A 115,343-nucleotide genomic window follows, 5' to 3' on the forward strand; every position below is an offset into this window, starting at 1 on the left:
ATCCGCAGCAAGCCAGTGCCGCTCTGGCCGGCGCCGAGATGGTCGTCGTCATGTCGGCCTTCAAGCATGGCTTGGACTACGCCGACGTGCTGCTGCCAATCGCGCCGTTCTCGGAAACTTCGGGCACGTTCGTCAATTGCGAAGGCCGCGCACAGAGCTTCAACGGCACCGTGCGTCCGCTGGGTGACACGCGTCCAGCCTGGAAAGTGCTGCGCGTGCTGGGTAACCTGCTGGGCCTGCAGGGCTTCGACTACGACACGTCGGAATCGATCCGCGACGAGCTGTTCGGCAAGGGTGTTACCGATCTGTCGGGCAAGCTGAACAACAAAGCCACGCTGGCACCGACCGTTGGCGCCTATGCGCCAGCGGGCCAGCTCGAGCGCGTGACCGACGTGCCGGTGTACTTCACCGATGCGCTGGCACGCCGCGCCGAACCGCTGCAGCGCACCGCGGATGCGAACGCGCCGCTGGTCACGCTTTCGAAAGCGGTGGCTGAATCGATCGGCGTCAAGGCCGGCGACAGCGTCACCGTCACGCAAGGCAGCGGTTCGGCCGTGCTGGTGGCCGATGTCGACGCCACGCTGCCATCGAACGCAGTGCGGGTCGCCGCGGGCCATCCGGCCGTGGCAGGCCTGGGCGCCATGTTCGGTTCCATCCAAGTTGCAAAAGCAGGGGAGAGCAAGTAATGGCCGCGCCCGGTTACATTGATTCATTCAACGCCGGCGGTGCAGACCTGCTCGGCCCGGTCTGGCCGATTGTCTGGACCCTGATCAAGATCATCGCGGTGCTGGCGCCGCTGATGATCGCGATCGCCTACGCCACGCTGTGGGAACGCAAGTTCATCGGCTGGATCCAGATCCGCGTGGGTCCAAACCGCGTCGGTCCTGGCGGCCTGCTGCAGCCAATGGCCGACGGCCTGAAGCTCCTGATCAAAGAGATCGTGATCCCGGCCAAGGCGAGCAAGAGCCTGTTCGTGATCGGTCCGGTCATGACGATCATGCCCGCACTGGCTGCCTGGTCGGTCATTCCATTCGGTCCGCAATTTGCGCTGGCCAACGTGAACGCCGGCGTGCTGCTGCTGATGGCGATCACCTCGGTCGAGGTCTACGGCATCATCATCGCCGGCTGGGCGTCGAACTCGAAGTACTCGTTCATGGGCGCCATGCGCGCATCGGCCCAGATGATCTCGTACGAAATCCCGATGGGCTTCGTGCTGGTGGTCGTGCTGATGGTCACGGGCAGCCTGAACCTGTCGGACATCGTCGCCGGTCAGCAGATGGGCACGTTCGCCGGCTGGGGTGTCAACTTCCTGTCGTGGAACTGGCTGCCGCTGTTCCCGCTGTTCATCATCTATCTGGTGTCGGGCCTGGCCGAGTGCGGCCGTCACCCGTTCGACGTGATCGAAGGTGAATCCGAGATCGTTGCCGGTCACATGGTCGAGTACTCGGGCATGTCGTACGCGATGTTCATGCTGGCCGAATACGGCAACATGATCCTGATCGCCTGCCTGGCGTCACTGTTCTTCCTCGGCGGCTGGTCGGCACCATTCAGCTTCCTCGAAGTGGGCGGCACCCTGGGCGGCTTCATCGGCTTCTTCTGGCTGTTCCTGAAAACGTTCTGCCTGGTTACGTTCTTCATCTGGGTGCGCGGTACGTTCCCACGTTACCGTTACGACCAGATCATGCGTCTGGGCTGGAAAGTGTTCATTCCGATCACGCTGATCTGGCTGGTGTTCATCGCCGCCTGGATGCAGACGTCGTGGAATATTTGGAAGTAAGGGGACGCACATGTCACGTATGAAAGAAATCCTCGGCAGCCTGATGCTGACCGAGTTGATCAAGGGCCTGGCCCTGACCGGCCGCTACGCTCTGTCGCGCTCGATCACGGTCCAGTACCCGGAAGAAAAGACCCCGATGTCGAACCGCTTCCGCGGTCTGCATGCGCTGCGTCGCTACCCCAACGGGGAAGAGCGCTGCATCGCCTGCAAACTGTGCGAAGCAGTCTGCCCGGCCATGGCGATCACGATCGAGTCGACCCAGCGCGAAGACGGCACCCGCCGCACCTCGCGCTACGACATCGACCTGACCAAGTGCATCTTCTGCGGCTTCTGCGAAGAATCGTGCCCGGTCGATTCGATCGTCGAAACGCACGTGCTGGAATATCACGGCGAAAAACGCGGCGACCTCTATTACACCAAAGAGATGCTGCTGGCCGTGGGTGACCGCTACGAAACCGAGATTGCCGCTGCCCGCGAGGCGGACGCCAAGTTCCGCTAAGTGTTAATTACAAGAGGCTCCTGGGTTAGTCATGACATTTACTGATATTTTGTTCTACGTGTTCGCGGCCGTGATGGTGCTGGCAGGCCTGCGCGTCATTACCGCCAAGAACCCGGTTCACGCCGCGCTGTTCCTGGTGCTGGCTTTCTTTAACGCCGCCGGTATCTGGCTGCTGCTGAAGGCCGAATTCCTCGCCATCGTGCTGGTGCTGGTCTATGTCGGCGCCGTCATGGTGCTGTTCCTGTTCGTCGTCATGATGCTCGATATTAATATCGACCGCATGCGCGAAGGTTTCTGGGGCTTCCTGCCACTGGCCGCCGGCGTCGGCGCCCTGATCGTGCTCGAAATGGGCGCGGTGCTGTGGCACGGCTACAGCAACTTCCAGCAAACCCCGGAAGCGGCTGCCCTGAACATTGGCGGCACCAAGGAACTGGGCCTGCAGATCTACACCCGCTATATCTACGGCTTTGAAATTGCCGCCGTGGTGCTGCTGGTGGCGATCATCGCTGCTGTCGCCCTGACGCTGCGCCGCCGCAAGGACAGCAAGGCCATCGATCCAGCCGACGCCGTGCGTGTGAAACGCAACGACCGCCTGAAGATCATCAAGGTCGCGACCGTGAACCAGCCGGCGATCGATGCCGCGAACGTGGCCAAGGCCGCTGCAGCCGCTGCTGCTGCCGCGCCAGCTGCTGCCGAACCGAAGGAAAGCAAATGACCGTCTCCCTCGCACACTATCTGATCCTGGGCGCGATCCTGTTCGCGATCTCGGTGGTCGGTATCTTCCTGAACCGGAAGAACATCATCATCTTGCTGATGGCCATCGAATTGATGCTGCTGGCGGTGAACCTGAACTTCATCGCGTTTTCCCACTACCTGGGCGACGCGGCGGGGCAGATCTTCGTGTTCTTCATTTTGACCGTCGCGGCCGCCGAAAGTGCAATCGGCCTGGCGATCCTGGTGGTCCTGTTCCGCAATCTGGACACGATCAACGTGGAAGACCTCGACAGCCTCAAGGGCTGATCGGTCTCGCTCGATAACTTATAACGAATAAGGTTCAACATGGCGGGGCAAATTTCAACCTCACTCTTACTGGCAGTGCCACTGGCACCGCTCGCAGGCTCGGCAATTGCCGGTCTGCTGGGTACCAAGTTCCTGGGCAATGTCGTCGGCCGCAAGGTGTCGCATACCGCGACCATCCTCGGCGTGGCGATCGCGCTGGTCATCTCGGTCATGACCCTGATGGCCGCGCTCGACGGCTTCACGCTCAACCAGGACCTGTACACCTGGATGACCGTCGGCACGCTCAAGCTGGCCGTCGGCTTCCAGATCGACACCCTGACCGCGATGATGATGTGCGTCGTCACGTCGGTGTCGCTGATGGTGCACATCTACACGATCGGCTACATGGCCGAGGATGACGGCTACAACCGCTTCTTCTCGTACATCTCGTTGTTCACGTTCGCCATGCTGATGCTGGTCATGTCCAACAACTTCCTGCAGCTGTTCTTTGGCTGGGAAGCAGTGGGCCTGGTCTCGTACCTGCTGATCGGCTTCTGGTACACGCGTCCAACGGCGATCTTCGCCAACATGAAGGCGTTCCTGGTCAACCGCGTCGGCGACTTCGGCTTCATCCTCGGTATCGGCCTGATCCTGGCCGCTGCCGGCACGATGAACTACGCCGAAGTGTTCGCCCAGGCCGACCAACTGGCCCTGATGACGGTGCCGGGCACCGACTGGCCGCTGCTGACCGCCGCCTGTATCTGCCTGTTCATCGGCGCGATGGGCAAGTCGGCGCAGTTCCCGCTGCACGTCTGGCTGCCTGACTCGATGGAAGGCCCGACCCCGATCTCGGCACTGATCCACGCTGCGACGATGGTTACCGCCGGCATCTTCATGGTGTCGCGCATGTCGCCGCTGTTCGAGCTGTCCGATGGCGCGCTGTCGTTCATCATCGTCATCGGTTCGATCACCGCGCTGTTCATGGGCTTCCTGGGCATCATTCAAAATGACATCAAGCGCGTTGTCGCTTATTCCACCCTTTCTCAGCTGGGTTACATGACCGTTGCTTTGGGCGTGTCGGCCTACTCGGTCGCCGCATTCCACCTGATGACGCACGCGTTCTTCAAGGCGCTGCTGTTCCTTGGCGCCGGCTCGGTCATCATGGGCATGCACCACGACCAGGACATGCGCAATATGGGCGGCCTGCGCAAGTACATGCCGATCACCTGGATCACTTCGCTGATCGGTTCGCTGGCCCTGATCGGTACGCCGTTCTTCTCGGGCTTCTACTCGAAGGATTCGATCATCGAAGCAGTGCACGCGAGTAATCTGCCAGGTACCGGCTTCGCGAACTTTGCGGTGCTGGCCGGTGTGTTCGTCACGGCGTTCTACTCGTTCCGCATGTACTTCCTCGTGTTCCATGGCGACGAGCGTTTCGGCAAAGCCCATGCGCATGATCATCATGACGATCACGCGCATCACAAGGCCGCTGCCAACGATCATTCGGATCCGCATGCACTGCACGATTCCGGTTCGCACCACGAAGAAGACGCGCACGACGACCATGGCCACCACGGCCTGGCCCCGGGCCAGAAGCCACACGAGTCCCCATGGGTCGTGACGGTGCCGCTGGTCCTGCTGGCAATCCCGTCGATGCTGATCGGTTTCTTCACGATCCAGCCGATGCTGCATGGCACGTTCTTCGATGGCGTCATCACCGTGAACCCGAACCACCCGGCCATGGCCGAGCTTGGCGAGATGTTCCACGGCGCAGCCGCGATGGCCCTGCACGGTCTGCAGACCGCACCGTTCTGGCTGGCACTGGCTGGCGTCGTTGCCGCCTACTACTGCTACATGATCAACCCACGCGTGCCGGCCTGGTTCTATGCCAAGTTCAAGCCGCTGCACACCCTGCTGGACAACAAGTACTACATGGATGCGTTCAACCAGAAAGTCTTCGCCGGCGGTTCGCTGCTGCTGGGCGGCGGCCTGTGGAAAGTGGGCGACCGCGGCCTGATCGACGGCCTGGTCGTCAACGGCAGCGCCAAGGCAGTCGGCTGGTTCTCGACCATCACCCGTAAAGCACAGACCGGTTACATCTACCACTATGCGTTCGTGATGATCGTTGGCGTGCTGGCGGCCATGCTGTACTTCTTCCCGTTCTGGCGCGGTTAATCACAGGCAGAGATAACGAAAAATGATGCAGTCTACAATTTCAACATTTCCACCGTACCTGAGCCTGGCCATCTGGCTCCCGATCCTGTTCGGCGTGCTGGTCCTGGCCGTCGGCCGCGACAAGAATGCCGGCATGGTACGCATGCTCTCGCTCGTGGGCGCCATCGTCAGCCTGTTGCCGACGATTCCCCTGATCACGAACTTCGACAACGCTGCGCACGGCATGCAGTTCTTCGAACAAGCGGCCTGGATCGATCGCTTCAACATCTTCTACCGCCTGGGTGTCGATGGTCTGTCGCTGTGGTTCGTGCCGCTGACCGCCTTCATCACGATCATCGTCGTGCTGGCGGCCTGGGAAGTGATCCAGGAACGTGTCGCCCAGTACATGGGTTCGTTCCTGATCCTGTCGGGTCTGATGATCGGCGTGTTCTGCGCGCTGGACGGCCTGCTGTTCTACTTCTTCTTCGAAGCGACGCTGATCCCGATGTTCATCATCATCGGCGTGTTCGGCGGCCCGAATCGCGTGTACGCGGCGTTCAAGTTCTTCCTGTACACCTTCTTCGGCTCGCTGCTGACGTTGGTCGCGATCATCTACCTGTACAACGCGTCGGGCACGTTCAACATCCTCGACTGGCACCTGCTGCCATTGACGATGAAAGAGCAGATCCTGATCTTCTGCGCGTTCTTCATGGCATTTGCCGTCAAGGTGCCGATGTGGCCAGTGCACACCTGGCTGCCGGATGCCCACGTCGAAGCGCCAACCGGCGGCTCGGTCGTGCTGGCTGCGATCATGCTGAAGCTCGGCGCATATGGTTTTCTCCGCTTCTCGCTGCCGATCACCCCGGACGCGAGCCAGTACCTGGCGCCGGTCGTCATCGTGCTGTCGCTGATCGCCGTGATCTACATCGGTCTGGTTGCGCTGGTCCAGAAGGACATGAAGAAACTGGTGGCGTACTCGTCGATTGCCCACATGGGCTTCGTCACGCTGGGCTTCTTCATGTTCAACGACCTGGGCGTGCAGGGCGGCCTGATGCAGGCGATCTCGCACGGCTTCGTGTCGGGCGCGATGTTCCTGTGTATCGGCGTGCTGTACGACCGTGTCCACTCGCGTGAAATCGCTGCCTACGGCGGTGTCGTCAACACGATGCCGAAGTTCGCTGCCTTCGCCGTGCTGTTCTCGATGGCCAATGCCGGCCTGCCGGCGACGTCGGGCTTCATCGGCGAGTTCATGGTCATCCTGGGCGCGGTCGAGTTCAACTTCTGGACCGGTCTTGCTTCGGGCACCGCGCTGATCCTGGGCGCCGCCTACTCGCTGTGGATGGTCAAGCGCGTCATCTTTGGCCCGGTCGCCAACAAGCATGTTGCCGAGCTGGTCGACCTGAACGGCCGCGAGTTCGCCATCCTGTCGGTGCTGGCCATCGCCACCCTGGCCATGGGCCTGTACCCTGCGCCGATCGCCGAGACCCTGCAGGTGTCGGTCACCGATCTCCTGCAACATGTCGCAGTCAGCAAAGTGCCTCAATAAAACGCCATGAACGAGATGAACACAACCCTGTTATCGGCGGTCGACACCAATCTGGTGCCGGTCTACGCCGAGATCTTCCTCCTGATCGCCACCTCGGCGATCCTGCTGATCGACATGTACCTGAAGGCCGGCAAGCGCAACCTGACGTATGCGCTGTCGCTGCTGGCAATCGCCGGTTGCGCCGTGTTCTCCTTCGTCGATTTCAATGCCGGCACGACCGTCTTCACCTTCAACGGGATGTACGTGTCCGACCCGATGTCGAATCTGCTCAAGCTGTTCACCTATGCAGCCACGGCCATGACCCTGGTCTACTCGCGCCAGTACATCGGCGAGCGCGACATGATGTCGGGCAACCTGGGCGGCGAGTTCTACGTGCTCGCGCTGTTCGCGATGCTGGGCCAGATGATCATGATCTCCGGTAACAGCATGCTGTCGATCTACCTGGGCCTCGAACTGATGTCGCTGTCGACCTACGCTCTCGTGGCCCTGCGCCGCGATCACGCGATCTCGACCGAAGCGGCGATGAAGTACTTCGTCCTCGGCGCACTGGCATCGGGCTTCCTGCTGTACGGCATGTCGATGATCTACGGTGCCACCGGTTCGCTGGACATCACCACGATCGGGCAGGTCACGAGCGCCAACGAGGCGGATCCGATGATCCTGGTCTTCGGCCTGGTGTTCCTGGTGGCTGGCCTGGCGTTCAAGCTCGGTGTCGTGCCATTCCACATGTGGGTACCGGACGTGGTGCAGGGCGCCCCGACGGCTGTCACGATCCTGCTGGGCGGCGCGCCGAAGCTGGCGACGTTCGCCATCATCATCCGCCTGCTGGTCGAAGCGCTGCCATCGATGGCCTTTGACTGGCAGCAGATGCTGATGGTCGTGGCCGTGCTGTCGCTGGCCTTCGGTAACATCACCGCGATCGCGCAGACCAATCTCAAGCGCATGCTGGCCTACTCGACCATTGCCCAGATGGGCTTTGTCGTGCTGGCCCTGGTGGTGGGCAATATCGGTGGCGATACGACCGATGCCGCCGCTGCCTACAGCGCTGGTATGTACTACACGATCATCTATGTGCTCACGACGGTCGGTACCTTTGGCCTGATCATGATGCTGGCGCGCGCCGGCCATGAAGCCGAGCTGATCAGCGACTTCAAGGGTCTCGGCAAGCGCAGCCCATGGTTCGCGATTGTCATGACCATCCTGATGTTCTCACTGGCTGGCGTGCCGCCGATGGTGGGCTTCATCGCCAAGTACGCGGTGCTGCAGGCCGTGGCCAATGCCGGCATGGTGTGGCTGGCGGTTGTGGCCGTGATGTTCTCGCTGATCGGTGCGTTCTACTACCTGCGCATCGTCAAGACCATCTGGTTCGACGAAGCAATCGACACCTCGGCCATCTCGACCCCGCTGGACATGCGCATCATCATGTCGCTCAACGGTGTGGCGATCGTGGTGATGGGCGTGATTCCAGGCAGCCTGCTGGCCGTCTGCTACAGCGCCATGCAAGCCACGCTGGCCAAGTAAGGCGTGGATCTGAACCTGGCCGCCTGGCTGGTGGTGCTGCTTGCACTGGCCGCCGCCAATCTGCCGTTCATCAACGAGCGCCTGTTCGGGCTCGTGACGCTCCCCAGCCGCAAGCCGGCCGGGGAGCGCCGCACCAAGCCGTTCCCGGTGCGGTTGCTCGAGCTGATCGTCCTGTACTTCGTGGTGGGCTTCATTGCCCGCCTGCTCGAATCGCGCATCGGGTCGGTGGCCGTGCAGACCTGGGAGTTTCATGCCGTGACCGGGTGCCTGTTCCTGGTACTGGCGTTTCCCGGCTTCGTGATGCGGTATCTGCACAAGCCACGCAGGTAGAGATCGGGCGGTTCGCTTATGATGCTTCGTATCGCAGCCTCAACGATAAGGAGCACATAGTGTCGGAACTGAAAGAAACCCGCCTTGATGGCGGCGTCGTCTACGATGGTCACTTCCTGAAGGTCGAACGCGACCGCATTCGTCTGCCGGATGGCAAGGAAAGCCACCGCGAATTCATCCGCCACCCCGGCGCCGTTGTCATCCTCCCGCTACTGCCCGATGGGCGCATCCTGCTGGAACGCCAGTTCCGCTACCCGAACGGCAAGGTCTTCATCGAATTCCCGGCCGGTAAAATCGATCCGGGCGAAGACCACCTCGATTGCGCCAAACGTGAACTGGTCGAAGAGACCGGCTACACGGCTGCCAAGTGGCGCTTCGTCTGCACCATCCACAATGCCATCGCCTACTCGGACGAGCACCTCGAGATCTTCCTGGCCGAAGACCTGACGCACGGCGAGCAACGGCTCGACGCCGGCGAATTCCTCGAACTGTTCAGTGTCACGTTGCCCGAACTGCTCGAACTCGTGCGCCGTGGCGAGATCACCGACGTCAAGACGATCATCGGCACGTTCTGGCTCGAGAAGATCCCGGCCGGCGACTGGACCCCCGCCTGAACACGATGCAGCCCTGGTTGTTTGCAGCAGTACTAATCCTGTTGGCCTCGTCGGTGTCGGCGCAAACCCGCACGCCGCTGCAGGCGCGCTGCGAAGACACGATCGGCGAGAGCATCTCGGTGTTGTCGACGCGCGAGCAGGGCTATCGCATCGACAACACGCGCTCGTATCATGACCTCACGCGCCTGATGCCCAGCGTGCGGCGCGGCTCGTGGGTGCTTGGCCTGACCCACACCGAAGCACGCGTGCGCATCAAGGTCGACGGGCGCATGCTGATCGACGCGGCGACGGGCTATGAATGCGTGGCGCCGCGCATTGACGTCAGTCTCGATTACGCGCCCATCGTTGTGTATGTGAGCCGTGAATTCCCGCCCGCATCGTGCGCCTACCGCGAAGTGCTGGCCCACGAAATGCGCCACCTGACGACCTACCAGACCTTCATGCCGAAAGCCGAAGCCACCGTGCGCGCCCGACTGGCGGCGCGCTTTGCCGGCAAGCCGCTGTACGCGCCCATCGGCCAGGCGCGGGGTCTGCTGCAGCGCGAGATCGACCGTAGCTGGATGCCCTACATTAAGGGTGAGATGGCGAAAGTGGAAGTGCTGCAGGCCGCGATCGATACGCCGCAGGAGTACGCCCGCCTGGGCAAGGTTTGTGCAGGTGAGGTACAGTCGTTGTTGAGACCTGCACGGCGTAATGGATGACAACCAGCTGTTGATGACAATGAACGAACAACCCGACGTAACCCGCCACGTGGCCCTGATTCCGGCCGCCGGTGTCGGCGCCCGCATGGCTGCCGGCAGTCCCAAGCAATACCTGCCGATCGGCGCCAAGCCCATGCTGCGCCACACGGTCGACGCCTTTCTATCCAGCCCGCTGATTGCGCACACCTATGTGGTTGTCAGCGCGGACGACCCGTTCATCGACACCGTGCTGCCGGACGCCAGCGATGACTCGAGCCGCGTGACGGTCCTTCGCTGCGGCGGCGCGACGCGCATGGAATCGATCCGCAACGGCTTGCACGCCGTGCGCGCCGCGCTGGCCGATACCGACCACGTTCTCGTGCACGACGCCGCGCGCCCCGGCCTGAACGCGGCGCTGATCGAACGCCTGATCACCGAGACAGGCGACCATCCGGCCGGCGGCCTGCTGGCCCTGCCGGTGGTGGATACCGTCAAGCGCAGGGGCGACGGCGGCCTTGCCACCGTCGATCGTGCCAACCTGTGGCTGGCCCAGACCCCGCAAATGTTTACCTACGCGCTGCTGTGCCGCGCGCTCGACGCGGCGACCGACCCTGCCGCGATCACCGACGACGCCAGCGCCGTGGAAGCTCTCGGCCTGGCCCCCAGGCTGGTCGAAGGGCACCCGCGCAATCTCAAAGTCACGCTGCCATCGGACATCCGCATCGCCGAGATGTACCTGGCCGCTGACGCCTCCATTTGACCAAGACAAGAAACGACCATCATGGCACTCGCATCCTACAATCCCACTCCACCGTTTCGTATCGGTACCGGCTATGACAACCACGCGCTCGTCGAAGGGCGCAAGCTCATCGTCGGCGGCGTGACGATCCCGCACCGCCTGGGCCTGCAAGGCCATTCGGATGCCGACGTGCTGCTGCACGCGATCATCGATTCGCTGCTGGGCGCGGCCGCGCTGGGCGACATCGGCAAGCACTTCCCGGACACCGACCCGATGTTCGCCGGCGCCGATTCGCGCACGCTGCTGCGCGAAGTGGGGCACCGCGTGCTGCAGTCCGGCTACACGATCGGCAATATCGACGCGACCATCATCGCGCAGCAACCGAAGATGGCACCGCACATCCCGCTGATGGTCTCGCGCATCGCCGAAGACCTGGGCGTCTCGCCGCAGCAGGTCAACATCAAGGCTAAGACCAACGAGAAGCTGGGCTATCTCGGGCGCGAAGAAGGCATGGCCGCGCAATCGACCGCATTGCTGATCCGCGCGCCAGCCGACTGATCCGTCGACTGATCGGTCAACCGATCGTTGCCCATGGCAGGGGTGGTGGCTCTATAATTGCCAAATGACAAACGCCTCCGCCCACCTGTCGCCGCGCGCGGCCTGGACCCTGATCCTGGTGGCCAGTGCCGTCATGATGATCACGACGGGGACGCGTCTCACGAGCGGCCTGTTTCTGTCGCCATTGAACACGGCCACCGGCCTGGGCGTGGCCACGATCAGCTTCGTGATGGCGGTGGCGCAGCTGATGTGGGGCGTGGCGCAGCCGGTCTTTGGCGCCGTGGCCGACAAGTATGGCCCGGGTCGCGTGATTGCGCTGGGCGGCGTGATGCTGGCGGTCGGCACGGCCGCCACGCCGTTCGTCGGGTCCGAATGGGCGCTGCTGCTGACAATGGGTTTCCTGTCGGCGGCCGGAGCAGGGGCGGGCAGCTTCTCGATCCTGATCGGCGCCACGGCCCAGCGCCTGCCGCCCGAGCGCCGCGCGTTCGCGTCCGGCTTCATCAATGCCGGTGGCTCGTTCGGCCAGTTCGCGCTGGCCCCGCTGATGGGCGCGATCATCGCCGGCGCTGGCTGGATCGTGGCGATGCTCACGCTGGCGGCCACCGCGTTGCTGACCATTCCGCTGGCCTGGCCGCTGCGCCGCAAGCGCGCCGCCGTTGCGCCAGCATTGCCGACGGCAGCACCGGCAGCACCGGCAGCACCGGCGGTACCACCCGTCGCCCTCGGCCAGCAACTGCGCCAGGCACTGCGCGACCGCAGCTACCTGTGCCTGCATGCAGGCTTCTTCACCTGCGGCTTTCACATCGCCTTTCTCGTCACCCACCTGCCGGGCGAAGTCGCCATGTGCGGCTTGCCGACGACCGTGTCGGCCACGGCGCTTGCGCTGATCGGCCTGTTCAACATCGCCGGCAGCCTGTCGGCTGGCATGCTGGCCTCGCGTTACCGGATGAAGTCGCTGCTGTTCTGGATCTACGCGAGCCGCGTCGTCATCGTCGGCCTGTATCTGCTGGCGCCCAAGACGGCCTGGACCTTTTATATTTTCGCCGGCGCGCTGGGCTTTACCTGGCTGGCCACGGTGCCGCCAACCGCAGGGCTGGTGGGCAAGCTGTTTGGTGTGCGCTACCTGGCCACGCTGTTCGGCATGACCTTGCTGTCGCACCAGATCGGCGGCTTCTTCGGCGCCTGGCTGGGCGGACTGGCCGTCGTGCACACGGGTGACTACAGCTGGATGTGGTACGCCGACATGGCCCTGGCGGCGGCTGCCGCACTGATCAATCTGCCGATCCGCGAGGCGCATGTGGTGCGCGCACCCGCGCTGGCGAAGGCGTAACGATGGCGCGCGATGCATGGGCATACCGCGAGGTGGCGGTGGAGTCAAGGCTGGACTGGCGCGGCCGGCCGTGCATTTCGCCTGTCTCGGGGCAGGCGTTTTCAACGGGCATGCGGGTGCAATGTTCGCGCCGCCTGCTCGACCTGGCGCAGTACCCGCTTGGCACGGCGTTCCTGCTGTCGGTGCGCATCAGCGACCGCCAGGGCGGCGCGCCGTTCCTGTATGCCTGGCATGGCGACCCGGTGGTGGTCCTGACCAAGGCAGGGCGCAAGCGCTTCCTGCAGATGTACCGGCGCCTGCGCCTGTAACGGCCCAGCGTCGCAGTGAAAATGGGTATCATGAGAGATCGATAACACATCATGCATAATCAAAGGATCCCCATGACCACCAAGAAAATCGCCGTCCTCGTCGGCAGCCTGCGCAAGGAATCGTTCACCCGCCGCGTTGCCAACAGCCTCATCGCGGTGGCCCCGGACGGCTTTGAACTGACGATCGTCGAATTGCGCGACCTGCCGCTGTACAACGAGGACGACGAAACCGACACGCCGCCGCCGGCATTCACGGTGTTCCGCGAGGCGATTCAAGGCGCCGACGCCATCCTGTTCTGCACGCCCGAATACAACCGCTCGGTGCCAGGTTCGCTCAAGAACGCGATCGACGTCGGCTCGCGCCCGTATGGCAAGGCGGCGTTTGCCGACAAGCCGTGCGCCGTGGTCAGCGTCTCGCCCGGCGCCCTGGGCGGCTTCGGCGCCAACCACCACCTGCGTCAGATGCTGCCGTTCCTGAACATGCCGACGATGCCGGCGCCAGAGGCCTATATTGGCGGCGTCGCCAGCAAGTACGAGGGCGACCGGCTGGTCGACGACAGCGCCCGCGCCTTCTTTGAAAAATTCATGGCCGCATTTGGCGCCTGGGTCACGCAGCACGCCCGATGAGCCGGGCGACTGACAGCCACGCCGTACCGATCGCGCCGCGCGATATGCCAACCCTGCTGGGCCGCCCGCCCGGCGGCTGGCGCGCGCGCATGTTCGACGTCATCTTCGGCACCGACACGCCGGCCGGGCGCCGCTTCGACCTCGCGCTGGTGGCGATCATCCTGCTCAGCATCCTCACCGTGGTGCTCGACAGCGTGCCTGCCATCGGCCGGCGCTACGCGGCGCAGATGTCGGTGCTCGAATGGACGTTTACGATCTTCTTCACGCTCGAGTACCTCGCGCGTCTGGTCTGCGTCCAGCGCCCGATGCGCTATGCGCGCAGCTTCTATGGCGTGATCGATCTGGTCTCGGTGCTGCCGACCTGGATTTCACTGCTGGTCCCGGGCAGCCAGGTCTTTCTCGACGTGCGCATCCTGCGGCTGCTGCGCATCTTCCGCATCCTCAAGCTCACGCGTTATGTCGACGAGTACACGCGCCTGGGTGAGGCGCTCGTGGCCAGCAAGCGCAAGATCATGGTGTTCCTGTCGGTCGTGCTGATGCTGATCCTGATTCTCGGCACCGTGATGTATGTGGTCGAGGGGCCCGAAAGCGGCTTCACCAGCATCCCGATGGCGATGTACTGGGCCACCGTGACGATCACGACGGTCGGCTATGGCGACATCACGCCGCACACGCATCTGGGCAAGGCGATTGCCTCGTTCATGATGCTGCTCGGCTGGGGCATCCTGGCGGTGCCGACCGGGATCGTCAGCGCCGAGATGACTTCGCAGAAACTGGCGCGTCACGCGCCGCGCGGCGAACCCCGCAGCTGCAGCGCCTGCGGCAGCACGGGCCACGATCCGCGCGCGCAGTTCTGCAAGGATTGCGGCGCCGGCCTGGCGGCAGACCAGGCCTGACGGCAGGGGCGTCAATCGAGCGTGATGTTCGCCTTCTTGATGACCTTGTTCCAGTAATCGAGCTCGCCCGTCACGAGAGTGGCGACGGCAGGCGGATTCAGATAGCGGATTTCGACACCCTGCGCATCGGCCTGTTTTTTCGCTTCCGGCGTCTCCAGCGCGCCCTTCACGCCATTGGTCAATTGCGTGACGAGAGCGGGCGGTGTGCCCGCCGGCGCGAACAGGCCTACCCAGGCTTCGAGCGTGAACTCGGGATAGCCGGCTTCGGCCGTCGTCGGTATCTGCGGCAGCATCGGATGACGCGCCTTGCCGGCGATGGCCAGCGCCTTCAGTTTGCCGGACTGGACATGCTGCATCACCGACGGTGGCGTCGTGATGAACACGTGCACGCGCCCTGACAGCACGTCCGCGATCGCCTGGCCGGAACCCTTGTACGGGACGTGCAGCATATTCGTGCCGGTCTGCTGCTTGAACAGCTCGGTGCCGATATGCGACAGCGAACCGTTGCCCTGCGACGCGTAGCTGAATTTGCCGGGATTCTTTTTCAGGTACGCCACCAGTTCACCCAGCGTGTTGACTGGCAGGGACGGGTGCACGGCCACGACATTGGTTGCGGTGACCAGCAGCGCGACGGGCGTGAAATCCTTCGGCGCCCATGGCAGCTTCGTCATCAGGGACGGATTGGCGGTGTGATACGCCGAATACGACACCAGCAGCGTGGCGCCGTCCGGCGCCGAGCGGGCCACCGTCTGGTAGGCGATATTGCCGCTGCCGCCAGGCCGGTTGTCGACGACGACCGTGTGCTTGAGCAGCTGCCCGAGCGGTTGCGCGACCACGCGCGCGGCCGTGTCGACCACGCCACCGGGCGGGTTGGGAACGATCAGCGTGATCGGCTTGGATGGCAGCGATTGGGCAAGGGCTGTGGCTGAAGCGAGCAGCAGCAGGCTGCCGGCAAAGGTGCGAAGCATCGTACGTCTCCTGTGAATGTGTCTGTCATGACCCGCTCTCGGGGGCGGGCTTTGGGTGCAGCAAGGTACAAGCCAATGTACTGACTTATCGCCGGGCTGGCATTCGTATTATCGGTCGTGCAGTCTTCGCATTCCGCGAAGCCTTCGTCATCCGCGAAACGGGAATTGCCGATTCAGGGATTCCCCGGCCATCGCAATCCGGGCCACACTCGGTCCACCGGCAACGCCGCCGCAGAGCGGGCAGTGCCGGCAATCGAACGATCGCGATGGAGACGACAGATCATGGCAGACAAGCCAGGCGACACGCTATACGACAAACTGTGGGCACGGCACGCCGTGCATGTCGAGGATGACGGCACGACGCTGCTGTACGTCGACCGCCATCTGCTCAATGAAGTCATGAGCCCGCAGGCCTTCGAAGGCCTGCGCACGCACGGGCGCAAGGTCTGGCGCATCGCGTCGAACCTGGCCGTGGCCGACCACAATATTCCCACCACCGACCGCGCGGCCGGCATCGACGATCCCGTCTCGCGCCTGCAGGTTGAAACGCTGACGAAAAATTGCGGCGAATTCGGGATCGACGAAATCGGCATGACGGACCGGCGCCAGGGCATCGTCCATGTGATCGGGCCGGAGCAGGGCGTCACGCTGCCGGGCCTCTCCGTCGTCTGTGGCGACAGCCACACGAGCACCCACGGCGCGTTTGCCTGCCTGGCATTCGGCATCGGCACGTCCGAGGTCGAGCATGTGCTGGCGACCCAATGCCTGCTCGGCAAGAAGTCGAAGAACCTGCTGGTGCGCTACGACGGCCTGCTGCCACCGGGCGTAACGGCCAAGGACATGGCGCTGGCGATGATCGGCAAGATCGGCACCGCAGGCGCAACGGGCTATGCGATCGAATATGCCGGCGCGGCAGTCACCGCCTTGTCGATGGAAGGCCGCATGACCTTGTGCAATATGACGGTGGAGGCAGGCGCGCGCTGCGGCATGATCGCAGTGGACGACAAGACGCTCGCCTACCTGGAGGGCCGGCCGGAAGCGCCCCGCGGTGCGCAATGGGAGCGCGCCGTGACGTACTGGCGCACCCTCGCGAGCGACCCTGATGCCGTGTTCGATGCGGTGGTGACGATCGACGTGGCCACGATCAAGCCCCAGGTGACGTGGGGCACGTCGCCCGAGATGGTCACGACCGTCGACGGCGTGGTGCCGGATCCGGCGCACGAGCCGGACCCGACCCGGCGCGCCGGGATCGTGCACGCGCTGTCATACATGGGCCTGGCGCCCGGTACGCGCATCACCGACATCCATGTCGATGTCGTCTTCATCGGCTCATGCACCAACTCGCGCATCGAGGATTTGCGCGCTGCGGCCGCGATCGTGCGCGGCCGGCAGGTCGCGCACAACGTGCAACTGGCGATGGTGGTGCCGGGCTCGGGGCTGGTCAAGCAGCAAGCCGAGAAAGAAGGGCTGGACGCCGTGTTCCGTCAGGCCGGCTTCGAATGGCGCGAGCCGGGTTGTTCGATGTGCCTGGGCATGAACGCCGACCAGCTGCAGCCCGGCCAGCGCGCAGCCTCGACCTCGAACCGCAATTTCGAAGGGCGGCAGGGTGCGGGCGGTCGCACGCACCTGGTCAGTCCGGAAATGGCGGCGGCCGCTGCCGTCATGGGGCATTTCGTTGATATCCGGGAGTGGTGCTGATGGAACAATTTACCGTACACGAAGGACTGGTCGTGCCGCTCGATCGCGGCAATGTCGATACCGATGCCATCGTCCCCAAACAGTTTCTCAAGTCGATCCGCCGCGCCGGTTTCGGTGTGAACCTGTTCGATGCCTGGCGCTATCTCGATACCGGCGAACCCGACCAGGACTGCAGCGGCCGGCCGCTCAACCCGGATTTCGTGCTGAACCAGCCGCGCTACCAGGGCGCCAGCATCCTGCTGGCGCGCGACAACTTTGGCTGCGGCAGTTCGCGCGAGCATGCGCCGTGGGCGCTGGCCGACTTTGGCATCCGCGTGCTCATCGCACCGTCGTTTGCCGAGATTTTTTATAACAACTGCTTCAAGAACGGCTTGCTGCCGATCGTGCTCGCGGACCACGAGGTCGATGCGCTGTTCACGGCATGTGATGCCACGCCCGGATTTTCGCTGAAGGTCGACCTGCCGGCGCAGACCGTCACCTGGCCGGGCGAAGCACGCGTCAGCCGGTTCGAGGTGGACCCGGCGCGCAAGGATCGCCTGCTGCATGGCCTCGACGATATCGCGCTGACGATCGGCCACGCCGACAAGATCAAGGCCTACGAGGCATGGCGCAGGAAGGAAGAAGACTGGGTGTTCTGAAGCGGCGCGCAACGACGCCGCCTGCTTGTGGCAAGATGCACGCTGTCCACCATGTCGGCCATCCAAGGAGAGTGCTGTTGAACTACGCGCGTTTTGATCTGGTCACGCTCAACTTGTTCATCGAGATTGCGCGCACCGGCAGCATCACGCGCGGCGCCCAGCAATCCAATCTCGCTGTCGCTGCGGCCAGCAAGCGTGTATCCGACCTGGAGGCGCACCTGGGCACGCGGCTGCTGTACCGCCACGCCAATGGCGTCACGCTGACCGAGGCGGGCCGCTCGTGTTTCCAGCATGCGCTCGGTATCCTGCAGGATGTCGACCGGATGTCGGGCGACCTGTCCGACTTTGCCGCGGGCGGCCGGGGCCAGGTGCGCATCTGGGCCAACACCTCCGCGGTCACGCAGTTCCTGCCGGACGACCTGACGCGTTTTCGGCGCGAGCATCCGGGCATCCGCGTCAGCCTGGAAGAGCGCAACAGCGGCGACGTGGTGGCGGCAGTGCGCGAGAACCGCGCCGACATCGGCCTGTTCGCTGACCGCACCGCCGTCGGCGATATCGACGTCTTCGATTACCGGCAGGACCGGCTGGTCCTGATCGTGTCGCACGATCATCCGCTGGCCACGTACGACAGCGTACGGCTGGCCGATGCGCTGGACTATGAATTCGTCAGCCTGTCCGAAGCCACGTCGCTGGCCGAGCGGCTGCGCACTGAATGCAGCCGCCTTGAAAAGCCATTGAAGCTCAGTATCCAGGTGCGCAGCTTCGACGCCGTCTGCCGCATGGTGATGGTCGGCCTGGGCATCGGCGTGCTGCCGCGCCTGGCTGCCGAACCCCATGTACGCTCGATGGGCCTGAAACTCATCACGCTGACCGACGACTGGGCCGAGCGCACGCTGCTGCTTGCGCTGCGCAGCACGCTGGCGCTGCCAGCCCCGGTCAGGTTGCTGGCCAGCTGTCTGAGCGCCGATGCGGCCCGCGCCATCAACGCGCCCTGAACGCACACCATTTCAATCCATTCACGAAAAAACCAACCCATGTCGATCCATTTCTATGAACCCCGTCAGGGCCACGGGCTGCCCCACGATCCCTTCAATGCCATCGTCGGCCCACGGCCCATTGGCTGGATCTCGTCGCTGAGCGCATCCGGCGTGCGCAACCTGGCACCGTACAGCTTCTTCAACGCGTTCAACTACGTGCCGCCGATCGTCGGGTTTGCCAGCATCGGCGCCAAGGACACGCTGCGCAATGTGCAGGAGACGGGCGAATTCGTGTGGAATCTCGCGACCCGGTCATTGGCCGAGGCGATGAACGCGTCGTGCGCCGCCGTCGGCCCCGAGGTCGATGAATTCACGCTGGCCGGGCTGACGCCCACGCCGTCGCGCCTGGTCGCAGCGCCGCGCGTGGCCGAAAGCCCGGTCGCGTTCGAATGCAAGGTCACGCAGATCATCCAGTTGCAGCAGGTCAGCGGCGAGACGGTGCCGACCTGGCTCGTATTGGGCGAAGTGGTGGGCGTGCACATCGCTGCAGCGTCGCTGAAGGACGGCATCTACGACACGGCCACTGCCGGCCACATCCTGCGCGCGGGCGGGCCCGCCGATTACTTTTCGGTCGGGCCGGAACAGCTGTTCCAGATGCGCCGGCCACGTTAGACGAGTGTCCGGTGCGCACCACGGTGGCGTGCGGCGCACCGGATTGGTGGTTTACGGCATGGACGCGTGGTGGGCAAAGCGTGGTGCAGCGCGGCCCGGCAATGGTGCACTCGGGCGCGTCAGCGTGACCGCTGGCGGGGCAGCGGCGTCGCGTTCGAGCCAGTAATTGAATTGGCCGAAGCTCGGCAGGCCGCCTGCATCCTGGCCCTGGAAGAAGTCGCCCAGCATCTGGCGGTACGCTGCGCGGCGCGAAAAATCGTCGTGGCTCGCCGCGTAGCGCGCCGCAGCGGCGCGGAAGATTGCGCGCATCCGTTCGTCCGCATTGGTGCCGGTGGCCTCGCCCTTGCGTGGCCGGCCGCGCTTGATGCCGGCGGTGACGGCGCGGGTGCGGCCCGGTGCGCCCGAGTTGCCGTAGTCGGGCAGCAGCGCATCCGGCGTCTGGCCTCGTTCCCAGTAGCGGCGCAGGTAGCGCAGGATGCTGGACTTCGAGATGCCGTGCGCCGCAGCATACCCGGCCATCAGGATGGCGCGATCACGCGGCTGGTACAAGGCTTGGCGGTCGGCGTGCAGGGCGCGCACGGCCGACCAGGCCTTGGCCTGCAGGGCCAGATAGCCTTGCGGTACCGGCTCTTGCGGCGGCGCGGCCGCGAACGGATCGACCAGCAACCGGCGCACCCCGCCAGCGCGCAGTGCTTCCTCGAGTTCGTGCAACAGCACCGGCTCGGGCAGGGCCGCGTGGCTGCCCAGGCGGTACGTCCAGGCCAGCGCCTGTGAACGGTCGATCCACAGCACGCGGATCAGATGGCCATGCATGCCCGTGTATTCGAGCACATCGTTTTGGGTAAACATCGACTTCTCCCGCAGTTCAGTGTGCTTTTATACATGCAAGGATCGGGCCAGCCCGGTTGACCGGCTGACCCGCCTTGATGCGACCACTTTTGGTGCGCGCCGAATGCCCGGGATGCGGCTTACTGCGGCACTGCGGTTCCCGTCACGGATCCGCTCGGCCGAACGGGGCGCGCTTGCCGCGCCAGTCCAAACAGCGGCCGCATGGGCGGCACGCGCCGCACCACCTCGTACAGCGCGAAGCTGCCGCAGGCGGTCAGGATCATCAACAGCACCGCTTCAAAGCCAGGCGCCAGATGCAGCGGCTTGAAGGCGTGCGCCATCGTGATGATCAGTGTCTGGTGCACGATATAGACGGGGAACACGGCGTCAGTCAGGTAGCGCCGGGCAGGCCCGTCACGGTTCAGGTGGCAGCGGGCGAAGCCGCAGGCAGCGATGATGGCGCTCCAGGCGCACAGCGCGTAGACGAACCGCATGCCAGTGCGCCAGCGTTCGATGTCGTGCGGCGTCATGGTTTCGTGTGGCCCCAGCAGCCACAGCACGATCCCGACCCAGGCCGCCAGGGCGAGGCATAGCGCAGGCCAGCGCTGCGCCATCATCGTGGCCCAGATCCGTGGCGTGCGCGCCAGCAGCGCGCCGAGAACGAAGACGGGCAGGTAGGTGGCATGGTTGTACCAGTCGTTCGTCAGCGAATGGTCTTGCGGAAAACGGTCGAGCAACAGGATGCGCACCAGGCCCAGGAACACGACCGGCAGCAATATCAGGCGCCAGCCATCCAGCACGGCGCCGACCCGGCGCGCGAGCGCGGCGCTGCGTAGTTCTCCCAGCAGCGCCGCGCCGGCGGCGAGCACCACCGTGTAACACCACAGGTACAGCACGAACCACAGATGGTTCCAGGTGGGCAGCGACAGGCAATCTTCGCGGCAGAAGCCGTCGTAGCCGACGATATACAGCCGCATGAATGCCAGGAAATCGCCCGTGTAGCCGAGTTTTTCGACGACTTCGAGATAGGGCTGCGGCGGCACGATCACGAGCATCCCGAACAACAGCGGCACCAAGAGGCGCAGGCTGCGCCGGCGCAGGAACATCCGCGGGCCCAGGCGCCCCAGCATGAAATGCGAGGCCACCCCGGCCACGAAGAACAGCAGCGTCAGGCGCCAGGGCGACGACAGCAGCATGAAGGGTTCGGCCGCTTCGCTGGCGTGCACACTCTTCACGTGCCAGTCCCAGCTCACGTAATACATCCCCACGTGATACGCGATCAGCACGAAGAACGCCAGGATGCGTACCCAGTCGAGAAAGTACAGGCGCTCGCTGGTGGCAGGAACAGATGGCTGCATGGGGTGTCCTCATCGTTTGAAGGCCCCAGCATCGCGCAGTCCTGCGTGGCCGCGCCAGCGCGATGGGGTGAACCGGACTTCAGGCGGGGCGAAGCGGATCGAGCAGGGACGCCCGGTATTGCCGGCTGCACGGAACGACCGCGCCGCTATGCAGCACGAGTGTGCAATCGCCCTTGCTGTGCGGGACGATGCGGTTGACAGCGGTCAGGCGCACCGCCGCGCACCGGTGGCAGCGCACGAACGCGGGGCCGAGTTGCCCGAGCAGCGTGCCCAGGGACTGGCGCAGCAAGGGCGCGCCGTCGCGCGTATGCAGCGCGACGTAGTTGTCGGCTGTCTCGAGCCACTCGATATCGGCGACCTGCACAATGCGGGTGGCGCCGCGCTCGGTCACCAGCAGCTGGCGCGGTGGCGTACAGGTGAGTGCCGGCGCGCGTGTTGCTGCTGTCAGCCGGCTCTGCAGCCGAATCTGCAGCCGGTCGAGTGTGCGCCGCAGCCGCGCGCCATCGAACGGCTTGAGCAGATAGTCGACCGCCTCGGCATCGAAGGCGCGCAGCGCGTAGTCGTCATACGCGGTCACGAACACCACCAGTGGCGCCGGCGCCACCAGCGAGGCAGCCACATCGATGCCCGACAGTTCCGGCATCTCGATATCGAGCAGCAGCGCGTCGGGCGCGTCGCGCGCGACCAGCGCCAGCGCTTCCACGCCGTCCGCGGCTTCCGTCACTGACGTGACGCCCGGTTCGTGCGCGAGCATGCGGCGCAGGCGCTCGCGCGCCGGCCGTTCGTCGTCGACGATCAGGAGGCGCATGGCACCCTCAGTTCGGCGCGTACGCCAGCCGGTTGCAGTGCGCTCAGCGCCAGGCCTGCGCCGTCGCCATGCAGCGCGGCGAGGCGGGTGCGCAGGTTGATCACCGTGATGCCGGGCGTGCCGGGTGTGCCGGATGGCGCCAGCACGCCGCCATCGTCCTCGATGGACAAGTGCAGCGCGCCGTCCACGATCCGGGCCTCGACCCGGATCGCCGTCGATGCGCGCCGGTGCGCCACCGTGTGCTTGAACACGTTCTCGAGCAGCGGCTGCAGGCTGATGGCCGGCAGCCGCACCGTGAGAGCCGCCGGCTCGATGGCCCAGGTCAGCGTCACGCGCCCGTCGAAGCGTTCCTGCATCACGGCGGCGTAGCCTTGGGCCAGGCGCAATTCGTCATCCAGGCTCGCCTGCGGCTTGTCGCCCAGCGCCAGCGTCACGCGCAGCACGTCGGCCAGCCGCACGAGGGTCGCATCGGCGCGCGCCACGTCGGTATGCATCAGCGATGAAATCGTGTTGAGCGCATTGAACAGGAAGTGGGGCTGCATCTGGCGCGTCAGGCGTTCGAGCTGGGCTTCGCGCAGCAGCGCGCCAGCCTGCTCGGCGCGCACGCGTTTCTTCATCATCTCGCGGTACGACAGCAGGCCGAAGCCGATCGTCGTGAAGATGCCGAAGAACAGTGAGATCTTGAGCGCCTCGTAGACGAACACCTCGGCCCAGGCCTCGTGCTCGTAGCGCTCGCCCGCCAATGCATAGACAGCGTGGCGCAGCGCAAACACGATCGGCGTGAACCCGAACCAGTACAGTGGCAGCCAGCGCGCCTGCTGGCCGAACCAGCGCCAGGGCGTGGCGACCAGCACGTCATGCTGCGCGCTGAAGCGGCGCTGGATCACGAACAGACAGGTTGCCACCAGTGCCGACGAGGTCTCCCACAAGACCGGCTGCCAGGGCGCGCTTCCCCCGTCGCGCCGGTAGTCTTCCACGGCGACGAGCACCATCAGCGTCCAGAACAGGAGCCAGGCAATGCCGGCGACGAGCATGGTGCGGCGTGATGGCATGGGGCGGACCGGATAGGTGAAGGCCGATCTTCCAGCATTCGTGATCGCGTGTCAAAGCGCCATGCATGCTGCGTACGGTTGCTGCATACGGTTGCTGCATACGGCTGCTGCGAAACTGCATCATCCAAGGATCAATTGCCTACTGTCAATTGGAGTTCATGCGACAATCAAGCCATGAACGATCCGGGCCGACCTTCTTCCATGTCCTCCGACCATCGAGGCATGCGCGCGCTGGTGCGCAACCACGATTGGGCAGCAACTGCACTGGGCGACGCGGCCGGCTGGCCGCCCGAACTGCGGGTGGCCGTCGACCTGATGCTCGACGCGCGGCATCCGGCGCTGGTTGGCTGGCGTACGCCTGCATCGGACGCCATGCCGGTGCTGTTCAACGATGCCTACGCCAGCCTGCTGGGCGAACAACCCGCGCAGGCGCTGGGTCAGCCGTTGGCCGACATTCTGCCCGCTGCCTGGCCGCATCTCGCGCCGCTGGTGGGCAGCGCGCTTGCCGGTGTACCGGCCTGGCTCGACGACGTGCTGCTCGGACCCGGCACGCGCCACTTCAACACTGCTTTCTCGCCGCTGCGCGATGCCGCCGGCACGGTGCACGGGTTCTTTCATACTGCTTGCGCGCTCGACGCCGGCGAGCACGGGCGCGTCGAGGCTGCGCTGCAGCGCCAGGCGCACGAATCGGCCGAGGCCAGCCGCCACCGCAGCGAATTCCTGGCGGTGCTGGCCCACGAACTGCGCAACCCGATGGCCCCGATCCGCACCGGCCTGGAAATCATGCGCCTGCGCGCCGACAGTCCCGAGACGATCGAGCGCGTACGCGAAATGCTCGAGCGCCAGACGCGCCAGATGACGCACCTGATCGACGACCTGCTCGACGTCGCCCGTGTCACCAGCGGCAAGATCGAGATCCGCAAGCAGCTGGTCGACCTCAACCGCGTGGTGGCGAGCGCGGTCGAGACCAGCACGCCGATGATCCAGGGCGCGCGCCATGTGCTCGACGTGGAGATGTGGGGCGAGCCGCTGCTGCTCGACATCGATCCGACCCGCGTCGCGCAGGTGATCAACAATCTGCTGACCAATGCGGCCAAGTACACGCCGCCCGGCGGCAGTATCCGCCTCACGGTGCACAAGGAACGCAGCGACGGCAACCGCGGCGGGCAGGCCGTGGTGGCAGTGACCGACAGCGGCGTGGGCATCCCTCCCGAACACCAGGACACGATCTTCGAGATGTTCAACCAGGTCGGTCGCAATAGGGGCCTGGCGCAGGGCGGGCTGGGCATCGGCCTGTCGCTGGTGCGCCAGCTGGTGGCGCTGCACGGCGGCAGTGTCAGCGCCGAAAGTCCCGGCGCCGGCCTTGGCAGCACGTTCACCGTGCGCCTGCCGCTGGGCGCGCGCATGGCGGTGGCAGGCGACGACACGGCGCGCCAGGACCGCCGCACGGCGCAGCGCCGCACCTATCGCATCCTGGTGGTCGACGACAACACCGACGCCGCCGAAAGCCTGTCGCTGCTGCTGCAACTGAACTCGCACGAGATCCGTACCGCGAACAATGGCCGCGATGCGCTGGTCCTGGCCCGGGAGTTCGTGCCGGACGTCGCGTTCCTCGACATCGGCATGCCCGGCATGACGGGCTTCGAGCTGGCCACGCGCCTGCGCGCGATGCCCGAACTGGCGCGGATGACCATCGTCGCCGTGACCGGCTGGGGTTCGGAAGAAGACCAGGCGCGCTCGCGCGAAGCCGGGTTCGACCAGCACTTCACCAAGCCGATCGCGGCCGAAACGGTGAGCCGCCTGCTGGCGGCGCTGGACTAGGCGTCTACCTTACTCGGCGTTGCCACGACGCTCGGCGTCGATCTCGCGCTTCATCGCGCCCACGCTGCCCATGTACTCGGCCACCGGCACAGCGGGACTGGCGCGCAGTTCGGGCGGCAGCAGCACCGGCATGTACAGCTCGTCGGCAGTGCGGCCATTGCGCTGCATGTTCCCGGCCAGGATCAACAGCGAAACCAGCACCGCAATCCCGGCGCAGGACAGGCGCAGGCGGCGCCGGAACTGCGGCGTCACGGTGGCCAGATGGAAGTAGACCATCATCGACACCGTCACCACGACCGCATGCGAGCCGTAGCCGGTCAGCCATTCAAGCGACCACGCATAGGCCACCACACTGGCCAGCAGGCGCACGCCGACCAGCGCGGCCAGGCCCAAGCCGACAATGAACAGATGCCGCCCGAGGCGTGCGCGGCGCCCGAACAGACGGTTGGAAAACGCCCACATGCCGCTCCAGGCCAGGCCGGCGCCCACGGCCACCGCCGGATACACCCCATAGCGTTCGGGGTCGGCGCCGGCGTCGAGCAGCCAGGCCACGAGCAGCGCGGTCAGCAGGCACAGCACGATGCCGGCACCGCCCGGCAGCATGCCTTCCCAGCCGTGCATCGTGCGGTCGACCAGTTCGGGCGGTACCGGGTGCGTGGCAGGCCGGATGCGCAGCGACGTGTGCCCCATGCGCACGACGGTGTCGCCGCCCAGCGTCAGTTCCTTGACGCGCCTGCCCTTGTGGTTGATGCCGTTCTTGGTATCCAGGTCGCGCAGCAGCAGGGCGCCATCGGCGCCAAGGTCGACCAGCGCATGGTGCGCGGCGGCGTACTCGTCGTCGACGATGAAGTCGTTGTCGTAGGCGCGGCCAAGGCGGATCGGCAGGGTGGTCACGCGATGCCGGTGCAGCACCTCGCCATTGCGCGCCAGCGTCTCGATGGTCCAGGGGCCGCTCATTTGCGCACCGGGCGCCCGAAGGCGCCAAGATAGGCGCGCGTGACGCGCATGCCGTTTTCGTACGACACGCCCGACACATCGAGCCGGCTTTGCAGGCTGGCCTGCGAGGCGTCCGTGCTGGCCGTGAGCAGCGTGAAGTTGTATAGTCCTTCAAACTTGCGGTAGGCGCGCACGCAGGTCACGGCGCGCAGCGGCAGCGTGCGCGTGTGCACGAAGCGCTCGGTGCAGAACGGCTTGGTCAGGCGCGGATCGCCCGTGCTGCCCAGGTTATCGACCTGGAAGATGTCGGTGGCCAGCGCGGCAAAGCGCATCGGGTCCATCGTCCCCGAGCGGATGTAGCGGTGGGTCATCGAGACATTACCGGTCTGCTGGACGTCCGAGACAAACACTGCCGACTGCATCACGCAACTCATGGCGTCGACCGCGTAGGCGGCACCCCGCGCATTGGAGCGCCCCCAGCAGCGCACCTGGCCGGACTCGCGCACCGGCACCAGGTACGGCCCCATGCCCTTGAGCGTCAGCGGCTCTTCGAGCAGCCGGTCGACCATGCCGGCCTGATGCGCCAGCAGCTGCTTGCCGATCAGCGGATTGAAATCAGGCGGTGGCGCGGCCTGCTCGGCCACCTTGCGCAGCAGCTCCTGTGCGTACATCACCGGCACCAGGAAGCTGACCGATTCGCCGTCGCGCCGGCGCGAGACATTGATGCCGGCCACTGTGCCGCTGGCGGTCACGCTCGGGCCGCCGCTCATGCCCGAGTTGATGGGGCCGCTGAAGATCAGGCGATCGTAGAAGCTGCGCGTAAGCACGCCGTTGTAGGCGCCTTCGGAAATCGCAAACCCCAGGTCGAGCGGATTGCCCAGCGAGTACAGGGGCTGGCCCTGGCGCAGTTTTACTTTCTGCTCGGGCACCTTGAAGAAGCCGCTGCCATTGCGGTTGATGCGCACCACGGCCAGGTCGTGCAGCACGTCGACCGCCAGCAGTTCGACCGGGCCGGTATTGCCGTCGGTGTCGATGTATTCGGCTGTATAGATGGCCGGGTCGAGGGCCATTTGCGAGACCACGTGGTAATTGGTCAGCGCCAGATTGCTGGTACCGACCAAAAAGCCCGAGCCAACCGTGGACTGGGTGCGCCCGTTCTTGAGCAGCATGCGGATCTGCAGCAGGTCGCTGCGCGCCGATTCATACAGGTCCTGCGCAGCCGACGAAGGCTGGGGCAGGGCGTCCTGCGTGTCGGCCTCGCCCGCAATCAGCTCGGTCGGCGTGGCGGCCGGCGGCGTGTCGACGGCGATCTGCGGCACGGGTGCGGCGACGGGGGCACCTGCCGGTGCAGCCAGTCCGGCGCGCGCGACGGTGCCCGCGCCCGTCTGCGCGCTCGCTGGCCGCGTGACGAGATCGAGCCCCGCGCCAAGCGCCAGGCAGGTGGTCAGGAGTGCGGCCAGGCGTGCCACGACGGTCCGGTTCATGCGGTTACCAGGAAGCAGAGGGAAGCCGCTATCTTGCCATCGGGGCGGCCAGCGCTGCGCGCGTTAGCGCGCCCACGGTCAGGCAACCGGAGCAGACGTGGCCGGGGCAACCGGCTCGCCCTGCTCGAGCGACGTGAGGGGCGCCATCATGTGGCCCAGCTTGGCCTGCTTGGTATTGAGGTAGCTGTTGTTGTGGGCGTTGCGGTTCACCAGCAGCGGCACGCGTTCGGTGACCGTGATTCCCAGGCGGGTCAGGGCGTCGATCTTGCGCGGGTTGTTGGTCATCAGGCGCACCGCCTTGATGCCGAACTGGGCCAGCATCGGCCGGCACAGTTCATAGTTGCGGGCGTCGGCATGAAAACCGAGTTGCAGATTGGCTTCCACCGTGTCGGCGCCGGCTTCCTGCAGGCGGTAGGCGCGGATCTTGTTGAGCAGGCCAATGCCGCGGCCTTCCTGGCGCAGGTACAGCACGATGCCGCGACCTTCCTCGGCGATGCGGCGCAGCGCGCCTTCCAGTTGTGCGCCGCAATCGCAGCGCTGTGAGAACATCACGTCGCCGGTGAGGCATTCGGAATGTACGCGCGCCAGCACCGGCTCGCCGTTGCCCAGGTCGCCCAGCGCCATCGCCAGGTGTTCCTTGCCGGTGGCGGCCTCGACCCAGGCGTGCAGCGTGAACTCGGCCCACGGCGTCGGCAGCGCGCACGAGGTGGCGTAGTCGAGCAGGGCGGGCGGGACGTTGGCGGGAATGGCGGCGGCTTGCATGACGGTGTTTCCAATCGATGACGATAGACTTGTAAGGCGCAAGTTTATCGGAAATCGGGCGTGGCCGTGCGGAATCACCCCGACCGCCGCTGCAACACCACGGCTGCAGGTATGTTCGTACAAGGCGGTCTCGCAACACATTTAGGCAGAATGGGTAATTACACCGGGTTTTCCTGTAACTCTCGGTCGATTACCAAGTATAGTATTGCCCTGGGCCATCATCTGCGTGCTACGCTCGGAGAATCGACACAGTCATGTCTTCCATGCAGAATCCCCAATCCTTCTGGCATCGCCTGACCCCGCGCGGGCTGGGTGCACGGCTTGCTCTCGCGTTCACGCTGATGAGCGGCATTCTCACGCTGCTGCTGGTCGAAGTGGTCGAACGCTCCGCGACGGCGCAGGTCAAGACCAGTATCGGCGGGGGGCTGGGCGAGATGGCGATGCAGACCGCCGACAAGCTCGATCGCGGCATGTATGAACGGTTCCGCGAAGTGCGCCTGATGGCGCGCCGCAATGACTTGATTTCCCCCGAGACGAGCCAGGCTGAACGGCGCCGCATCCTGGCCGACATGCAGTCTACCTACGGTTATTACGAATGGATCGGCCTGGCCGCCATGGACGGCACGGTGCTGGTCGAGGCGCGCGGGCTGCTCGAAGGCAAGAACGTCGCCAAGCGGCCCTGGTTCAGCAATGCACTGGCAGGTAAACATGTCGGCGACGTGCACGAGGCAGTGCTGCTGGCCAAGCTGTTGCCGGTGCAGCAGGGCGAGCCGCGCAGGTTTGTCGACGTGGCCTTTCCTTATCTGGATGCCAATGGCCAGCCGGCCGGCGTGATGGGCACGCACCTGTCGTGGGAATGGGCACGCGAGGTCGAACGTTCGATCATCGCGCCGGTTCAGACCCGCAACAAGGTGCAGGCACTGATCGTCAGTGCCGAAGGCGTGGTGCTGCTCGGGCCGCAAGACCTGCTCGACACGACCGTCAGACTGGGCAGCCTGAATGCGGCGCGCAAAGGGCGCACCGGGTATGCAGTCGAGCGCTGGCCGGATGGGCATGACTATCTGGTCGGCTACGCGTCAACCAAGGCCGTAGGCGACTACCCTGGCCTGGGCTGGCATGTGCTGGTACGCCAGGATCTCCAGGATGCCTACGCGCCGGTACGGCAATTACGCTCGCGCGCCCTGTGGAGCGGCGGCGCACTTGCGCTGCTGTTCTCGCTGGGCGGCTGGCTGCTGGCGCGCCGCATCACGCGCCCGCTGGCGGCGCTGGCCCATTCGGCCGATGGCCTGCGCCGCGGCGACACGCATGAACTGGTGCCGGCCGGGAGCAGCTATACCGAAGTGCATCAGCTGTCGGGCGCGCTCAATGCGCTGGTGACGGCGCTGGTGCAACGCCGCGCCGATCTGCAGACCCTGAACGACACGCTGGAACAGCGGGTCGATCGCCGCACCCGCGAACTGGAACGCGCGCTGGTCGCGGTGCGCGCCAGCGAGGGCCGCATCATCGCCATCGTCGAGGCAGCGCAGGATGCATTCATTGCGGTCGACCTGCGCGGCATGATCGTCGACTGGAACCCGGCCGCCGAACGCATGTTCGGCTGGACCCGGCACGAGGCCGTGGGCTGGCCGCTGGCAGAAATGATCCTGCCCGAACGCTACCGCGACAGCATCGGCAAGGCGCTGCAGGCATTCCGCCAGAACGGCCAGTTCATGCTCGCCCGCCGCATGGAACGCACCGTGATCAACCGCCAGGGCTTCGAGTTCACGGTCGAGAGTACGGTGACGCTGGCTGGCGAGGGCGAGGATGCGTTCTTCTCGATCTTCCTGCACGATATTTCCGATCGCAAGAAGGTGGAGCGCATGAAGAACGAATTCGTCTCGACCGTCTCGCACGAGCTGCGCACGCCGCTCACGTCGATCCACGCATCGTTGTCGATGCTCGACGGCGGCATGGCCGGCAACCTGCCGCCCGACGCGGCGCGGCTGGTCGCGATTGCCAGCCAGAGCTGCGATCGCCTGATGCGGATGGTGAACGACCTGCTCGATATCCAGAAGATCGAAGCAGGGCATATGGAATACCAGCGCACCGCCCAGTTGCTGGCGCCGCTGATGCATCACGTGGCCGATGCGATGGAAGGCCAGGCGCGCCAGGCGGGCGTGACGGTGCGTCTCGACATGCCACCGGGCGCCGAATTTGTCCAGGCCGAGATCGACCACGACCGCATGGTGCAGGTACTGACCAATCTGGTATCGAATGCGATCAAGTTCACACCGGGCGGCAAGGACGTCATCCTGGGCCTGGCGCAGCGCCCGGGCTGGGCGCGCCTGAGCGTGACCGACGAAGGGCCCGGCATTCCACCGGCGTTCCAGAGCCGCGTGTTCGAACGCTTCGCGCAAGCCGACGCCGCCGACTCGCGCCAGCGCAGCGGCTCGGGCCTGGGCCTCTCCATCAGCAAGGCGATCGTCGAAGAACACGGCGGCTCGATCGGGTTCGAAACCCGCGCCGGCGCAGGGACGCGGTTTACGGTGGAGTTACCGCTGGCCTGACCGTGACTTAGCGCAGGTCGTGCAGCGCCATGCCACCAAAACTTTCCCAGGCCCCAAAGGTGCGTTCGAGCTGTGGCAGCAGCCGCAACAGCGCGCCCTTGTCCGAATGGAAGCTGGCGTCAGCTGCATCGATCTCCTGGCTGGCGGCCAGCGCATAGGCCTGCGCCTTGTCGTGCGCTGCCGGCACCTGCTGCAGCAGCAGGATCTTCTGGCCACCCAGTGTGAACACGAGCAGGTCGCCGCGCGCGCCGGGTGGACGACGTTCATAGCGGCGCTGAACACCGGCGCCAATCGGCCCTGCATCGAGCGCCACGCGCACGGTCTTGCCATGCTCGACGCCCCAGTCGAGGAACGGGACGGCCAGGCGGTAGATCTGCGCCGGATCGGTGCGGGGACTCTTGACGGTCAGGATGTCAGCGTGCTTTGCCAGCCCGGTCAGCAGCGCGCCCTTGTCGGCCCACCAGTGGGGCACGACGAAGTCCAGCGTCAGCGGGCCGGCCGCCTGGCGCAGTTTCGCCGCCAGTTCGAGGTAACGCCGATCGCGCTGCGCCTGTGGCAGCACGTGGGCCGGGACCAGGTACGGTTCAATATGGTATTGGACACCTTTCAGGCGCGCCCCTTCGGCAGCAGACGCGTTGTAGGCGGCGTAGGCACGCATGCGGGCGACGGCCGCATCCTGGGACGCCGGCAGCACCATCTCGGGGGCGCCTTCCATCGCGCTAACCGCGATGCCGCGGCTGCCGGCCTGACGCACGAAGGCGCCCAGCTGCGCCGCGTCGTCGACACTGCCGTCCCGCAGCGGGACCGTGATGAAGACCGCGCCGATCTTTTGCTGGACCGCCCAGTCGAGCAGCGCTGCGCCGCGTTCGCGCCATTCGTTCGGACTCCAGGTCCAGGTCGCGCGCGCTGCCGCAGCCGCATCGGCGTCATTGGCAGGCTGGAGCGTCAGCGCGGCGACCGTGAGTTTCGCGGCGCCTTGCGGACAGGCCAGCGACAGCGCGCGCCAATTGGCACGGTCCAGTTTTTCGGGCAGGTCGAAGCGCGCTGTCTGCACAGGTTGGCCGGCATCCAGGCTGCCCAGATCGAACGTCTGGTCCGGCTTGCCCGGCGCGCCGCTTGAAACCTGCAGCGCAAAGCGGCCTTCGCCGGAATACGCGGCCTGCAGTACGGCGCGTGCGCGTGGCATGAACCACGGGCCGAGCAGTGTGACACTGGCCGGTTTGGCGCCGGCGCGGCAGGTCAGGTACAGTCGGCCGTCCTTGACGTCGGCGCTGATGCGCGCCGTATCGCCATGGGTGCGGGTCTGCATCGCGCCCAGCAGGCTGGCGCCGAACGGCATCGGGGTCTGGGGCCGCGGCGCCGGCTGGTCGCTCACCAGCGTGTGTTCGCTGACGCTGAACGACTTGCCCTTGTCGGCCTCGATCCCGCGCAGCAGGATGGTCTTGCCAGGGCTGGCGTCGGGCGGCAGGAAGTGCAGCGCCTGCACACCCATGACGGCCGTCGGCAGTGGCAGCACGCGGCAATTCGCCTGCTGCTTGCCAGGTTCTTCGGTCACGATGGCGTGCAGGATGGTGCCGTCGGGCGCGGTGGTCTGCGCGGTGATGGCGCCAGGGGAGACGACCAGCGGACCCGGGCACAGCTGCAGGCTGGCAGCAAACGCGGGTGTGATCGACAGCGAGACAATAAACAGGAGTGGGAGCGAACGGGACATGACTTGATTTTAAGTCAAGAGCCCGAATTGGCGCGTACGGTTCGGCCCCGTCAGGCGCCCTGGACCTGGATCAGGCGCCGCACGCGCGCCAGCAGGGCATTGGGCTCGAACGGCTTGCTGACGAAATCGTTGGCGCCGGCGTCGAGCGCGCGCACCGTATCGCGTTCGGTATTTTTTGCCGTCAGCATCAGGATCGGCACGGCGTTCCAGTCGGGCCGTGCACGCACCAGCGCAACCAGCTCGAAGCCGTCCAGGTAGGGCAGCATCACGTCGAGCAGGATCAGGGCCGGTGCCTCGGCGGCGGCGGCGATGTGCGCGCTCGCGACACGGCCGTCGGCCAGGTGCGTGACACGGTAGCCCTGGCGTTCGAGCATGAAGCGCAGTACCTGGGCGATATGGTCATCGTCTTCGACAACCAGAACCAGCGGTGATGATGCTTGTTCGTTCGGCATGATGAACCCGTCAGTGAATGTTCGATTATACCGATGTGGATGCGCGGTATGTCACGAAAATTGCCACAAAGTATCAATTACCGGCGACGGCCGGGCGGGCCGCGCAGCGGATCGAGCAAGCCGCGCAAATCGTTGTGATCGAGTTCATACATCAGGGCCAGCAGTTGGCCCAGCTCGCCGCGTGGAAAGCCCTCGCGGGCGAGCCAGCCCAGGTAATGGCCAGGCATATCGGCAATCTTGCGGCCTTTGTATTTACCGTAAGGCATTTCCCGAACTAACAGGAGGGCTAAATGGTCAGCATTCATTGTGCGGCACTTTAGCAAACAACGGCGACGTTGTAGCATTTCGATGACAAGGGAGGCCACCATGAACAATCAATTTGATCTCGACCGTTTTGTGCAGGCACAGGATCCGGTATACGCCGCGGTGTTGACCGAACTGCGTGCCGGCCACAAACGCACGCACTGGATGTGGTTCGTGTTTCCGCAGATCGCTGGCCTGGGCACGAGCGCGATGGCGCAGCGCTATGCGATTGCATCCGCCGACGAAGCGGCCGCGTATCTGGCGCACCCGGTGCTGGGAAAGCGCCTGCGCGAGTGCGCCGGCATCGTCGCCGCGCTCGACGCCGATTCGGCCGGCGCCATCTTCAGCCATCCGGACGAGCTGAAATTTCACTCGTCGATGACGCTGTTCGCCGACGTGGCGCCCGATGAAGCCGTGTTTCAGGCATGCATCGACAACTACTTCGATGGCCAGGCCGACCCGGCCACGCTGGCCCGGCTGTAAGGGGTGACTGCAGGGACTCAGGCCTCGGCCAGCTGCGCCAGCAGGTCGTCCGGGCGCCCGCGCATCGCCACGTGCAGGATCACTGCCGTGTTCAGGCGCAGCGCCGGATGGCTCGCGCGGTGGCGAGCAAACCAGAACACCTCGTCGAGGTCTTCGTCGGCGTGCTGCGACACCGTCACGATCTGCTCGGGTGGGATGTCGTCGTAATCGAATGCTTCGAGCGCGGCGTCCTCAACGGCGTCGTGCCAGCTTTCGCATTCCTTGCCCCAGGCCAGCATGCTGCGGCAGCCGGATGCGACCAGCCAGCGCGCCACGTCCCAGCGCCACATTTCATCGCTGTCGTCATCAATGACGACGATCGCCATGAACGGCGCCAGGGCGGTCAGGTCGGGCAGGGCGTCGTGTGGGCGTAGTTGCAGGTAATGGGCTTTGGCTTGCATGGTGTCGGTGCCGGGTCGGTGGTTCAAAGACGTCATTATCGCAGGCTCCAGGCCGCAACATGCGGCAGCCTGCAGCTGATGCGGACGAACAATAAACTCGGGCAGAGAATAATTAAGTTCGACACAAAATGATCATGTTTGACACCAGAGGCCGAGACAGACATGCTCCCGGAACTTGTGCTTTCGGCCAAGAGCAGCCGTTTTCCGGTGTTGTAACGGACAAGATCGACCCGTATCTATTGGTGAGAGCACCGGTATCGGCAGTAATCTATTTATTCAATTTGGCTCATAAAACATGCGACTTCAAGGAAGAATCATCGAGTGGAATGATGAGCGCGGATTTGGTTTCGTCGTTCAAAACGGGGCAAGCGCGCGGATGTTTCTGCACGTATCTGCATTTCGCAAGCGGGCAGATCGCCCACTTTTGGGGAGCTTGATCACCTATGAAATTCGGCGAGATGAGAAAGGTCGACTCCGGGCCGCAAGTGCTGAGTTCGTCAGCACTAAAACATCCAGGAACAGTTCTGCAGGAGCATTCTTATCTGCAATAGTTGGCTTGGCGCTTCTGCTTGTGCTTGGTTATGTGGGCCATGTTCGCCTCTCTAACCCGAATAGCACGATTTCTGCAAGCGCATACAAGATCGTTTCTGCCAGGGATGCGCTTAATTCACAACCAGAGTTTCAGTGCAAGCCAGAGAAGAATTCGTGTTCAAAGATGGCATCTTGTGCCGAAGCGCTATTTCACCAAGAACAATGCAGTGTTCCTGATATGGACGGTGATCGCGATGGAATTCCGTGCGAGCAGCAGTGGTGCAACTGAGCTTCAAACGGCAACGTTCATATCGATCACTTATCTGCCCGTAAGCCAGCTCTGGGGCGACATCTTCACATCAAGACAGTCGGTGACTTTTCAGTCCGGTAAGTTGCCAGGCTGAAGCGAACCGCCGAGTTCGGCCAAAAGGGGGCCTTTCCTATGGCACTTCGTGGGTTGCTTTTGCTGATGGTCGACGTTGCCATAGCGAATGTAGCGACATCGACATGATAAGCCAGAGCACAACATCAATGCTCATTCGGCCGATGAACAGGTCATCGTCACCGGTAATCCCCATCAAAAGATGGACGGACCCGGCCGGAGACCTCCCGTACCCATCGACCAGATAAGTGATGGGCCAACCCGCAGCTACCGCCAAGCAGCCTTTCGAGCAGTAATCGCTCGCTTCTTTTACCTGTAAAACCTTGTAAGGAAATGCTGAGGAGAGCAGCGTAATGGCTAAAGCAATGCAGAGATGTTGAGTCACGCGCTTGGTCATAGACATGGCCTAAACTGGTGGCGGAGGCGTGTCCTTATCGTCGATGGACTTGGACCCGCATGGAATCGCCACATTAGCAGGATACTCCGCTCCATAGTTCGCTAAGGGGCGGTAGCGGCCTGTCGTGACAGTCAGTGCTTTTTCAAGCCAGGCAACCTGCTAAGCAGACGTAAGCTGCCGGGTTCGGCCAGAAGCGGACCTTGCCTGTCTGCTTGGTTGATGCCATGATCGCAACATGTTTACTCCCAACCTTGGAGGCCACGCGACATGATTCAAAAATTTCTATCATTGGTTTTTGGTTTATCTGCGGCCTCGGTTGCTTGCGCGCAGCCAGCTCAATCGTTTGACACGAGTGCAACCAATCTGATGGTTGTATTGCGAGAGTCGGAAGGCGCAAACAAGCGGGAAGAATCGTTGGTCCCGATGGGGAAGATTAAGGGCAGGCTTCCCGATGGAAGGGAAATCGAAGTAGAAACATCTTGGTACTCGTACGTTGGGGACATGCACGTGCGGTTTGTGTTTGATACGCCTACGTCAATGCCCAGTGCGTCTGCAGATGATTTAAGGCGGCTTGGACTTACGCCAGAGGCAGCACTGAAGCTTTCTGTTGCAAATATCAAGCGAGTGTATGGTGCCCCAAAGGCGATCCCTTGGGACGACTTGATGCAGGTTTCCGGAAAATCACCAGATCTCAACAGCAGCTACTTTCTCGATCATGAATTCTGGTCACACCTGCTGAAGCAACACCCCGGGGGCATCGTCGCTGCCGTTGTAAAGCGCGGTGGCTTGCTCTATTCACCGCTCTCAAATGAAAAAGCAGTCAATGGAATGCGCAAGGCCGTCGGACAACTGCACTCGAGCAGTGGACAGATGCGGATCTCGTCTGCACTCTACCTCTTTAAAGATGGCAAGTGGTCCGTATTCCAAGACCCGTTGCCACGATAGCGCTGCAAGCGGATGTAGATCGATAAGCCTCTAGCTGAGTGATGGGTCTGCTTCGGGTCGGTACCGGCCTGTCGCAACTCAGACAAACAACCTTGATCCTGCATGTTGCAAAAATGAAATACTTGTGTCAGTCTTATTGGCTATTACGCCATTTTCACTCTTTAGGAAAGCCTAGTTGTGAACAAGATTATTCAAGAAGCAACGCGGCATTACAAAATACTCCCGTTGTCCGGCCGCGTGCTTGTCCACTCCACAATCATCGTTGTAGTGCTAAATTTGGCAGTCAAAGTTGGCGAAACAATTTGACGCGCGTTTTATTATTCCACGCACTAAAACCTGAAGCAGTAACACGTGCTCACATGACTTAGCTTCAAGACCGAATGTGGGCTTTGAATGGGCACCGGCCTGTCGCGGCCACGACTGGATTTTCACCCGACCAACCTGCCACGCTGACTTGATCGGTCGGATTCGGCCAGAACCGCACCTTCGATGATTGGCATTGTAAGGTCAGGGCCGAACCTCTGACCCAACCGGAATTTGTATGTGCAAACACAGTCATCGTCACGCGAACGCCTGGAAAAACATGACAAACCAGCATGGCGAAGTGGATTTGGTTAGCAAGCGAATGCGGCCTCAACCTTATACGCCTGGCCATCGGAACTACCTTCTTCCGTTAGATCAGGCAGTCCATGAACTACGTCCTCTCATGAAGAGTTGGGCACGACGCTTAGTTGTCTTAGCAGCGTTATCCTTGGTCATATATGGATTTCACGGACTGCTTGTGGATGACATCTACATACCTGGCAAAAGGACTCCGGGTCATCACTATCGCGGGGCATCGGCTTTTGTAGCCTTACCGATGATTATCAGCTTTGCCAGTGTGTTAATTACTGTTGTATTTGCTCGCTATGATCCGAAGCAAAACACTTTGGTCGCGGGACGATTTGCGAAGCTCCTTCTGACTGGGTCAGTCATTTCAATACTGGGTGGAATCGCGATGTTTCTTAGCTACTGAACATTCACCGCTGAAGGTTCGGAATCGGTCGGATTCGGCGCGTGCCTAAAATGCGGGCAGAAAATCACTATCGGTGTTAGCAGAAAAGCGTTTGCTTTCATCGCCCCGTTCATCGTTTTCTAACTTGGCTAACTTAGAACTGGTTCCCGCCTGTAATCTTGGGGCTCGGTGCAGGTGTCTCATTTGGCTGATGGTTGTCAAGCTGGACAAAGCAACCTGAATGAATCCTCTCATACGCCGCGTCTGGTCGGAACCAGACGGTCGCCCAGCAGGGATTGGCCAGAAGCGGTGGTCGCTGAACATTTAAAAAACCTCTACCAAGGGAGTGCTTCCGCGGGAATTGGTGGGGGATATGTAGCTGAAAGCGCCTTGTTTGTAGTGTGTCTCACTTCACTGTTGCAAGCTATGCACCTTGAAACTCCGGTATGCGATTGCGGCTAACTTTATTGCTAGTAGACAGCCGATCGCGACAACGCGCTAGCCGACGCCGTCCAGCAACGTGTAAAGCTGCGCGATATCGATCGGCTTGACCAGGTGATGGTCGAATCCGGCCTGCAGGATCTGCTGGCGGTCGCTCTCCTGGCCATAGCCGGTGATGGCGATCAGCAGCGCGTGGGCGGTGCCGGGGCGGGCGCGCAGGCGGCGCGCCAGTTCGAGGCCGTCGATGCCGGGCAGGCCGATATCGAGCAGGCATACCTGCGGCGGGTTGGCCAGCGTGGCGGCCAGTGCCTCGAGCGGATCGTGTTCGACCTGCACCTGGTGCCCGTTTGCTTCCAGCAGCATCGCCAGCATGACGGCAGCGTCGATATTGTCGTCGACAACCAGCACGCGCAGCAGCGCCGTGTCCGCGCCCGGCTGCGCATCGGGCATTGGCGCAGTCGCCGCCGGCGCATGGATAAGCGGCAGGCAGACCGAGAACCGGCTGCCCTGGCCCGCGCCTGCGCTGTCGCAGGCGACTTCGCCCCCATGCAGCCCGATCAGGCTTTTCACGAGCGCCAGGCCCAGCCCCAGTCCGCCCGATGAGCGGTCCGAACTGCGCTCGGCCTGCGTGAACAGGTCAAAAGCGCGCGCTGCCAGCTCGGGCGCCATGCCGATGCCGTTGTCGAGGACGTCGATATGCAGCCGGTCGCCGCGCGCGAAGGCGCTGACGGCGAGGCGACCGCCTTCGGGCGTGTACTTGGCGGCGTTGCCCAGCAGGTTGGCGACCACCTGCACCAAGCGCTTGCGGTCTCCCAGCACCTGCGTGCCGGGCGGGGGCAGGTTCAGCGTCAGCGAATGGCCACGTGAATCGATCAGCGGCGTGACCTGTTCCACCGCTTCGTGCAGCACGGCGCCCACGTCCAGCACGGTCTGGTCGAGCTCCACCAGCCCGCGGGTGACGCGCGAGACGTCGAGCAGGTCGTCGATCAGCGCCGTCATGTGTTTCACCTGGCGCCCGATAATCTGGCTGGTGCGCTTGAGCATGCCGTCGTCGAGCTTCGTGCGCTGCAGCAGTTCGGCCGCTGCGCCGATCGGCGCCAGCGGGTTGCGCAACTCATGCGACAGCATCGCGAGAAACTCGTCCTTGCGACGGTCGGCTTCGCGCAGCTTGTCTTCCCATGCCTTGCGCTCGCTGATGTCGCTGGCCGCGCCAATCCATTCATAGAGTTCGCCAGCCGCGTCGAACATCGGCACGGCGCGCGACAGCGTCCAGCCGCAACTGCCGTCGCTGCGCCAGACCCGGTGCTCGAGTTCCAGAACCGCGCCGCCCTCCATTGCCCGTGCGATCCCGGCCTGGACGAGCGCATGGTCGCCGGGCGGAATGTAGTCGTCAAGCCAGTTGCCCGTGGGGGACTCCGTGTCCTTCATGAAGCCGCGTCCTTCGAGGCGGCGCATCTCGGACCAGTCGGCGCTCATGCGGTAGATGACGTCGGCCGTCGCATTGGTCAGCGCGCGGAAGCGTTTCTCGCTTTCGCGCACGGCCGCTTCGGAATTGACCTGGTCGGTGACGTCGATATTGCTGTGTGAAATGCAGACCAGTTCACCATTGGCGCCGAAGATCGGCGTGCTGGTGGCGGTCCAGAAGCGTTCTTCGAACCCCGTTTCGCCATTGGGCAGCACGACCGGAATCGGATAGCGGATGGCGGGCAGGGTGTCGGGATGCCTGCTGGTGCGGACCCGGGCCAGGGAGTCGCGCAGCAGCACTTCGCCGGAATCGCCAGGGTCGGCCGGATTGCTGGGGAATGCCGTGAACAGGCTGAGGCCCACGAGTTCAGTGCGCGTGCGCGCCGAGGCCTTCAGGAACGCGTCGTTCACGGCCAGGATCGTCGCTTCGGGCGTAGGAGACAGCAGGTAATGCCCGAAGGGCGATCGGTTGAAGACAGACTCGAACAGGTTGGTGGGCAGCATCGATGTTCGACAAATGGTTGCAAAAGGTTAAATAATTATAGGCCACATTTGACGGATGCTGCACCAATTCCAAATGTCAGCTGTGGCCTTTGATCATTCGGCGACGCGTACCACCAGCTTGCCGAAATTCTTGCCGTCAAGCAGGCCAATGAACGCCTCGGGCGCCTTGTCCAGCCCTTCGACGATGTCTTCACGGTAGCTCAGCGAACCATCCTTGATCCAGCCTGCGGCTTCTTTCAGGAAGGTTGGCTCGAGCCGCTCGACAAATTCGTTCTGCAGGAAGCCGCGCACGGTCAGGCTCTTGAACAGCGTGAGGCTCAGGTCGATCGAGGCGCCCGCGCCGGCATCGTTGTAATGCGACACCAGGCCGCACACGGGAATGCGCGCGAAGTTGTTCAGCAGTGGCTTGACGGCCTCGAGCACCTGGCCGCCGACGTTCTCGAAATACACGTCGATGCCGTCCGGGCAGGCCTTGGCCAGCTGCTCGGCGAAGTCCGGTGCGCGGTGGTCAACGACAGCGTCGAATTTCAGCTCGTCCTTGATGAACGCGCATTTCTCGGGCCCGCCGGCGATGCCCACGGCGCGTGCGCCCTTGATGCGGGCGATCTGGCCGACGACCGAGCCGACGGCGCCGCTGGCGGCGGCCACGACGACGGTTTCACCTTGCTTCGGCTGGCCGATTTCGAGCAGGCCGGCATACGCCGTAAAGCCTGGCATGCCGAGCACGCCGACGGCGGTGGACACAGGCGCGCTGTCCGGATCGACGCGGCGCAGATTGCTGCCGTCCGAGATGGCAAACGATTGCCAGCCGGAGTAGGCCACGACGATGTCGCCTTCTTTCCAGTCCGGGTGGTTCGACTGCTTGACGCGGGCGACGGTGCCGCCGACCATCACGTCGCCCAGCTCCAGGGCGGCGGCGTAGGTGGCGGTGCCGTTCATGCGCGTGCGCATGTACGGGTCGAGCGACAGGAACAGTGTTTCAAGCAGCAGTTCGCCAGCGCCCGGTGTCGGGATCGGCGCATCCTCGATACGGAAGTTCTCTGCGGTCGGCTTGCCCTTCGGGTGCGACACGAGGACGATGCGGCGGTTGGTTGTTGCGGTCATGTGGAGAGCTCCTTGAAGTGGATCGGATGGCATAGCATAAAGAACCTTGGCCGATGCTGCCCACGCGCCACACCCGATCGTTGAAACTGGCCGCCAGGCAATGTCATACGGCGCGAAACGGAAGGGCGTGCGTATAATCGCCATACGTTTGCCCTATCACTACAGAAAAAACAACTCATGGCCTCTTCTTCCGACAACATCAGCATGGCGGTGTTCTGCGACTTTGAAAACGTCGCACTGGGCGTTCGCGACGCCAATTACGAAAAATTCGACATCAAGCCAGTGCTGGAACGCCTGCTGCTCAAGGGCAGCATCGTGGTCAAGAAGTCGTACTGCGACTGGGACCGCTACAAGGGCTTCAAGGCGGCGATGCACGAGGCGAACTTCGAGCTGATCGAGATCCCGCACGTGCGCCAGTCGGGCAAGAATTCGGCCGACATCCGCCTCGTCGTCGATGCACTCGATCTGTGCTACACGAAGTCGCACGTGAACACCTTCGTCATCATCAGCGGCGACTCCGACTTCTCGCCGCTGGTCTCGAAGCTGCGTGAAAATAACAAGCAGGTGATCGGCGTGGGCGTCAAGCAGTCGACCTCCGACCTGCTGGTGGCAAACTGCGACGAATTCATTTTCTATGATGACCTCGTGCGCGAACAGCGCCGTACCGCCGCCAAGCGCGACGAGCGCAAGGCCGCGCCACAACCGCGCCGCTCGAATGCCAGCAACAACACCAACACGAATGTCGGCGACGACAAGCGCAAGGAAGAACTCGAAGCGCGCAAGGTGCAGGCGCTCGACATGGTGGTCGAGACGTTCGACGCGCTCACGTCCGAGCGCGGCGACACCGGCAAAATCTGGGCCTCGCTGCTGAAAGACACGCTCAAGCGCCGCCGTCCCGATTTCTCGGAAACCTATTACGGCTTCCGCACCTTCGGCAACCTGCTCGAAGAAGCGCAGACCCGTGGCCTGTTCGAATTCGGCCGCGACGAAAAATCCGGCACCTATGTGTTCCGCAGCGCGCATGCGGGCAATGTGGCGTCCAGCCAGGAAGCGCAGCAGGACGGCACGCAGGCGCCGGACGCCGTGGTGCAGGACATGCTCGATGCGGCAGCGCCGGTCGAGGGCAACGACGAGCCGGTCAAGAACGATGGCCGTCGTGGCCGTGGCCGCGGTGGCCGCAAGGGCGGTAACCGCAATGAAGCGTCGAACGTGCCGGCGCTGATGGAACCGGTGGCGGTTGAGCCGGAACCACAGGAAGAACTGTTCGAGGAACCGGCAGCGCAGCCAGAATCGCAACCGCAATCGCAACTGGAATCGCAACCGGCCAGGACCGACGGCCGTCGTGGCCGTGGTCAAGGCGGGCGCAAGGGCGGCAACCGCAACGATGCGTCGAACGTGCCGGCGCTGCTGGCGCCGGTTGCTGTCGAGCCGGAAGCACAGGACGACACCTTCGACGAACCGGCATCGCAACCGACGCTGGTCGTGAGCGACGCCGAGCTGGTGGAAGCTGAAGCAGCGCCGGCGCCGGTCGAGAAGGAACGTCGCCGCGCGCCACGCAAGCCGTCGGCCAAGAAGCTGGCGGAGCAGGCTGCGGCTGAAGCTGCTGCGGCGGCAGCCGAAGCGGAAGCACAGGCTGCTGCGGCTGCTGAAACGCAGGAAGAGGTCGCGCCTGAGCCAGAGGTGGAGGCAGAAGCAGAAGACGCCAAGCCGGCACGCACCAAGGGCGCACGTCCGGCGCGCAAGGCCGCACCGCGCAGCCGTCGTCCAGCCAAGCCAAAGGCCGGTTCCGACAACGGCTGATCACAGACTGCCGCGCGCCGCGCGCCCCTGCGCGATGCCATAATCACGACGCCTGCCCGGTTTTCGGGCAGGCGTTGTCGTTTGATGGAGCCTCGCATGCGCACACGTGCCGTCCTGTTCCTGCTATCCTGCCTGGGCGTGCCTGCGCTGGCCGCTGCGCCGGCGGACGTCGCCGCCGGTCATCCGATCCTGGGCATCTGGCGACTGACGGTGCCCGGCACCGAATGCGCCGAGACCTACCGCTTTCGCGCCGACGGCACCACATTCGTCACCAGCGCCGCTGAAGTCTCCGAAAGCGTCTATACCATTTCCGCGCAGCCCGACAAGCAGGGCTTTTATCGCCTGCAGGACCGCATCGTCAAGGACAACGGCAAGCCCGATTGTTCGGGCAACGTGATGAAGCCGGGCGCGCAGGTCATCAACTTCATCCAGTTCCACCCGTCGCGCACCATTTTCCTGATGTGCGCCGACCAGACCATGCAAACCTGTATCGGGCCATTCCGGCGGGTGCGCAGCGAAGAGGTTTGAGTGCCGGTTGCCCGGCAGTGTATATTGCTGGGCAAAACGATCATCCCCGGCTTTTCATGTCCCCGTTACTCCTGTTTTGCATCCTCATCGGCTACTTCGCCTTGCTGCTGGCCGTGGCTTGGGCCACATCGCGCGGCGCTAACAACGACAGCTTCTTCATCGGTAACAAGAGCAGCAACTGGGTGCTGGTCGCCTTCGGCATGGTCGGCACCACGCTCTCGGGCGTGACGTTCGTCAGCGTGCCGGGCGCCGTTGGCGCCGATGGTTTTGGCTATGCGCAGATCCTGATCGGCTACGTGATCGGCTACCTGGCCGTCACCTGGCTGCTGCTGCCGCTGTACTACCGCCTGCAGCTGACGTCCATCTACCACTACCTCGACGTGCGCCTTGGCCGGCGCGCCTACCAGAGCGGGGCCGGGTTCTTCATCATCTCGCGCCTGCTGGGCGCCACCGCGCGCCTGTACCTGGTGGTGAACATCCTGCAGGCGATCATCCTCGACAGCCTGGGCGTGCCGTTCTGGCTCAGCACCCTCGTCGTGCTGGGGATGATCCTGCTCTACACCTACCAGGGCGGCGTCAAGACCATTGTCTGGACCGACACGCTGCAGACGACCGGCATGCTGTTCGGTCTGTTCGCATGCGCCTGGTTCCTGCTGGGCGAACTGAATCTGTCGGTGCCCGATAGCCTGGAGCAGATGCGCTCGAGCGGCCTGGCAAGCGTGTTCACGACGGACCTGAACAGCCCGAATTTCTGGCTCAAGCAGATTGTCGCCGGCGCGCTGATCACCATCACCATGACGGGGATGGACCAGGAAATGATGCAAAAGACTATCTCGGTCAAGACGCTGGCCGACTCGCAAAAGAACCTGCTGGCGCTGACGGCCGTGCTGGTCGTCGTGCTGCTGTCGTTCCTGTTCCTGGGCGGCCTGCTGTACCTGTACGCGCCGACCGTGGGGGTGACCGCCACCGGCGACAAGATCTTCCCGGCCGTCGTGATGGGCCACCTGCCACCGGCGCTGCAGATCATCTTCTTGATCGCGCTGATCTCGGCGCTGTTTCCGAGCGCCGACGGCGCGATCACGGCGCTGACCTCGTCGACCTGCATCGACCTGCTGGGCATCAAGCGCAGGACGGATTTGACGCAGGCGCAGGCCGAGGGCCTGCGCCGCCGCGTGCACCTGGGCTACGCGTTCCTGTTCCTGCTGCTCGTGATGGGCTTCAAGGCGGCCGACAATCCCAGCATGATCGGCGTGATCCTCAAGCTCGCGGCGTACACCTATGGCCCGCTGCTTGGCCTGTTCGCGTTCGGCATGTTCACGGCGCGCGTGCCGCGCAATCGCCTTGTACCGCTGGTCACGATCGGTGCGCCGGTCCTGTGCGCGATCCTTGAGTACAATCAGGCGTATCTGCTCGGCTCTTACCGACTCGGGCTGGAACTCTTGATGATCAACGGCATGCTGGTGTTTGCGGGGCTGTACGCGATTTCGCTGCGCCACCAGGGCCGTCATGCCATGCAGTCTGCTTAATCATGCATCAACCTTGCTTGCAACAACCTTTTATGGAGTATCGATGGCCTTCAAGCCCCTGAGCGCCCTGCGGCGCGGGTTCGTCATGCTGTGGACCGCGCTCGACGTGACCCGCCGCACCTTCGTCAACCTGCTGTTCCTGCTGATCGTGATCATCGTCGTCTCGCTGTTCTTCAGCGGTGGCGTCAAGCCGCTCTCGAACAAGACGGCGCTGGTGCTCGAGATCCGGGGCGACCTGGTCGAGCAGTATGAAACCACGCTGCGCGACGCGGTGCTCGACAACGTCGGCGGCGATTCCAAACGCACCGTGCGCCTGCGCGACGTGATCGTCGTGCTCGACGCGGCAGCGCGCGATCCGAACATCTCGAGCGTCGTACTGTTGCTCGACGAGATGCAGGGCGGCGGCATGGCCATGCTGCGCGAGATCGGCGCGGCGGTCGACCGCGTCAAGAAGAGCGGCAAGACGGTCGTTGCCTGGAGCGGCAGCTACGACCAGAAGCGCTACCTGGTCGCGTCGCACGCCAGCGAAGTCTATGTCCATCCGATGGGCATGGTCATGATCGAAGGCTTCGGTGGGCGCCGCAACTACTACCGCGACGCGCTCGACAAGGTCGGCGTCACCGTCAACCTGATCAAGGTCGGCACCTACAAGAGCGCCGCCGAGCCGTACATCGCCAACGGCCCGTCCGACGCCGCGCGCGAAGCCGACGCCTATCTGTACAACGCGCTGTGGTCCGGCTACACGGGCCTGGTCGAGAAAAACCGCAAGCTGCCCGATGGCGCGATTGCCGGCATGATCGAATCGCTCCCCGAGCGCATGGACAATGCCGGCGGCAGCGCCGCCAAGGTGGCATTGCAGGCAAAACTGGTCGATGGCCTGAAAACCCGCGACGAACTGCGCGACCTGATGATCAAGCGCGGCGCGCCGGACGACGACAACAAGTCGTTCCGCCAGATCGGCTTCTACGACTACCTGTCGCGTCATCCGCAGAAGCAGTTCGGCGATGCGGTCGGCGTCGTGGTTGCCGCCGGTTCCATCACCGATGGCGACGGCGGCCCTGGCGTGATCGGCGGGCGCAGCATGGCCAACCTGATTCGTCAGGCGCGCGAAGACGACAACATCAAGGCGCTCGTGCTGCGCGTCGATTCGCCGGGCGGCAGCGCCTACGGGTCTGAACTGATCCGGCGTGAGCTGGAACTGACGCGCGCCGCCGGCAAGCCTGTGGTCGTGTCGATGGGCAGCGTGGCAGCGTCCGGCGGCTACTGGATCTCGATGGCGTCCGATGAAGTGATCGCCGACCCGGCCACCATCACCGGCTCGATCGGTGTATTCGCGCTGCTGCCGACGGCCGACAAGGTCGCCGCCAAGCTGGGCATCCACACCGATGGCGTGACCACCACCTGGCTGGCCGACGCCTACAACCCGCTGCGTCCACTCGATCCGCGTTTCCAGCAGCTGGTCCAGTCGAGCATCAACAACGTCTACAGCGACTTCACCACCAAGGCGGCGGCGGCGCGCAAGACCACGCCGGCCAAGATCGATGAAGTGGGGCAGGGTCGCGTCTGGACCGGTGTCCAGGCCAAGGAACGCGGCCTGGTCGATCGCCTGGGCGGCTACAACGATGCGCTGGCATCGGCTGCCGGTCGCGCCAAGCTGGGCAAGGATTACCGCGTCGTGTATGTCGAGCGTCCGGTGACGCGTGTCGAGCGTTTCCTGCAGATGGCGGGCGCCTCGGCGGCCCAGGCCATGACGATCCAGGTCAAGCTGGGCCTGATCGAGAACGCGATTCCGGCGGGCCCCGTGAACCAGGTTGCCGCCGATATGGCGTTCCTGTCAGAACTGACCACCGAGCGCAAGCCGTTTACGGCCGTCACGCACTGCTTCTGCGGTAACTGGTGATGTACGCTGGCGCGGGCATGCTCCACATGTAGCGACTTTGTAACTGATTGAGACAAGGGCGGGACGGGCGCGACACGCTGGTGTTGCGCCCGTTTGCTGTTTACGGCTGCCATTCAGGGGCTAACCGTGTAAATCGGTGTTAAGTGAGGTGGGAAGGTGCCGTTTCAAGGCCGGTTCTTCCCCTTTTCTATGTACGTTACGAAACATTCCATGTGAAATTCGCATGCTACAGTCGTCGTGAGTAGTAGTGCGTAGCACGCATTGACAAAAAAAATCGACAAGGACAAGCATGGACCAGCATTCTCCGATCCCTCCCGCCACCAGCCGCCCGCCGCGCAAGAAGCGCACCCGTGTCATTGGCGGCACCATTGCCGTGCTGTCGATGGCCGCCCTGGGCTATCTGGCCTGGACGCTGATCAACCCGGCACCTGCCAGCGGCCCGGGCGGACCGGGGATGTCGGCAGGCGGCCCTGGTGGCGGTGGCGGTGGCGGTCGTGGCCCTGGTGGCCCCGGCGGTGGCAGGGGCGGCCCGGCGACGACGGTCGGTGTCGCTACTGCGACGGTGGCCAACATCCCGGTCACCCTCGAAGCGCTGGGCACCGTGGTGCCGGCCGCGATCGTGACCGTGCGCCCGCAGGTCTCGGGTGTGGTCCAGAAGATCCACTTTACCGAGGGTGAACTGGTCAAGCCGGGCCAGGTGCTCGCGACGATCGATCCGCGCCCGTTCCAGATGGCGCTGCTGCAGGCGCGCGGCCAGCGCCAGCGCGACGAAGCGCAGCTCGACAGCGCGCGCGTCACGCTCAAGCGCTTCCAGACGCTGCTCGAACAGGATTCGATCGCGCGTCAGGAAGTCGACACGCAGGCCGCGCTGGTCAAGCAGCTCGAAGGTACGGCGACGATCGACCGCGCCGCCGAAGGCACGGCCCAGCTCAATCTCGATTACGCCACGGTGCGCGCACCGATCGGCGGGCGCGTTGGCCTGCGCACGGTCGACGTGGGCAATCTGGTCGGCAGCGGCGACACCGCCGGCATCGCCGTGATCACGCAACTGGCCCCGATCGACGTTGAATTCGCAGTGCCGCAGGATGGCTTGCCGGTGCTGCAGCAGCGCATCACGCAAGGCGCGAAGCTGCCGGCCACCGCGCTGGACCGCACCCGCACCGATGCACTGGCCACGGGCAGCTTCATCGCGCTGGACAACCAGGTCGATACGTCGACCGGCACCGTGCGCGCCAAGGCCCGCTTTACGAATACCGATGGCAAGCTGTTCCCGAGCCAGTTCGTCAACCTGCGCCTGACCGTCAACACGATCCAGAACGCGGTGCAGGTGCCGGTCACGGCGCTGCGCCATGGCACCGATGGCGACTTCGTTTATGTCCTCGACGCCGCCAAGCGCACCGTGTCGCTGCGCACCGTCAAGCGCGGCCAGGCGACCGTGGACAAGGTGCAGATCGCCAGCGGCCTGAAAGCGGGCGAGCAGGTGATTACCGAAGGCGCCGACCGCCTGCGCGATGGCGCCAGCGTCGTGCTGCCGGGCGACAAGCCGGGCGGCGCGCGTGGCGCGGGGCAGGGCGGGCGCGAGGGCGCAGGCCGGCCGGCGCGGGGAGCACCGCAATGATGGTGCCGTATCCGGCGCAGGGGAGCAACGCGTGAGTCCCTCGACCCCCTTCATCCAGCGGCCGGTCGCCACGGCCCTCCTGATGCTGGCAATCGTGCTGTCCGGCCTGGTGGGCTACCGCTTCCTGCCGCTCGCCGCGCTGCCGCAGGTCGACTTCCCGACCATCCAGGTGCAGACGCTGTATCCGGGCGCGAGCCCCGAAGTCATGGCGCGCACCGTCACCGCGCCGCTCGAACGCCAGTTCGGCCAGATGTCCGGCCTGACCCGCATGAGTTCCACCAGCGCCGCCGGCGTGTCGATGGTCACGCTGCAGTTCGCGCTGGGCGAGACGCTCGACGTGGCCGAGCAGGAAGTCCAGGCCGCGATCAATGCCGGCGGTTCGCTGCTGCCGACCGACCTGCCGGCGCCGCCGGTCTACGCGAAGGTCAATCCAGCAGATGCGCCGGTGCTGACGCTCGCAATCACGTCCGACACGCTGCCGCTGACTGAAGTCCAGAACCTCGTCAACACGCGCCTGGCCCTGAAGATCAGCCAGGTCTCCGGTGTGGGCCAGGTGTCGCTGTCGGGCGGCCAGCGGCCGGCCGTGCGCATCCAGGCCGATACCGATGCCCTCGCATCGTATGGCCTGGGCCTCGACACGCTGCGCACCGCGATCACCGCCGCCAATGCCAACAGCGCCAAGGGCAGCTTCGACGGCCCGACGCGCTCGTACGCGATCAATGCCAACGATCAGCTGGTCACGGTGCCCGACTACCAGAACCTGATCGTCGCCTACCGCAACGGCGCACCGGTCAAGCTGCTCGAGGTGGCGAAGGTCGTCGACAGCGCCGAGAACGTGCGCCTGGGCGCCTGGGCCAACATGAAGCCGGCGATCATTCTGAACGTGCAGCGCCAGCCGGGCGCGAACGTGATCGCCACCGTTGACGCGATCAAGGCGCGCCTGCCCGAACTGCAGGCCGGCTTGCCGAGCGCGCTGCGCATGGATGTGCTGAGCGACCGTACCACGGGTATCCGCGCCTCGGTCAAGCACGTGCAGATCGAGCTGGTGCTGGCCGTGATCATGGTGGTGCTGGTGATCTTCGCGTTCCTGCACGACCTGCGCGCGACCGTGATTGCCAGCCTGGCCGTGCCGATCTCGCTGATCGGCAGCTTCGGCGTGATGTACCTGCTCGGTTACAGCCTGAACAACCTGTCGCTGATGGCGCTGACGATTGCCACCGGCTTTGTCGTCGACGATGCGATCGTCATGATCGAGAACATCGCGCGCTACATCGAAAAGGGCGAGGCCCCGATGGCCGCCGCGATCAAGGGCGCCACGCAGATCGGCTTCACGATCATCTCCCTGACCGTCTCGCTGATCGCCGTGCTGATCCCGCTGCTGTTCATGGGCGACGTGGTCGGGCGTCTGTTCCGCGAATTTGCCGTCACGCTGGCCATCACGATCCTGATCTCGGGCGTGGTGTCGCTCACGCTCGTGCCGATGATGGCCGGGCGCTGGCTGCGCAGCCACGAGAATGAAAAACCAAGTCGCTTTGCCGTCAAGTTCCAGGCCTTCTTTGACCGCGTGATCGCGCGCTACGACGTGATGCTGGGCTGGGTGCTGAAGCGCCAGGGCTTGACCCTGCTGGTGGCCCTGGCCACCGTCGTGCTGACCGCCGTGATGTGGACGATCATCCCGAAAGGCCTGTTCCCGACCCAGGACACCGGCCAGCTGCAGGCGCGCGTGCAGGCACGCCAGTCGATCTCGTACACCGACATGGCCAAGCTGCAGCAGGAAGCGGCGCGCCGCATCATGCAGGACGAGGCGGTCGAGTCGGTCGCCTCGTATGTGGGCGTCGACGCAGCCAACAACACGATGCTCCATACCGGCACCATGCTGATCAACCTGAAGGCCGATCGTGGCGACCAGGCCGAGACGATGTTGCGGCTGCGCGAGCGTGTCGCCAATGTCGCGGGCCTGCAGCTGTTCCTGCAGCCGACGCAAGACCTGACGATCGATGCCGAAAGCGGCCCGACCCAGTACCGCTTCTCGGTCGAAGGCGCCGATACGGAGCTGGTCAACGCATGGGCGCGCAAGCTCACGACCAAGATCGGCACCTTGCCCGAGCTGCGCACGGCCGTGACCGATGCCGGCGCGACCGGCGCTGCCGCGTTCATCGACATCGACCGCGACACGGCGTCGCGTCTGTCGATCACGGCCGCGTCCATTGACGATGCGCTCTACAGCGCCTTCGGCCAGCGCATCGTCTCGACCATCTTCACCGAGACCAATCAATACCGCGTGATTCTGGAAGCGCAGCGGGACGAAGCGATGTCGATCGCCGCGCTGGGCCGGCTGCAACTGCGTACCGGCTCGGGCCAGTCGACGCCCCTGTCGGCGGTGGCCACGATCACTGAACGCCAGGCGCCGCTGCAGGTGATCCACGTGGCGCAGTACCCGGCTGCCACGGTCGGTTTCGATACTGCAGCCGGCGCCTCGCTGGGCGATGCGGTGGCTGCGATCCGCGCCGCAGCCGTGGACATCGGCATGCCGGCCTCGGTCAGCATGACCTTCCTGGGCGCATCCGGTGCCTACGAGTCGTCGCTGTCGAACCAGCTGTGGCTGATCATGGCGGCCGTCGTGTGCGTCTACATCGTGCTGGGCGTGCTGTATGAAAGCTATATTCACCCGCTCACCATCCTGTCGACGCTGCCGTCGGCTGGCGTGGGTGCGCTGCTGGCGCTGTGGGTCAGCGGCCAGGGGCTGGGCGTGATCGGCATCATCGGCATGATCCTGTTGATCGGCATCGTCAAGAAGAACGCGATCATGATGATCGACTTCGCGATCGAGGCCGAGCGCGAAGAAGGCAAATCGCCACTGGACGCAATCCGCCAGGCGGCCTTGCTGCGCTTCCGCCCGATCCTGATGACGACGCTGGCGGCGCTGTTCGCGGCGGTGCCGCTGATGCTGGGTACGGGCGAGGGCGCCGAACTGCGGCGCCCACTGGGCCTGGCGATGTTCGGTGGCCTGGTCCTGAGCCAGCTCCTGACGCTGTTCACCACGCCGGTGATCTACCTGGCGTTCGACCGCACCGCGCGGCGCCTGACGGGCAAGGCGCCGCACAAAACCGAGGGAGCGGGCGCATGAACCTGTCGCGCCCCTTCGTCGAACGGCCGATCGCCACGGTCCTGCTGACCATCGGCATCGCGCTGGCCGGCATTGCCGCCTTCTTCGTGCTGCCGGTGGCGCCGCTGCCGCAGGTCGACTATCCGACCATTTCGGTGTCGGCCTCGCTGCCGGGCGCGAGTCCCGACACGATGGCCTCGAGCGTGGCCACGCCGCTCGAGCGGCGCCTTGGGGCGATCGCGGGCGTCAACGAAATGACGTCCAGCAGTGGTACCGGCTCGACCCGGATCAACCTGCAGTTCGAACTGAATCGCCAGATCGATTCCGCCGCGCGCGAAGTGCAGGCGGCGATCAGCGCCTCGCGCGCCGACCTGCCGGCCACGCTGCGCAGCAATCCGACCTACCGTAAAGCCAACCCGTCGGATGCACCGGTACTGATCCTGGCGCTGACGTCCAAAACCAAGGCGCCGGCGGAGATTTTCGAGTCGGTCTCGAATCTCGTGCAGCAGCGCCTGGCCCAGGTCAAGGGCGTGGGCGAAGTCGAAATCGGTGGCGGTTCGCTGCCGGCCGTGCGGGTCGAGCTGGTGCCGTATTCGCTGAACCGCTATGGCGTCTCGGCCGAGGACGTGCGCGCCGCGATTCAGGCCACCAACCCGAACCGCCCCAAGGGTGAGATCGACAGCAATGGCAACCGCCTGCAGATCTATTCGCAGCCAGCCGGTGGCGATGGTCGCAGCGCTGCCGATTACAAGGACCTCGTGGTCGCCTGGCGCAATGGCGCCGCCGTGCGCCTGTCCGACGTGGCGACCGTGTTCGACGGCCCCGAGAACATCTATACGCTGGGCCTGTTCAACGGCCAGCCGGCCGTGATCGTGCTGGTCACGCGCCAGCCCGACGCCAACGTCATCGAAACCGTCGATGGTATCCGCGACCTGCTGCCGTCGCTGCAGGCGCAGCTGCCCGGGGACATTCAGCTGGCGATCGCGTCGGACCGCACCAACTCGATCCGCGCCTCGCTGCACGAGATCGAATTCACGCTGGTGCTGTCGATCGTGCTGGTGGTGGCCGTGGTCAGCGTGTTCCTGCGCAGCCTGCGCGCCACCGTGATCCCGGCAGTGGCGACGGTCGTCTCGCTGCTGGGCACTTTCGGCGTCATGTATGCGCTGGGCTTTTCGCTGAACAACCTGTCGCTGATGGCGCTGACCGTGGCGGCCGGCTTTGTCGTCGACGATGCGATCGTGGTGCTGGAAAATACGGCGCGTCATATCGAAAATGGCATGGACCGCATGGCGGCGGCCTTGCTCGGCGCGCGCGAAGTGGGCTTCACGGTGCTGTCGATTTCGCTGTCGCTGGTGGCCGTGTTCATCCCGCTGTTGTTCATGGGCGGACAGGTGGGTCGCCTGTTCCGCGAATTTGCCGTCACGCTGTCGGCCGCGGTGCTGATCTCGCTCGTGATCTCGCTGACGACGACGCCGATGATGTGCGCCTGGCTGCTGCGCCCCGAAGACAAGGACAAGAAGCCGGGGCGTCTCGCGCGCTGGTCCGAAGGCGGCTTTGCGCGCGTACTGCGCGTCTACGAACATGCCCTTGACTGGGCGCTGGCCAGCAAGGTGCTGGTCATGATCATCCTGCTGTTTACGGTCGGCCTGAACATCTACCTGTTCACCAATGCACCGAAGGGCTTCTTCCCGCAGCAGGATTCCGGCCAGATGAATGGCGGCATCCGCGCCGACCAGAGCATCTCGTCGCAGGCCATGCAGAAGAAGATTTACCAGCTGGTCGAGATCATCCGCAAGGATCCGGCCGTCGAAACGGTCGTCGCGTTCACGGGCGGCGGGCGCGCTGGCGGCGGCTTCATGTTCGTCAACCTGAAGCCGGTGAGCGAGCGCGATGTCGCGGCGCAGGCCGTGATCGCGCGCCTGCGCCCGCAACTGGCCAAGGTCACCGGCATCACGATCTTCCTGAATCCGGTGCAGGACTTGCGCATGGGCGGGCGCTCGAGCAACTCGACCTACCAGTACACGCTCAAGAGTGACAACGCGGAAGACCTCAAGCAGTGGGCCGCCAAACTGGCCGAGGCCATGAAAGGGCAGCCGGCGCTGGTCGACGTCGACACCGATCAGGCCGAAAACGGCGTGGAAACCTATGTCACGATCGACAAGGAGAGTGCAGCGCGCATGGGCATCACCACGCGCGACGTGACCAATGCGCTGTACAACGCGTTCGGCCAGCGCCAGGTAGCGAACATCTACGATGAGCTGAACCAGTACCACGTCGTGATGGGCGTGGCGCAAAAGTATGCGCAGTCGCCCGAAGCGCTGAAGGACGTGTACGTGCCGGCGCGGGCCGCTGGCGGGAGCGAGAACGTCGTGTCGTCCAGTACCGGCACGGCCGCCGCTGCCGGTGCTGCGGGCGCGGCGACCTCGGCGACAGCAAGCCTGACGGCGGCGCGCGATCCGTCCGGTGGCCAGGCGCTGGCCGACAACGCCGCGACGATGGTGCCGCTGTCGGCGATTGCCAGCTTCGCCGAGAGCGCCACGGCAACGTCAGTCAGCCACCAGGATGGCGAACTGGCCACCACGGTGTCGTACAACCTGAACGAAGGCTTCACGCTGACCGACGGCGAAGCCGCCGTGCGCCAGGCCGAAGCCGACATCGGCATGCCGATCAATGTGCGCGGCAGCTTCCAGGGCACCGCTGCGGCAGCGCAGGCGTCGAGCCAGGAGCAGCCGCTGCTGATCCTGGCCGCGATCGTCGTCATCTACATCGTGCTTGGCATTCTGTACGAAAGCCTGATCCATCCGATTACCGTGCTCTCGACGCTGCCGTCGGCGGGCGTGGGCGCGGTTCTGGCGCTCTTGATGTTCAAGATGGAGTTCTCGATCATTGCGCTGATCGGCGTGTTCCTCCTGATCGGCATCGTGAAGAAGAATGCGATCCTGATCATCGACTTTGCGCTGGAGGCCGAGCGTGCACGCGGCCTTACCGCAATGGAAGCGGTGCGCGAAGCCTGCATGCTGCGCTTCCGCCCGATCCTGATGACGACGCTGGCTGCCGCGCTGGGCGCTTTGCCGCTGGCGATTGGCTTCGGCGAAGGCTCCGAATTGCGCCGGCCGCTGGGCATCGCCATCATCGGCGGCCTGGTCGCCAGCCAGCTCCTGACACTGCTTACCACGCCGGTCGTGTATGTCTTGCTCGACAAGCTGCGCACCCGCAAACCCGATGAACACGCGTTGAGCCGCCATCCGCACGACGTCGATCCGACGCCGGGTGCCGGCCCATCGCTCGCCAAACCATGATGCCCATGCAAATCTCGACCTCCCTGCGCCTGACCCTCCTCGCCATGGCCCTCGGCCTCGGTGGCTGCGCCGTCGGGCCCGTTTACGAACGGCCTGCCGCGCTGCCGGCCGGCCCGGTACCGACAAGCTACGAGGGCGTCAACGCGCCCTTGCCGGGCTGGGAGCCTGCCGCGCCCGCCGACGCACTCGAGCGCGGTCCCTGGTGGCAGCTGTTCAACGACCCGGAACTCGATCGCCTGAGCCGTCAGGTGGAAGCGGCCAACCAGAACATTGCCGTCGCCGTGGCCAACTATGCCCAGGCGCGCTCGATCGTCGCGCAGCAGCGCGCGTCGCTGTTCCCGGTGGTGTCGCTTGGCGCCGGCGGCGACCGTGCCGGCGGTGGCAGCGGCGACAATAACCGCGGTGCCGCCAGCGCCTACCGCCTGCAGATCGGCGCAAGCTGGGAGCCGGACGTGTTCGGCCGCCTGCGCACGGCGGTCGATGCGGCCGAAGCCAGCGCCCAGGCCAGCGCCGCCGATCTGGCCAGCGTGCGCCTTGCGGCGCTTGGCGAGCTGGCGATCAACTACTTCTCGCTGCGCCAGACCGACGCCCAGATCGGCATGCTCACGGCCACCATCGAGGGCTACGAACGCGTGCTGCAGATCACGTCGAACCGCTTCGCGGCCGGCGTCTCGGCGCGCTCGGACGTGCTGCAGGCGCAGACGCAATTGGCCACGGCGCGCAGCGATGCACTTGGCCTGCAGCGCTCGCGCGCCGAACTCGAACACGCGATCGCGGTGCTGGTTGGCCAGAGTCCGTCGAGCTTTGCGCTGGCAAGCACGCCATGGCAGGTCGTGGTGCCGGCCGTGCCGGTCGGCGTGCCATCCACACTGCTGCAGCGCCGGCCCGACATCGCCGCCGCCGAACGCGATGTCGCCGTGGCGAATGCCGACATCGGCATCGCCCGCTCGGCCTACTTCCCGACCTTCGGGCTGTCGGCTTCGTACGGCAACAACACGAGCCGCGTGGGCGACCTGTTTTCGCTGTCGAACGCGGCCTGGTCGTTTGGCCTGTCGGCGGCGCAGACGCTGTTCAATGCCGGCGCCACCCGCGCCAGTGTCGAAGGCGCCGAGGCACGCCAGCAGGCCACCGTGGCCAACTACCGCCAGGTGGTCCTGACGGCGTTCGCCGATGTCGAGAATGGCCTGGCCGCCACGCGCGTGCTCGAACAGCAGCAGCAGTTGCGCGTCGAGGCGGCCGAAGCGGCCGGCTTGGTCGAGCAGCAGATCCTGAACCGCTACCAGGCGGGGCAGGTGAGCTATACCGAGGTGGTGCAGGCGCAGGTCACGGCGCTCAATGCGCGTCGCCAGCTGGTGCAGGTGCAGGCCGACCGTCAGACGGCGGCGGTGTCGCTGATCCAGGCGCTGGGCGGCGGCTGGACCGACGCAGAGGTGAACAACGCACCGCCAATTGTCAATTAAGCCGGGCCAGGGCTTACAATGACGCATCCGAGGCCCGAGCGACTTTATGAAAAAATGGATTGACCGTATGCTGGGCGCCGACAAGGCGCCGGCCCCTGATGCCAGCGAAGCGCCGGCCGGCGAAGCGGCGCACGACCTTGCGGTGCAGGTCGACGCCGCGTATTACCGCTGGCTGACCGCTTCGGCCGGCTACGATGCCACGCCCGAGGTCGAAGAGCACCTGCTGGACCTGGTGCGCACGCTGGCGCTCGACCCGGGCGCGGCCAGCGGCCTGGTGCCGCGCATCCCCGAACTGATCCCCGAACTGCTGCGCGACCTGGCCGACGACGCCGTGTCGCAGGGCGCGCTCGCACGCTCGGTCGAGCGCGACACGGTGCTGGTGGCCGAGGTGATCCGCGAAGCCAACAGTGCCTATTACCGCCCGCTGCAGCCCATCAAGTCGCTCGATGCCGCGCTGTTGATGCTCGGTCAGAACGGCCTGCGCATGCTGCTGGCGCGGATCGCGTTCCGGCCGCTCTTGCGCATGGCCGACACCGGCTTTGCACGCCACGCTGCGCCGCTCGTGTGGCACCAGGCGGAGAAGTGTGCGCTGGCGTCAAGCCTGATGGCGCCGGGCATGGCTGCCGGTGTGTTCGAAGCGTACCTGGCTGGCCTGATGCAGAACCTGGGCTTGCTGGTGGCCTTCCGCCTGGCCGAGCGCGCGGCCGAAGCGGGCAAGATTCCCGGCTCGAGCGAATTCGGCGCCCGGCTGTTTGCCGTCAGCCGGGGGCTGTCTGCGTCGATCGCGGCGCACTGGGAGTTTCCGCCGGATGTCGTGCAGGCCATCGCCACTTCCAGCACGCCGGCCGCCTCGGCGCTGGCCCGGGCGCTGGAGCGGGGCGACCAGATCGCCAAGCTGCGCCTCTTGATCGACGCGCACGTCGTCGCGGAGGACGACAGCCTCGTCAGCGCTGGCCTGGACAGCTTTGAACGGCGCTGCCTGGGCAAGCTGGCCGACATCCGCGTTTAGCGCGCCGGGCAGATCCGGTTGCGCCCACCTTGCTTGGCCGTGTAGAGCATCGCATCGGCTTGCACGAACAGTTCGTTTTCGCTGCGCTGCGCCGGAAACGCGGCCAGGCCGCCGCTGAACGAAAAGCGCCGCTCGTCGCCCGGCGCCACCTGGAACGCGATGGCGCCGAAGGCGGCGCGCAGCGCGTCCAGCCGCGGCCAGGCCTGCGCCAGCGTGCAGTCCCAGAACACCACCACGAACTCCTCGCCGCCAAAGCGGCTGAGCAGATCGCGCTCGCCCATCTGCGGCGCCAGGCACAGGCATAGCCGCTTGATGACGATGTCGCCGAAATGGTGGCCCCAGGTGTCGTTGATGGTCTTGAACTTGTCGATGTCAATGACGCCGAATGCCAGCGGTTTGTCTTCCAGCGTGGCCTGGCGGATCAGGTCCTGCGTTTTACGCCGCAGCCCGACCTTGTTGAGCAGGCCGGTGGCGCGGTCCTTGCCGATCAAATCCTTGTTGACGCGGATCTTGGCCGCGCGGTTGGCCAGTTGCGCTTCGAGCATGCCCGAGCCGGTGTCGGGCAGGACGGCGTCAAAGCCATCGCCCAGCGCGCGCCGGGCCAGGGCGTCGTCCGGGCGGCGCTGCAGCAGCACGATTTCGCGCACCGGGTCAGCCTCGATATTCTTTTGCATCACGCGCGCCAGGGCGTCCACCCGCAGGTAGTCGCTGTCGGGGATCAAGACCAGATCGGGCTGCAATTCCTTGACGCGCAGGTGCAACGTGGATGGGTCGGCGTGGTAACTGACGTCGATGCGCTGGTCGCGCAGCGCCGCGTCATCCAGGCTGCCGGGCAGGCCGAGCGTGACCAGTGTGACGGCGTCGCCCCGCTTGCTTTGCACGAACAGGTTGAACAGCTTGTCGACCAGCACATCGTTGGCGATCGGCTTTTCGGCATACGCCAGGCAATGGCTGTCGACCAGCCGTTGCTGCAGCAGGAAGCGGCTGCCCTGGCGGCTCGATTGCAGGTACACATAGCTGTGACCGGGCGGCAGGCGCGCCAGCAATTCACCCAGCATCAGCGTCTTGCGCCCATCCTGCAGGTCGGCCTGCATATTGTGCAGGGTGTCGAGGTCGATCACGAACAGGCTGGTGCCGCGATCGGCGTCGACGGCTGCGATAAATTGCGCCAGTTCGCTGAAGAAGCGGATGTCGAAATCGTATTTGTGCGCGTGCAGCAGCAACTCTGCCCGGTTGTCCTTGATGAAGAAACTCTGGCAGAGATACAGAACAGTATGTCGGTACAGTGATGCCTCGCTTGTCATGTTTGCATGCCTTTCCTGGATGCCCGTCTTGCAAAACGACAATATTACATCGTGCCAGACCAATATGACGCAGTGTTGACGCGACCGGTGCGGCGGTCGCATCGCCATAAATCGACACGGTTGGGATACAACGGCGATATACTCCCGCATTGCTTTTTTCATCCAGGGTGTTGTCTTGTTCAAATCGATTTTCCTGCCTGTCGCCCTCCTGGGCGCCGCGACCGCCGCCTTTGCCGACGAAGGCCAGTGGCAACCGCACCAGCTGCCGCAGCTCTCGTCCGAACTCAAGCGCATTGGCATCACGATGCCGGCTTCGAAGCTGGCCGACCTGAGCAAGCATCCGATGAGCGCCATGGTGTCGCTCGGTGGCTGCTCGGCCTCGTTCGTCTCGCCCGATGGCCTGGTGGTCACGAACCACCACTGCGCCTACGGCGCGATCCAGCGCAATTCGACCCCGGAACAGAACTACATCGTCAATGGCTTTTTGGCCAGGACCCGCGCCGAAGAACTGCCGGGCGGCCCGAACACGCTGATCTACGTGACCGAAAAGGTCGAGAACGTCACTAAGCGCGTGCTGGATGGCCTGAGCCCCACGCTGTCGGGCAGCGAGCGCCATGCACTGGTGGCCGCGCGCGTGAAGGCCTTGATCGCCGAATGCGAGACCGACAAATCGACGCGCTGCTCGGTGCCGGCGTTTCACCGCGGCCTGGAGTACTACCGCATCAAGCAGCTGATGATCCGCGACGTGCGCCTGGTGCACGCGCCGTCGGACCGCATCGGCAACTTCGGCGGCGACATCGACAACTACGAGTGGCCGCGCCAGACGGGCGATTACTCGTTCCTGCGCGCCTACGTTGGCAAGGACGGCCGTCCGGCCGACCCGTCGCCGGACAACGTGCCATACCGTTCGAAGGACTTCCTGCTGGTGTCGGCCGAAGGCCTGAAGAACGGCGATCCGATCCTGCTGGCCGGCTATCCGGGCCGCACCAGCCGCTACAAGCTGCCAAGCGAGATCCGCTTCGCGCGCGACGTCGATTTCCCGGCCAAGGCAGCCACGATCACGGCCGACCTGGCCATCATCGCCGCCGCAACCAAGGACAATCCCGCCTGGGACGTGCGCTATGCGAGCGTGGCCAAGAGCCTGAACAACGTGCTGAAAAAGACGCAGGGCCTGATGGACGGCTTCGCGCGCAAGGACATTGCCGCCATCAAGGACGTGCAGGACGCCGAGTTCCGCACCTGGCAGCAAAGCCATGCTGGCGCGAACAAGAACCTGCTGACCGAACTGGACGCCGTGATCGCCCGCGACATGGCCCTGCAACGCCAGGAATCTGCGTGGAATGAAGCGACCCACAGCGACCTGCTCAAGAGCGCACGCACGCTGTACCGCCTGGCCCTCGAACGCCAGAAGCCGGATGCGCAGCGCGAAGGCGGCTACCAGGAACGCGACCTGTCGTTCATCAAGGCGCGCCTGACGCGGCTCGAGCAATCGTTCGTCCCGAGCGTGGACGAAGCGCGCTACAAGGCCGCGCTGGCCCGCTACGCGCGTATCGATGGCGCCGTGCGCCCGCAGGGTCTCGACGCGCTGCTGCCGACGGAAGCGGCGCTGCCGGCAATGTACCGCAGCAGCGAGCTGGCCGACACCGCCAAGCGCCTGGCCTGGATCGGCAAGGACCCGCAGGCCTTCCGCGCCTCGAACGATCCGTTCATCGCGCTGGCCGTGCGCCTGCACGACGCCGGCATGGTGCTGGAAAACGGGCGCAACGAGATCGACGGCAACCTTGAACGCGTGATCCCGCAATACATGGCGGCCGTGATCGCGTTCAAGACGTCGCAGGGCAAGCCGGTCTACCCGGACGCCAACTCGACGCTGCGCGTGACCTACGGCACGGTGTCGCCGTACTCACCGCGCGACGGCCTGCTGAAAGGCCCGTTCACGACCGTCGAAGGCATTCTTGAGAAGGAAACCGATAAGGATCCGTTCATCGTTCCGGCCGCGCTCAAGGAAGCGATTCAGGGCAAGCGCTACGGCGTGTTCAAGGACAAGGCGCTGGGCACCGTGCCGGTCAACTTCCTGTCGAGCGCCGACACCACGGGCGGCAATTCAGGTTCGGCCGTGATGAACGGGCGGGGCGAGCTGGTGGGCCTGAACTTCGATTCGACCTATGAATCGATCACCAAGGACTGGTACTTCGACACCGCCATCACGCGCGCGATCCACGTGGATATCCGCTACATGCTGTGGGTGATGAAGGAGGTCGACCATGCCGACAACCTGCTCAAGGAAATGACGATCAAGTATCCGAAGAAGTAAGCCGGGTACGTCCGCATGAACGAACCCCTTGTCCTTGCCGGCCTGACGACGTCGCCACTCGAACTGATCTCGTTCCTGCTGGCCGTCATCACCGTCGTGCTCAACATCCGCCAGAAACACTGGGCCTGGCTGTTCTCGATCGCGTCGTCCGCCACCTACGCGGTGGTGTTTTTCGACGCGCGGCTGTATGGCGACATGGGGCTGCAGTTCGTGTTCATCATCGCGTCGATCTGGGGCTGGACTATGTGGCTGCGCGGCGCCGGCAATGGTCCGCTGGTTGTCAAGCGCCTCAATCCCGGTACCAGCGCCTGGGTACTCGTCGCCTGGTTCGCCGGCTTCGTGGTGCTCTCGACCTTCCTCGATCATTTCACCGACACCGACGTGCCACACGCCGATGGCTTCCTCACCGCCGGCAGCCTGATGGGGCAACTGCTCCTGGCGCGCAAGAAGCTCGAGAACTGGCACATCTGGATCGCGGTCGACATCCTGTATGTCGGCCTGTATGTCTACAAGGGCCTGATGCTCACGGCGGTGCTGTATGGCGTGTTCGTGCTGCTGGCTATTGCCGGGCTGCGTGCCTGGGCGGCGCATGTGGAGCAGCGGACATGAACATGCCGGTGGCCGGTGTGGCCAGGATTGCAATCCTGGGCGCGGAATCGTCAGGCAAGTCCACGTTGTCCGAAGCGCTGGCGCGCCGCTACGACACCGTCTGGGTGCCGGAATACCTGCGCGAATTCGTCGACGTCCATGCGCGCGTTCCGCGTGAGGAAGACCAGTTCGGCATCGCGCACACGCAACTGGCGCGCGAAGATGCAGCAGCCGGCGTCGCGCGGCGCTACCTGTTCTGCGACACGACGGCGCTGATGACGGCGCTGTACAGCCGCGTGTACTGGGACCGTGTGGACGCGCAACTGGCGCAGCTCGCCGCGCGTCACGCCTACGCCATCACGCTGGTGACGGCGCCCGACGGCCCGTGGGAACCGGACGGCCTGCAGCGCGAATCCGAGGAGGTGCGCCAGATGGTGCACCGGCTGCTGCTCGAGACGCTCGCCACGCGCGGCATTGCCTACACCTTGCTGGCAGGGGACCTGCCGCAACGCTTGCGGCAGGTGGAACAGCTGCTCGGCGTACCGTAAGTCATATCGTCGGCAAGCTTGCCACGACGTTTGATCGCCATCATGTGCTGGTCGCGCGCTGCGCCGATAAGACAGAGACGTGCAGGGTGACGGCAAATAGTTTCATGGCCACGTCGCTTTGTTTCTTTGTGGCATTACAATATGCCACTTTCTGAACACGGGACGGGACGCGATGAAAAATTGGATTGGTCGCTTGCTGGGCAGCGCCGAGAAGGAAACCATCGCGCCGGCGCCGGTCAGCGCAACGCTGACGTTCGACGACGATCAAGCCGTCGCGACCGAGGTCCAGGCTACCTATTACCGTTGGTTGACGGCCAGCAGCCGCTGCAAGGCATCCCCTGAACAGGAGGCGCAAATCCTGCGCGAAGTGCGCTCGCTCGCCGCCGATCCGGTCTGCGCGGCCGGTCTGGTGCCACGTATCCCCGAACTCATCGCGCAGCTCTTGACCTCGCTGTCGGACGAGAACATCTCGACCGGCGCGCTGTCGGCTCAGGTGGGGCGCGACCTGGTGCTGGTGGCTGAAGTCATCCGCGAAGCGAACAGCGCCTATTACCGCCCGGTGACGCCCATCGAAACGCTGGAAGGGGCGGTGACGATGCTGGGCCTGAACGGCCTGCGCATGCTGCTCGCACGCATCGCATTCAGGCCGCTGCTGCGCGTGACGGTGCAGGGCGTGGCGCGCCAGGTCGCACCGATCGTCTGGAAGCATGCCGAACGCTGCGCATTCGCCGCCAGCGTCATGGCGCCGGGGCTGTCAGCCGGCGTGTTCGAAGCCTACCTGTCCGGCTTGATGCAGAACCTCGGCTTGCAGGTGGCGTTTCAGGTGGCCGACCGCGTCTGCCAAGGCAAGGTGCCGGGCTCCGGCGAATTCGGCATCGCGTTCTTTGCCGCCAGCCGCGAGCTGTCATCGGTGATTGCCAGCCACTGGGATTTTCCGCCGGATGTCGTCAAGGCGATCGCGCAGGCGCATGAGGCGGAGGGCTCGCATCCGGCGCAGGCGCTGGCGCTGGGTGACCGGATCGCGACGCTGCGCTTGCTGCTGGACGCTGGGGTGATCGGTGATGATGATCCGCTGGTGATGCAGGGGTTGAACGGATTTGAGCGGCGGTGTCTGGGCAAGTTGCTGGAGTTGTCGGAATAAGTCCTGTATGACCAGGCGTGCGGAGGGGATCTGTGCAGCTCATCGCAGCGGCGCGACGTGTCGGTGATGACGTCAATCAAAGATGGAGGTTACCCAACCATGGCCGGTCTGCATCCATCCCTGTCTCTTGCCACGCATTGATTGGCCAGCAAAATCGCCTCCTTGAACTCACCAGGATCCCGGCGTCGCGGAATGATTTGAAGTTGAGCATCGGCCTTCTTACCCGCTTGATGGCGCAGTGATCCTGTTCGACGATGTTATTGAGGTATGTGAGTGGCGCACCAGGGGCGGTACCGCGCGCCCGGCGTTGATTGCATCGATTGCTGCATTGTTGGCGCCGTTCTTGTCCATCGCGACCTTGTCCGGATCGCCGTTAGCTCCATTGCCTTGCTTGCCGACAGCGCGGTAGCGATACTTGCAGACGCCCTCGACCTTGATGTACGTCTGATTCATATGCGAGATGCCTCCGATCTCGTTGGGGTGCCGGTAGTTCGGCGGGTAGGCTGCACACCAGCGATGTGGACCAGGATCACATCGATCGGAAATCGTGTCCCTTTGAAGTTGAGCATGTCGAGCTATCCTGGGTTGGGCACCGCAGTTCACCCGACCGGCTCGCCAGGGTTCGCCAACTCGACAGGCCCATTTATTCGCCGTGAGTATAAAAAGCCCCGTTCAATCGATGACTGCTTCATCAAACAGACATATCAGCATCGGTTCTATTCACGATGCATATTCCATGATTACTCATTCAGGGAAAGCCACTTGTGGGATGGTCTGTAATGATCGCGAAATAGACGATTATTATATTCTCTCAAAGCGTGGCATTGTATTGCGTAGCTCTGTTTATTTCCGTAATGGCCGTATATGAGAGTGCCTGTTGTGGATCTGTTGCCGGATGGAGATCGAATAATGTCATATTCAATCCGGGGGGGCTCGTTCACAAATTAATTAATACACGGAAACAAAAGATTCTTATTTTTAAAATACATTTTCCTATCAACATTGATAGGAATCAAAGCGAAAAATCCCTTGTTCATATTAATAAATCCTTATACGATCTTCGAGTCGTCAAGGCATGCATATTCCTTATGAACCGGAGAAGCCCATGAAACAATATAGCCTTAGCCTGCACCGCCAACGCGATGAGGGAATGATTTAATACATGATTATTGAGGCCCTTATCGCGGTTGCGGCGATCGGTGTGAACTCTGTATTTGGTCAAACGATGCGTATCCAGACCGCCGGCCTGGCCAATGAAATGGCCGGCGTCGATTCCGCAACCCAGATCCAGGCGGCAGGAACAACAGCAGCAACCGACGATGCAGGCGACGAGAAGGCGTTCATGCCGATTCGGAGCGACGCGGCAGGCGGGGCAGGTAATGGCGTTCACGCTGGTCTTTGGCGCCGTTGCCGCGCTCATTGCGCTCCTTCTTTTCAATAGCGGCATGCTGGCCAATGCCAAGACCCGCTTGCAGAACGCGGCCGATGCCGGCGCCTGTAGTGCAGCGTTGCTGCAGGCGCGGGACCATAACTTCGCCGCCTATACCAACCGGTCGATGGTCGCCAACCAAGTCGCCGTCGTCCAGCTTGTAAGCCTGAAATCCTATCCCGAAGACGCGGCTGATACCCAGCAAAGAATGAGCGAGTTGCTCCTCGACTTTAAAGCATCCACTTTGCCGACCAGGGAACCAGCATGGGACCTCGGCAAGCGGTTGGCCATCCAGTCCCTGAACTCGACGTTCGCGGCAATTGCGCCGGTGACGGTCACCGGCCTCAATCGCCTCATCATGGCGCACGAGACGGCGCAGCAGGCTCATCACGCAGCCACCATCCTCGACATGGCACTGGTCGCGGATGAAGTGGTCACGCGGAATGACCCGCAGGCCGAACTGACCAACGGCGAATTCAGGCTTAACGGCACCAACGTCCAGACCGTTACCTGGGGCAACGCAACCTTCCGCTATCGCGCCAACGATTCCTCTCCCCATGCTGAGGGGCTGCTGCCGAACCATGTCAGGTCGCGCACAACGCCCAGCTTCGTGCACGCCGGCGCCAGCCAGCTCAGCGAGGACAAGAGCGCTGGCTGGCGCTCGATGTCACCACTGGCAGCGGCGCCTGGAGCTGCACGGTGGGGCGCCAACGGCAGCAGCGGCACCGGTGACATGGTGGCGCGCAGCGTACCGACCGCGCAGAGATTGGGCGCGGTCGTCAGGGCAGCAAAGGCCGGTATCGAGCCTTGGGACGCAGTTGCCGCATCCGGCATCGATGCGGGCCGGATCAATGTCGATGTGGTACCCGATGACCGCCGGCGCTAGCGATGTGCAGGGAAGTCGATTGTTGAATACAAAGAAGGGCGTGAAGCAATGCATGTGATGTCCCACCGGGCTGTGCCCTTGATCCTTGCCGCCCTGTCATTTGCGACTGCGAGCGCAACTGTCGGCGCGCAGGCCAACCGGTATTCCACCGATCTGCCCGGCGCAGGCGACCATCCGCTCATCTTCCGCTATGCCGGCTCGATTCTCTACCTGCACGGGGGCGAGAACTACGGCACGGCCAAGGTCTTCGTCGCCGGCAAGCACGGCGGGGAGATCGAAGAGATCGAAGGCAAGCTGACCAATCGTCTGTACTGGGCGCCGGCGCAGCGCTCACCGCTCGAGGTGTTCCGCAACTACCAGCAGGCGCTCAGGCAGGCCGGTTTCGAGGTGCTGTACGAGTGCGAGGAAGCCAGATGCAAGCAGGATCGCACGCAAAACCAGATGGTGCGCTGGGTAGAAAAAATGCGCTGGATTCCCAGCGCCGGTTCGCAGGGCTACTTGCGCCGGATGTTCGAGTACAAGCCAGGCTTCCACTACGTGCACGCGCGCAAGCGCGACGGGGACGCGTCGGTCGATGTGCAGGTCGCGCTGCGCGCTGGCGACAACGACCGCCATAACGCCGGCAGGGTCCAGCAACTGGTGCAGGTGATCGAGTCGGCCCGCCTCGAGGGAGGCAAGGTGATGGTCGATGCGGCGGCAATTCGTTCTTCGCTCCGGCGCGAAGGCCGCGTTGCCCTGTATGGCGTGCTGTTCGATACCAATCAGGCTGTCATCAAGCCCGAATCGGGCGCTACCCTGGGCGAGATGGCCGGCGCCCTGAAGGCCGACGCTGCGCTCGATGTCTTCATCGTCGGGCATACCGACAACCAGGGCGCGGTGGCCGGCAATGTCGATTTGTCGCGCCGGCGGGCACAGGCCGTGGTCGACGCCCTGGTCTCGCGCCATGGCATCGCCCCGAACCGTCTGCAGGCGCAAGGTGTGGCCAACTTCGCACCGGCTGCGGTCAACACCCGCGAGGACGGGCGCGCCAGGAACCGGCGCGTGGAAATGGTGGTGCGCTGATGACGGGCCGGATCATCGCAACCGGGCTTCTGATGACGCTGGCCGCGCAGGCCCAGGCCGCCGCCGCTGCCGTGCCCCAGGAGCTACCGCCGCCGGGGCTGTACCGGGTCGACAACACCACCCGCAAGGACGAAAAGGTCGGCCCGCATGAGGCCAGTACGACCTTTCGCTCCGACGGCGCCAGCGGCGACCAGGCGTCCCGCTCGGTAATCGCCGGCCAGGACGGTGGCACAAGAATCGACAAGGGCGACGCGCCGCTAACGCAATGCATCAAGGCCGGCGCACAGGTGCTGCCGCCGGCATTCGCCGCGGCGGCCTGCAAGACGCAGCCGCCCAGCCGCAGTGCCCAAGGCCTGGTACAGGTTGCCGCGTGCCCTACCGGAAAATTCACGCTCAGAATTCGCCGCCTGGACGCCACAACCTGGGAATACGTGACCGAGACCGACATGTCGGGCGGGGCCACGCCCAACCTGGATAGCACCCGGGCAATGCTGCAGATGGCCGCGAGCAGCGCCGCGTCGGCCGCCGATCGCGCTCGCGCCGCCCGGGCGCTGGCCGACATGCCGCGCCTTGAAGCCAGCCTGGCGCGCGACCGCGGGGCGGCAGAGGCGATGATGGCGCAAGCCCTGGCCGGCGCGAAAACCCCACAGGAGCAGGCGCTTGCGCGACAAGCCATCGCGCGCATGCATGGCCAAGTGCCGGTCCGGATTCACGAGCGCACCACGCTCACCCGCATTGCCGAACGTTGCACAGCGCCCTGAACCACGATGAATATCATCCATGCGTCCCGCCTCGCCGCGCTGTGCCTGCCAAGGGAAAGTGGACTCCTTCGAAATGAAAAAATCATGCGCGATCCAGTCGGAAATATTGATCGTTATAATCAGTTTGTGATGGAAGCATTGCATACAGAGAGAATAATTACTACTTATACCCCTGAGTCTTTGGAGCAAGAGGTATGGTTTAAGTTGCAAACGATAGGCACGTCCCGGGATCTCATCCTGCATCAATATGGAATTGGTGACGCGATAGAGGTGATCCAGCAAGAGATCGTGGCTCGTCTGCCTGTTATGGTAACCAACAGCGAATTCGTCCGTATTAACGGTACGGATAACAATAGAAATTTCTACGCGGTCGAAGACGAGAGGCGTGGCGATACCGCTTTTACTGCGCTGGCGCTGCTGCTGCTGCCGCAGCCAGATCATGTCGATCTGTTCCGAAAACTTCTTGCTCCCGATGGAAGGCGGCAGTCTTATCTCATGGATGTCTTGATTAAGGCCTTGGTCCCCGATCACGCTATCCAACAGAAATACAAGGCAGATAAAAATGCGGCAATATGGATGGAACCGGTATTGCGGATAGTTGCTTCTGCACCCGAAGAGCGCGCCGAAGGATTGGAGCGCCATATGAAAAATTGGTGCCGAATGCTGCGCCCGTGGGGATGCAAACCCGATCTTGTGCCGCGTTCTGCCAAGGACCGGATTTTCTGCGATTTTTCGTTTGAAGTGGCCTTGGTCGTGTGCGCCTACGATATTGATGATCGTACTTTCTGCGACCATCCTTATTATCCACGCGATCTTGTGGAATATTATCGCGCTCATCTGCGTTACACGCGTGATGCTTGGCGTGCCGAAGGTGTTGGCGCCGGTGTTGCGGTCAGTGCGCCGCCGCCGCCGAAGAAGGCCGACCTCACCAAGACCAAGCGCAAGGGCATCGCACGTTGGATTGAGCTAGTCTGCGACGGTAATATCGACGTCACAGAGTCTGTTCTTGAGGTAATCGGAAAACCACGCAAGCTGGAACGTATAGATGCACTGATGGAAGCCCTCGGCGAGGAGAATCAGGCTATCCACGCTGATATGAAGGACGACGAAACGGCGCTGTATCAGGCAGGTGAGCTTGCTGAACAGCGTGACGTCGGTGAATTCGACGGGCCGTCCGGCCCACCATTCGGTCCAGCCCGATGCAGTGCCGGCCTGTTGGCGTTCGCACACTGGCTACAGCCGCGCGGCTACTGCCTGGTCGACCTCGATAACGACGACGATGCCTGGCACGCCGTCGTGGTCAAAACCGAATACCACGCCGAACTGATTGAGCTGAGCAACAGGCTGAAAATACGCGCGCGCGCGCCCGACACCGTCTACCACGGCTGACCACAAGGAGAACGCAAATTAAGGGGGCACAAACTAACGGGTCCGGTCTGCTTTCTAAACTAAGGCGTCAGGTCTGATTTTCGGACACGACTTCATCCTCAGCCAAAAGATTAAAAAGTAGAGCGCGACGTCAACGGGAACTCGCCTTTGTTAGGTTGTTTGAGAGCTAGTAACGCAATGCAGTAAAGCGTCGAAGTCGTGTCCAAATGTCAGAGCTGAGCCCGTCACCTGACCCCGTCACCATTGCCCGACCCCGATGGAAAAAATGAGCGTGAACTAATTCTTAATCAGCTTAGCAACAAGAAAGTCACAAAGATATATGCTCAGCAGGACCCTAATGGACGCTCTTGTCATATTATTAAAGATGATAAGAATAGTAAGCCGGTCGTGACTAAAAAAAATGGGAGCCATGAATGAAAACTGGACAGATGCGGGATCCTGCGGGTAGCGTCAGTAAGTACACTGAAATCATCGAAAGCCATGTCAAGAGCGAAAGGTCAATGCAAGGGGGGCGGTTCAAGGCGCCTCTCGAAACACGGCTTCTCTACCATTTTCGGGATTTTGAATTTTCCGGGAAAGCAGTTGTATACCAGTACGGTGCGGGTAGGGAGCTGGCTGATATTCGATTGGAAGTTTTGTCCCGGATTGCCTTAATGCACGAGAGTTCGGAGTTTTTAAGAGGATATGCCGATCATTCCCAGACATACGATCCTTATCCGTTGGGCGGAACAAATCGAGGTGCCCTGGGATTTTTTGCAATTGCACTGCTTGTCACGGAGTCAAGCGAATTTCTAGTCCAGCTTCGACAGCTTATTCCGCCAGATTCGAAAAGGCGATCCTATCTTCTAGATATCTTGACAAAGGCGTTCATTCCCGACTTCGAATTAGCCAAAAATTACAAAATGGATCAATTCGCTGCGGTGTGGATGATTCCCATTCTTCGTTCTCTAGCCATGTCTGGCGAAGAGCGGACGCAGGCGTTGGCCAACCACTTGAATCGCTGGTGCCAAATAATGCGGCCATGGGGATGGAAGCCGGATCTTGATCCCGTGGCTCGCGGTGACAACCTGTTTTGCGATTTTGCCTTCGAGCTTGCCTTGGCTGTATGTGCCTATGATCTCGACGACCGTTCGTTTAGCGACAATCCGTATTATCCACGCGATCTGGTTGAGTACTACCGAGCTAACGTGCGGCACACACGTGACGCATGGCGGGCCGAAGGGGTGGGTTCTGGTGTTCCAGTCGAAGCACCTCCGCCTTCTAAGAAGGCTGACTTGGCAAACTCGAAACGCAAGGCCTTTGCACGATGGGTCGAACTGGTTTGCGACGGCGATATGGATGCCACCGAAGCTGTGCTGGAGACGATCGGCAAACCGCGCAAGGTAGAGGACATCAACGAACTGATGGAATCGCTGGCCGACTCGAGCCAGGCAATCGAAGCGGATATCAAAGATGATGAAACAACGCTTCTACAGGCCGCCCAACTTGCCGAGCAACGTGCATTGGGCGATTTCGACGGCCCACCCGGCCCGCCATTTGGCCCGGCCCGCTGCAGTGCAGGCCTGCTGGCGTTCGCACACTGGCTGCAGCCGCGAGGTTACCGCCTGGTCGATCTCGACAACGACGATGACGCCTGGCACGCCGTCGTGGTCAAGACCGAGTACCACGCCGAATTGCTTGAACTGAGCCACAGCCTGAGCATACGCACGCGCGCGCCCGAAGCCATCTACAAAGACTGACTACAAGGAGAACGCAAATTAAGGGGTCATAAACTAGGGGACGCAAACCAAGGGGCCAGGTCTAAATTTCTACACAAACTAAGGCGGCAGGGGATCCTTGGGATCCCAAACAGGGAATATGAAGGAAACTTGAATGCGTGATCCTGCAGGTAATATGACGAGTTACGCGGAATTTTTCGAACATTACGATCGCCATATGGGTTGGCGCAAAGAAAAGTTCGCCACGCTCACATTGGAGCGGCAGATCTGGTATAGCTACGAGCAGATGGGCTTGTCCCAAAAGATGGTGTTGCACCGATATGGCAGAGGTGATCGCCTTGACGAGATTCAGTCGACAGTTCGGTCGCATACGAGTTTATTGATAGGCGACGCAGAATTTTTGCGAACGAACGCGGAAGAAGGAATGAATCAGGTGTATCCCATTGATGGCACCTGGCGGGGCAATATCTCGTTTGCTGGTTTGGCATTGCTGCTTGTAGAGGCGCCGGAATATCCTGAGCTATTGCGTAAAATAATTGACATCGACTTGCAGCGACGTGCTTATCTGACTGATATCCTTTTTAAAGCATTCATCCCGAACTATTCGCTGGCCAGCAAATACAGAATTGATAAATATTCTGCGGTATGGATGGACCCGATCCAGCGCTCGCTCGCATTGCCTGCCGGTGAGCGTGCCCAGGCACTCGCCACGCACATGAAGAACTGGTGCCGGATTATGCGCCCTTGGGGATGGAAGCCCAACCTCAAGCCGGTGTACGGCGGTGACAATCTGTTCTGTGATTTTGCTTTTGAAGTCGCTTTGGCGGTATGTGCCTACGACATCGACGACAGTGCCTTCAACGATCATCCATATTATCCGCGCGACCTGGTCGAACATTACCGCACGAAGATTCGCCACAACCGCGATGCCTGGCGCCCGCATGGGGCTGGCGCTGGCGTGCCGATTGTCACGCCGCCCCTTCCGAAGAGGGTGGACCTGTCCAGGTCGAAACGCAAGACCTTTGCACGATGGGTGGAACTGGTTTGCGACGGCGATATGGATGCCACTGAATCTGTGCTGGAAACGATCGGCAAACCGCGCAAGGTTGAGGATATCGACGAATTGATGGCGGCATTGGCCGCATCGAGCCAGGCGATTCAGTCTGACGTGAAGGATGACGCCACGACGCTGCTCCAGGCCGGGCGAATTGCCGAGCAACGCGCACTGGGTGATTTTGACGGACCGCCAGGTCCACCATTCGGCCCGGCTCGTTGCAGGGCGGGCTTGCTGGCGTTTGCAGATTGGCTGCAGCCGAGAGGTTACCGCCTGGTCGATCTCGACAACGACGATGACGCCTGGCATGCCGTCGTGGTCAAGGCCGAGTACCACACCGAATTCATTGAACTGAGCAATAGCTTGAAAATACGCGCGCGTGAACCTGACGCCGTCTACAACAACTAACCACGAAAAGAACGTACATGTTGGATAGTTCAAGAATCCACGTCGCGACCGCATCCTGATGTGCGACAGTGCAGACCCGTCGGCAACTGGTAGGAACTACAGTCACACCAACAACTGTAGTTCACTACCGGCTCAAATCAAAAATCAATCTGCGCCGACACCCTGAACGTCCTCGGCGCCCCTGGCAGCAAATACCCACCCAGCGACTGCGTCACGTCGCGCCAGTAGAATTTGTCGAACGCATTGTCCATCCGCGCCCGGATGATCGTGTTCAGACCACCCGCGCGTAGCAGGTACGATGCGCCAAACCCGGCCACGTGGTACCCCGGCACCTTGACGCGATTGGCCGGATCGAACACTTTGTTGCCCGAATACTGCCACTGCGCGTCCAGCTTGAGCCCCGCCACTTGCGGCACTTCGTACTCGATCCACGCAGACGTGCGCAGTTCCGGCACATTGGTCACGCGCTTGCCTTCGGTGCTGGCGTCGCCCGTGTCCTTCTGGTCCGTATCGAGCGCCATCAGCGACAGGTTATAGTTCAGGCCGGGCAGGGCGCGGCCCTGGGCCGACAGCTCGACGCCGCGGTGCGTCTGCTCGCCCGCGCGCACGAAGACGTTGGCGGAATTCGTGTACTCGAGGCCCTGGGTGATTTCAAACACGGCGCCCGACAGCGCCAGCTGCTCGTTCACATTGCGCTTGACGCCAAATTCGAATTGCTTCGAGCGGCTTGGCGAGAGCACCGTGTTCTGGTTGACCGTCTCCATCGGTGCGATGCCGCCGTATTGCAGGCCGTGGCTGATCGAGCCGTAGACGCGCCAGTCAGGCGCCGGTGCATACACGAGCGCCACGTTCGGCAGCGCGAACGAGTCTTTTGATTTCACGCGCGCCTGGTCGATTTCTTCCAGCGCGTCGAGCTTGAGCTGGACGTAACGCACGCCGGCGTGCAGCGTCCAGTCCGGTGACAGGGTCAGGATGTCCTGCACGAACAGCGAACGCTCTTCGGTTGCGCGGCGTTCCATCACGGGGCCGGTCACGCGGCTGCTGTCCACCGGCGGCACGATCTGGTTCTGCCAGATATTGCTCGAGCCGACGTAGTCGTAGACGTATTCGCCGAAGCTGTCGTGGCGTTCGGCGTAAGCGCTGCCGATCGTCAACGCGTGGCGCACGGCGCCCGTGTCGAAGCGGCCCTGCAGCATCGCTTGCGCGCCCCACGGCGTCTTGCGCTCGCCGGTGCTCTGGAAGTCATACACATCATAGTCGCCGTTCGAGCAGTAGCCCGGATAGTAGCCGTCGCCCTCGTTGCTGCAGCCGTACGGGAAGGCGGTGAAGTCGTCGCGCTTGAACCAGTGCTTGTTGGCGTTGACGGTCGCGGTCCAGGTGTCGCTGATGCGGTACTCGAAGCGCAGGCCAAGGTTGCTGCTGTCGGTGTCGACGGGGCGCGTCCACGGCTGGTCGTTGAGCAGCGTTTTCGCCGAGATCCCGGTGGGCAGGACTTCGTTGCGCAGCAGTTGGTAGCCGGGGGCGGTAACCTGCTCCTTGTGCTGGTGGTCGACGTCGATCTGGAACAGCGCGTCGGGCGAGATCTGCCAGTCGAAGGCGGCCGAGATGAACTGGCGCTTGCCGTCAGCGCCGCGCACATACGATTTCAGGTCTTCGGCAGCGGCATTGATGCGGTAGCCGAAACGGCGGTCGGCGAAGCGTCCGCCCAGGTCGACCGCGCCGTACACGGTGCCGCGTTCGCGCACTTCGACGGTGGCCGAGCGCAGCGGCGCATTGGTCGGGCGCTTGGTGACGAAGTTGAGCATGCCGCCGGGCGCCGCGACGCCGGCCTGCAGGCCGGCCAGGCCGCGCAGGAGTTCGATGCGCTCCTTGTTCTCGAGCGGGATCTGCGTGTCGCCCGAGATCGCGATCATGTCCTTGCGATAGCTGGTCGCGTTGTCGAGCGTGAAGCCGCGCACCGAGAACTGCTCCGCGTAGCCGATGGCGTTGTAGGCGTCGCCGATCGACGCGTCGTAGCGGCTCGCATCGCTGACGCTGCGGATCGACAGATCCTGCATCTGGCCCTGGCCGATCGAGGTAATCGACGCCGGCGCGTCGAGCAGCTGCGTTTCGGCGAAACCGCCGACGCTGGCGCGGTCAAGCGCGATCCATTTGCTGCTGGTGACGACGACCGAGGGGATGGTGTCCTGCGCAAATGCAGCAGGCGTGACAACGAAGGCCTGCACGATGGCGCAGGCAAGGACTGGGTGCTTCAGAGTGAAGGTCATGGTGTGCTCGTGTTTGCGCGCCACGAGGGCGCGCCGCTTAAATTCAAGCCGGAGCCAACGTGGGGGAAGGGCAAACGAACGGGAGGGCTGCTTTGCGCTTTCCTTCGCTGGCATTATCCAGATCAGGTACGAAGGGTATGTCTCACCCGGAACAACGTTCCAGGACCCCTAGCGAAGGCGCGAGTGTAGCACGGCGCTTGACGGCCGTGGTGAATCTGGCAAGCGTCGTGAAGCTTCAGGCTTGTGCGGTAGTGGGCGCTCTGGTCGCGGCGGCAGTCGTGGGAACCGACGCCATGCAGCGCAGCAGCGCGCTGTGGGCGGCTTCGGCAATCGCGCGCCATTGTTCGCGGCGCTGGGCGGCGCGCTTGCGGTGCTTCGATGGCATGTCGGCCAGTGGCTTGAGGTAGAACGGCAGCGTGATCTGGTAGTGGCGCGCATCGTGTTCGGCGCCGCCGAGAATCCGCCAGAAGCCATCGTAGCCGCTCTCGAAGGTCGCGTGCTGGTCTGCCCGGTACGCCGGGTGCGCGGTGGCGCGCAGCGCGAGCACGCGGTCGATGCCCAGCGCCTGCGCCGCGCCCTGCAGGGCGGCGAACGCGAAGAAGCTGGGCGAGTTGTTCGGGAAGGCGCGCTCGAACGCATCGAAGGCCGGACCGGCATTGCGCCACAGGCCCGCGTTGTGGGTCACCAGCGGCACGCTCGCCACTGGAAGCGCGAGTTGCGCGCCGTCGGTCCAGGTCCAGGACAGGCGATGCAACACCGCATCATTGGCGAGCAGCGTCAAGGTCAACCCATTCTGCGAATCGTCGCGCTGCGCCGTGCGCAGTTGCAGCGCAAAGCGCCCATGCTCGCTATCGTGCTGCCACAAGATCAGGCCGGCACTGCCATGCACCGCATCCCGGTACGTCCGGTTGAAGGTCGTCTCCTCGAAGCGGCCGTGGGAATCGAGGGACTGGTGCGCGCGCCAGTGGCGCAGGGCGTGCCAGCGTTGGGTCAATCGCGCGATGATCATGGGCGCTCCATTGGACAGAAAGTGACGGGCGAACTTTATTAAATTAGTTCCTCAGTGCAATTATGTTCCCGATTGCCAACGTGTGCTTGGAGAAAGTGTAATGATTCGTCAGGAACCAACACGATTCGGGGCAGTGGCCCTGCTGACGGGGTTCAGTGCCCGAAAGGGCGTTGCTCAATAGCCACAATCGGTCCATGTCTGTGGCGCGCCACGCCTGTCGGGTTACGTTGACCGCCGCGAATACCCGCTTGCTATCGGGAGCAGGTCATAATGGCGGCACTTATTTATCAGCACGAAAGAACATCCATGACGCACAACCAGCCGCCGGAAGGCGCCCTCGCGCAGGGCCCTGTGACCGGGAACGAATCTGTGAATGACACGCAATCCCGCAGCATGCACCGCACGGCGTCCAGTCGCGTCGTCGGCCAGGCATCGCGCGCTGCGACCGCCAAGACGGCCAAGGGCAAGGACAAGGACAGCACGGGCATTCCGCAAAGGCCGAACGCCAGCCAGGTTTCGGCGTGGAAGAAAGAAAACAAGGCCTCGATTGCAGAAACGGCGAAGCATTTCAACCTGCCGCCAACGATCGCCAAACGGTGGTGCGCCGTCGCCTGAAAGACAGGGAAGGTGCGCACGGCCGGCGTACCGTGCTTCCCGGCCTTCCGGATCGGTCTACCATGACTTTTCTCCATCAACAGGAAAAGCAATCATGGTGCAACCCTACGAACTGTTTTACTGGCCGTCGATCCAGGGCCGCGGCGAATTCGTACGACTGGCGCTGGAAGAAGCGGGCGCCGATTACGTCGACGTGGCGCGCCGCGATGGCGGCGTCGATCTGCTGATGGCCGCGCTCGAAGTCGGCGACCATCCTTCCTTTGCCCCGCCGTTCCTGAAAGCCGGTGAACAGACCATCGGCCAGGTGGCCAACATTCTGCTGTACCTGGGTGAACAGCATGGCCTGGCGCCACGCACAGAACCTGGCCGGCTCTGGGTCCACCAGCTGCAACTGACGATCGCCGACTTGGTCACCGAGGCGCACGACACGCATCACCCGATCGCCTCGATGCTGTATTACGAAGACCAGAAGCCCGAAGCCAAGCGCCGCGCGGCCGATTTCGTCGAGACGCGCATCCCCAAGTTCATGGCCTATTTTGCGCGGCTGCTGGCCAATCCCGAGCCGCGCGACTACCTGCTGGGCGAGCGCGTGAGCTACGCCGACCTGTCGCTGTTCCAGGTCATCGAGGGCTTGCGCTATGCATTCCCCAACGCGATGAAGAAGGTCGAGCAGGAGCATCCCGAGCTCACCGGCCTGCGCGACCGGGTAGCGGCGCGGCCAAGGATTGCGGCCTACCTGGCATCGCCGCGCCGCATCCCGTTCAACCAGGACGGCATCTTCCGTCGCTATCCCGAGCTGGACGCGTAAGCAGGTCAGTGCAACGCGACCGTCGCGGTGGTCATGCCTTTTGCAGGCACGCCGTCGCGGCGATCGAGCCAGCCGGCCAGTGTCGTGAGCAGCAGTGCGCCCACGACCACCAGCGCATCGATCCACGGCGTGGCCATCAGGCCGAGGTGCGCGACAATCAGGCCACCGCCCCATGCGCCCAGCGCGATGCCGACATTGAAGGCAGCGATGTTCAAGCCGGACGCCACATCGACCGCCTGCGGCGCATCGCGTTCGGCGCGCCGCACCACATACACCTGCAGGCCCGGCACGTTGCCGAAAGCGACTGCGCCCCAGGCCAGGACCGTCATCAACACCAGCGGTTTGCTGGGCGCCGTGAAGGCCAGCACGAACAGCACCAGCGCCAGCAGCGCAAACACGATCTGCAGTGCGCGCACCGGCCCGAGGCGATCGGCCAGCTTGCCGCCCCAGATATTCCCGGCTGCGACCGAGACCCCATACACCAGCATCACGAGGCTGACGGTCGACGCGGCGAAGCCGGACACTTGCTGCAGGATCGGCGCCAGGTAGGTGAAGGCGATGAAGCTGCCGCCGTAGCCGAGCGTCGTGATCGCATATACCAGGAGCAGGCGCGGCTTCCTCAGCACCGCCAGTTGCGTCAACAGCGGCGCCGGCTTGCTGCCGGCAATATCGGAAGGCACCAGGATGGCGCTGCCGATAACGGCAATCACGCCCAGCAGCGACACCGCGAGGAACGTCGCCTGCCAGCCGAAGTGCTGGCCGATGAAGGTCCCGAGCGGCACGCCGGTGACCAGTGCCACGGTCAGGCCGGTGAACATCAGCGCGATCGCACTAGCCGCTTTTTCCTTCGGCACCAGGCTCGTGGCGATGGTCGAGCCGATCGAGAAGAACACGCCGTGCGCGAGGCCTGTGAGCACGCGCGCGGCCATCAGCGCCGTGTAGTCCGGCGCCATCCAGGCCACCAGATTCCCGATCGTAAACAGCACCATCAGGCCAAGCAGCAGTTGCTTGCGCGGCACGCGGCCCGTCATGGCCGTGAGCAGGGGCGCGCCGATGGCCACGCCCAGCGCGTACAGGCTGACCAGAAGGCCCGCCGAGGGTACCGACACCTGCAGGCTGGCGGCGATGGTGGGGATCAGGCCGACGATGACGAATTCAGTCGTCCCGATGGCGAAAGCGCTCAATGCGAGTGCCCATAGTGCGAGTGGCATGGTGTTCTTTCTCAGAGATGGCAGGCGTGCAGTGTGCCGCCTTTGCCAGCCCGAAAAAACAGGTCCGGCTACAATGGACTTTTGATTCGGAGTCATCAATGATCGACGTGGATGCGCTGATTGTGTTTTCGGCAGTCATGGATGCGGGCTCTTTTTCGCGCGCTGCCGAGCGTCTGGGACAGACGCCGTCGGGCGTCTCGCGCACGATCTCGCGCCTTGAGGGCAGCCTGGGCATGACGCTGATCCAGCGCACGACGCGGCGCCTGCAACTGACCGAGGAGGGCGCCTGGCTGCTGGGCCGGGCGCGGACGATCCTGGCCGACCTGGCCAACACCGAGGCCGAAGCGGCGGCGCGCCGCTCACAGCCGGCGGGCCTGGTGCGCGTGAATGCCGCCACGCCGGCGCTGGGCCACCTGCTCGCGCCGCTGGTCGCCGAGTTTCTGGATGCGTATCCGCTGATCGCGCTGGAACTGGTCAGCGGCGAAACCTATGTCGACCTGATCGAAGAGCGGGCCGACCTGGCAATCCGCATCGGCGCGCTTCCCGATTCGACGCTCAATGCGCGCCGCCTGGGCGCGGCGCGGCTGCGCGTGCTGGCCTCACCTGCCTATCTCGAGCGCCATGGCGCCCCGCCTGACACTGCGGCGCTGGCGAGGCATCGCACGCTGGGCTTCACGGCGCCGGCGTTGTTGAATACCTGGCCGCTGCGTCATGGTGGCGGCGAAGGCTGGACGATCACGCCGCAGGTGGTGGCGTCGAGCGGCGAGACGCTGCGGCAGCTGGCGCTGCATGGCGCGGGGATTGCATCGCTGTCGGATTTTCTGACGCGCGCGGATGTCGCGGCGGGGCGGCTGGTGCCGGTGCTGGAACAACACACCCTGCCGTGGACACAGCCCGTGTGGGCCGTGTTCTACAAGCAGGGTGCATTGGCGCCGCGGGTGGCGGCGCTGGTGGACTTCCTCGCCCACAGGCTGGGCGAGGTGCTGGAACGCTAGGTCAGAACGCGTAGGTGGCGCGGCCGTAGATATAGCGGCCCGACCGACCGAACGGCGCATACGTCGAGAATGGCGTGTTGCCGGTGGTGTTGAGCGACGGCGGCAGCGTCTCTGGATACTGGTCGAACACGTTGTCCGCGCCCAGCGCCAGGGTCAGCTTCGGCGTGACCGCCATGCGGCCTTCCAGGTCGACCGTGGTCCTGGCGCCCATCTCGAAGTCGAATGCCGCCGTGGTGCCTGGCGAGAGCACTTCGCCGTAGCGCGTGGCGCGCAGCGTCGCGCCCCACTGGCCCAGCTTCCAGTTCACGTTGGCGCTGACCTTGTTCTTCGGTTGGCCTTTTTCAAGCGACAGCACGTTGAGGCGATCGAACAGCACCGGCGCCGGGCTCAGGTTCGAGAGCTGCTCGGTCGTCGGCGTCTTGGTCACCTTGGTATCGGTGAAGTTGGCGGCCAGCGTAAAGTCCAGCTTGCCCGCATCGCCGGCGTTGTACGGCATGCTCAGCACGATGTCGACGCCCTTGGTGGTGGTGTCGACGCCGTTGATGAAGAAGCGCCCGCCGCCCACGCCGATGAAGCCCTGGCTGGCGATGTAGTTGCGAACGTTCGTCTGCGTCAGGTTTTCGGACAGGATGATGCGGTCGTCGATGTCGATGCGGTAGGCGTCGACCGTCAGACTCACGGCGCCGAACCGCATCACGGCGCCGAGCGACGCATTGATCGATTTCTCGGCGTCGAGCGGCTTGGCGCCCAGCGCGACGGCGACCGGATCGTCCGGGCGGAACGTGGTGATTTCGAACGGCACGCCGTTGATGAAGTTGGTCGAGGTCGCGGTGAAGTTCTGCTGCTGCGGAGAGGGCGCGCGGAAGCCGTTCTGGATCGCGCCGCGCACGGCGAAGTTCGGGTTGAAGTCGTAGCGCAGCGCGAGCTTGCCGGCCAGGCTGTTGCCGAAGTCCGAATAGCGCTCGCCGCGCACGGCCACCGATGCCAGCAGCTCGGGCGTGACATTCGCTTCCAGGTCGATGAAGGCGCCAATCGCGTTACGGTGCGCATCGACTTCGTTCGATGGCCGGAAGCCCGGAAACACCTGGGCGCCCGGCGCCGTCGGCGTACCGTTCGGCAGCAGCGCGCCGCCAAAGCTGTACGACTGCTCTTCGCCGGCAAACAGCTCATAGCCTTCGCGGCGCGCTTCGATACCCACGGCCACGTTCAGCGGCGACGAGAACGACGCCATCTCGACGCTGCGCACACCGGTCAGGTTCAGCACCGCCTGGTCGTACGAATAGCCGCCTGCGTAGAACGCCGTCTTGCTGGTCGGCCCGAGGGAGCGGTTCAGCGTGTTCTCGATGGTGTATTCCATCTTGTTCTTGCCGTAGCCGAGCGAGGCGTCCATGTCCCATGCGCCGGCAACCCAGGTCACGCCGCCGGTGGCCGAGAAGTCTTTCACGGTGGGCGAAATCAATGGCAGGAAGCCGTCCGGGTAGATCGACTGGATGTTGCGCGCATCCTGCGGGATGCGGGCATAGCCGGCCGACGTGGCATCGCGGTCCTGGTAGCTCGCCCAGCCGTACACCTTGACGCCGCCGCCCATGTCGTTGCCCGCATTGGCAAACAGCGTGGACTGCTTCATGTCGGGCTCACCCGTCCACGCATTGAAACGGTTGATCGTGTTCTCGCGCGGATCGAACGCGCCGTTGACCAGCGCGTACTGCTGGCGCATGTCGTAGCCGGCACGCTCGGTGCGGTTCTGGTCGCGGAATTCGCCGGCGATCGTCAGGTACCCAGTCTCGCCCAGCGCCAGGCCTTTCCAGATGCTGACCGTGGCGGTCTGGCCATCGGTGCGCTTGCGCGAGGCCGGCGCGGTCCAGGTGCCGCCGGCCGGTGGCGCTGCGTTGTACAGATCGTATTCGGTCTTGTTGGCGCCGTAGTTGACGGTCGCCTCACCGCCCGTGCGGTCGGTGCGCAGGCGCATGTTGACGACGCCCGAGATCGCGTCCGAGCCATACTGGGCCGCGGCGCCGTCACGCAGCACCTCGACCGATTTGACGATGGCGGTGGGGATGGTGTTCAGGTCGACCGCTGCCGAACCGCGGCCAATCGAGCCGTTGACGTTCACCAGCGACGACGCATGGCGGCGCTTGGAATTCACCAGTACCAGGGTCTGGTCAGGCGACATGCCGCGCAGCGTGGCAGGGCGGATGGTGTCGGTGCCGTCGGTCAGCGCCGGGCGCGGGAAGTTCAGCGAAGGCAGGGCCATCGACAGTGCCTGGGTCAGTTCGGTACTGCCCGAGTTCTTGAGGGTCTCGGCCGAGATCACGTCGACAGGTGCGGTGGTATCGAGCACGGTGCGGTTGGCCACCCGTGTACCGGTGACGACCACGGTCGCAGACGCTGCGGTGGTTTCGGCTTGCGGCGCCTCCTGGGCGTGGGCAAAGCCTGCGCACAGCGCGGCAATGGCAAGGGCAACTGCTGTCTTTTCGGTCTTGGCTCTCTGCATGATGCTGATCCTTTGATATTCGAACGCGGGTGTTCCACTGGGAAGGGCGAGGCCGGGACCTCCATTCCATACTGCTCAGCGCTTGCCATGGTGTCAATTCGTGCTAATCGCGAATGACGTAATTACAACAGTTGCCGAATGTCAGGTTCGTGTAAGGGCAAAGGCGCACGCGCGGACCGGTCTTTTTTTTTCATGCCGGCCCCGTGTATATTCGATAGCGCGGCAGGTTCCGCCAACCAGAAACCAACCACCAGAGACGATGACAGCCCTGTTCCCGAATTTCCGCGCCCTGCAAGTCGAGGTCAACCCGACCGTCACCATCAACGCCATCGTCGGTGGTTCCGGCCCGCCGCTCCTGCTGCTGCACGGCCACCCGCAAACGCACGCCATCTGGCACCGCGTCGCACCGCGCCTGGCCGAGCACTTCACGGTCGTGGCCTGCGACCTGCGCGGCTACGGCGATTCGTCCAGACCGCAGGGCGCGCCGGACCATGCCAACTACAGCAAGCGCGCAATGGCGGCCGACATGGTGGCGGTGATGCAGTCACTGGGATTTGCCACCTTCCGCGTGCTGGCCCACGATCGCGGCGCGCGCGTGGCGCACCGGATGGCGCAGGACCATCCGCAGGCCGTCGAGCGGATGGCGCTGCTGGACATCGCGCCCACGCTGGCGATGTACGAGCAGACGTCGGACACCTTTGCGCGCGCCTACTGGCACTGGTTCTTCCTGATCCAGCCGGCGCCGCTGCCCGAGCGCCTGATCGAGGCCGACCCGGCTGCGTACGTGCGCGATGTGATGGGCAAGCGCAGCGCGGGCCTGGCGCCTTTCGATCCACGCGCGCTGGCCGAATACCAGCGCTGCCTGGCATTGCCGGGCGCCGCGCATGGCATCTGCGAAGACTACCGCGCTGCGGCGACGATCGACCTCGAGCACGATCGGGTGGACCGCGATGCCGGACGCCGTTTGGCGCTGCCGCTGATGGTGCTGTGGGGCGAGCAGGGCGTGGTCGGACGCTGCTTTGATCCGCTCGCGGAGTGGCAACGGGTGGCGGCTGATGTGCAGGGCGGGGCGCTGCCGTGCGGGCACTACATTGCCGAGGAAGCGCCGGATATGCTGCTGGAACGGGTGTTGCCGTTTCTGGTGCAAGGCTGAATCGGAAAACTAATAGCATAAGGCGACAATGGCCGATATTTATGCAATAGTAACCCGCATCAACTGTGGGGCGGAATGGCTTATCGGTTTACAGGACGAACTTGAGCGATCGCCCCAGTAATACTCAATTGCGATGGCACGGCGGAAAGAATATTTGCTGTCAACTTGGCTAGAAACCAAAGCTTATACAGTACGCTCCTCAGTGTATTCAGTAGATAGGGGCTTTTCCGAGGACCGCAGTAAACAGGCCGTGGAATGCTCGAAAAACAGCCTGAATAGTTCTCCCTCTGAATTTATCTCCAATCCACTTTATTCAGAGCTTCACATGGCTCCAAACCACTTCGCTCCAGCCTGGGCAAATCCGACACCTTCTTCGTGTCACATCGGCCACGAGCAGGCAGAGGAGGCGAGACTGTTTGGTCCTACTGCTCGGCTTGACAGCCGGCATGCGCGTAACCGAGCTTGCGCAGATCGAAGTTCAAGACGTGCTGTTCCGGCCCGGCGCGCGTCGGGACGAAATCAGCCTTCGCGTAGCGATCACGAAAGGGGGCCGACAGCGTTGCATCTACCTCATCCACGTAAAGGCCATCGAGGTGCTTAATCGATACCTGGAATATCCGAATGGCGCGCCGTCTACGCACGACGAGTGAGCTAGGCCGCTACCGGGCCTTAGAGAAGGCGAGCAAACTCATCCTTACGCACAGCGGGGGCAAGTTCCACCTCAATACCAAGCGCCGCGTGATCTGGGCCGGCGAGCCTGTCGACTACCTTGCTTGCGAAAGCCTGCAGTCTCACATCACAAAGCTGTACCGCGACGCTGCATACGGGGCGGCTCGTCACACAGCGGCCGCCGTACGATGAGATCACGGTTGATCCAATAGGGCGAATAAGTCGAAACAGTCCAGTTGCTGCTTTGGCACGCCGAGCTTGATCAGGTTTGTCCGTACCTGCAAGTGTCGCAGAAAAAGCTCGAAAAGATGTTCGCCACAGTTCACTAGCTAGCCAAGTCAAAAAAACACACCCAAAAGACAACAACTGCAGGGCATTGTTATGGTTGTCATGTTTTATTCCATCAATGCTTATCGACTTATTAAGCGTTAGCTTATAATATTGCAAATACGAAACTCGTGTTGTCGCACGATCAAATCCCGTCAGCGATGCGCATTTGTGCTACGCACACCGCTGCACCCATGTACAAACCAAGGATAAATCAATGACTACCAGAACCGTAACATGTTCTTCATGTGGGAAGAATCAACAGGTACCTGCAGATTTAATTGCTGCGCACTGCATGTACTGTGGCCAGACTGTTACCATTCAGGGCTTGACGCAAGTATCAATGGGCCCGGCTCTCGAGAACCTACTGGGTATGGCACGTACGGCTGAATCGTCTAATAACGTTGACGAAGCGGTAGCGTATTACAACCGGGTACTTGAAATGAATCCTAACCTGGCCGAAGCATGGATCGGCAAAGGGCGCGCCGCGGGCTTTCAGTCAACATTGGCACATTTGCGAATTAACGAAAGTGTTGTGGCGTTCAATCATGCGATCGCCAACACACCAGTCCAGCAGCGTGATCATGTGATCGACACATGTGTAGCTGAAACAAATGGGCTGGTGGCGACTATTTACGGCATGTCTGTAGATCAGGCTCACCAGTTCGCCGCCGTTGACGGGCAATGGGCCGACCATATCGGCCGTGTGACGCAACTGCTTCAGGCTTTAGAAACCGTACGGGCTTGGAGACCTGATGATAAAAATACGCTTGAGAATATTGTTACCTTATGTTCGCAGTTAATTGAAGGTGTGCAATATGTTGGTTTTGACCAAGTTCCCAAAGCAAATTTTCTTGTTCCTCAGTTTGAGCAAGAGATTCGTGACCAAATGCTGTCTGTGGCGAACCGTCTAGCGGAGCTTAACCCGGACTTTGTAATACCGAATCCGGTAGCTAAAAAGCCGGCATCTGCGTGCTTTGTGGTCGCCGCGGCCATGGGAAGCGAAGATCACCCGACGGTGGAGACACTTCGCCAATTCCGCGATCGTTGGCTGAACAAGCGGAGCTTGGGACGTGGTTTCATTTCGTTCTATTATCGCCGGGCTCCAGCTGCCGCTGATTACATCCGACATAGAAAACTCGCGAGGGCTGTAGCCTACGCCATTCTAGTGGCCCCAGCTGCTGCCGTTGCCCGCGTTATTCTGAGCAGTATTCGACGTTGACAAACGTATTGTCCGAATTCGAAGCGTTGAAACGTCGCATAGGTAAGGCAGCAGCATGCTTTAGGGCCTCGGTGACGTCACCGGATGTCAACAGAAACCCTTTGGTTTTGGTGGCACCTTCATTGCTTGATGAAGAATAGGGAAAAACACATGGCCGATATTTATCTCTAGAATGTTGTTGACGAAAACGGAAAGACCTAGACCATTCATGCAGAGCGTACCGAGTCGCCGTTTAAAGGGCACGAGTTCGACGCTTATTGGAGCCGAGCTCTGGACGGGACGGATTGGGCCGTATCTGATGTTGAAACGGGTGCTTTGGTTATGACCGGGGACACAAATATGAATGGATACTCCCCTGCAAAAAGAGCACGTTCAGAAGTAGAATTTTCTACTTAAGAAAGAGAAAGTTCTACATGAAGACGTCCCTGCTTTACTGACAGCCAGATCATTACCATCCTCAAGCAGGCCGAAGCCTGCAACCCGGTACAGGAGCTATGTCGAGAACATGGCATCAGCAATGCCACGTTCTACAAGTGGCGCACCAAGTTCGGTGGTATGGAAGCGTCACCGATGGCACGCATGAAGGAGCTGGAGGAGGAAAACCATCGCCTCAAGAAGATGTATGCAGAGGAGCGTCTCAAGGCTGAAATTGTCACCGAGGCCCTCACAAAAAAATGGTGGCGCCATTTCAGCGGCCGGAGATGGCGCAGTGGCCGTTGCCCAACGGTGAGCCACAATCAGCTTGGCTTGCCAGGCGTCCGGAATCAGCCAGACCTGCTACCGAAACAAAGCCAAGCTGGACGCGGAAAACAACGTGCGAGAGCAGAAGGAACCGATCAAGGTATACAACTGAGCCACGGTCGCTAGTGAAATTGGGATGTCCTACGAGTTTATTCAGAAGTTGGCTATTCGATCGAATGTGGTAACAACGGCGTCACGGAAACGGCGCTTGGCGGTGTAAGCGATTGACCGCGGCGCTCAAGAATCTCTTACCACCAAGAAAAGCTAGCCGACGGCGCCAGTGAACGTGATGGTCGCGCACACGCCGCGACCATGCTCGCCTGCCTCCAGCGAAATCGTGCCGCCGTTCCTTGCAGCGCCCCGTTCGGCAATCGCCAGCCCCAGCCCCGAACCCAGCTGCTCCTGCCCCGGCACCCGGTAGAACCGCTCGAATACCTTGTCGCGCAAATCCGGCGCAATCCCCGGCCCCCCGTCGCAGATCGCCAGCCGGTAGCCGTGAGCAGCACGCGTCAGGTGCACGGTGATGCGGCCATCCGTCGGTGAATACTTGATTGCGTTGCTGATCAGGTTATCGACCGCCGACGCCATGCTTTCCAGATGCAGCGGCAGCACGCCGCCGGCGTCCGGGGCAGCGTCGAATTCGATCTCGATATTGCGTTGCACCGCCAGGTGCGCTGCCGTTGCCACGCGCTCACGAACGAAATCGGCCACGTTCGTCAGCGGACACGCCTGCGCCACCTGCGGTTCGGCCCGTGCGCGTTCGAGCGCCAGCAACTGGTGCACCGTGTGCGTGGCGCGCGCGACGCCGCTGCGCAGGCCGGCCGCCGGCTCCGCGCAGCGCTCGGCCATCTCGGCGCCGGCGCGGCTCATCAAGACGTGGGCGTTGATCTGGATGGCCGCCAGTGGCGTCTTGAGTTCGTGCGCGGCGTCGGTCAGGAACTCGTGTTCGTGCTCGATGCGTTGGGAGAGGCGATGCATCAGGCCGTTGATCGCCACCACCAGCGGCGAGAGTTCCTTGTACTTCGAGTCGGGCAGCGGCGTCAGGTCGGCATCCGTGCGCTGGGCGATGCTCGACGCGATCGAGCGCAGCGGCCGCAGGCCAATGCCGACGATCAGCCATGCCGGGATCAACAGCAGCGGCAGGCTGAAGAAGGTCGACGACAGTAAAAAGCTCACGCCCCAGATGGTCAGCATCCACTCGTCGTCGACTTCGTGACGGCGCTCGACGACGATGCGGTTGGCCGCGTCATGCGCTGTCCAGCGTACCCAGCCGTAGGCGCCGCGCGCGGCCACCTCGGGCAGCACGTCCGGCAGTTCCGGCATCGAGTTGTAAAGCAGGCGGCCATCGAGCCAGACGCGCACGCGCACGCGCGAGTGGTAATCGAGCTCCCTGAACATGCGCTCGCGGTTCACCTCGATCGCAGCGAGGGCTGGCAGCATGCGCTCGGGCCGCGCGCCGGAGTCCACCAGGTGCGACAGGATGTTGAGCGTGTGCGCCTTGTTTTCGCTGAAGGTGCGCGTGCGCTGCGTGACCTTGGCTTCGTAGAACATCCACAGCACGCCGATGATCGCGACGCTGACGATTACGCCGGCAAAGCTGAACATCAGGCGCCGGAACAGCGAGGACTGCCTAAACGTCACGCTGCACCATGTAGCCGACGCCGCGCACGGTGCGGATCACGCCTTCGCCCACTTTCTTGCGCAGGTTGAAGATGTGTACGTCGAGCGTCTGGCTCTGGCCTTCGCCGGAGGGCAGGGCGCGCCGTTCGAGTTCGACGCGCGTGAGCACGCGGTTGGCCTGCTTCATCAAGGTAAGCAGCAGCGCGAATTCGGTTTTTGACAGCGTGACGCTCTGGCCGGCGCGCGTGACGAGCATGCGGTTTTCGTCCAGTTCGATGTCGCCCGCCACCCACAGGTTTTCTTCGAGTGCACCGTGGCTGCGGCGCACGATCGCGCGCAGGCGCACCAGCAGTTCGGGAATCTCGAAGGGCTTGATCAGGTAATCGTCGGCGCCCAGGTCGAACCCCTTCAGGCGGTCCTGCAGGCTGTCGCGCGCGCTGATGATCAGGACCGGCAGGCGCACGCCTTCATCGCGCAGCGCGCGCAGCACGTCGGTGCCGTCGCCATCGGGCAGGCCCAGGTCGAGCACCACGGCGTCGAACGATTCGCTGCGCATGCGCGCGGCCGCGCCCTGGGCCAGGCGCAGCCAGACTGCCGTGTGGCCTTCGTCCTGGAACACCGACAAGAGTGCCTGGCCGATCGCCAGATCGTCTTCGATCATCAGAATTTTCATGCCGGAAGTGTAGCAGTGCGCTGCGCTTCGGGCGTCGCAGCGAATCTTCAGATTCGCTTTAGCCATACGTTGACCGCGCATCCCCGATGCCAGACTATCCGGGGCGACCGCTTTCAGGTTGAAAATGCAACAGAAAACAAGACGAGACAGGAGACGAAGGATGCGTACCAGTTTATTGAAGATGAGCCTCGTGGCGCTGGGCATGGTGATCAGTACCGGCGCGTTCGCCGCTGAAGATCTGATGGCCACCGTCGAGTCGCCCGGCAAGGTGCTCAAGGTGTCGTTGCAGGTTGCCCCGGACGGGCGCCTGTCGTACCAGGTCGAGCGCAATGGCCAGCCGGTCATCGCCCCGTCGCGCCTGGGCTTCGTGCTGGCCAGCGACAAGCCGCTCGATGCCGGCTTCGCGATGGAGCGTCACCTGGTTACGGCCCATGACAGCACCTGGGAGCAGCCGTGGGGCGAGCGCCGCACGGTGCGCAATCACTACAGCCAGCTGCGCGTGGACGTCCACCAGAAGAAGGATGGCCGTCGCCTTGCCATCGTGTTTCGCGTGTTCGACGATGGCGTGGGCTTTCGCTACGAATTCCCGAAGCAGGCCAATAACCGCGCCGTGCACATCGCTGACGAGCTGACCGAATTCGTGGTGGCGCAGCCAGCCACCGCCTGGTGGCAGCAGGCCGGTGAAGTCTGGGCGCTGGAATACCCGATCCAGAAGACGCCACTGCGCGAAGTGGGCATGGCTAACACGCCGATGACGGTGCGCATGGAAAACGGCACGCACATCGCCTTCCACGAAGCAGCACTGGTCGACTACGCGTCGATGTGGCTGCGCCGGGTCGAAGGCCAGCGCCTGCGCGCGCACCTGACCCCGTCCGCCAATGGCGCGCCGGTCGTGCGCACCGGCAGCTTCACGACGCCATGGCGCACGATGCAGATCGCGGGTGATGCGGCGGGCCTGTACATGTCCGACCTCGTGCTGAACCTGAACGAGCCGAACAAACTGGGCGACGTTTCGTGGGTCAAGCCATCGAAGTACGTCGGCGTCTGGTGGGACATGCACCTCGAAACCAAAACCTGGGCCGCGGGCGACCGGCTCGGCGCGACGACCGAGTACACGAAGCGCTACATCGACTTCGCTGCGAAGAACGGCTTCCGTGGCGTGCTGGTCGAAGGCTGGAATCCGGGCTGGGACAGCGACTGGGCCGGCAACGGTGCGGACATGGACTTCACCCGTTCCACCCCGCGCTTCGACCTGCCGGCACTGGCAGCGTATGGCAAGCAGAAGGGAGTGCACCTGATCGGTCACCACGAGACCGGCGGCAATATCGCACACTACGAGAAGCAGCTGGATGCCGCGCTGCGCCTGTATGCAAAGAACGGCGTGGACAGCATCAAGACCGGCTACGTGACCGATGGCGGCGCGGCGCAGTTCATGGGCAAGAATGGCAAGGTCCATTTCGGCTATACGGACTCGCAAGAGGGCGTGCGTCACTATCAGAAGGTGGTCGAGGATGCGGCGCGCTACAAGATCGCGATCAACACGCACGAGCCGGTGAAGGACACGGGCCTGCGCCGCACCTATCCGAACTGGATCTCGCGTGAAGGTGCGCGCGGCGTGGAATACAACGCCTGGGGCAATCCGGTCAACAGCGTCGAGCATGAGGCCAATCTGGTGTTCACCCGCATGCTCAGCGGTCCGCTTGACTATACGCCGGGCATCCTGAGTCTGGAGGGCAAGGACAAGAAGCCGTTCAACTCGACCCAGGCCAAGCAGCTGGCCAACTTCGTCGTGATCTATTCGCCGGTGGTGATGGCGGCCGATCTGATCGAGCACTACGACCGCTATCCGGGCGCGTTCAAGTTCATCCGCGACGTGCCGACCGACTGGGACGATACGCGCGTGCTGCATGGCGCTGTCGGTGAATACGCCACCATCGCGCGCAAGGACCGCAACTCGAGCGCCTGGTACGTCGGCTCGGTCACCGATGGCAATGCGCGCACGCTCGATCTGCCGTTGTCGTTCCTCGATGCTGGCAAATCGTATGTGGCCGAAATCTACCGCGATGGCGACAAGGCGGATTACCGCAGCGAACGGCGCTTCGACCTGGTGATCGAGAAGCGCAATGTGAAGAGCACCGACACCATCAAGATGGTGCTGGCGCCGGGCGGCGGGCAGGCGATCCGGCTGGTGCCGGCCGGCTGACCGACCGTTAGTCAAAGAACCGGCGCCCGCGGGCGCCGGTTTTCGCATATCCTGTCGAACTGTTCTGTCCACCCGCGTCGTCCATGTCCACATCTTCCTCGCCGTCCAGCACCACCTCCGCTACCACCCCGGCCGTCCCGGGTGCGGTCATGCAAATCCTTCTCTCGGTTGCCTTTGTCCACCTGCTCAATGATTGCGTGCAGGCTGTGCTGCCGTCGATCTACCCGCTCCTGAAGCACGAATTCAACCTGACCTTCACCCAGGTCGGCCTGATCACGCTGACGTTCCAGTGCACTGCCTCGCTGCTGCAGCCATGGATCGGCCTGTACACCGACAAGCGGCCGATCCCGTTCCTGCTGCCGGCCGGGATGTGCGTGACGCTGTTTGGGGTGGGCCTGCTCGCGTGGGCGAACAGCTATCCGATGCTGCTGGTTGCTGCCGGCATGATCGGCGTGGGCTCGTCGACCTTCCACCCGGAAGCCTCGCGCGTGGCGCGCCTGGCGTCGGGCGGGCGCTTCGGGTTTGCACAGTCGGTGTTCCAGGTTGGCGGCAATGCCGGCTCGGCCCTGGGGCCGTTGCTGGCGGCGGCGATCGTCGTCGGCCGCGGGCAAGCCGAGATCGCCTGGTTCATGCTGCTGGTGCTCGTTGCGGTGGCGGTGCTGGTGGGCGTGAGCCGCTGGTACAGCAACCACCTGATGAACATGGTCAAGAAGGCCGCGCTGCATGCCGGTCCGGCGCTGCCGCGCAAGAAGGTGATCCAGGCGCTGGTGGTGCTGGCGCTGCTGGTGTTCTCCAAGTACATCTATATGGCGAGCCTGCAGACCTATTACACCTTCTTCCTGATCGAGAAGTTCAAGCTACCGGTCGGCACCGCGCAAATGTACCTGTTCCTGTTCCTGGCATCGGTGGCGCTCGGCACGTTCGCGGGCGGGCCGATCGGCGACAAGATCGGGCGCAAGCGCGTGATCTGGTTCTCGATCCTGGGCGCGGCGCCGTTCACCATCGCGCTGCCGTACGCCGACCTGTTCTGGACCGGCGTGCTGTCGGTGATCATCGGCCTGGTGATGTCGTCGGCATTCTCGGCCATTGTCGTGTTCGCACAGGAACTGGTGCCGGGCAAGGTCGGCCTGATCTCGGGCATCTTCTTCGGCCTGATGTTCGGCATCAGCGGCGTGGGCGCGGCTGCAATGGGCAGCATCGCCGACGTGCACGGCATCGCGCAGGTGTACCAGATTGCCTCGTTCCTGCCACTGCTGGGCATCCTGGCCGTGCTGCTGCCGCGCATCGATACCCGGCGCTAGCGGCCCGGCGCTATGATGGGTGTTTCCAATCACTGAGGAAGCATCCATGCGTCAGGACATTGAACTTCTCGCCGCCTTCGACGACCACGGTGAGGGCGGGAATCCGGCCGGCGTCTGGATCGGCGCGGCCTTGCCGCCGGCTGCCGAGATGGCCGCGATGGCGCGCGACGTCGGTTTTTCTGAAACCGCGTTTGCCGCGCCCGAAGGCGAGGGGTGGCGCGTGCGCTATTTTTCGCCGGCTTCCGAAGTGCCGTTCTGTGGCCATGCGACGATCGCCCTGGGCGCTGCGCTGGCACGCCGACATGGCGCTGGCCGCTTTGCGCTGACGCTGAACGCCGCCGCCATCACCGTCGAGGGCCGGCAGGATGGTGCCCGGCTGCAGGCGGCCCTGCAGTCGCCGCCCACCCGCAGCCGGCCCGCGCCGGCCGCTCTTGTCGACGCTGCGCTCGCGCTGTTCGGCTACGGGCACGCCGACCTCGATCCGCGCCTGCCGCCCGCGTGCATCCACGCCGGCGCTGACCACCTGTTCCTGGCGCTGTCCAGCCGCGCTGCGCTGGCGGCGATGGCGTACGCGCTCGACGCAGGTCAGGCATTGATGGCTGGCCACGGCCTGGTGACGATCGTGCTGGCCTGGGCCGAACACGATAACCTGTTTCATACGCGCAACGCTTTTGCCTCCGGTGGCGTGCTGGAGGATCCGGCCACGGGCGCCGCGGCGGCAGCGCTGGCCGGGTATCTGCGCGATCTCGGCTGGCCGCATGGCGGCCGGATCGAGATCGTGCAGGGCGAGGACATGGGCATGCGTTCGCTCATTACTGCCGAATTTACCAATGAAATTGGCAGCCCGATCCGTGTGGCGGGCAGCGCGCGGATGTTGTGATTGCGGCAGTCATTATGCAACGCACATGGTGTGCGTGACGCAGCCATTTTTCCCGGTTTCCCGCTCATTCAAACTGAAGGTGAAAAGTACGCCTGCTCCGCAAATCGATTTTCCGTAAGCGGATTGATAATTGAATCCAGTTAATTTCTGTTTCACTCAATCAACCCAGGAGTCCCGCCATGGAGCAGTTCACCGCCGCCGTCATCAACCCAGCCACGCTGTCGCGACCACGTTCCGTGCGTCCCCCGGCCGCCGGCAGCGTGACCGAACGATTGCCGTTCACGATCCGCCGGGTACAGACCCAGGCCGACCTGCAGAAGGCCGTGCGGATTCGGCACGCCGCCTATGCGCGCCACGTGCCGGATTTCGCACGCACGCTCGCGCAGCCTGAAGCGGCTGACTTCGATGCCGACACGATCGTGCTGCTGGCCGAGTCCAAGCTCGATGGCACGGCGATCGGCAGTACCCGCATCCGTACCAATCTGCACCGGCCGCTGGGTGTCGAAGAATCGGTGGTGCTGCCTGACTGGCTGCAGGGCAAGCGGCTGGTCGAGGCAACCCGGCTGGCCGTCGACGAAGGGCGGGTGGGGCGCATGGTAAAAATTGCATTGGTCAAGGCGTGTTTCATGTATTGCGAAGACAACGCTATCGACTTCTCGGTGGCGACGGGCCGCCCGCCGGTCGACCGGCAGTACGAGCAGATGCTGTTCGTCGACGTGTTCCCGGAAGATGGCCTGGTGCCGCTGCGCCATGTCGGCAATATCCCGCACCGCGTGATGGCCTTCGAGATCGCCACCTTCCAGCAGCGCTGGACCGAGGCGCGGCATCCGATGCTCGACTTCTTCTTCAACACGCTGCACCCGGATATCGACATCGGTCCGGTCGTCGTCCCATCGGTGCAGGAATGGCCGGCGCGGAAAGAACTGGCCGTCGCCTGAGACCCTGTTACACGGCGCGCGATCGACGTTTGTTCAACTACGAAGGGCATGACGGCACTACGCTAAAGCTGTATCCTTGCGCTTTAGTGGCCGTCGCTGTCTGCACGGTGGTCACGCGTATTACCAAGGCCGCTCATGCCCAAGCTTTCCCATCAGTTTCGTGCTTCGCTGCCATCCGCGTTGCAAGCGGCGGTCGAACTGATTCTCAAGATATTTTCTTACTACCTCATCCCGATCGGGATCGCGGTGGTGTCGCTGATCGCGCTCGTTTTCTGGCACGACGAATACCGCACCAGCGGCGACGTGCCGTTGACGATGCATGTGCTGGCCGATCCGGCCGGCACACTCGATCCTGCCAGCGCACTCGGGCAGGCGCGCGCGCGCCCGCTGACCAACACCCATGACACCCATCTGTCCGAAGCACCGGTCTGGTTCGTCGTCGAACCGATGCCGCGCCCGGGCGCACAGGTGCTCGAATTCCCGTCGCGCCATGCACTCGATATCGCCTGCTGGAATGCCGCCTCGCTGGCCCCGCTGGGCACTGCCAGCCGCAGCGACAGCACCGGTCTGCTGAGCGCCGACAAGGCCGGCTTCGCGCTGAGCGTCGCGCCGTTGCCGCGCCAGTTGCTGTGCCGCGGCACGTTTGCGGGCCCGGCCCGCCTGACGGTCGTGCAGTGGCCCATCGAGCAGTATGTGCTGTCGGTCAAGCAGTACCACCGCAAGTCGGGGCTGCTCGATGGCGGCATGATCGTGCTGGCGCTGTTCATCCTGATCACGGCACTGATCAACCGGCAACCGGTATACGTCATGTTCGCCGGCTGGCTGATCCTGAACCTGCGCGTGGGGGCGCTGTCGGCCGGCTGGGACATCCAGTGGCTCGGCCAGGCGGTACCGTCCGAATGGCTGCTGCGCAGCCGCGCCGTCACGTTCACGATGTACGGCATCGCGACGCTGACGCTGTACCAGGCGCTGCTGAAGGATCACCTGGCCGAGATGCGCTACGTGGTGCCGATGCGCGTCATGCAGTGGCTGTGCATGCCGATGCTGGCCGCCGCCATCCTGGTCCCGTATGGCATGTACCTGCCGCTGATGTGGGGCATCCTGGCGTGCTGCTTCTCGTTGATGACGATCGGCCTGTTCAAGATCATCGTCGAATCGCGCACGCGGGTCGCGGCCTGGTTCGCGGCGTCGTTCGCCGTCACCTTCATGGCGTCGCTGGCCGAGGTCGCGTCGGCCGCGTTCGGCATGCGCGAACTGCTGGGCGTGATCAACAGCGTCACCGCCGCGCTCGCGTCGAGCCTGCTGGCGGCGCTGGCCGTGGCCGAACAGATGCGCATGGAAACCGAGAAGCGCCAGGAAGCACAGGAAGAACTCGAGCATGCGTACAAGGCGATGCCGGTGGGCCTGTTCACGCTCGATATCTACGGCCACTTCCTGAGCGTGAATCCGGCGCTGCAGAAGATGCTCGGCATGACCGACTTCACGGCGGGCCGTACGGCGTGGCGCCAGTACTTCACTGAAGCGAGCTGGGCCGCCCTGCACGAGCAGGTCCATGCGAAAGTCGAAGCCGAGATGGAGCTGACGAGCCGCGACGGCGGCCAGCGCTTCCAGGTCAGCGCCACGCTGGCCAGGTCGCGCATCGAAGGCGTGCTGCAGGACACCACCGAAAAACACAAGGCCACCGAGCAGCTGCGCTTCATGGCCAACAACGATCCATTGACCAAGGTCTTCAACCGGCGCGGCATCGAGCGCGAGTTCAGCAATGCCAGCGCTAGCCTGGCCGCCGGTCGACCGATGGCGCTGGCATATGTCGACCTCGACCGCTTCAAGCTGATCAACGATCTGTTCGGGCACGGCGCCGGCGATGAAGTGCTCAAGCAGGTGTGCGAGCGCATGGGCGCGATGCTGGCCGGCGGCCAGCAACTGGGCCGCGTGGGCGGCGACGAATTCGTGATCGTGATGCCCGAGACAGCGATACCGCTGGCCTCGATCATCGTCCGCGGCATCGTCGACCGGCTCGGCAGCACGCCATACCGCGTCGGTGACAAGGCGTTCCACGTGCGGGCGTCGGTCGGCCTGATCGAAGTGGTGCCAGGCATGCCGATGAAGGATGCCGTCTCCACCGCCGACCGCGCCTGCCGCGAAGCCAAAACTGGCACGGGCGACGGCCTGGTTGTGTACGAGCGCGACGCCGATGCGTTCCGTCAGCGCGCCGCCGAACTCGACCTGGTCGAGCGCCTGTCGGGGCCGGCTGCCACCGATGGCCTGCTGCTTGAGATGCAGCCGATCATGTCGCTGCGTACGCCGTTCGAATCGCTCAATTTCGAGGTGCTGCTGCGCATGCGCGAGCCGGATGGCCGCATCGTGCCGGCCGGCGCCGTGATTGTCGCCGCCGAAAAGAGTGGGCGCGCGAGCGTGATCGACCGCTGGGTGCTCACGAGTACGCTGGCCTGGATCGCCGAGCACAACGACGAACTGGTCAATACCCGCTTCGTCTGCATGAACCTGTCGGGCGCATCCCTCAATGACGAGCGCTTTGTGCAGGACACGTTCGACATTCTCGGCCGCTATGTGCACGTTGCCAGCCGCCTGTGTCTCGAAATCACCGAAAGCGTTGCCTTGCACGATCTGGACAACACGCGCCGCTTCATCGACCAGGTACGTGGCTTCGGCGTGAAGGTGGCGCTGGACGACTTCGGCGCCGGCTACACCTCGTTCTCGTACCTGAAAGAGCTGCCGGCGGACGTGCTCAAGATCGACGGCAATTTCATCGTCAATATCAATGCGCATCCGGCCAATGTGGCGATCGTCGAGGCGATCGTTAGCCTTGCCGTGAATCTGGGCATGAAGACAATCGCGGAATGGGCCGAGGACGCGGCGACGGTCCAGACGCTGCAGGAAATCGGTGTCGATTACGTGCAGGGGTTCGTCGTGGCGCGCTCGATGCCGCCGGAGCGCATTCTGGAGGGCCGCTCCAGCGCCAGCTTCATCCAGGATGCCGCGTTGCTGGCATTGTTGAGCGAGTGGGACAAGCCGCCCACGTCACATCTGGCCAGCGTCACGCGCTTGCATTAACCGGTCACGCTCACGGCAGCTCGTTCAGCCAAGCAAAATGCCGTTCAGTTTGCACTGAACGGCATTTTTTGCATTGGGCGTCAGTCGAGGCCCGCCAATGCCGGGGTAGACCGCACGTCACTCAATACGAACTGGGCGCGCGCCGCCTTCAGCGTGGCAACGTCACTGGCCAGCGGTTTTTCTGCTGCACGCGGGGTCGGAACATGACTACGTTGCATCGCGCGCGGTGGCGGCAAGGTGCTGGCCTCGGCGACCAGAGGGTACGCGTGGACACGGGTCACACCTTCGTTGGCTGGTTCGCTCGCCATCTGCACGGTCGTTGCGCCGACTTCACAAGGCCGGTCGGTCAGCGTCACACGCCCTTCGTCATCGACGCACTTGACGATGCTGGTCTCGGAAAACGCGACCGGTGCAGCCATCATGGTGGCGGCCAGCAGGCACAGTTGGCAGAAATGACGCTTCATGATCGACTCCTCGGCTTTGTTTTAATTTCAACAATTTAATTGTCTTATTTGCATCATTTGGCTTCTGTGCGCCAATTCACACAGGCTTGTAGGCCTGCGCGCCGTCCGTTTGACAGCGTGGGACGGTAAGACTGTCCTTATCGCGTCCGAGGGCGTATAAGGGCTTGTTCATCATCCAGCAGGAGACTCGTGTGAAAACAGCCGTATTCAGTGCACGTCGCTATGACAAGACCATGCTGGCGCAGGCCAACGATGGCGTCGGCCATGCGTTGCTGTTCATCGAAGAGCGGCTCAGTGTCCAGACGGCGAGCCAGGCAGCCGGGTGCGTGGCGGTCTGCGTGTTCGTCAACGACACGGTCGATGCTGCCGTGCTGGAGATCCTGGCGCGGCAGGGCACGCGCCTCGTGGCCACGCGCTCGACCGGCTACAACCATATCGACGCCGCCGCCGCGCGCCGGCTCGGTATCGAGGTGGTACGCGTGACCGACTATTCACCGAATTCGGTCGCCGAATTCGCGGTCGGCCTGTTGCTGGCCGTGAACCGCAAGATCGCGCGTGCCAGCGTGCGCACGCGCGAAGGCAACTTCGACCTCGACGGTCTGATGGGCTTTGACTTGCACGGCAAGACGGTCGGCGTGATCGGCACCGGCAAGATCGGGCTGATCTTTGCCCGCATCATGGCCGGTTTCGGCTGTACGCTCGTGGGTCACGACCTGTATCCGACGCCGGCGTTCGAGGCGCTCGGTGGCCGCTACACGGGCGTGGACGAGCTGCTCGCCTGCAGCGACGTGGTCTCGCTCCATTGCCCGCTGCTGGACGCGACGCACCACATCGTCGATGCGGCCGCACTGGCGCGCGTCAAGCGCGGCTGCGTGCTGATCAACACCAGTCGTGGCGGGCTGGTCGATACCGATGCCGTGGTCCAGGCGCTCAAGACCGGCCAGCTGGGAGGATTGGCAATCGACGTCTACGAGCAGGAAGCGAGCCTGTTCTTCCAGGACCTGTCGTCGACGATCATCCTCGACGACGTGATCCAGCGCCTGGTGTCGTTCCCGAACGTGATCGTCACCGGCCATCAGGCGTTCTTCACGGTCGAAGCGATCGGCCAGATCATGCGCACCACTATTGACAGCATCAGCGCATTCGAGCGCGGCGAGGCGCTGGTCAACCGCATTCCCGGCTGATGCAGGGCGCATGAATCGCCCCGCTTGCTGGACAGCGCACCTGGCCTGCGTTACGGTGCAGGGAGCAAGCCAGCCACAAAGGAGCACACATGCACATCGAGACGATCCGCTTCGAGCGGGTATTCGACGTCCAGTCGGAGATGTTCAGTTTTGAGTCGGGCGGAAAACGCGAGTTTGCTGTGGCGTTCGATCGCAAGAGTGTGCCTGTCACAGGCTCGACGTTTGCCGTTGCATTCGAGGAGGCGGGCAACTGGCAGACGGTGAGCGGCTGGCGTGACCTGTCGACCACCAGGGTGAAGCTGCAACGCAGCGCCTGGGGCATCGCGATTGATCTGCTGCTCGATATGTACCTGTACGGGATTCCCATCCTTGTCATCGTGCTGGGTGGCGCGCTGCTGCTGGGTGGCCCGTGGGCGGCCTTGTTGGCCGTTGTCCTGATGGTGCTGGGAGCCTGTGCGATCGTCGTCGGCGGCGCCCTGCACAACCGCCAGATCGAGCAGGCGCTGCTTGCCGTCTCGCCGGATCAGGCGCGCACGGTCACAGCGCCTGACACGCAGGCGCGGCACCCGGATCCCATGGCCCCTGCGCGCTGAGCAGGGCGCCCTTCGATGCGCCGCCCGGTGGATCGAGCACGAAGCGCGGTATCCACAGCGTCAGGCCCGACTGCGGCAGCGGCACGCCGTACACGCCGCCTGACTGGCTGCGCCTGGCCGCGCCGCCCGTGCCGACCAGCGTGGCAAAGCCGAAGTCCTGCATCACGTTGGCAAACAGCACGCTCGACGAGTAGGTCAGCGGACCGATCGCCACCTGGACCTTGCCGTTGAACCGGGCGGGATGGTCAGGTTGCGGCTCGCGCCAGGTAGTGATCTGCGTGTGGACGATCTGGCCGACCTGTTCGCCGCGCTCGGGGTTGGCGCGCAACACGCGCTTGACGGCGCTCGAGCCGGTGCGGTAACGCGCCGTTGCCAGATACGGCATCAGGCCGTCGAGCCACATGCCGTCGTCGCCGCCGGCGTTGGCGCGGATGTCGATGACGAGGTGCCTGATGTGTTCCTGCCGCATGCGCGTGAACGCGGCCTGTGTGAAGGCGACGAAGTCTGCCAGGTGGGCACTATCAAACGCGTTGACGGTCAGGACCGCCGAACAGCCGGGCACGGTGTCGAGCCGGTACAGGCGCGCGATGTCCACCTCGTCCTGCAGCATGCGCGGCTGGTCCGTGCTGCCGGGGACAGCAACCTCGCTGCGCTGGCCATCGCGTTCGATCACGAGCCGGTAATGCTGCGCAGCGCCGAGCGTTTTCCAGTGATACAGCCACCAGCGCTGCGCGAGCAGGCCCATGCGCATCGCGGGCGTATCGCCGTGGACGCGGGCCGCCAGGCTGGCCACGAGCGTGTCGACCGGCACACCGTCGATGGCGACGATGCGCGCGCCGGCCAGGGGTGACGCTGCGCCTCCCAATGCAGCATCGATGACGAGCCGGCCCTGCGGATCGAACGCCACATCGAACGGGAACAGGACGCCGCCGGCAGCACGGTGCGCTGCGGTATCGCCGCGCCAGTCGGTCAGCGCGATCGCAAGATGTCCATCGGCCAGCAGCGGATTGATGCGTGCCAGCTGGCGCCACGCTTCATCGGGGGTCATCGTCGCCGGCAGGTCGCGCCCGATCGCTTCCAGTGCAGCAGTCACGGCCGCGTCGCTCGTCGAAAAACCCAGGTCCGGATGCTGCTCGCGCACGGTCCTGAGCACGAGATCGATATCCTGTTGCAGCGCTTGTTTCGTGATGACGGGGGCTGCGTGGGCAGCTTGCCCCAACAGCAGAAAAGCGAACCAACTGGTGACGGCAAAATGCAACGGATACATATGCTTCCTCGGTGTGTGCAACGTGGCGTCTCCTGCGACGATCGGTTACTGTACCAACAATTACATCGCAAAACGATCTAATTGGCAACGTCTGTATACGATTGTTCAGCCACCTTGCCGTCGGGTTTGACGTTCGTCCGGGTGGCCGATAGACTGCGCCATCGTCTTCCTTACCCATGCCCCTGAAAGGACCACCCGCATGACCATGCTCCAGCTTCCCACGTATGACGACGTCGTCCAGGCCGCCGAACGCATTGCCGGCGCCGCGCACCGCACGCCGGTGCTGACTTCGCGCACTGTCAACGAGGAGTTCGGCGCCGAGGTGTTCTTCAAGTGCGAAAACATGCAGCGCATGGGCGCCTTCAAGTTCCGGGGCGGCTATAACGCCCTGGCCAAATTCAGCCCTGAGCAGCGGCGCGCCGGCGTCGTGGCGTTCTCGTCGGGCAATCACGCACAGGCGATCGCGCTGTCGGCGCGGCTTCTGGACATCCCGGCCACGATCATCATGCCCGAGGACGCGCCAGCCGCGAAGGTCGCCGCCACGCGCGGCTATGGCGCCACCGTCGTGACCTACGACCGGTATACTGAGGACCGCGAGCAGATCGGCCGCGCACTGGCCGAGCGTGATGGCCTGACGCTGATCCCGCCCTACGACCATGCGGACGTGATTGCAGGGCAGGGCACCGCGGCCAAGGAACTGTTCGACGAGGTCGGCCCGCTCGACGCGTTCTTCGTGTGCCTGGGCGGCGGCGGGCTGCTGTCGGGCTCGGCACTGGCCACGCGCGCCTTGTCGCCTGGGTGCCTGCTGTATGGCGTCGAGCCCGAAGCGGGCAACGATGGCCAGCAGTCGTTCCGTACCGGGCAGATCGTGCACATCGACACGCCGCGCACGATCGCCGATGGTGCGCAGACGCAGCACCTGGGACAGCTGACGTTCCCGATCATCCAGCGCGACGTCGACGACATCCTGACCGTCAGCGACGACGAACTGGTGGCGTGCATGCGGTTCTTTGCCGAGCGCATGAAGATCGTCGTGGAGCCGACGGGGTGCCTGGGCTTTGCGGCGGCGCGCAAGATGAAGGACAGCTTGCGTGGCAAGCGGATCGGCGTGCTGGTCAGTGGCGGGAATATCGATCTGGCCCGCTTCGCGAGCCTGATCGGGGCTTGACCCCGCTAAGCGCTCAGGCCGCCAGCGGCAACGCCACCTGCAGCAGGAAACCGCCACCGTCGCGGTTGCTCACTTCGAGCCCTGCATTGTGGCGCGTGAGCACCCGCTCGACGATGGCCAGGCCCAGCCCGGCCCCATTGGCCTGGCCCCGCGCGCTGTCCAGCCGCGTGAAAGGCTTCATCAGTTGCGCGATCTGGTCCGGCGGCACGCCGACGCCATGGTCGCCGATCTCGATCACGGCGCGTCGGCCGTGGCCCGTTGCTTTCACGCGCAGCACGATGTCGATCTCGGTGTAGTCTTGCCCCGGCGTGACGCCGTAACGGCGGGCGTTCTCGATGATGTTGTTGATCACGCGCCGCAGGTCGGTGGCGTTGCCCTGCACGTGCACGTCCGGCACCAGGTCGGTCCTGATCCGCAGGCTCGGGATGCGGCCCGCGTGGTGGCCGATGTCCGCCAGTAGCTCGGACAGATCCACCGGCACGAACGTGGCCGCTTCGGTCGGCTTGGCGTAGTCGAGGAACTGGCCGATGATCGCGTCCATTTGCGCGATGTCCGACTGCATGCCGTCGCGCGCTTCCTGCGACAGGTTGGCCATCTCGACCTCGAGGCCCATGCGCGCCAGCGGCGTGCGCAAATCGTGCGAGATACCGGCCAGGATCACGGCGCGGTCCTTCTCGACCTGGGCCAGGTCTTCGACCATCTGGTTGAAGCTGCGATTGGCCTCGATGATTTCTTGCGAGCCTTTTTCGGGCAGCCGCGCAGGGCGCTCGCCCTTGGCGATCGCGCGCGCAGCCGACGTCAGGCGCGCTAGCGGCCGGTTGACAAGGCTCGAGATCAGCGCTGCGCCCAGGACCGACAGCAGGCCGACCACCACCGCCCAGCCGAGCCACTGCACGCGCGTCAGACCCGCCAGACGCTCGCGCTCGAGCATCAGCCAGTATTTGTCATCCTCGATATTGAAGCTGATGTAAAAGCCGGGCACGCCGTTTACGCCACTGGAAAAGCGGGTGTCGGCGCCGAGTCGTTCGCGCACGATGGCGGCAATCTCGGGCATCAGGGGATTGTGCGGTGGCGGATCGATGATGTCCGTGTCTTCGAGCGTGAAGATGCGGATGCCTTCGTTCGACGCCAGTTCGAGCAGCAGTTCGAGCCGCAGGTCGGGCGCCGAGTGCGTCAGCGCGGCCTTGGTGATGGTGACGACGGACACGACCGTTTCGGCCGTCTGCTGCACTTGCGGGCCGCGCTGGTAGACGTTGATCATGCCGATCCAGGCGCCCATCGAGACGGCAGTGAGCACCGACATCAGGAAGAACGTGCGCCAGAACAGGCCGCTCTTGAACCAGGCAAAGCGCACGGCGCGATGCGCCGCCGCGAGCGACGTAAATGCAGGAGGCTTCACTAGCGCGGCTGACCCTCAGGGATGAATACATAGCCCAGGCCCCAGACGGTCTGGATGTACAGCGGGCTCGAAGGATCGGGTTCGATCAGCTTGCGCAGGCGCGAGATCTGGACGTCGAGCGAGCGGTCGAACACTTCGTATTCGCGGCCACGGGCCAGTTCCATCAGCTTTTCGCGCGAGAGCGGCTGGCGTGCATGGCGCGCAAACACCTTGAGCACCGAGAATTCGCCGGTGGTCAACGGCACGGTCTCGCCGTTTTTCTTCAGCGTGCGCGTGCCGAGATCAAGGATGAAGTCGCCGAACTCGAAGGTTTGCGGGGTTTCCGATGGCGCACCCGGGATTTCGTCGGGGCCTTTGCGGCGCAGCACCGCGCCGATGCGGGCCACCAGTTCGCGCGGGTTGAACGGCTTGGGCAGGTAGTCGTCGGCGCCCATCTCGAGGCCAACGATGCGGTCGACGTCTTCGCCCTTGGCGGTCAACATGATGATCGGGGTCTGGTCACCGGCGCCGCGCAGGCGGCGGCAGATCGACAGGCCGTCTTCGCCGGGCAGCATCAGGTCGAGCACGAGCAGGTCGTAGCGTTCGCGCAGCCACAGCTTGTTCATGGCGGGTGCACTTTCGGCAGTCACGACCTGGAAACCCTGTTCGGTCAGATAACGGCGCAGAAGATCGCGCAGGCGCACGTCGTCATCCACGACCATGATCTTGGCGGAGTGGCCGCCCTGCGTGCCCGTACCCACGTTAATGTTCGAAGTCGATGAAGTCATGGAACTGTCCAGAATTGTCAGATGAATGTCGCTATGGTAACTTCTTATGGCGGCGCCGCAGGCACGACTCAGCTCAGCCATTACAATGTGTTACAAACTTTACCCAATTAGTCTTACCCCGCCTGCGCGATCAACCTACACTGGCGTCAAGTGATCAACACAGCTTATCCGTTTATCAGGCATCACGGAAGAGGAACACCATGAACCACGCGCTCAACGACAATCCAGCAGCACCCGGTACCGCTCGCGGCCGGCTCGCCCGGCTTGTGCGCCTTGGTGTTTTCGCCTGCGCGTTTGCAGCAACCGGTGCCGGCGCTTTGGCCCAGGACCAGGACCGCAACCGCCGCAGCGACGACGTCCAGGCGCGCGAGCGTTACGACATGCAGGCCCTGCGCGACGCGCGCGCATTCGAAGTGCGCGAGCAGGGCCGCCGCAATGCCGAGGTCCAGCAGGACACGGTGCGTGAAGAGCGGCCTCGCGGGCGCCTGTCGCCGGACGAGCGGCGCGACCTGCGCCGCCAGATCAAGGAAGGTGCGGATCTGTATCCCAATTCGCGCCGCCGCTGACACGCGGCTGCTTCAGCAAAACGACGGCGCCTCTGGCGCCGTTGTCGTATCTGGCGTTTGACCGGTATCAATCGCACGGGGCCGGCCCGCCCTGCTAGTCTAGTGCTCACCCTGTGCATTTTCTTTTTCGCAAAATTTATTGCTATATGTTTATTTAGTTAGCGCAACATGCTATGTTGGCGAGCGCCTTACTGTTGGTAAGGTCAGCCACCAACAACATCCGCAACCTGGAGCGCAAACGTGTCCGATGTCGCCTTATCTTCTGTAGCACGCTTTGTCTCTGACGGACCAGAGCACTGCATCGTTCGGCGCGAGGACGGCGTGTACGCCGACCCGGAAGCGCTCGGCACGACTCTCGTGGCGGCGCTCGACAGCTTGCTGCGCGCCGGCCACTACCTGGCGGGACTCGATTACCCGATACTCATCAAGGCGCTGTATGGCCATGGCCCGGCATTGCCGCGCGATGCCGCGGGCCGGGTGCAGGTGCGCATCGCCGCTGACATTCGCCCGTTCACCCCGGCCCGCCAGGCGCTGTACCGTTCAGTGAAAATCACGGACGGCCAGGCCGAATACTATTTCGAGCCGGTGGTCGAACCCGATCCCGACGGCGGCGAGCGGCCAACCGCGCTCGATGCCGACGAATTTGTCGCCGACATGTGGGTCAAGGGGATCCGCTTCGGCGCCGATGTCGCCGCCATCGCGGAGGCCATCGGCAAGGGTGTGGCCGGGCGCTACGTGGTGGCGCGCCGTTTGCCGCCCGTCGACGGCGACGCCGCGCGCGTCGAAGAAGTCACGAACGAACTGCACCGCAGCGATGCGCCGCTCGAACTGGCCAATGGCAGGCTCGACCTCATGAGCTTCCAGAATCGCTTTCCGCAAGTGCGCATGGGTACGCGCCTGCTGCGCAAGGTGCCCCGCACGGCGGGCAGTCCCGGTTTCGAGCTGACCGGCATTCCGCTCCTGGCCGAGATCGGCAAGGACCTCGACCTGGCCGCCTATGCCGCCGAAGGCACCGGTATCGACGTCGTTCCTGCGGGCGAATTCCTGATCGCGCGCCGCGACGGATTTCTGAATGTCGACCCGAAAAGCAGCCGCATCGCGATCTCCGACAAGATCGTCAGCCGCGATGGCGTCAGCGCCAGGACCACGGGCAACCTGAACCTGAGCGGCGACTACGAAGAATTCGGCGAGGTGCAGGAACAGCGCACCATCGAAGGCGACAGCATCACCGTGCATGCAGACGTGTATGGCCACGTGCTCTCGCGTGGCGGGGCCGTCCGCCTGGAGCGCAACCTGGTCGGCGGCAGCGCGCGCAACATGAATGGCGGCGTGCGTGTGCTGGGCGTGGCCTCCAGCGCCACGATCCAGGCGGCCAAGGGGGACGTGGTGCTCGGGCGGGCCGAGAACTGCGTGATTTCCGGTGCGCGCATCCGGGTCGAGACCGCGATTAACTGCGAGATCATGGGCGACGACGTCGAGGTCACGCACGCCGAAGGCAGCGCGATTGCCGGCCGGCGCGTCCGGATCGGCCGCGCCGCGCCCTGGAAGCAGGGCGAGATGCTGGTATATCTGCTGCGGCCCGATTGTGCGCGCATCGACGATGCGATGGCCCAGGTGCGCGAGCGCATCGGGCAGTTCGGCCAGCTCGCAGCGCGCCACCGCGCATCGATCGAGACGCTGACGGCCCAGCCGCACCTGAGCAAGTACCTGAAAATCGCGCCGCGCATCCGCAGCGGTGATCTGGTGCTCAAGCCCGAGCAGGTGCCGCAGTTCCAGCGCATGACCGATACCGCGGGGCCCGCGCTCAAGGAGCTTGGCCGCTTGTCGGACGAAGCGAAAAAGCTCGACGCCGAACGGAAGTCAGGGATGGCGGTGCTGGGCCGCCTGGAAGCGCAGCGTTACGACCGTGTCGGCGCGGCGCAGATTGCACTCGAGGCCATTGCCGGCGAGGTGCAGGTGCGCGCATTGCCGTACGAGCCGGATCTTGGCTGCATCTGGGACCAAGGGCCGCGCGACATCCGGCTGCGCCTGCGCGATGCCATCGGCACCGAATTGTTGCATGCAGGCCGCGACGGCGCCTGGGCCTGGGATTCCGCATCCGCCGTCTCGCCGGGATGAACCTTTCCGCCCACGGGGCGGCCAGTTCAAGTTGATGGTAGTCAACATCAGGCCGGGAGGCAGGCATACGATGGTGGTCGGACTGACGAAGGATCCACCATGCACACCACATCGCGCGCGCCACGGTCTGGCGCACCACGGGATTACCTCAGCTTCATGCTCGACGGGCAGGAGTACGGACTCGATTGCGCGCGCGTGCAAGAACTCAAATTGCTCAAGTCCCTCGAACGCTTCGCGGAAGATGGCGACATCATCGGCGGCGTGGCGCTGTCGCATGGCGTGATCCTGCCGGTGATCGACATGCGTACCACTGCCACGCAAGTGGTGAATGCGCACGGCGGCGTGGTGCATCCCGATACCGACGTGATCATCCTGCGCCTGTCGAGCGGTCTGGTGGGAATGGTTGTGGAAGGGGTGACGGGGATCGTGCACGTGCGCCCGGAAGCCGTGCAAACCGTCCCGGGCGAAGCGGGCGCCAGTTACCTGATCGGCATTGCCCGCATCGACGGCCGCTGCGTAATCCTGATCGACATCGATGGCCTGATGTCGTTGTCGCCGCGGCGGCCGCTCCGGGCCGCCTGACGGCGTCGTACTGCCAGCTTACGCCAGCGCTTCCAGCTGTTCCTGCAATTCCAGCCACTCCATTTCGAACGTTTCCAGATCGCGCGCCACGAATGCCTGGTCGGCCACCAGCGTCTTGAGGCGATCCTTGTTCTGCGCGTCGTAGATCGTCGGGTCGAGCAGGGCGGCATCGATCGTGGCCTTTTTTGCCTGCAGCTTGGCCATCTGCTCGTCCAGACGCTTGACCTTGTTCTCGATCGGCTTGCGCTGCGCGGCGTTGCGCTGGCGCTCTTCGGCGCCCAGGCGCTTCTGTTCCTTGCGCTCGGCCGGCGTGGCGCTTGGCACCGGCGCGACGGGCGCAGCGGCCTTGGCCAGCGGCAGGATGTCGGTGCCTTTGCCCAGCTTGGTCTTGAACAGCCAGTCCTTGTAGTCGTCCAGGTCGCCGTCAAATGGTTGCAGGCGGCCGTCGGCAACGATGATGAATTCATCGGTCGTCGCGCGCAGCAGGTGACGATCGTGGGACACGACGATCAGCGTGCCTTCGAACTGGGCCAGCGCCATCGTCAGCGCCTCGCGTGTTTCCAGGTCCAGGTGGTTGGTCGGTTCATCGAGCAGCAGCAGGTTCGGGCGCTGCCAGACGATCAGGGCCAGCGCCAGACGCGCCTTCTCGCCGCCCGAGAACGGCTTGATCGAGCTGGTCACCATATCGCCCGGGAAGTTGAAGCTGCCCAGGAAGTTGCGCAGTTCCTGCTCGCGCACCGTCGGCGCGATTTTGGCCAGGTGCCACAGGGGCGACTCGTCATGGCGCAGCATCTCGACCTGGTGCTGGGCGAAGTAGCCGATCGACAGGCCTTTGCCGATCGTCGCTTCGCCGGTCAGCGGCATCAGCTCGCCGGCGATGGTCTTGATCAGCGTCGACTTGCCGGCGCCGTTCACACCCAGCAGGCCAATGCGCTGGCCGATGGTCAGCGAAAAGTCGATATGGTTGACGATGGTCTTCTTGCCGACCTTGTCGCCATGTTCGTCGAGCAGGAAGTAGCCGGCATCGACCTTGTCGAGCACCAGCAGCGGATTCGGTGCCGACAGCGGCTCGCGGAAGTCGAACGAGAATTCGGCTGCGGCGCGCAGCGGTGCCAGCTCTTCCATCTTGGCCAGGGCCTTCATGCGGCTCTGGGCCTGGCGTGCCTTGGAGGCCTGCGCCTTGAAGCGGTTGACGAACGACTCGAGGTGCGCGCGCTGGCGCTGCTGCTTCTCGAGGGCGCCGGCGGCCAGGATCATCTGGGCGGCGCGCTGGCGCTCGAAGCCCGAGTAGTTGGCCGTGTAGCGCTTCAGCTTGCGCTCGTCGATGTGCACGATCACGTTGACCACTTCATCGAGGAAGTCGCGGTCGTGGGAAATGATGATCAGGGTGCCCGTGTAGCGCTTGAGCCAGTCTTCGAGCCAGATGATCGCATCCAGATCCAGGTGGTTGGTCGGTTCATCGAGCAGCAGCAGGTCGGACGGGCACATCAGCGCCTGCGCCAGGTTCAGGCGCATGCGCCAGCCACCCGAGAAGCTTGCCACCGGCTGGTTCATCTGTGCCAGCGAAAAGCCCAGACCCAGCAGCAGCTGTTCGCCGCGCGACTGCACCGTGTAGCCGTCAGCGTCGGCCAGCATGCCATGCAGCTCGCCCAGGCGCATGCCGTGAGCGTCGACGTCCGGGTGCGATTCCAGTTCTTCCAGCTCGGCCTGGAGCTTGCGCAGGCCGACGTCGCCGTCAATGGCGTAATCGAGCGCCGCGCGGTCCAGCGCTGGCGTCTCTTGCGCCACGTATGCCATGCGCCATTTGGCCGGGAAGTCGATCTGGCCCTGGTCCGGGTGCAGCTCGTTACGGAGCATGCCGAACAGGCTCGATTTGCCGGCGCCGTTGGCGCCGATCAGGCCGATCTTGTCGCCCGGGTTGAGGGTCAGGTCGGCATCGACGAGCAGCGGCTTGGTGCCGCGCATCAGGCTGACGTTCTGGATACGGATCATGGTGTGGGACGCTTGAAAGTTGACGTGCAGCGTGGGGTGGGCAACCGAGTCGCCAACCCCACGGATAAAAGAAGGATGCGGATGATTACGCGTTTTGCAGCTGTTCGGCCGTCAGCAGGAACACGGCATCGTCGCCGATGCTGGTGGTCAGCCAGGTCAGGCCCAGGTGGCCGAACGCGGCTTCGGCGTACTCGCGCTCGTTGCCGATTTCAACCACCAGGATGCCTTCCGGCGTCAGGCGCTCGGCGGCGCCGGCGATGATCTTGCGCACCAGGTCCATGCCGTCTTCGCCACCGGCCAGCGCGATCTGCGGCTCGACCATGTATTCCTGCGGCAGCGTGCGCATCGATTCGGCATTCACGTACGGCGGGTTGGTGATGATCAGGTCGTATTTCTTGAACGGCACGTTCTCGTACAGGTCGGACTCGATCGGGTTCACACGCCCTTCGAGTTTGTATTCGCGGATATTTGTCTCGGCAACGGCCAGCGCATCCTTCGAGATGTCGATCGCATCTACGACCGCGTTGGCAAACGTATCGGCCATCATGATCGCAAGGCAACCGCTGCCGGTGCACAGCTCAAGCACGTTTTCCACGCCATCCGGGTCCACCAGCCATGGGCTGAACTGCTGCGGAATCAGCTCGGCAATGAACGAGCGCGGCACCAGCACGCGTTCGTCGACATAGAAGCGGTACTCGCCCAGCCATGCCTCTTTGGTGATGTAGGCGGCCGGCACGCGCTCGGTCACGCGGCGCTCGATCACGGCCAGCACCTGCAGCACTTCGTCGTCCAGCAGCCTGGCGTCGAGGAACGGCTCCAGGCGGTCGAGCGGCAGCTTCAGGGTGTGCAGGATCAGGTAGGCGGCTTCGTCGAACGCTTCGACGCTGCCGTGGCCGAAGAACAGCTTGGCACCATTGAAACGGGTGATCGCATAGCGCAGCAGGTCGCGCGGCGTGGAGAATGAGGTGGTGGTCATGGCCTGGATGATGGGTTGTAGGGCTTCAAGCGGCCAGCAGGCGCTGGAGCGTACGGCGATAGATATTCTTCAGGGGATCGATGTAGCGCAGTTCGATGTGCTCGTCGATTTTGTGAATGCTGGCGTTCGGTGGGCCGAATTCTATCACCTGAGGGCAGATGCGGGCGATGAAGCGGCCATCCGAGGTCCCGCCCGAGGTCGATAATTCGGTATGCACGCCCAGTTCGTCTCTGATTGCGGTGCAGACGGCGTCCGACAGCGTGCCTTTTTCGGTCAGGAAGGGCAGGCCCGACAAGGTCCAGTCCAGATCGTAGTCCAGGCTATGGCGGTCCAGGATCGCATGCACGCGCGCCTGCAGGCCTTCGGCCGTGCTGGCGGTCGAGAAGCGGAAGTTGAAGTCCAGGCTCACGCTGCCGGGAATCACGTTGTTGGCGCCCGTACCGGCGGCGATGTTCGACACTTGCCAGCTGGTGGGCGCGTAGTACTCGTTGCCTTCGTCCCACACTTCGAGCGTCAGCTCGGCCAGTGCCGGCGCGGCCTGGTGGATCGGATTGCGCGCCAGTTGCGGATAGGCGATGTGGCCCTGAATGCCCTTGACCGTCAGGTGGCCCGACAGCGAACCGCGCCGGCCATTCTTGATCGTGTCGCCCAGCACGTGGTTCGAGGTCGGCTCGCCCACCAGGCAATAGTCGGGCGCGACGCCCCGTTCTTCAAGCAGGTCGCAGACGATGGCGGTGCCGTCGACCGCCGGGCCTTCTTCGTCGCTCGTGATCAACAACGCGATCGAGCCGCGGTGCTCCGGATAGGCAGCGATGAATTCTTCGCAGGCGACGACCATCGCCGCGATCGACGTCTTCATGTCGGACGCGCCGCGGCCGTACAGCTTGCCATCGCGTTGCGTCGGCATGAACGGCTCGGATGTCCACTGGTGCAGCGGACCGGCCGGCACCACATCGGTGTGGCCGGCAAACACGAACAGCGGCGCATTCTCGCCCTTGCGCGCCCACAGATTGGTCACGCCGTTCGAGACGATCGTCTCGCACACGAAGCCCAGCGGCGCCAGCAGTTCGATCAGGCGCTGCTGGCAGCCCTTGTCCTGGGGCGTGATCGAGTCGAGCGCGATCAGCTCTTCAGTGAGCAGCAGGGTGCGTGACGGTCTCATGGCGCCGTCCCGAATTTTTCTTCAAATGCAGCCGGCGAGAAACCGACCGTCACCGGGCCGGCGCCTTGCACGACCGGGCGCTTGATGACCGACGGGTTCTCGAGCATCAGCGCCATGGCGCTGTCGGCATCGACGATGGCCGCCTTGCGTTCGTCCGGCAAGTTGCGCCAGGTGGTGCCTTTGCGGTTGACCAGCGTGGTCCAGTCGAGGTCTTGCAGCCAGGCCTTCACCAGTTCAGGCGTGAGCCCCTGCTTCTTGAAGTCGTGGAACGTGAAGTCGATGCCGTGATCCTGCAGCCAGGTGCGGGCTTTTTTCACGGTGTCGCAATTGGGGATGCCGTAGAGGGTAGTCGTCATGGGGGGAAGTAAAAAAGCGGACGGCAGCGCCGCCCTGGAACATCAGGAGTTGAGCGTGAACTCGGTGAACGAGGCGCCGCCCTTGGGCTCGCTGGCCTTGTCGTCCATCTGCTGCTGGACTTGGCTATCGGGCCCGTTGTTGAGCAGCCAGAGCAGGTTGGTGGCCGAGTCGGCGTTGGCCAGGCCTTCGTCCTGCGTCACGTGGCCTTCCTTGATCAGGTGGAACAGGGCGCCTTCGAACGATTGCGAACCGGCCGACAGGCTCTTGTCCATCGCTTCCTTGATCTGGCTGATTTCGCCCTGTTCGATCAGGTCGGCAATGTAGCGGGTATTGAGCATGACTTCGACTGCCGCGCGGCGCGCGCCGCCGGCAGCGGCTTTCACGAGCCGCTGCGAGACGATGGCCTTGATGCTCGACGCCAGGTCTTGCAGCAGCGCGTTGCGGTTTTCCAGCGGGTAAAAGCTGATGATGCGGTTGAGCGCGTTATAGCTGTTGTTGGCGTGCAGCGTGGCCAGCACCAGGTGGCCGGATTGCGCATAGGCCAGCGCGGCCTGCATCGTTTCGCGGTCGCGGATTTCGCCGATCAGGATGCAGTCGGGCGCCTGGCGCATCGAGTTCTTCAGCGCGATGCCGAAATCATGCGTGTCGCTGCCGATCTCGCGCTGGTTGACGATCGATTTCTTGTTCTTGAACAGGTACTCGATCGGGTCTTCCAGCGTCAGGATATGCCCGGTGCGCAGGTCGTTGCGGTGGTCGAGCATCGACGCGATGGTGGTCGACTTGCCCGAGCCCGTGGCGCCCACGACCAGCATCAGGCCGCGTTTTTCCATGATCAGTTCGGCCAGCACCGGCGGCAGGCCCAGCTCGGCCAGCGGCGGGATGGTCGCCGGGATAAAGCGGAACACGGCCGAGATCGAGCCACGCTGGCGGAACGCCGACAGGCGAAACCGGCCCACGTTCGCGACCGACACGCCCATGTTCAATTCATTGTCGCGCTGGAGTTCGTCGATCTGTTCTGGCGTCGCGATCTCGGACAGCAGCGACAGGATGTTCTCGGGTTCGAGGCGATGCTGGTTGATGGGGATGAGCGCACCGTTGATCTTGATGTGCACCGGGGAGTTCACGGCGAAGAACATGTCGGACGCGTTCTTCTCTTTCATCAGCTGGAACAGGCGGTCCATGGCCATCGCATCGTCTCCGTCATTCGGGGGAGTTACAAAAGCCAGTTGAGCAGGGCGGGCACGCCGCCCCGTTCAACCAGCCGTACTGACTACTTGCGCAATCAGTCGCCGCGCAGCAGGTCGTTGATCGCCGTCTTCGAGCGCGTCTGTGCATCGACGCGCTTGACGATGACGGCGCAGTACAGGCTGTACTTGCCGTCGGCGGACGGCAGGCTGCCCGACACGACGACCGAACCCGACGGCACGCGGCCATACGACACTTCGCCGGTGGCGCGGTCATAGATCTTGGTCGACTGGCCGATGTAGACGCCCATCGAGATCACCGAGTTTTCTTCGACGATGACGCCTTCGACGATCTCGGAACGCGCGCCGATGAAGCAGTTGTCTTCGATGATGGTCGGGTTGGCCTGCATCGGTTCGAGCACGCCGCCGATGCCCACGCCGCCCGACAGGTGGACGTTCTTGCCGATCTGCGCGCACGAACCGACCGTGGCCCAGGTGTCGACCATCGTGCCTTCATCGACGTAGGCGCCGATATTGACGTACGACGGCATCAGGACGACGTTCTTGCCGATGAAGCTGCCGCGACGGGCCACTGCCGGCGGCACCACACGGAAACCGCCACGAGCGAAGTCTTCGGGCGTGTAGTCGGCGAACTTGGTCGGGACCTTGTCGTAGAACTGGATGTCGCCCGAGACGACCGGCACGTTGTTCTCGAGGCGGAACGACAGCAGCACGGCCTTTTTGAGCCACTGGTTCACGACCCAGGTGCCGGTGTCCTTCTGCGCGACGCGCAGGCTGCCGTCGTCGAGGCCCGCGAGCACGTGGGCGACTGCGTCACGCAGTTCGGCGCTGGCGCTGTTCGGGCTGATGTCGGCGCGCTGTTCCCAGGCGGTGTCGATGATGTTCTGGAGTTGTTGGGTCATGGTGCTGGTCTTGGTTGGAATGATTTCAGGGGTGCGCAGGCGTCAGGTGAGGCCCTGGCAGAACTGGACGATGCGGTTGGCCGCTTCCAGGCCTTCGTCGACGCTGGCCACCAGGGCCATGCGGATGCGGTCCTGGCCCGGGTTCTGCCCGTGCGCATCGCGCGCCAGGTAGCTGCCCGGAAGGACCGTGACATTATAGTCGGCGTACAGGCGCCGTGCGAAGTCGACATCCGACAGGCCGGTGCGGCGCACGTCGGCCCACAGGTAGAAGCCGGCGTCGGGCAGTTCGACGTCCATCACCTGCTTGAGCAGCGGCGTGATCAGATGGAATTTCTCTTTGTACAGCGTGCGGTTTTCCTGCACGTGCTGCTCGTCGTTCCAGGCCGCGATCGATGCCGCCTGCACCGGTGGCGACATCGCCCCGCCGCAATAGGTGCGGTACAGCAGGAAGCGCTTCATCGCCACCGGATCGCCCGCCACGAAGCCCGAGCGCATGCCCGGCACGTTCGAGCGCTTCGACAGGCTCGAGAACACGATCAGGTTGCGGTAGGGCTGTTCACCGCTGCTGCGGCCCAGCTGGTGCGCTGCTTCCAGTGCGCCCAGCGGGGGCGCGCTGCCCGTATAGATCTCGGAATAGCATTCGTCCGCCGCAATCAGGAAGCCCCAGCGGTCCGACAGCGCGAACAGGTCGCGCCAGTCGTCCAGCGTCAGCGTGGCGCCCGTCGGGTTGCCGGGCGAGCAGACATACATCAGCTGCACGCGCGGCCAGACCTCTTCTGGCACGCTCGCGTAGTCGGGCGCGAAATTGCGGCCCGGTTCCGAGTTGACGAACCACGGCGCAGCACCGGCCAGGTAGGCCGCGCCCTCGTAGATCTGATAGAACGGGTTCGGGCACACCACCAGCGGATCCGGCTTCGATGCGTCGATCGTGCACTGCGCGATGGCAAACAGGGCCTCGCGCGAGCCGTTCACCGGCAGCACCATCGTGGCCGCATCGAGCGCGGGCAAGCCGTAGCGCCGTTCGAGCCAGCCGGCAATGGCGGTGCGCAGTGGCTCGCTGCCGATCGTGCTTGGATAACTGGCCAGGCCCGATACTGCATGCATCAGCGCTTTCTCGATGAACGGGGGCGTCGGATGCTTCGGCTCGCCGATGCCGAGACTGATGGGTGCGTAGTCCGGGTTCGGTGTTACGCCGGCAAACAACTGGCGCAGTTTTTCGAACGGGTAGGAGTGGAGTTTGTCGAGATGGGGATTCACGGCGATACCAGTGTGCGCTTTTCGCTAATTTTTCATTATAGCGCCAGGAATCGCTGCCACGGGGCATACGATTAAAGTGATTTGCGGTAACATCTAACGTCAATACCCACCCGTGATGTTCACGCTGAAAGCCGATTTTCCGTGCCGATCAATTACGCGCGCAGCCTGACTGGACACGCCCGCACGCCGGGCGCCAACCGCCACCTGGGCGTGGCGCTGGCTTTCGTTGCCGGCGCCATCAACGCGGGCGGCTACCTGGCGGTGCGCGAGTACACGTCACACATGACCGGCATCGTCTCGAGTGCGGCCGACCATCTGGTGCTCGGCCAGACCGACCTGGTGCTCGCGGCGGTGGGCGCCTTGCTCAGCTTTTTGCTGGGCGCGGCCAGCACCGCGATACTCGTCAATCTCGTGCGGCGCCAGGGCCTGCACAGCGGCTACGCGCTGCCGCTGGTGCTCGAGGCAATCCTGCTGCTGGTATTCGGCATCCTGGGCGCGCGGCTCAACGACATCGATGCGCTGTTCATCCCGCTGACCGTGATGCTGCTGTGTTTCATGATGGGCTTGCAGAACGCCGTCATCACCAAGGTCTCGCACGCCGAAATCCGCACCACCCACATGACCGGCATCGTCACCGACATTGGCATCGAGCTGGGCAAGCTGGCGTACTGGAACCGGGATGGCGGCCTGCGCCAGCCGAAGGTCACGGCCAACCTGGGCCGCCTGGGCCTGATGGTGGCGCTTCTGGTCGCATTCTGCATTGGCGGCGTGGCCGGTGCGCTGGGCTTCAAGCACCTGGGCTACCTGTCGACGATCCCGCTGGCCGGCTTCCTGTGCGTGCTGGGGATTGTGCCTGTGGTTGACGACACGCTACGCGTGCTCGGGCGCGCCCGGCGGGCCGGGCACGACGCCTGAACGCAGTTTGCCGGCCCTGAGTGACCGCTCACGCAGCCTGCGCGCGCCATGCGCCTGGATTAATGCCGCTCCACTCGCGAAACGCGTGCGTGAACGCGCTCTGGTCCTGGAATCCCAGCAAAAAGGCGACGTCGGCCAGGCCC

97 protein-coding genes, 4 pseudogenes and 1 riboswitch (2 of these 102 only partly in view) are annotated in these 115,343 nt (G+C 63.7%); of the genes and pseudogenes, 65 read left to right on the top strand and 36 right to left on the bottom strand.

Translation table 11 applies throughout. From position 1 onward, the window contains the following. The 17 genes from IFU00_06355 to IFU00_06435 form a co-directional block, all read left to right on the top strand. On the top strand, positions 1-686 hold the 3' end of the coding sequence (locus IFU00_06355) for an NADH-quinone oxidoreductase subunit G (protein ID MBD8541908.1). The gene continues 1,657 nt to the left of window position 1, outside the view; 686 of the gene's 2,343 nt are visible here — the last part of the coding sequence; its start codon lies off the left edge, out of view; the stop codon is at positions 684-686. Further along, the gene (gene nuoH / locus IFU00_06360; GenBank protein ID MBD8541909.1) at positions 686-1,777 is read left to right on the top strand and encodes an NADH-quinone oxidoreductase subunit NuoH; all 1,092 of its coding nucleotides are present in this window, start codon (positions 686-688) and stop codon (positions 1,775-1,777) included. The genes IFU00_06355 and nuoH overlap by 1 nt, the downstream gene beginning before the upstream one ends. 10 nt (positions 1,778-1,787) lie before the next feature. Further along, complete coding sequence (gene nuoI, locus IFU00_06365) at positions 1,788-2,276, top strand: NADH-quinone oxidoreductase subunit NuoI (GenBank protein ID MBD8541910.1); 489 nt, start codon at positions 1,788-1,790, stop codon at positions 2,274-2,276. Between the two features lie 31 nt (positions 2,277-2,307). After that, positions 2,308-2,991, top strand: coding sequence for an NADH-quinone oxidoreductase subunit J (locus IFU00_06370; GenBank protein ID MBD8541911.1), 684 nt, complete (start codon positions 2,308-2,310; stop codon positions 2,989-2,991). After that, positions 2,988-3,296 carry an NADH-quinone oxidoreductase subunit NuoK gene (gene nuoK / locus IFU00_06375; protein MBD8541912.1) on the top strand — a complete coding sequence of 103 codons (309 nt, stop codon included), beginning with the start codon at positions 2,988-2,990 and terminating at the stop codon, positions 3,294-3,296. Before IFU00_06370 ends, nuoK begins: the two co-directional genes overlap by 4 nt. 39 nt (positions 3,297-3,335) lie before the next feature. After that, positions 3,336-5,450: an NADH-quinone oxidoreductase subunit L gene (gene nuoL, locus IFU00_06380; protein MBD8541913.1), complete on the top strand. Its 2,115-nt coding sequence runs from the start codon at positions 3,336-3,338 to the stop codon at positions 5,448-5,450. Positions 5,451-5,472: 22 nt separating this feature from the next. Then, positions 5,473-6,975 (top strand): NADH-quinone oxidoreductase subunit M, encoded by a 1,503-nt coding sequence (locus tag IFU00_06385; GenBank protein ID MBD8541914.1) that lies wholly within the window; start codon positions 5,473-5,475, stop codon positions 6,973-6,975. Positions 6,976-6,990: 15 nt separating this feature from the next. Further along, a complete protein-coding gene (gene nuoN, locus IFU00_06390; GenBank protein ID MBD8541915.1) occupies positions 6,991-8,496 on the top strand; it encodes an NADH-quinone oxidoreductase subunit NuoN in 1,506 nt (501 codons plus the stop codon). A 3-nt stretch (positions 8,497-8,499) separates the two neighbouring features. Beyond that, positions 8,500-8,826: a DUF2818 family protein gene (locus IFU00_06395; GenBank protein MBD8541916.1), complete on the top strand. Its 327-nt coding sequence runs from the start codon at positions 8,500-8,502 to the stop codon at positions 8,824-8,826. Positions 8,827-8,882: 56 nt separating this feature from the next. After that, positions 8,883-9,440, top strand: a complete 558-nt coding sequence (locus IFU00_06400) for an NUDIX hydrolase (protein ID MBD8541917.1) — start codon at positions 8,883-8,885, stop codon at positions 9,438-9,440. 5 nt (positions 9,441-9,445) lie between these two features. Further along, the gene (locus IFU00_06405) at positions 9,446-10,141 is read left to right on the top strand and encodes a hypothetical protein (protein ID MBD8541918.1); all 696 of its coding nucleotides are present in this window, start codon (positions 9,446-9,448) and stop codon (positions 10,139-10,141) included. Positions 10,142-10,160: 19 nt separating this feature from the next. Further along, positions 10,161-10,880: a 2-C-methyl-D-erythritol 4-phosphate cytidylyltransferase gene (locus IFU00_06410; GenBank protein MBD8541919.1), complete on the top strand. Its 720-nt coding sequence runs from the start codon at positions 10,161-10,163 to the stop codon at positions 10,878-10,880. 21 nt (positions 10,881-10,901) lie between these two features. Beyond that, a complete protein-coding gene (locus tag IFU00_06415; protein ID MBD8541920.1) occupies positions 10,902-11,417 on the top strand; it encodes a 2-C-methyl-D-erythritol 2,4-cyclodiphosphate synthase in 516 nt (171 codons plus the stop codon). Positions 11,418-11,481: 64 nt separating this feature from the next. Next, positions 11,482-12,747 carry an MFS transporter gene (locus tag IFU00_06420; GenBank protein MBD8541921.1) on the top strand — a complete coding sequence of 422 codons (1,266 nt, stop codon included), beginning with the start codon at positions 11,482-11,484 and terminating at the stop codon, positions 12,745-12,747. 2 nt (positions 12,748-12,749) lie between these two features. Next, positions 12,750-13,055, top strand: a complete 306-nt coding sequence (locus IFU00_06425; protein MBD8541922.1) for a hypothetical protein — start codon at positions 12,750-12,752, stop codon at positions 13,053-13,055. A gap of 72 nt (positions 13,056-13,127) precedes the next feature. Next, positions 13,128-13,682 (top strand): NAD(P)H-dependent oxidoreductase, encoded by a 555-nt coding sequence (locus tag IFU00_06430; protein MBD8541923.1) that lies wholly within the window; start codon positions 13,128-13,130, stop codon positions 13,680-13,682. Beyond that, complete coding sequence (locus IFU00_06435; GenBank protein MBD8541924.1) at positions 13,679-14,578, top strand: ion transporter; 900 nt, start codon at positions 13,679-13,681, stop codon at positions 14,576-14,578. The genes IFU00_06430 and IFU00_06435 overlap by 4 nt, the downstream gene beginning before the upstream one ends. Before the next feature lie 11 nt (positions 14,579-14,589). Here the strand turns inward: IFU00_06435 and IFU00_06440 are convergent, their stop codons facing one another. Beyond that, a complete protein-coding gene (locus tag IFU00_06440) occupies positions 14,590-15,546 on the bottom strand; it encodes a tripartite tricarboxylate transporter substrate binding protein (GenBank protein MBD8541925.1) in 957 nt (318 codons plus the stop codon). Positions 15,547-15,828: 282 nt separating this feature from the next. Here IFU00_06440 and leuC point away from each other — a divergent pair, with 282 nt between their 5' ends. The 4 genes from leuC to IFU00_06460 all read left to right on the top strand — a co-directional run bounded on the left by leuC (position 15,829) and on the right by IFU00_06460 (position 19,531). Then, a complete protein-coding gene (gene leuC, locus IFU00_06445; protein ID MBD8541926.1) occupies positions 15,829-17,244 on the top strand; it encodes a 3-isopropylmalate dehydratase large subunit in 1,416 nt (471 codons plus the stop codon). Continuing rightward, complete coding sequence (gene leuD, locus IFU00_06450) at positions 17,244-17,882, top strand: 3-isopropylmalate dehydratase small subunit (GenBank protein MBD8541927.1); 639 nt, start codon at positions 17,244-17,246, stop codon at positions 17,880-17,882. Before leuC ends, leuD begins: the two co-directional genes overlap by 1 nt. Before the next feature lie 77 nt (positions 17,883-17,959). Then, positions 17,960-18,877 (top strand): LysR family transcriptional regulator, encoded by a 918-nt coding sequence (locus IFU00_06455; protein MBD8541928.1) that lies wholly within the window; start codon positions 17,960-17,962, stop codon positions 18,875-18,877. 39 nt (positions 18,878-18,916) lie between these two features. Continuing rightward, positions 18,917-19,531 (top strand): flavin reductase family protein, encoded by a 615-nt coding sequence (locus IFU00_06460; protein ID MBD8541929.1) that lies wholly within the window; start codon positions 18,917-18,919, stop codon positions 19,529-19,531. 51 nt (positions 19,532-19,582) lie between these two features. Here IFU00_06460 and IFU00_06465 read toward each other — a convergent pair whose 3' ends face one another. The 4 genes from IFU00_06465 to IFU00_06480 form a co-directional block, all read right to left on the bottom strand. Continuing rightward, entirely contained in the window at positions 19,583-20,380 is a 798-nt protein-coding gene (locus IFU00_06465; GenBank protein MBD8541930.1) for a hypothetical protein, read from the bottom strand. A 119-nt stretch (positions 20,381-20,499) separates the two neighbouring features. Further along, the gene (locus IFU00_06470) at positions 20,500-21,717 is read right to left on the bottom strand and encodes an acyltransferase family protein (GenBank protein ID MBD8541931.1); all 1,218 of its coding nucleotides are present in this window, start codon (positions 21,715-21,717) and stop codon (positions 20,500-20,502) included. Between the two features lie 79 nt (positions 21,718-21,796). Next, positions 21,797-22,525, bottom strand: a complete 729-nt coding sequence (locus tag IFU00_06475) for a response regulator transcription factor (GenBank protein MBD8541932.1) — start codon at positions 22,523-22,525, stop codon at positions 21,797-21,799. After that, on the bottom strand, positions 22,513-23,577 hold the full coding sequence (locus IFU00_06480; protein MBD8541933.1) for a histidine kinase: 1,065 nt from the start codon (positions 23,575-23,577) through the stop codon (positions 22,513-22,515). Before IFU00_06480 ends, IFU00_06475 begins: the two co-directional genes overlap by 13 nt. Before the next feature lie 201 nt (positions 23,578-23,778). Between IFU00_06480 and IFU00_06485 the strand changes: the two genes are divergently transcribed. Continuing rightward, the gene (locus IFU00_06485; GenBank protein MBD8541934.1) at positions 23,779-25,398 is read left to right on the top strand and encodes a response regulator; all 1,620 of its coding nucleotides are present in this window, start codon (positions 23,779-23,781) and stop codon (positions 25,396-25,398) included. Between the two features lie 9 nt (positions 25,399-25,407). Here the strand turns inward: IFU00_06485 and IFU00_06490 are convergent, their stop codons facing one another. From IFU00_06490 to ribA, 3 genes are all read right to left on the bottom strand, one after another. Then, positions 25,408-26,355 (bottom strand): FHA domain-containing protein, encoded by a 948-nt coding sequence (locus tag IFU00_06490; GenBank protein ID MBD8541935.1) that lies wholly within the window; start codon positions 26,353-26,355, stop codon positions 25,408-25,410. Further along, positions 26,352-27,818 carry a trypsin-like peptidase domain-containing protein gene (locus IFU00_06495; protein ID MBD8541936.1) on the bottom strand — a complete coding sequence of 489 codons (1,467 nt, stop codon included), beginning with the start codon at positions 27,816-27,818 and terminating at the stop codon, positions 26,352-26,354. The genes IFU00_06490 and IFU00_06495 overlap by 4 nt, the downstream gene beginning before the upstream one ends. A gap of 78 nt (positions 27,819-27,896) precedes the next feature. Further along, entirely contained in the window at positions 27,897-28,580 is a 684-nt protein-coding gene (ribA, locus tag IFU00_06500) for a GTP cyclohydrolase II (GenBank protein ID MBD8541937.1), read from the bottom strand. A 263-nt stretch (positions 28,581-28,843) separates the two neighbouring features. Here ribA and IFU00_06505 point away from each other — a divergent pair, with 263 nt between their 5' ends. Beyond that, positions 28,844-31,126, top strand: a complete 2,283-nt coding sequence (locus tag IFU00_06505) for a PAS domain S-box protein (GenBank protein MBD8541938.1) — start codon at positions 28,844-28,846, stop codon at positions 31,124-31,126. 7 nt (positions 31,127-31,133) lie between these two features. Here the strand turns inward: IFU00_06505 and IFU00_06510 are convergent, their stop codons facing one another. The 3 genes from IFU00_06510 to IFU00_06520 all read right to left on the bottom strand — a co-directional run bounded on the left by IFU00_06510 (position 31,134) and on the right by IFU00_06520 (position 33,594). Then, positions 31,134-32,837 (bottom strand): hypothetical protein, encoded by a 1,704-nt coding sequence (locus IFU00_06510; protein ID MBD8541939.1) that lies wholly within the window; start codon positions 32,835-32,837, stop codon positions 31,134-31,136. 50 nt (positions 32,838-32,887) lie between these two features. Then, complete coding sequence (locus IFU00_06515) at positions 32,888-33,289, bottom strand: response regulator transcription factor (protein MBD8541940.1); 402 nt, start codon at positions 33,287-33,289, stop codon at positions 32,888-32,890. A 77-nt stretch (positions 33,290-33,366) separates the two neighbouring features. Further along, positions 33,367-33,594 carry a DUF3820 family protein gene (locus IFU00_06520; protein MBD8541941.1) on the bottom strand — a complete coding sequence of 76 codons (228 nt, stop codon included), beginning with the start codon at positions 33,592-33,594 and terminating at the stop codon, positions 33,367-33,369. 61 nt (positions 33,595-33,655) lie between these two features. Between IFU00_06520 and IFU00_06525 the strand changes: the two genes are divergently transcribed. Further along, positions 33,656-34,075, top strand: coding sequence for a DUF1810 domain-containing protein (locus IFU00_06525; GenBank protein ID MBD8541942.1), 420 nt, complete (start codon positions 33,656-33,658; stop codon positions 34,073-34,075). A 17-nt stretch (positions 34,076-34,092) separates the two neighbouring features. Here IFU00_06525 and IFU00_06530 read toward each other — a convergent pair whose 3' ends face one another. After that, positions 34,093-34,515, bottom strand: coding sequence for a hypothetical protein (locus tag IFU00_06530; GenBank protein ID MBD8541943.1), 423 nt, complete (start codon positions 34,513-34,515; stop codon positions 34,093-34,095). Positions 34,516-34,810: 295 nt separating this feature from the next. Here IFU00_06530 and IFU00_06535 point away from each other — a divergent pair, with 295 nt between their 5' ends. Continuing rightward, entirely contained in the window at positions 34,811-35,335 is a 525-nt protein-coding gene (locus IFU00_06535; GenBank protein MBD8541944.1) for a cold shock domain-containing protein, read from the top strand. Positions 35,336-35,486: 151 nt separating this feature from the next. On the opposite strand, the gene IFU00_06540 is transcribed toward IFU00_06535, so the two are convergent. Next, positions 35,487-35,825, bottom strand: coding sequence for a hypothetical protein (locus IFU00_06540; GenBank protein MBD8541945.1), 339 nt, complete (start codon positions 35,823-35,825; stop codon positions 35,487-35,489). A gap of 267 nt (positions 35,826-36,092) precedes the next feature. Between IFU00_06540 and IFU00_06545 the strand changes: the two genes are divergently transcribed. Next, positions 36,093-36,770, top strand: coding sequence for a hypothetical protein (locus IFU00_06545; GenBank protein MBD8541946.1), 678 nt, complete (start codon positions 36,093-36,095; stop codon positions 36,768-36,770). A gap of 1,492 nt (positions 36,771-38,262) precedes the next feature. On the opposite strand, the gene IFU00_06550 is transcribed toward IFU00_06545, so the two are convergent. Beyond that, entirely contained in the window at positions 38,263-40,173 is a 1,911-nt protein-coding gene (locus IFU00_06550; protein MBD8541947.1) for a response regulator, read from the bottom strand. Between the two features lie 93 nt (positions 40,174-40,266). Then, entirely contained in the window at positions 40,267-41,277 is a 1,011-nt protein-coding gene (locus IFU00_06555; protein ID MBD8541948.1) for an NADP-dependent oxidoreductase, read from the bottom strand. A 177-nt stretch (positions 41,278-41,454) separates the two neighbouring features. On the opposite strand from IFU00_06555, the gene IFU00_06560 reads away from it, so the two are divergent. The 9 genes from IFU00_06560 to IFU00_06600 all read left to right on the top strand — a co-directional run bounded on the left by IFU00_06560 (position 41,455) and on the right by IFU00_06600 (position 57,523). Beyond that, positions 41,455-43,077 (top strand): NYN domain-containing protein, encoded by a 1,623-nt coding sequence (locus tag IFU00_06560; protein MBD8541949.1) that lies wholly within the window; start codon positions 41,455-41,457, stop codon positions 43,075-43,077. A gap of 96 nt (positions 43,078-43,173) precedes the next feature. Continuing rightward, positions 43,174-43,605: a hypothetical protein gene (locus tag IFU00_06565; protein ID MBD8541950.1), complete on the top strand. Its 432-nt coding sequence runs from the start codon at positions 43,174-43,176 to the stop codon at positions 43,603-43,605. Between the two features lie 56 nt (positions 43,606-43,661). Beyond that, the gene (locus IFU00_06570; GenBank protein MBD8541951.1) at positions 43,662-45,131 is read left to right on the top strand and encodes a sodium:solute symporter; all 1,470 of its coding nucleotides are present in this window, start codon (positions 43,662-43,664) and stop codon (positions 45,129-45,131) included. 43 nt (positions 45,132-45,174) lie between these two features. Beyond that, entirely contained in the window at positions 45,175-47,031 is a 1,857-nt protein-coding gene (sppA, locus tag IFU00_06575; GenBank protein ID MBD8541952.1) for a signal peptide peptidase SppA, read from the top strand. A 289-nt stretch (positions 47,032-47,320) separates the two neighbouring features. After that, entirely contained in the window at positions 47,321-48,649 is a 1,329-nt protein-coding gene (locus tag IFU00_06580; GenBank protein MBD8541953.1) for an efflux RND transporter periplasmic adaptor subunit, read from the top strand. Between the two features lie 31 nt (positions 48,650-48,680). Beyond that, positions 48,681-51,776, top strand: a complete 3,096-nt coding sequence (locus tag IFU00_06585; GenBank protein MBD8541954.1) for an efflux RND transporter permease subunit — start codon at positions 48,681-48,683, stop codon at positions 51,774-51,776. Beyond that, positions 51,773-55,054 carry an efflux RND transporter permease subunit gene (locus IFU00_06590; protein ID MBD8541955.1) on the top strand — a complete coding sequence of 1,094 codons (3,282 nt, stop codon included), beginning with the start codon at positions 51,773-51,775 and terminating at the stop codon, positions 55,052-55,054. Before IFU00_06585 ends, IFU00_06590 begins: the two co-directional genes overlap by 4 nt. Next, on the top strand, positions 55,051-56,514 hold the full coding sequence (locus tag IFU00_06595) for an efflux transporter outer membrane subunit (GenBank protein ID MBD8541956.1): 1,464 nt from the start codon (positions 55,051-55,053) through the stop codon (positions 56,512-56,514). The genes IFU00_06590 and IFU00_06595 overlap by 4 nt, the downstream gene beginning before the upstream one ends. Before the next feature lie 46 nt (positions 56,515-56,560). Further along, positions 56,561-57,523 (top strand): HDOD domain-containing protein, encoded by a 963-nt coding sequence (locus IFU00_06600; GenBank protein ID MBD8541957.1) that lies wholly within the window; start codon positions 56,561-56,563, stop codon positions 57,521-57,523. Here IFU00_06600 and IFU00_06605 read toward each other — a convergent pair. Further along, a complete protein-coding gene (locus tag IFU00_06605; GenBank protein MBD8541958.1) occupies positions 57,520-58,827 on the bottom strand; it encodes a GGDEF domain-containing protein in 1,308 nt (435 codons plus the stop codon). The two genes, IFU00_06600 and IFU00_06605, sit on opposite strands and share 4 nt — an antisense overlap. A 175-nt stretch (positions 58,828-59,002) precedes the next feature. Between IFU00_06605 and IFU00_06610 the strand changes: the two genes are divergently transcribed. The 4 genes from IFU00_06610 (at position 59,003) to IFU00_06625 (ending at position 63,418) form a co-directional block, all read left to right on the top strand. After that, complete coding sequence (locus IFU00_06610; protein MBD8541959.1) at positions 59,003-61,141, top strand: S46 family peptidase; 2,139 nt, start codon at positions 59,003-59,005, stop codon at positions 61,139-61,141. Between the two features lie 15 nt (positions 61,142-61,156). After that, entirely contained in the window at positions 61,157-61,750 is a 594-nt protein-coding gene (locus tag IFU00_06615) for a nicotinamide mononucleotide transporter (GenBank protein MBD8541960.1), read from the top strand. A gap of 2 nt (positions 61,751-61,752) precedes the next feature. Beyond that, positions 61,753-62,277: an ATP-binding protein gene (locus IFU00_06620; GenBank protein ID MBD8541961.1), complete on the top strand. Its 525-nt coding sequence runs from the start codon at positions 61,753-61,755 to the stop codon at positions 62,275-62,277. Positions 62,278-62,449: 172 nt separating this feature from the next. Beyond that, positions 62,450-63,418, top strand: a complete 969-nt coding sequence (locus IFU00_06625) for an HDOD domain-containing protein (protein MBD8541962.1) — start codon at positions 62,450-62,452, stop codon at positions 63,416-63,418. 187 nt (positions 63,419-63,605) lie between these two features. On the opposite strand, the pseudogene IFU00_06630 reads toward IFU00_06625, so the two are convergent. Beyond that, positions 63,606-63,987 (bottom strand): annotated as a pseudogene (locus IFU00_06630) (IS6 family transposase). A 581-nt stretch (positions 63,988-64,568) separates the two neighbouring features. On the opposite strand from IFU00_06630, the pseudogene IFU00_06635 reads away from it, so the two are divergent. From IFU00_06635 to IFU00_06665, 7 genes and pseudogenes are all read left to right on the top strand, one after another. Then, a pseudogene (locus IFU00_06635) lies at positions 64,569-64,742 on the top strand (pilus assembly protein). Between the two features lie 55 nt (positions 64,743-64,797). Beyond that, entirely contained in the window at positions 64,798-65,733 is a 936-nt protein-coding gene (locus IFU00_06640) for a hypothetical protein (protein MBD8541963.1), read from the top strand. A gap of 57 nt (positions 65,734-65,790) precedes the next feature. Further along, positions 65,791-66,795, top strand: a complete 1,005-nt coding sequence (locus tag IFU00_06645) for an OmpA family protein (protein MBD8541964.1) — start codon at positions 65,791-65,793, stop codon at positions 66,793-66,795. Then, a complete protein-coding gene (locus tag IFU00_06650) occupies positions 66,795-67,556 on the top strand; it encodes a hypothetical protein (protein MBD8541965.1) in 762 nt (253 codons plus the stop codon). Before IFU00_06645 ends, IFU00_06650 begins: the two co-directional genes overlap by 1 nt. Positions 67,557-68,051: 495 nt before the next feature. Further along, complete coding sequence (locus IFU00_06655) at positions 68,052-68,945, top strand: DUF1911 domain-containing protein (protein ID MBD8541966.1); 894 nt, start codon at positions 68,052-68,054, stop codon at positions 68,943-68,945. A 653-nt stretch (positions 68,946-69,598) separates the two neighbouring features. Continuing rightward, complete coding sequence (locus IFU00_06660; GenBank protein ID MBD8541967.1) at positions 69,599-70,684, top strand: DUF1911 domain-containing protein; 1,086 nt, start codon at positions 69,599-69,601, stop codon at positions 70,682-70,684. A gap of 403 nt (positions 70,685-71,087) precedes the next feature. After that, the gene (locus IFU00_06665) at positions 71,088-72,125 is read left to right on the top strand and encodes a DUF1911 domain-containing protein (protein MBD8541968.1); all 1,038 of its coding nucleotides are present in this window, start codon (positions 71,088-71,090) and stop codon (positions 72,123-72,125) included. 137 nt (positions 72,126-72,262) lie between these two features. On the opposite strand, the gene IFU00_06670 is transcribed toward IFU00_06665, so the two are convergent. Further along, positions 72,263-74,392, bottom strand: coding sequence for a TonB-dependent siderophore receptor (locus IFU00_06670; protein MBD8541969.1), 2,130 nt, complete (start codon positions 74,390-74,392; stop codon positions 72,263-72,265). Positions 74,393-74,474: 82 nt separating this feature from the next. After that, positions 74,475-74,572, bottom strand: a riboswitch (TPP riboswitch). 55 nt (positions 74,573-74,627) lie between these two features. Next, on the bottom strand, positions 74,628-75,401 hold the full coding sequence (locus IFU00_06675) for a DUF535 family protein (protein ID MBD8541970.1): 774 nt from the start codon (positions 75,399-75,401) through the stop codon (positions 74,628-74,630). A gap of 270 nt (positions 75,402-75,671) precedes the next feature. Here IFU00_06675 and IFU00_06680 point away from each other — a divergent pair, with 270 nt between their 5' ends. Both IFU00_06680 and IFU00_06685 read left to right on the top strand, forming a co-directional pair. Further along, positions 75,672-76,016: a hypothetical protein gene (locus IFU00_06680; protein MBD8541971.1), complete on the top strand. Its 345-nt coding sequence runs from the start codon at positions 75,672-75,674 to the stop codon at positions 76,014-76,016. Positions 76,017-76,110: 94 nt separating this feature from the next. Next, entirely contained in the window at positions 76,111-76,824 is a 714-nt protein-coding gene (locus tag IFU00_06685) for a glutathione S-transferase (GenBank protein MBD8541972.1), read from the top strand. Positions 76,825-76,829: 5 nt separating this feature from the next. On the opposite strand, the gene IFU00_06690 is transcribed toward IFU00_06685, so the two are convergent. Continuing rightward, positions 76,830-78,035: an MFS transporter gene (locus IFU00_06690; GenBank protein ID MBD8541973.1), complete on the bottom strand. Its 1,206-nt coding sequence runs from the start codon at positions 78,033-78,035 to the stop codon at positions 76,830-76,832. 98 nt (positions 78,036-78,133) lie between these two features. Between IFU00_06690 and IFU00_06695 the strand changes: the two genes are divergently transcribed. Further along, positions 78,134-79,030, top strand: coding sequence for a LysR family transcriptional regulator (locus tag IFU00_06695; GenBank protein MBD8541974.1), 897 nt, complete (start codon positions 78,134-78,136; stop codon positions 79,028-79,030). Between the two features lies 1 nt (position 79,031). Here IFU00_06695 and IFU00_06700 read toward each other — a convergent pair whose 3' ends face one another. Beyond that, entirely contained in the window at positions 79,032-81,524 is a 2,493-nt protein-coding gene (locus tag IFU00_06700; GenBank protein ID MBD8541975.1) for a TonB-dependent receptor, read from the bottom strand. Positions 81,525-81,783: 259 nt separating this feature from the next. Between IFU00_06700 and IFU00_06705 the strand changes: the two genes are divergently transcribed. The 4 genes and pseudogenes from IFU00_06705 to IFU00_06720 all read left to right on the top strand — a co-directional run bounded on the left by IFU00_06705 (position 81,784) and on the right by IFU00_06720 (position 85,622). After that, positions 81,784-82,677, top strand: coding sequence for an alpha/beta hydrolase (locus tag IFU00_06705; protein ID MBD8541976.1), 894 nt, complete (start codon positions 81,784-81,786; stop codon positions 82,675-82,677). Positions 82,678-82,988: 311 nt separating this feature from the next. After that, positions 82,989-83,675, top strand: a pseudogene (locus tag IFU00_06710) (site-specific integrase). Positions 83,676-83,890: 215 nt separating this feature from the next. Next, positions 83,891-84,895 (top strand): tetratricopeptide repeat protein, encoded by a 1,005-nt coding sequence (locus IFU00_06715; GenBank protein ID MBD8541977.1) that lies wholly within the window; start codon positions 83,891-83,893, stop codon positions 84,893-84,895. Positions 84,896-85,339: 444 nt separating this feature from the next. Further along, positions 85,340-85,622: pseudogene (locus IFU00_06720) on the top strand (transposase). A 278-nt stretch (positions 85,623-85,900) separates the two neighbouring features. On the opposite strand, the gene IFU00_06725 reads toward IFU00_06720, so the two are convergent. Then, a complete protein-coding gene (locus IFU00_06725) occupies positions 85,901-87,241 on the bottom strand; it encodes a two-component sensor histidine kinase (GenBank protein MBD8541978.1) in 1,341 nt (446 codons plus the stop codon). 25 nt (positions 87,242-87,266) lie between these two features. Further along, positions 87,267-87,929: a response regulator transcription factor gene (locus IFU00_06730; GenBank protein ID MBD8541979.1), complete on the bottom strand. Its 663-nt coding sequence runs from the start codon at positions 87,927-87,929 to the stop codon at positions 87,267-87,269. A 160-nt stretch (positions 87,930-88,089) separates the two neighbouring features. Between IFU00_06730 and IFU00_06735 the strand changes: the two genes are divergently transcribed. After that, positions 88,090-90,132: a glycoside hydrolase family 97 protein gene (locus tag IFU00_06735; protein ID MBD8541980.1), complete on the top strand. Its 2,043-nt coding sequence runs from the start codon at positions 88,090-88,092 to the stop codon at positions 90,130-90,132. 7 nt (positions 90,133-90,139) lie between these two features. Here the strand turns inward: IFU00_06735 and IFU00_06740 are convergent, their stop codons facing one another. Continuing rightward, complete coding sequence (locus IFU00_06740) at positions 90,140-90,283, bottom strand: hypothetical protein (protein ID MBD8541981.1); 144 nt, start codon at positions 90,281-90,283, stop codon at positions 90,140-90,142. Here IFU00_06740 and IFU00_06745 point away from each other — a divergent pair. From IFU00_06745 to IFU00_06760, 4 genes are all read left to right on the top strand, one after another. Next, positions 90,216-91,433, top strand: coding sequence for an MFS transporter (locus IFU00_06745; protein MBD8541982.1), 1,218 nt, complete (start codon positions 90,216-90,218; stop codon positions 91,431-91,433). The two genes, IFU00_06740 and IFU00_06745, sit on opposite strands and share 68 nt — an antisense overlap. 46 nt (positions 91,434-91,479) lie before the next feature. Next, positions 91,480-92,313, top strand: a complete 834-nt coding sequence (locus IFU00_06750) for a PhzF family phenazine biosynthesis protein (GenBank protein ID MBD8541983.1) — start codon at positions 91,480-91,482, stop codon at positions 92,311-92,313. Between the two features lie 179 nt (positions 92,314-92,492). Next, positions 92,493-93,251 (top strand): hypothetical protein, encoded by a 759-nt coding sequence (locus IFU00_06755; protein MBD8541984.1) that lies wholly within the window; start codon positions 92,493-92,495, stop codon positions 93,249-93,251. A gap of 135 nt (positions 93,252-93,386) precedes the next feature. Then, positions 93,387-96,326: an EAL domain-containing protein gene (locus tag IFU00_06760; protein ID MBD8541985.1), complete on the top strand. Its 2,940-nt coding sequence runs from the start codon at positions 93,387-93,389 to the stop codon at positions 96,324-96,326. A gap of 80 nt (positions 96,327-96,406) precedes the next feature. Here the strand turns inward: IFU00_06760 and IFU00_06765 are convergent, their stop codons facing one another. Further along, positions 96,407-96,790, bottom strand: a complete 384-nt coding sequence (locus IFU00_06765; GenBank protein ID MBD8541986.1) for a DUF4124 domain-containing protein — start codon at positions 96,788-96,790, stop codon at positions 96,407-96,409. A gap of 191 nt (positions 96,791-96,981) precedes the next feature. On the opposite strand from IFU00_06765, the gene IFU00_06770 reads away from it, so the two are divergent. Next, positions 96,982-97,974 (top strand): 2-hydroxyacid dehydrogenase, encoded by a 993-nt coding sequence (locus tag IFU00_06770; GenBank protein ID MBD8541987.1) that lies wholly within the window; start codon positions 96,982-96,984, stop codon positions 97,972-97,974. A gap of 89 nt (positions 97,975-98,063) precedes the next feature. Then, entirely contained in the window at positions 98,064-98,567 is a 504-nt protein-coding gene (locus IFU00_06775; protein ID MBD8541988.1) for a hypothetical protein, read from the top strand. Here IFU00_06775 and IFU00_06780 read toward each other — a convergent pair. Continuing rightward, positions 98,512-99,834, bottom strand: a complete 1,323-nt coding sequence (locus IFU00_06780) for a hypothetical protein (protein MBD8541989.1) — start codon at positions 99,832-99,834, stop codon at positions 98,512-98,514. The two genes, IFU00_06775 and IFU00_06780, sit on opposite strands and share 56 nt — an antisense overlap. A gap of 199 nt (positions 99,835-100,033) precedes the next feature. Between IFU00_06780 and IFU00_06785 the strand changes: the two genes are divergently transcribed. Beyond that, a complete protein-coding gene (locus IFU00_06785) occupies positions 100,034-101,002 on the top strand; it encodes a threo-3-hydroxy-L-aspartate ammonia-lyase (GenBank protein MBD8541990.1) in 969 nt (322 codons plus the stop codon). 13 nt (positions 101,003-101,015) lie between these two features. On the opposite strand, the gene IFU00_06790 is transcribed toward IFU00_06785, so the two are convergent. Both IFU00_06790 and ompR read right to left on the bottom strand, forming a co-directional pair. Next, positions 101,016-102,356: a HAMP domain-containing protein gene (locus tag IFU00_06790; protein MBD8541991.1), complete on the bottom strand. Its 1,341-nt coding sequence runs from the start codon at positions 102,354-102,356 to the stop codon at positions 101,016-101,018. A gap of 44 nt (positions 102,357-102,400) precedes the next feature. Beyond that, positions 102,401-103,168, bottom strand: a complete 768-nt coding sequence (ompR, locus tag IFU00_06795; protein MBD8541992.1) for a two-component system response regulator OmpR — start codon at positions 103,166-103,168, stop codon at positions 102,401-102,403. 200 nt (positions 103,169-103,368) lie between these two features. Here ompR and IFU00_06800 point away from each other — a divergent pair, with 200 nt between their 5' ends. From IFU00_06800 to IFU00_06810, 3 genes are all read left to right on the top strand, one after another. Next, positions 103,369-103,734 (top strand): hypothetical protein, encoded by a 366-nt coding sequence (locus IFU00_06800; protein MBD8541993.1) that lies wholly within the window; start codon positions 103,369-103,371, stop codon positions 103,732-103,734. A gap of 240 nt (positions 103,735-103,974) precedes the next feature. Next, the gene (locus IFU00_06805) at positions 103,975-105,852 is read left to right on the top strand and encodes a DUF342 domain-containing protein (GenBank protein ID MBD8541994.1); all 1,878 of its coding nucleotides are present in this window, start codon (positions 103,975-103,977) and stop codon (positions 105,850-105,852) included. A 99-nt stretch (positions 105,853-105,951) separates the two neighbouring features. Next, on the top strand, positions 105,952-106,434 hold the full coding sequence (locus IFU00_06810; GenBank protein ID MBD8541995.1) for a chemotaxis protein CheW: 483 nt from the start codon (positions 105,952-105,954) through the stop codon (positions 106,432-106,434). An 18-nt stretch (positions 106,435-106,452) separates the two neighbouring features. Here the strand turns inward: IFU00_06810 and IFU00_06815 are convergent, their stop codons facing one another. The 7 genes from IFU00_06815 to IFU00_06845 form a co-directional block, all read right to left on the bottom strand. Further along, positions 106,453-108,426 (bottom strand): ATP-binding cassette domain-containing protein, encoded by a 1,974-nt coding sequence (locus IFU00_06815; GenBank protein MBD8541996.1) that lies wholly within the window; start codon positions 108,424-108,426, stop codon positions 106,453-106,455. A gap of 85 nt (positions 108,427-108,511) precedes the next feature. Beyond that, entirely contained in the window at positions 108,512-109,402 is an 891-nt protein-coding gene (gene prmB / locus IFU00_06820; protein MBD8541997.1) for a 50S ribosomal protein L3 N(5)-glutamine methyltransferase, read from the bottom strand. 25 nt (positions 109,403-109,427) lie between these two features. Continuing rightward, positions 109,428-110,564, bottom strand: coding sequence for a succinyl-diaminopimelate desuccinylase (gene dapE / locus IFU00_06825; protein MBD8541998.1), 1,137 nt, complete (start codon positions 110,562-110,564; stop codon positions 109,428-109,430). Next, on the bottom strand, positions 110,561-110,920 hold the full coding sequence (locus IFU00_06830; protein ID MBD8541999.1) for an ArsC family reductase: 360 nt from the start codon (positions 110,918-110,920) through the stop codon (positions 110,561-110,563). The genes dapE and IFU00_06830 overlap by 4 nt, the downstream gene beginning before the upstream one ends. A gap of 42 nt (positions 110,921-110,962) precedes the next feature. Further along, entirely contained in the window at positions 110,963-112,108 is a 1,146-nt protein-coding gene (locus IFU00_06835; protein ID MBD8542000.1) for a PilT/PilU family type 4a pilus ATPase, read from the bottom strand. Positions 112,109-112,203: 95 nt separating this feature from the next. Then, on the bottom strand, positions 112,204-113,028 hold the full coding sequence (dapD, locus tag IFU00_06840) for a 2,3,4,5-tetrahydropyridine-2,6-dicarboxylate N-succinyltransferase (protein ID MBD8542001.1): 825 nt from the start codon (positions 113,026-113,028) through the stop codon (positions 112,204-112,206). A gap of 42 nt (positions 113,029-113,070) precedes the next feature. Beyond that, a complete protein-coding gene (locus IFU00_06845; protein ID MBD8542002.1) occupies positions 113,071-114,285 on the bottom strand; it encodes a succinyldiaminopimelate transaminase in 1,215 nt (404 codons plus the stop codon). Positions 114,286-114,426: 141 nt separating this feature from the next. Between IFU00_06845 and IFU00_06850 the strand changes: the two genes are divergently transcribed. Beyond that, positions 114,427-115,200, top strand: coding sequence for a DUF1275 domain-containing protein (locus IFU00_06850; protein ID MBD8542003.1), 774 nt, complete (start codon positions 114,427-114,429; stop codon positions 115,198-115,200). A 28-nt stretch (positions 115,201-115,228) separates the two neighbouring features. On the opposite strand, the gene IFU00_06855 is transcribed toward IFU00_06850, so the two are convergent. Then, on the bottom strand, positions 115,229-115,343 hold the 3' end of the coding sequence (locus tag IFU00_06855) for an AraC family transcriptional regulator (protein MBD8542004.1). It continues 926 nt past the right edge of the window; the window shows 115 of its 1,041 coding nt (coding positions 927-1,041); its start codon lies off the right edge, out of view — the gene reads right to left on this strand; its stop codon occupies positions 115,229-115,231.

The organism is Oxalobacteraceae sp. CFBP 8761 (assembly GCA_014841595.1).
Lineage (GTDB): Bacteria > Pseudomonadota > Gammaproteobacteria > Burkholderiales > Burkholderiaceae_D > Telluria.

Excerpts from the sequence above, each read along its gene's own strand:
- nuoH (MBD8541909.1), top strand. The coding sequence starts at position 686 with ATGGCCGCGCCCGGTTACATTGATTCATTCAACGCCGGCGGTGCAGAC.
- nuoI (MBD8541910.1), top strand. The coding sequence starts at position 1,788 with ATGTCACGTATGAAAGAAATCCTCGGCAGCCTGATGCTGACCGAGTTG.
- IFU00_06370 (MBD8541911.1), top strand. The coding sequence starts at position 2,308 with ATGACATTTACTGATATTTTGTTCTACGTGTTCGCGGCCGTGATGGTG.
- nuoK (MBD8541912.1), top strand. The coding sequence starts at position 2,988 with ATGACCGTCTCCCTCGCACACTATCTGATCCTGGGCGCGATCCTGTTC.
- nuoL (MBD8541913.1), top strand. The coding sequence starts at position 3,336 with ATGGCGGGGCAAATTTCAACCTCACTCTTACTGGCAGTGCCACTGGCA.
- IFU00_06385 (MBD8541914.1), top strand. The coding sequence starts at position 5,473 with ATGATGCAGTCTACAATTTCAACATTTCCACCGTACCTGAGCCTGGCC.
- nuoN (MBD8541915.1), top strand. The coding sequence starts at position 6,991 with ATGAACACAACCCTGTTATCGGCGGTCGACACCAATCTGGTGCCGGTC.
- IFU00_06405 (MBD8541918.1), top strand. The coding sequence starts at position 9,446 with ATGCAGCCCTGGTTGTTTGCAGCAGTACTAATCCTGTTGGCCTCGTCG.
- IFU00_06410 (MBD8541919.1), top strand. The coding sequence starts at position 10,161 with ATGAACGAACAACCCGACGTAACCCGCCACGTGGCCCTGATTCCGGCC.
- IFU00_06415 (MBD8541920.1), top strand. The coding sequence starts at position 10,902 with ATGGCACTCGCATCCTACAATCCCACTCCACCGTTTCGTATCGGTACC.
- IFU00_06420 (MBD8541921.1), top strand. The coding sequence starts at position 11,482 with ATGACAAACGCCTCCGCCCACCTGTCGCCGCGCGCGGCCTGGACCCTG.
- IFU00_06425 (MBD8541922.1), top strand. The coding sequence starts at position 12,750 with ATGGCGCGCGATGCATGGGCATACCGCGAGGTGGCGGTGGAGTCAAGG.
- IFU00_06430 (MBD8541923.1), top strand. The coding sequence starts at position 13,128 with ATGACCACCAAGAAAATCGCCGTCCTCGTCGGCAGCCTGCGCAAGGAA.
- IFU00_06435 (MBD8541924.1), top strand. The coding sequence starts at position 13,679 with ATGAGCCGGGCGACTGACAGCCACGCCGTACCGATCGCGCCGCGCGAT.
- IFU00_06440 (MBD8541925.1), bottom strand. The coding sequence starts at position 15,546 with ATGCTTCGCACCTTTGCCGGCAGCCTGCTGCTGCTCGCTTCAGCCACA.
- leuC (MBD8541926.1), top strand. The coding sequence starts at position 15,829 with ATGGCAGACAAGCCAGGCGACACGCTATACGACAAACTGTGGGCACGG.
- leuD (MBD8541927.1), top strand. The coding sequence starts at position 17,244 with ATGGAACAATTTACCGTACACGAAGGACTGGTCGTGCCGCTCGATCGC.
- IFU00_06460 (MBD8541929.1), top strand. The coding sequence starts at position 18,917 with ATGTCGATCCATTTCTATGAACCCCGTCAGGGCCACGGGCTGCCCCAC.
- IFU00_06465 (MBD8541930.1), bottom strand. The coding sequence starts at position 20,380 with ATGTTTACCCAAAACGATGTGCTCGAATACACGGGCATGCATGGCCAT.
- IFU00_06470 (MBD8541931.1), bottom strand. The coding sequence starts at position 21,717 with ATGCAGCCATCTGTTCCTGCCACCAGCGAGCGCCTGTACTTTCTCGAC.
- IFU00_06475 (MBD8541932.1), bottom strand. The coding sequence starts at position 22,525 with ATGCGCCTCCTGATCGTCGACGACGAACGGCCGGCGCGCGAGCGCCTG.
- IFU00_06480 (MBD8541933.1), bottom strand. The coding sequence starts at position 23,577 with ATGCCATCACGCCGCACCATGCTCGTCGCCGGCATTGCCTGGCTCCTG.
- IFU00_06485 (MBD8541934.1), top strand. The coding sequence starts at position 23,779 with ATGTCCTCCGACCATCGAGGCATGCGCGCGCTGGTGCGCAACCACGAT.
- IFU00_06490 (MBD8541935.1), bottom strand. The coding sequence starts at position 26,355 with ATGAGCGGCCCCTGGACCATCGAGACGCTGGCGCGCAATGGCGAGGTG.
- IFU00_06495 (MBD8541936.1), bottom strand. The coding sequence starts at position 27,818 with ATGAACCGGACCGTCGTGGCACGCCTGGCCGCACTCCTGACCACCTGC.
- ribA (MBD8541937.1), bottom strand. The coding sequence starts at position 28,580 with ATGCAAGCCGCCGCCATTCCCGCCAACGTCCCGCCCGCCCTGCTCGAC.
- IFU00_06505 (MBD8541938.1), top strand. The coding sequence starts at position 28,844 with ATGCAGAATCCCCAATCCTTCTGGCATCGCCTGACCCCGCGCGGGCTG.
- IFU00_06510 (MBD8541939.1), bottom strand. The coding sequence starts at position 32,837 with ATGTCCCGTTCGCTCCCACTCCTGTTTATTGTCTCGCTGTCGATCACA.
- IFU00_06515 (MBD8541940.1), bottom strand. The coding sequence starts at position 33,289 with ATGCCGAACGAACAAGCATCATCACCGCTGGTTCTGGTTGTCGAAGAC.
- IFU00_06520 (MBD8541941.1), bottom strand. The coding sequence starts at position 33,594 with ATGAATGCTGACCATTTAGCCCTCCTGTTAGTTCGGGAAATGCCTTAC.
- IFU00_06525 (MBD8541942.1), top strand. The coding sequence starts at position 33,656 with ATGAACAATCAATTTGATCTCGACCGTTTTGTGCAGGCACAGGATCCG.
- IFU00_06530 (MBD8541943.1), bottom strand. The coding sequence starts at position 34,515 with ATGCAAGCCAAAGCCCATTACCTGCAACTACGCCCACACGACGCCCTG.
- IFU00_06535 (MBD8541944.1), top strand. The coding sequence starts at position 34,811 with ATGCGACTTCAAGGAAGAATCATCGAGTGGAATGATGAGCGCGGATTT.
- IFU00_06540 (MBD8541945.1), bottom strand. The coding sequence starts at position 35,825 with ATGACCAAGCGCGTGACTCAACATCTCTGCATTGCTTTAGCCATTACG.
- IFU00_06545 (MBD8541946.1), top strand. The coding sequence starts at position 36,093 with ATGATTCAAAAATTTCTATCATTGGTTTTTGGTTTATCTGCGGCCTCG.
- IFU00_06550 (MBD8541947.1), bottom strand. The coding sequence starts at position 40,173 with ATGCTGCCCACCAACCTGTTCGAGTCTGTCTTCAACCGATCGCCCTTC.
- IFU00_06555 (MBD8541948.1), bottom strand. The coding sequence starts at position 41,277 with ATGACCGCAACAACCAACCGCCGCATCGTCCTCGTGTCGCACCCGAAG.
- IFU00_06560 (MBD8541949.1), top strand. The coding sequence starts at position 41,455 with ATGGCCTCTTCTTCCGACAACATCAGCATGGCGGTGTTCTGCGACTTT.
- IFU00_06565 (MBD8541950.1), top strand. The coding sequence starts at position 43,174 with ATGCGCACACGTGCCGTCCTGTTCCTGCTATCCTGCCTGGGCGTGCCT.
- IFU00_06570 (MBD8541951.1), top strand. The coding sequence starts at position 43,662 with ATGTCCCCGTTACTCCTGTTTTGCATCCTCATCGGCTACTTCGCCTTG.
- sppA (MBD8541952.1), top strand. The coding sequence starts at position 45,175 with ATGGCCTTCAAGCCCCTGAGCGCCCTGCGGCGCGGGTTCGTCATGCTG.
- IFU00_06580 (MBD8541953.1), top strand. The coding sequence starts at position 47,321 with ATGGACCAGCATTCTCCGATCCCTCCCGCCACCAGCCGCCCGCCGCGC.
- IFU00_06590 (MBD8541955.1), top strand. The coding sequence starts at position 51,773 with ATGAACCTGTCGCGCCCCTTCGTCGAACGGCCGATCGCCACGGTCCTG.
- IFU00_06595 (MBD8541956.1), top strand. The coding sequence starts at position 55,051 with ATGATGCCCATGCAAATCTCGACCTCCCTGCGCCTGACCCTCCTCGCC.
- IFU00_06600 (MBD8541957.1), top strand. The coding sequence starts at position 56,561 with ATGAAAAAATGGATTGACCGTATGCTGGGCGCCGACAAGGCGCCGGCC.
- IFU00_06605 (MBD8541958.1), bottom strand. The coding sequence starts at position 58,827 with ATGACAAGCGAGGCATCACTGTACCGACATACTGTTCTGTATCTCTGC.
- IFU00_06615 (MBD8541960.1), top strand. The coding sequence starts at position 61,157 with ATGAACGAACCCCTTGTCCTTGCCGGCCTGACGACGTCGCCACTCGAA.
- IFU00_06620 (MBD8541961.1), top strand. The coding sequence starts at position 61,753 with ATGCCGGTGGCCGGTGTGGCCAGGATTGCAATCCTGGGCGCGGAATCG.
- IFU00_06625 (MBD8541962.1), top strand. The coding sequence starts at position 62,450 with ATGAAAAATTGGATTGGTCGCTTGCTGGGCAGCGCCGAGAAGGAAACC.
- IFU00_06640 (MBD8541963.1), top strand. The coding sequence starts at position 64,798 with ATGGCGTTCACGCTGGTCTTTGGCGCCGTTGCCGCGCTCATTGCGCTC.
- IFU00_06645 (MBD8541964.1), top strand. The coding sequence starts at position 65,791 with ATGTCCCACCGGGCTGTGCCCTTGATCCTTGCCGCCCTGTCATTTGCG.
- IFU00_06650 (MBD8541965.1), top strand. The coding sequence starts at position 66,795 with ATGACGGGCCGGATCATCGCAACCGGGCTTCTGATGACGCTGGCCGCG.
- IFU00_06655 (MBD8541966.1), top strand. The coding sequence starts at position 68,052 with ATGGATGTCTTGATTAAGGCCTTGGTCCCCGATCACGCTATCCAACAG.
- IFU00_06660 (MBD8541967.1), top strand. The coding sequence starts at position 69,599 with ATGCACGAGAGTTCGGAGTTTTTAAGAGGATATGCCGATCATTCCCAG.
- IFU00_06665 (MBD8541968.1), top strand. The coding sequence starts at position 71,088 with ATGAATCAGGTGTATCCCATTGATGGCACCTGGCGGGGCAATATCTCG.
- IFU00_06670 (MBD8541969.1), bottom strand. The coding sequence starts at position 74,392 with ATGACCTTCACTCTGAAGCACCCAGTCCTTGCCTGCGCCATCGTGCAG.
- IFU00_06675 (MBD8541970.1), bottom strand. The coding sequence starts at position 75,401 with ATGATCATCGCGCGATTGACCCAACGCTGGCACGCCCTGCGCCACTGG.
- IFU00_06680 (MBD8541971.1), top strand. The coding sequence starts at position 75,672 with ATGGCGGCACTTATTTATCAGCACGAAAGAACATCCATGACGCACAAC.
- IFU00_06685 (MBD8541972.1), top strand. The coding sequence starts at position 76,111 with ATGGTGCAACCCTACGAACTGTTTTACTGGCCGTCGATCCAGGGCCGC.
- IFU00_06690 (MBD8541973.1), bottom strand. The coding sequence starts at position 78,035 with ATGCCACTCGCACTATGGGCACTCGCATTGAGCGCTTTCGCCATCGGG.
- IFU00_06695 (MBD8541974.1), top strand. The coding sequence starts at position 78,134 with ATGATCGACGTGGATGCGCTGATTGTGTTTTCGGCAGTCATGGATGCG.
- IFU00_06700 (MBD8541975.1), bottom strand. The coding sequence starts at position 81,524 with ATGCAGAGAGCCAAGACCGAAAAGACAGCAGTTGCCCTTGCCATTGCC.
- IFU00_06705 (MBD8541976.1), top strand. The coding sequence starts at position 81,784 with ATGACAGCCCTGTTCCCGAATTTCCGCGCCCTGCAAGTCGAGGTCAAC.
- IFU00_06715 (MBD8541977.1), top strand. The coding sequence starts at position 83,891 with ATGACTACCAGAACCGTAACATGTTCTTCATGTGGGAAGAATCAACAG.
- IFU00_06725 (MBD8541978.1), bottom strand. The coding sequence starts at position 87,241 with ATGTTCAGCTTTGCCGGCGTAATCGTCAGCGTCGCGATCATCGGCGTG.
- IFU00_06730 (MBD8541979.1), bottom strand. The coding sequence starts at position 87,929 with ATGAAAATTCTGATGATCGAAGACGATCTGGCGATCGGCCAGGCACTC.
- IFU00_06735 (MBD8541980.1), top strand. The coding sequence starts at position 88,090 with ATGCGTACCAGTTTATTGAAGATGAGCCTCGTGGCGCTGGGCATGGTG.
- IFU00_06745 (MBD8541982.1), top strand. The coding sequence starts at position 90,216 with ATGTCCACATCTTCCTCGCCGTCCAGCACCACCTCCGCTACCACCCCG.
- IFU00_06740 (MBD8541981.1), bottom strand. The coding sequence starts at position 90,283 with ATGACCGCACCCGGGACGGCCGGGGTGGTAGCGGAGGTGGTGCTGGAC.
- IFU00_06750 (MBD8541983.1), top strand. The coding sequence starts at position 91,480 with ATGCGTCAGGACATTGAACTTCTCGCCGCCTTCGACGACCACGGTGAG.
- IFU00_06755 (MBD8541984.1), top strand. The coding sequence starts at position 92,493 with ATGGAGCAGTTCACCGCCGCCGTCATCAACCCAGCCACGCTGTCGCGA.
- IFU00_06760 (MBD8541985.1), top strand. The coding sequence starts at position 93,387 with ATGCCCAAGCTTTCCCATCAGTTTCGTGCTTCGCTGCCATCCGCGTTG.
- IFU00_06765 (MBD8541986.1), bottom strand. The coding sequence starts at position 96,790 with ATGAAGCGTCATTTCTGCCAACTGTGCCTGCTGGCCGCCACCATGATG.
- IFU00_06775 (MBD8541988.1), top strand. The coding sequence starts at position 98,064 with ATGCACATCGAGACGATCCGCTTCGAGCGGGTATTCGACGTCCAGTCG.
- IFU00_06780 (MBD8541989.1), bottom strand. The coding sequence starts at position 99,834 with ATGTATCCGTTGCATTTTGCCGTCACCAGTTGGTTCGCTTTTCTGCTG.
- IFU00_06785 (MBD8541990.1), top strand. The coding sequence starts at position 100,034 with ATGACCATGCTCCAGCTTCCCACGTATGACGACGTCGTCCAGGCCGCC.
- ompR (MBD8541992.1), bottom strand. The coding sequence starts at position 103,168 with ATGACTTCATCGACTTCGAACATTAACGTGGGTACGGGCACGCAGGGC.
- IFU00_06800 (MBD8541993.1), top strand. The coding sequence starts at position 103,369 with ATGAACCACGCGCTCAACGACAATCCAGCAGCACCCGGTACCGCTCGC.
- IFU00_06810 (MBD8541995.1), top strand. The coding sequence starts at position 105,952 with ATGCACACCACATCGCGCGCGCCACGGTCTGGCGCACCACGGGATTAC.
- IFU00_06815 (MBD8541996.1), bottom strand. The coding sequence starts at position 108,426 with ATGATCCGTATCCAGAACGTCAGCCTGATGCGCGGCACCAAGCCGCTG.
- prmB (MBD8541997.1), bottom strand. The coding sequence starts at position 109,402 with ATGACCACCACCTCATTCTCCACGCCGCGCGACCTGCTGCGCTATGCG.
- dapE (MBD8541998.1), bottom strand. The coding sequence starts at position 110,564 with ATGAGACCGTCACGCACCCTGCTGCTCACTGAAGAGCTGATCGCGCTC.
- IFU00_06830 (MBD8541999.1), bottom strand. The coding sequence starts at position 110,920 with ATGACGACTACCCTCTACGGCATCCCCAATTGCGACACCGTGAAAAAA.
- IFU00_06835 (MBD8542000.1), bottom strand. The coding sequence starts at position 112,108 with ATGGCCATGGACCGCCTGTTCCAGCTGATGAAAGAGAAGAACGCGTCC.
- dapD (MBD8542001.1), bottom strand. The coding sequence starts at position 113,028 with ATGACCCAACAACTCCAGAACATCATCGACACCGCCTGGGAACAGCGC.